This is a genomic window from Propionibacterium ruminifibrarum (genome assembly GCF_900289195.1).
GTDB classification, from domain to species: domain Bacteria; phylum Actinomycetota; class Actinomycetes; order Propionibacteriales; family Propionibacteriaceae; genus Propionibacterium; species Propionibacterium ruminifibrarum.
Genome location: NZ_OMOH01000005.1, coordinates 115,344 through 230,686 on the forward strand (window position 1 = coordinate 115,344; position 115,343 = coordinate 230,686).

Annotated in this window: 82 protein-coding genes, 1 tRNA gene and 1 pseudogene (2 of these 84 cut by a window edge); 51 read left to right on the forward strand and 33 right to left on the reverse strand. The window is 66.0% G+C overall.

The annotated features are described in order from the left end of the window. The 18 genes and pseudogenes from PROPJV5_RS07315 to PROPJV5_RS07400 all read left to right on the forward strand — a co-directional run. Positions 1-455: the end of an SDR family NAD(P)-dependent oxidoreductase gene (locus PROPJV5_RS07315; protein ID WP_147385393.1), read on the forward strand. Its footprint begins 10,045 nt before the window's first position; 455 of the gene's 10,500 nt are visible here — the last part of the coding sequence; its start codon lies off the left edge, out of view; it ends in the stop codon at positions 453-455. Beyond that, complete coding sequence (locus tag PROPJV5_RS07320) at positions 445-5,817, forward strand: polyketide synthase (protein ID WP_119715698.1); 5,373 nt, start codon at positions 445-447, stop codon at positions 5,815-5,817. The genes PROPJV5_RS07315 and PROPJV5_RS07320 overlap by 11 nt, the downstream gene beginning before the upstream one ends. After that, positions 5,814-13,145 carry an SDR family NAD(P)-dependent oxidoreductase gene (locus tag PROPJV5_RS07325; protein WP_119715699.1) on the forward strand — a complete coding sequence of 2,444 codons (7,332 nt, stop codon included), beginning with the start codon at positions 5,814-5,816 and terminating at the stop codon, positions 13,143-13,145. The genes PROPJV5_RS07320 and PROPJV5_RS07325 overlap by 4 nt, the downstream gene beginning before the upstream one ends. Positions 13,146-13,148: 3 nt before the next feature. After that, positions 13,149-15,455, forward strand: a complete 2,307-nt coding sequence (locus tag PROPJV5_RS07330; RefSeq protein WP_119715700.1) for a type I polyketide synthase — start codon at positions 13,149-13,151, stop codon at positions 15,453-15,455. 9 nt (positions 15,456-15,464) lie between these two features. Further along, a pseudogene (locus tag PROPJV5_RS13155) lies at positions 15,465-15,737 on the forward strand (CurL C-terminal domain-containing protein); the annotation flags it as partial. Between the two features lie 84 nt (positions 15,738-15,821). Beyond that, entirely contained in the window at positions 15,822-26,264 is a 10,443-nt protein-coding gene (locus PROPJV5_RS07335; protein WP_182858629.1) for an SDR family NAD(P)-dependent oxidoreductase, read from the forward strand. 1 nt (position 26,265) lies between these two features. Next, positions 26,266-34,788 carry an SDR family NAD(P)-dependent oxidoreductase gene (locus PROPJV5_RS07340; protein ID WP_182858630.1) on the forward strand — a complete coding sequence of 2,841 codons (8,523 nt, stop codon included), beginning with the start codon at positions 26,266-26,268 and terminating at the stop codon, positions 34,786-34,788. Then, positions 34,785-42,758 (forward strand): alpha/beta fold hydrolase, encoded by a 7,974-nt coding sequence (locus tag PROPJV5_RS07345; RefSeq protein ID WP_147385394.1) that lies wholly within the window; start codon positions 34,785-34,787, stop codon positions 42,756-42,758. Before PROPJV5_RS07340 ends, PROPJV5_RS07345 begins: the two co-directional genes overlap by 4 nt. Next, positions 42,739-44,895, forward strand: a complete 2,157-nt coding sequence (locus tag PROPJV5_RS07350; protein WP_147385395.1) for a hypothetical protein — start codon at positions 42,739-42,741, stop codon at positions 44,893-44,895. Before PROPJV5_RS07345 ends, PROPJV5_RS07350 begins: the two co-directional genes overlap by 20 nt. A 78-nt stretch (positions 44,896-44,973) precedes the next feature. Then, positions 44,974-46,581, forward strand: a complete 1,608-nt coding sequence (locus PROPJV5_RS07355; protein ID WP_119715705.1) for a class I adenylate-forming enzyme family protein — start codon at positions 44,974-44,976, stop codon at positions 46,579-46,581. A 733-nt stretch (positions 46,582-47,314) separates the two neighbouring features. Next, positions 47,315-47,851: a hypothetical protein gene (locus PROPJV5_RS07365; protein ID WP_147385396.1), complete on the forward strand. Its 537-nt coding sequence runs from the start codon at positions 47,315-47,317 to the stop codon at positions 47,849-47,851. Continuing rightward, entirely contained in the window at positions 47,851-48,489 is a 639-nt protein-coding gene (locus PROPJV5_RS07370) for a nucleoside triphosphate pyrophosphohydrolase (protein WP_119715708.1), read from the forward strand. Before PROPJV5_RS07365 ends, PROPJV5_RS07370 begins: the two co-directional genes overlap by 1 nt. Positions 48,490-48,596: 107 nt before the next feature. Continuing rightward, positions 48,597-49,334: a hypothetical protein gene (locus PROPJV5_RS07375; RefSeq protein WP_119715709.1), complete on the forward strand. Its 738-nt coding sequence runs from the start codon at positions 48,597-48,599 to the stop codon at positions 49,332-49,334. Positions 49,335-49,486: 152 nt separating this feature from the next. Next, the gene (eno, locus tag PROPJV5_RS07380; protein WP_119715710.1) at positions 49,487-50,776 is read left to right on the forward strand and encodes a phosphopyruvate hydratase; all 1,290 of its coding nucleotides are present in this window, start codon (positions 49,487-49,489) and stop codon (positions 50,774-50,776) included. Positions 50,777-50,974: 198 nt separating this feature from the next. Beyond that, on the forward strand, positions 50,975-51,622 hold the full coding sequence (locus tag PROPJV5_RS12905; protein ID WP_182858631.1) for an FtsB family cell division protein: 648 nt from the start codon (positions 50,975-50,977) through the stop codon (positions 51,620-51,622). A 53-nt stretch (positions 51,623-51,675) separates the two neighbouring features. Continuing rightward, on the forward strand, positions 51,676-52,212 hold the full coding sequence (locus PROPJV5_RS07390; protein ID WP_119715711.1) for a DUF501 domain-containing protein: 537 nt from the start codon (positions 51,676-51,678) through the stop codon (positions 52,210-52,212). Next, the gene (locus PROPJV5_RS07395; RefSeq protein WP_119715712.1) at positions 52,209-53,171 is read left to right on the forward strand and encodes a Ppx/GppA phosphatase family protein; all 963 of its coding nucleotides are present in this window, start codon (positions 52,209-52,211) and stop codon (positions 53,169-53,171) included. The genes PROPJV5_RS07390 and PROPJV5_RS07395 overlap by 4 nt, the downstream gene beginning before the upstream one ends. A gap of 57 nt (positions 53,172-53,228) precedes the next feature. After that, a tRNA-Leu gene (locus PROPJV5_RS07400) sits at positions 53,229-53,301 on the forward strand. An 18-nt stretch (positions 53,302-53,319) separates the two neighbouring features. On the opposite strand, the gene PROPJV5_RS07405 is transcribed toward PROPJV5_RS07400, so the two are convergent. Next, positions 53,320-53,706 (reverse strand): VOC family protein, encoded by a 387-nt coding sequence (locus PROPJV5_RS07405; protein WP_119715713.1) that lies wholly within the window; start codon positions 53,704-53,706, stop codon positions 53,320-53,322. Between the two features lie 235 nt (positions 53,707-53,941). Between PROPJV5_RS07405 and PROPJV5_RS07410 the strand changes: the two genes are divergently transcribed. Continuing rightward, complete coding sequence (locus PROPJV5_RS07410; RefSeq protein ID WP_182858632.1) at positions 53,942-54,781, forward strand: Bax inhibitor-1/YccA family protein; 840 nt, start codon at positions 53,942-53,944, stop codon at positions 54,779-54,781. A 73-nt stretch (positions 54,782-54,854) separates the two neighbouring features. On the opposite strand, the gene PROPJV5_RS07415 is transcribed toward PROPJV5_RS07410, so the two are convergent. Next, positions 54,855-55,451 (reverse strand): NUDIX hydrolase, encoded by a 597-nt coding sequence (locus tag PROPJV5_RS07415; RefSeq protein ID WP_119715835.1) that lies wholly within the window; start codon positions 55,449-55,451, stop codon positions 54,855-54,857. Positions 55,452-55,639: 188 nt separating this feature from the next. Continuing rightward, the gene (locus tag PROPJV5_RS07420) at positions 55,640-56,611 is read right to left on the reverse strand and encodes a hypothetical protein (RefSeq protein WP_119715715.1); all 972 of its coding nucleotides are present in this window, start codon (positions 56,609-56,611) and stop codon (positions 55,640-55,642) included. Between the two features lie 133 nt (positions 56,612-56,744). Between PROPJV5_RS07420 and PROPJV5_RS07425 the strand changes: the two genes are divergently transcribed. The 7 genes from PROPJV5_RS07425 to PROPJV5_RS07455 all read left to right on the forward strand — a co-directional run bounded on the left by PROPJV5_RS07425 (position 56,745) and on the right by PROPJV5_RS07455 (position 64,364). Further along, positions 56,745-57,332, forward strand: coding sequence for a DNA-3-methyladenine glycosylase (locus PROPJV5_RS07425; RefSeq protein ID WP_119715716.1), 588 nt, complete (start codon positions 56,745-56,747; stop codon positions 57,330-57,332). 221 nt (positions 57,333-57,553) lie between these two features. Beyond that, positions 57,554-57,913: an SRPBCC domain-containing protein gene (locus tag PROPJV5_RS07430; protein WP_220474384.1), complete on the forward strand. Its 360-nt coding sequence runs from the start codon at positions 57,554-57,556 to the stop codon at positions 57,911-57,913. A 169-nt stretch (positions 57,914-58,082) separates the two neighbouring features. Next, a complete protein-coding gene (locus PROPJV5_RS07435) occupies positions 58,083-59,834 on the forward strand; it encodes an FUSC family protein (RefSeq protein ID WP_147385397.1) in 1,752 nt (583 codons plus the stop codon). A 596-nt stretch (positions 59,835-60,430) separates the two neighbouring features. After that, positions 60,431-61,582, forward strand: coding sequence for an ABC transporter substrate-binding protein (locus tag PROPJV5_RS07440; RefSeq protein WP_182858633.1), 1,152 nt, complete (start codon positions 60,431-60,433; stop codon positions 61,580-61,582). A 2-nt stretch (positions 61,583-61,584) separates the two neighbouring features. After that, complete coding sequence (locus PROPJV5_RS07445; RefSeq protein ID WP_119715720.1) at positions 61,585-62,682, forward strand: ABC transporter permease; 1,098 nt, start codon at positions 61,585-61,587, stop codon at positions 62,680-62,682. Beyond that, complete coding sequence (locus PROPJV5_RS07450) at positions 62,676-63,479, forward strand: ABC transporter ATP-binding protein (RefSeq protein ID WP_119715721.1); 804 nt, start codon at positions 62,676-62,678, stop codon at positions 63,477-63,479. Before PROPJV5_RS07445 ends, PROPJV5_RS07450 begins: the two co-directional genes overlap by 7 nt. A 240-nt stretch (positions 63,480-63,719) precedes the next feature. Next, positions 63,720-64,364, forward strand: a complete 645-nt coding sequence (locus tag PROPJV5_RS07455) for a pyridoxamine 5'-phosphate oxidase family protein (RefSeq protein ID WP_119715722.1) — start codon at positions 63,720-63,722, stop codon at positions 64,362-64,364. 64 nt (positions 64,365-64,428) lie between these two features. On the opposite strand, the gene PROPJV5_RS07460 is transcribed toward PROPJV5_RS07455, so the two are convergent. Further along, a complete protein-coding gene (locus PROPJV5_RS07460; RefSeq protein ID WP_119715723.1) occupies positions 64,429-64,938 on the reverse strand; it encodes a hypothetical protein in 510 nt (169 codons plus the stop codon). A gap of 186 nt (positions 64,939-65,124) precedes the next feature. Between PROPJV5_RS07460 and PROPJV5_RS07465 the strand changes: the two genes are divergently transcribed. Continuing rightward, on the forward strand, positions 65,125-65,793 hold the full coding sequence (locus tag PROPJV5_RS07465) for an NADPH-dependent FMN reductase (RefSeq protein WP_119715724.1): 669 nt from the start codon (positions 65,125-65,127) through the stop codon (positions 65,791-65,793). Here the strand turns inward: PROPJV5_RS07465 and msrA are convergent. Beyond that, positions 65,774-66,409 carry a peptide-methionine (S)-S-oxide reductase MsrA gene (gene msrA / locus PROPJV5_RS07470; RefSeq protein WP_119715725.1) on the reverse strand — a complete coding sequence of 212 codons (636 nt, stop codon included), beginning with the start codon at positions 66,407-66,409 and terminating at the stop codon, positions 65,774-65,776. The two genes, PROPJV5_RS07465 and msrA, sit on opposite strands and share 20 nt — an antisense overlap. 53 nt (positions 66,410-66,462) lie before the next feature. Continuing rightward, positions 66,463-67,155, reverse strand: coding sequence for a uracil-DNA glycosylase (locus tag PROPJV5_RS07475; RefSeq protein ID WP_119715726.1), 693 nt, complete (start codon positions 67,153-67,155; stop codon positions 66,463-66,465). 168 nt (positions 67,156-67,323) lie between these two features. Between PROPJV5_RS07475 and PROPJV5_RS07480 the strand changes: the two genes are divergently transcribed. Next, the gene (locus PROPJV5_RS07480; RefSeq protein WP_119715727.1) at positions 67,324-68,748 is read left to right on the forward strand and encodes an AI-2E family transporter; all 1,425 of its coding nucleotides are present in this window, start codon (positions 67,324-67,326) and stop codon (positions 68,746-68,748) included. Between the two features lie 62 nt (positions 68,749-68,810). Further along, positions 68,811-69,749 (forward strand): hypothetical protein, encoded by a 939-nt coding sequence (locus tag PROPJV5_RS07485; protein ID WP_119715728.1) that lies wholly within the window; start codon positions 68,811-68,813, stop codon positions 69,747-69,749. Between the two features lie 33 nt (positions 69,750-69,782). Here PROPJV5_RS07485 and PROPJV5_RS07490 read toward each other — a convergent pair whose 3' ends face one another. Further along, the gene (locus PROPJV5_RS07490) at positions 69,783-70,211 is read right to left on the reverse strand and encodes a DoxX family protein (protein WP_119715729.1); all 429 of its coding nucleotides are present in this window, start codon (positions 70,209-70,211) and stop codon (positions 69,783-69,785) included. An 80-nt stretch (positions 70,212-70,291) separates the two neighbouring features. Further along, positions 70,292-70,792, reverse strand: coding sequence for a transcription elongation factor GreA (gene greA / locus PROPJV5_RS07495; protein ID WP_119715730.1), 501 nt, complete (start codon positions 70,790-70,792; stop codon positions 70,292-70,294). A gap of 78 nt (positions 70,793-70,870) precedes the next feature. Between greA and mca the strand changes: the two genes are divergently transcribed. Continuing rightward, positions 70,871-71,797: a mycothiol conjugate amidase Mca gene (gene mca / locus PROPJV5_RS07500; protein WP_119715731.1), complete on the forward strand. Its 927-nt coding sequence runs from the start codon at positions 70,871-70,873 to the stop codon at positions 71,795-71,797. 166 nt (positions 71,798-71,963) lie between these two features. Here the strand turns inward: mca and uppS are convergent, their stop codons facing one another. Beyond that, positions 71,964-72,773 carry a polyprenyl diphosphate synthase gene (gene uppS / locus PROPJV5_RS07505; protein ID WP_119715732.1) on the reverse strand — a complete coding sequence of 270 codons (810 nt, stop codon included), beginning with the start codon at positions 72,771-72,773 and terminating at the stop codon, positions 71,964-71,966. 169 nt (positions 72,774-72,942) lie between these two features. On the opposite strand from uppS, the gene trhA reads away from it, so the two are divergent. Further along, positions 72,943-73,587, forward strand: a complete 645-nt coding sequence (gene trhA / locus PROPJV5_RS07510; RefSeq protein WP_239018429.1) for a PAQR family membrane homeostasis protein TrhA — start codon at positions 72,943-72,945, stop codon at positions 73,585-73,587. A gap of 164 nt (positions 73,588-73,751) precedes the next feature. Next, positions 73,752-74,078 (forward strand): hypothetical protein, encoded by a 327-nt coding sequence (locus PROPJV5_RS07515; protein ID WP_119715734.1) that lies wholly within the window; start codon positions 73,752-73,754, stop codon positions 74,076-74,078. On the opposite strand, the gene PROPJV5_RS07520 is transcribed toward PROPJV5_RS07515, so the two are convergent. The 3 genes from PROPJV5_RS07520 to PROPJV5_RS07530 form a co-directional block, all read right to left on the reverse strand. Further along, the gene (locus tag PROPJV5_RS07520; protein WP_119715735.1) at positions 74,075-74,326 is read right to left on the reverse strand and encodes an exodeoxyribonuclease VII small subunit; all 252 of its coding nucleotides are present in this window, start codon (positions 74,324-74,326) and stop codon (positions 74,075-74,077) included. The two genes, PROPJV5_RS07515 and PROPJV5_RS07520, sit on opposite strands and share 4 nt — an antisense overlap. Positions 74,327-74,418: 92 nt before the next feature. Beyond that, positions 74,419-75,681 carry an exodeoxyribonuclease VII large subunit gene (xseA, locus tag PROPJV5_RS07525; RefSeq protein WP_119715736.1) on the reverse strand — a complete coding sequence of 421 codons (1,263 nt, stop codon included), beginning with the start codon at positions 75,679-75,681 and terminating at the stop codon, positions 74,419-74,421. Positions 75,682-75,737: 56 nt separating this feature from the next. Beyond that, a complete protein-coding gene (locus PROPJV5_RS07530; protein ID WP_119715737.1) occupies positions 75,738-76,718 on the reverse strand; it encodes an MsnO8 family LLM class oxidoreductase in 981 nt (326 codons plus the stop codon). Positions 76,719-76,825: 107 nt separating this feature from the next. On the opposite strand from PROPJV5_RS07530, the gene PROPJV5_RS07535 reads away from it, so the two are divergent. After that, positions 76,826-77,863: a 4-hydroxy-3-methylbut-2-enyl diphosphate reductase gene (locus PROPJV5_RS07535; protein WP_182858634.1), complete on the forward strand. Its 1,038-nt coding sequence runs from the start codon at positions 76,826-76,828 to the stop codon at positions 77,861-77,863. A gap of 2 nt (positions 77,864-77,865) precedes the next feature. Here the strand turns inward: PROPJV5_RS07535 and PROPJV5_RS07540 are convergent, their stop codons facing one another. Then, positions 77,866-79,155 carry a DNA recombination protein RmuC gene (locus PROPJV5_RS07540; RefSeq protein ID WP_119715739.1) on the reverse strand — a complete coding sequence of 430 codons (1,290 nt, stop codon included), beginning with the start codon at positions 79,153-79,155 and terminating at the stop codon, positions 77,866-77,868. A 239-nt stretch (positions 79,156-79,394) separates the two neighbouring features. On the opposite strand from PROPJV5_RS07540, the gene PROPJV5_RS07545 reads away from it, so the two are divergent. From PROPJV5_RS07545 to ychF, 3 genes are all read left to right on the forward strand, one after another. Then, the gene (locus PROPJV5_RS07545) at positions 79,395-80,657 is read left to right on the forward strand and encodes a M18 family aminopeptidase (protein WP_119715740.1); all 1,263 of its coding nucleotides are present in this window, start codon (positions 79,395-79,397) and stop codon (positions 80,655-80,657) included. A 131-nt stretch (positions 80,658-80,788) separates the two neighbouring features. After that, on the forward strand, positions 80,789-84,172 hold the full coding sequence (locus PROPJV5_RS07550; RefSeq protein ID WP_119715741.1) for an AAA family ATPase: 3,384 nt from the start codon (positions 80,789-80,791) through the stop codon (positions 84,170-84,172). Positions 84,173-84,272: 100 nt separating this feature from the next. Further along, entirely contained in the window at positions 84,273-85,346 is a 1,074-nt protein-coding gene (gene ychF, locus PROPJV5_RS07555) for a redox-regulated ATPase YchF (protein ID WP_119715836.1), read from the forward strand. An 88-nt stretch (positions 85,347-85,434) separates the two neighbouring features. Here the strand turns inward: ychF and PROPJV5_RS07560 are convergent, their stop codons facing one another. Then, a complete protein-coding gene (locus tag PROPJV5_RS07560) occupies positions 85,435-85,857 on the reverse strand; it encodes a type II toxin-antitoxin system VapC family toxin (RefSeq protein ID WP_119715742.1) in 423 nt (140 codons plus the stop codon). Next, positions 85,854-86,093 carry a type II toxin-antitoxin system Phd/YefM family antitoxin gene (locus PROPJV5_RS07565; protein ID WP_119715743.1) on the reverse strand — a complete coding sequence of 80 codons (240 nt, stop codon included), beginning with the start codon at positions 86,091-86,093 and terminating at the stop codon, positions 85,854-85,856. The genes PROPJV5_RS07560 and PROPJV5_RS07565 overlap by 4 nt, the downstream gene beginning before the upstream one ends. A gap of 86 nt (positions 86,094-86,179) precedes the next feature. On the opposite strand from PROPJV5_RS07565, the gene PROPJV5_RS07570 reads away from it, so the two are divergent. The 4 genes from PROPJV5_RS07570 to PROPJV5_RS07590 all read left to right on the forward strand — a co-directional run bounded on the left by PROPJV5_RS07570 (position 86,180) and on the right by PROPJV5_RS07590 (position 89,786). Further along, a complete protein-coding gene (locus PROPJV5_RS07570; RefSeq protein WP_119715744.1) occupies positions 86,180-86,416 on the forward strand; it encodes a type II toxin-antitoxin system RelE/ParE family toxin in 237 nt (78 codons plus the stop codon). 8 nt (positions 86,417-86,424) lie between these two features. Next, the gene (locus PROPJV5_RS07575) at positions 86,425-86,724 is read left to right on the forward strand and encodes a HigA family addiction module antitoxin (protein WP_119715745.1); all 300 of its coding nucleotides are present in this window, start codon (positions 86,425-86,427) and stop codon (positions 86,722-86,724) included. Positions 86,725-87,075: 351 nt separating this feature from the next. Then, on the forward strand, positions 87,076-88,329 hold the full coding sequence (locus PROPJV5_RS07585) for an ATP-binding protein (RefSeq protein WP_119715746.1): 1,254 nt from the start codon (positions 87,076-87,078) through the stop codon (positions 88,327-88,329). A 581-nt stretch (positions 88,330-88,910) separates the two neighbouring features. Next, complete coding sequence (locus PROPJV5_RS07590; protein WP_182858635.1) at positions 88,911-89,786, forward strand: DUF5131 family protein; 876 nt, start codon at positions 88,911-88,913, stop codon at positions 89,784-89,786. Between the two features lie 168 nt (positions 89,787-89,954). Here PROPJV5_RS07590 and PROPJV5_RS07595 read toward each other — a convergent pair whose 3' ends face one another. The 3 genes from PROPJV5_RS07595 to PROPJV5_RS07605 all read right to left on the reverse strand — a co-directional run bounded on the left by PROPJV5_RS07595 (position 89,955) and on the right by PROPJV5_RS07605 (position 92,423). Next, a complete protein-coding gene (locus tag PROPJV5_RS07595; protein WP_119715748.1) occupies positions 89,955-90,452 on the reverse strand; it encodes a lipoprotein LpqH in 498 nt (165 codons plus the stop codon). Between the two features lie 276 nt (positions 90,453-90,728). Then, positions 90,729-91,676, reverse strand: coding sequence for an aldo/keto reductase (locus tag PROPJV5_RS07600; RefSeq protein ID WP_119715749.1), 948 nt, complete (start codon positions 91,674-91,676; stop codon positions 90,729-90,731). A gap of 147 nt (positions 91,677-91,823) precedes the next feature. Beyond that, a complete protein-coding gene (locus PROPJV5_RS07605) occupies positions 91,824-92,423 on the reverse strand; it encodes a TetR/AcrR family transcriptional regulator (protein ID WP_119715750.1) in 600 nt (199 codons plus the stop codon). Positions 92,424-92,556: 133 nt separating this feature from the next. On the opposite strand from PROPJV5_RS07605, the gene PROPJV5_RS07610 reads away from it, so the two are divergent. Further along, positions 92,557-93,300 (forward strand): NADPH-dependent F420 reductase, encoded by a 744-nt coding sequence (locus PROPJV5_RS07610; RefSeq protein WP_119715751.1) that lies wholly within the window; start codon positions 92,557-92,559, stop codon positions 93,298-93,300. Positions 93,301-93,323: 23 nt separating this feature from the next. Here PROPJV5_RS07610 and PROPJV5_RS07615 read toward each other — a convergent pair whose 3' ends face one another. Together PROPJV5_RS07615 and PROPJV5_RS07620 are read right to left on the reverse strand one after the other, a co-directional pair. Then, positions 93,324-93,974, reverse strand: coding sequence for a response regulator (locus PROPJV5_RS07615; protein WP_119715752.1), 651 nt, complete (start codon positions 93,972-93,974; stop codon positions 93,324-93,326). Then, a complete protein-coding gene (locus PROPJV5_RS07620) occupies positions 93,971-94,816 on the reverse strand; it encodes a sensor histidine kinase (protein WP_119715753.1) in 846 nt (281 codons plus the stop codon). The genes PROPJV5_RS07615 and PROPJV5_RS07620 overlap by 4 nt, the downstream gene beginning before the upstream one ends. Before the next feature lie 98 nt (positions 94,817-94,914). Between PROPJV5_RS07620 and PROPJV5_RS07625 the strand changes: the two genes are divergently transcribed. Genes PROPJV5_RS07625 through PROPJV5_RS07645 form a run of 5 tightly spaced genes read left to right on the forward strand, consistent with a single transcriptional unit; the run spans position 94,915 to position 98,070 of the window. Continuing rightward, positions 94,915-95,619, forward strand: coding sequence for an ABC transporter ATP-binding protein (locus PROPJV5_RS07625; RefSeq protein ID WP_119715754.1), 705 nt, complete (start codon positions 94,915-94,917; stop codon positions 95,617-95,619). Continuing rightward, the gene (locus PROPJV5_RS07630; protein ID WP_147385398.1) at positions 95,616-96,383 is read left to right on the forward strand and encodes a hypothetical protein; all 768 of its coding nucleotides are present in this window, start codon (positions 95,616-95,618) and stop codon (positions 96,381-96,383) included. Before PROPJV5_RS07625 ends, PROPJV5_RS07630 begins: the two co-directional genes overlap by 4 nt. Next, positions 96,383-97,030, forward strand: coding sequence for a hypothetical protein (locus PROPJV5_RS07635; RefSeq protein ID WP_119715756.1), 648 nt, complete (start codon positions 96,383-96,385; stop codon positions 97,028-97,030). Before PROPJV5_RS07630 ends, PROPJV5_RS07635 begins: the two co-directional genes overlap by 1 nt. A gap of 25 nt (positions 97,031-97,055) precedes the next feature. Continuing rightward, positions 97,056-97,379, forward strand: a complete 324-nt coding sequence (locus PROPJV5_RS07640; RefSeq protein ID WP_119715757.1) for a hypothetical protein — start codon at positions 97,056-97,058, stop codon at positions 97,377-97,379. A 58-nt stretch (positions 97,380-97,437) separates the two neighbouring features. Continuing rightward, positions 97,438-98,070 (forward strand): class I SAM-dependent methyltransferase, encoded by a 633-nt coding sequence (locus tag PROPJV5_RS07645; RefSeq protein WP_119715758.1) that lies wholly within the window; start codon positions 97,438-97,440, stop codon positions 98,068-98,070. A gap of 82 nt (positions 98,071-98,152) precedes the next feature. On the opposite strand, the gene PROPJV5_RS07650 is transcribed toward PROPJV5_RS07645, so the two are convergent. After that, complete coding sequence (locus PROPJV5_RS07650) at positions 98,153-98,680, reverse strand: YceI family protein (protein ID WP_119715759.1); 528 nt, start codon at positions 98,678-98,680, stop codon at positions 98,153-98,155. Between the two features lie 194 nt (positions 98,681-98,874). On the opposite strand from PROPJV5_RS07650, the gene PROPJV5_RS07655 reads away from it, so the two are divergent. Continuing rightward, on the forward strand, positions 98,875-99,258 hold the full coding sequence (locus PROPJV5_RS07655; protein ID WP_119715760.1) for a DUF1304 domain-containing protein: 384 nt from the start codon (positions 98,875-98,877) through the stop codon (positions 99,256-99,258). 124 nt (positions 99,259-99,382) lie between these two features. On the opposite strand, the gene PROPJV5_RS07660 is transcribed toward PROPJV5_RS07655, so the two are convergent. The 4 genes from PROPJV5_RS07660 to PROPJV5_RS07675 form a co-directional block, all read right to left on the reverse strand. Next, positions 99,383-100,885 (reverse strand): Tat pathway signal sequence, encoded by a 1,503-nt coding sequence (locus PROPJV5_RS07660; protein ID WP_119715761.1) that lies wholly within the window; start codon positions 100,883-100,885, stop codon positions 99,383-99,385. Between the two features lie 81 nt (positions 100,886-100,966). Beyond that, on the reverse strand, positions 100,967-101,878 hold the full coding sequence (locus tag PROPJV5_RS07665) for a DNA-methyltransferase (RefSeq protein ID WP_220474385.1): 912 nt from the start codon (positions 101,876-101,878) through the stop codon (positions 100,967-100,969). A 100-nt stretch (positions 101,879-101,978) separates the two neighbouring features. Further along, on the reverse strand, positions 101,979-102,728 hold the full coding sequence (locus PROPJV5_RS07670; protein WP_147385399.1) for a sulfite exporter TauE/SafE family protein: 750 nt from the start codon (positions 102,726-102,728) through the stop codon (positions 101,979-101,981). 95 nt (positions 102,729-102,823) lie between these two features. Then, positions 102,824-103,564 (reverse strand): sulfite exporter TauE/SafE family protein, encoded by a 741-nt coding sequence (locus PROPJV5_RS07675; RefSeq protein ID WP_119715764.1) that lies wholly within the window; start codon positions 103,562-103,564, stop codon positions 102,824-102,826. A gap of 263 nt (positions 103,565-103,827) precedes the next feature. On the opposite strand from PROPJV5_RS07675, the gene PROPJV5_RS07680 reads away from it, so the two are divergent. Then, positions 103,828-104,481 (forward strand): peptidyl-tRNA hydrolase, encoded by a 654-nt coding sequence (locus PROPJV5_RS07680; RefSeq protein WP_220474389.1) that lies wholly within the window; start codon positions 103,828-103,830, stop codon positions 104,479-104,481. 53 nt (positions 104,482-104,534) lie between these two features. Here PROPJV5_RS07680 and PROPJV5_RS07685 read toward each other — a convergent pair whose 3' ends face one another. From PROPJV5_RS07685 to PROPJV5_RS07700, 4 genes are all read right to left on the reverse strand, one after another. Next, complete coding sequence (locus tag PROPJV5_RS07685; protein WP_119715766.1) at positions 104,535-104,765, reverse strand: type II toxin-antitoxin system antitoxin; 231 nt, start codon at positions 104,763-104,765, stop codon at positions 104,535-104,537. 3 nt (positions 104,766-104,768) lie between these two features. Continuing rightward, positions 104,769-105,695 (reverse strand): SPFH domain-containing protein, encoded by a 927-nt coding sequence (locus PROPJV5_RS07690; RefSeq protein WP_119715767.1) that lies wholly within the window; start codon positions 105,693-105,695, stop codon positions 104,769-104,771. 185 nt (positions 105,696-105,880) lie between these two features. Then, entirely contained in the window at positions 105,881-106,846 is a 966-nt protein-coding gene (gene cysK, locus PROPJV5_RS07695) for a cysteine synthase A (protein ID WP_119715768.1), read from the reverse strand. Between the two features lie 382 nt (positions 106,847-107,228). Further along, complete coding sequence (locus tag PROPJV5_RS07700) at positions 107,229-108,269, reverse strand: hypothetical protein (RefSeq protein ID WP_119715769.1); 1,041 nt, start codon at positions 108,267-108,269, stop codon at positions 107,229-107,231. A 91-nt stretch (positions 108,270-108,360) separates the two neighbouring features. On the opposite strand from PROPJV5_RS07700, the gene PROPJV5_RS07705 reads away from it, so the two are divergent. Continuing rightward, positions 108,361-109,578 carry a M20 metallopeptidase family protein gene (locus PROPJV5_RS07705; protein ID WP_220474386.1) on the forward strand — a complete coding sequence of 406 codons (1,218 nt, stop codon included), beginning with the start codon at positions 108,361-108,363 and terminating at the stop codon, positions 109,576-109,578. Between the two features lie 53 nt (positions 109,579-109,631). On the opposite strand, the gene PROPJV5_RS07710 is transcribed toward PROPJV5_RS07705, so the two are convergent. Continuing rightward, positions 109,632-110,123, reverse strand: a complete 492-nt coding sequence (locus PROPJV5_RS07710) for a phosphoribosyltransferase (RefSeq protein ID WP_119715838.1) — start codon at positions 110,121-110,123, stop codon at positions 109,632-109,634. Between the two features lie 34 nt (positions 110,124-110,157). Next, positions 110,158-110,682: a GNAT family N-acetyltransferase gene (locus PROPJV5_RS07715; RefSeq protein WP_119715839.1), complete on the reverse strand. Its 525-nt coding sequence runs from the start codon at positions 110,680-110,682 to the stop codon at positions 110,158-110,160. A gap of 135 nt (positions 110,683-110,817) precedes the next feature. Here PROPJV5_RS07715 and tkt point away from each other — a divergent pair, with 135 nt between their 5' ends. Together tkt and PROPJV5_RS07725 are read left to right on the forward strand one after the other, a co-directional pair. Then, a complete protein-coding gene (gene tkt / locus PROPJV5_RS07720) occupies positions 110,818-112,881 on the forward strand; it encodes a transketolase (protein ID WP_119715770.1) in 2,064 nt (687 codons plus the stop codon). 176 nt (positions 112,882-113,057) lie between these two features. After that, a complete protein-coding gene (locus PROPJV5_RS07725) occupies positions 113,058-114,338 on the forward strand; it encodes an MFS transporter (RefSeq protein ID WP_119715771.1) in 1,281 nt (426 codons plus the stop codon). A 95-nt stretch (positions 114,339-114,433) separates the two neighbouring features. Here PROPJV5_RS07725 and PROPJV5_RS07730 read toward each other — a convergent pair whose 3' ends face one another. Then, positions 114,434-115,177: an aspartate/glutamate racemase family protein gene (locus PROPJV5_RS07730; protein ID WP_119715772.1), complete on the reverse strand. Its 744-nt coding sequence runs from the start codon at positions 115,175-115,177 to the stop codon at positions 114,434-114,436. Between the two features lie 15 nt (positions 115,178-115,192). Beyond that, on the reverse strand, positions 115,193-115,343 hold the final stretch of the coding sequence (locus PROPJV5_RS07735; protein ID WP_119715773.1) for an anaerobic C4-dicarboxylate transporter. It continues 1,145 nt past the right edge of the window; 151 of the gene's 1,296 nt are visible here — the last part of the coding sequence; the start codon falls outside the window, past its right edge; the stop codon is at positions 115,193-115,195.

The window sequence follows — 115,343 nt, forward strand, 5'->3', positions numbered from 1 at the left end:
CTGAACTCCTGCGCGTCACGATTCGTGATCTGGTGGATCACCTGGAGAGGCAGCCGGGCGGTTCGATCGTGGACCTGAGTTACACCCTGATCTCACGCAGGACACGCTTCCAGCAGGCTCAGGTGGTTGTGAGCGCCTCTTCCGCCAAGGAGCTCATCCAGTCGCTGAGGCGTGTTATGAACGATCCTGTCTTGGGCACGCGGCCGGCGGATATGCCTGATCCCGATGTCGCACGGGGGGAGCGCTACCGAGGAGCGCGGCTGGTGCACGTGCCGAGCGCTCCGTTGGCAGAACGTCATTTATGGTTCTCAGCCGAATCCGCTGTATCGACCGAGCAGAGGAGTACTGCCATCCCAGACGGCGATCTGCTCGGGGTGTTCACCTCGTTGAGAGATGGGGACGTCTCGCTGGAGGCCGTCGAAGAGTTGCTGAAAGGAATGCCCGATGTCCGCTGAACTCATCCGCGAATGGATACTCAAGGGGATCCGCAGTGGACTTCTCGAGCCGGCTCGGGGCGTTGAACTGATTAATTCCGGAGCCCATCTCAATACCCGTCTGGGACGCCTCGTCCGCGTTCCCGCCCCGCTGTCGGGATCCCACTCGCGATCGGTGGGCCGTCGTCTCGATATCTCGGGATCGCGTGCCAGCACGTGGGACGACGCCCTGCGGGCGGCACGCGAACGTGACGGAGCGTATCCCCAGACTGTGGTGATCCGGGGTATCGATGATGCCGACCGTGCGATGCCGTTGGTCGTATTCGACGCCTTGAGGCGTCTGATCACTCAGTCACTCGAAAACAGTCGCGGCGAACAACTGCGATTGATATGCGCAGTGGACAATGATAGTGCTCTCGCGGAGGGTCTGGCAGCGATGTTTGCCTCAGCCAACAGCGAGGAGAACTTGCTGGCCGCGACCGTGGTGTCAGGCAACTGGACCGAGGACATCCTCACGGCAGCCGCCTGCATGCAAGGTCCGGTCGATGCACATTGGACGGTCGACGCAATGCAGATCTTTGGAGATCGACTGGAGATGCGTCGGCTCGATACCGCTCCACTCGAGGGCATCGTGCGGACCGGGGGAACCTACGTCATCGCCGGTGGGCTCGGGGCACTGGGATTCGCGCTGTCGCGTCACCTCAGCCGCACATACCAGGCCCGGCTGGTGCTCATCGGCACACGCCCGAAAGCTGACGTTGAGACGCGGATGGAGGCGCTCAGGAAACTGGGTGGCGATCCTGAATACATGGTTGTCGATCTCAGTCGCGAAGACGCCACAGGACGCCTTCTGGAAGCGTTGGAAGGTCATAGCGAGGTGCGTGGTGTCGTCCAGTGCGCTGGTGTGACCTCCGATGCCTTGCTCAGGCAGGCACCTGCCGAGTCCGTCGCACAGGTGATCAACACCAAGGTGCGCGGGGTTGCCGCTCTCGACGCGGCTACGGCGGGTTGCCAACTGGACTTCTTCGCCGCCTTCTCGTCGATCAGTGGACTTCTGGGTAACTTCGGGCAGTCTGACTATGCATTCGCTAATGCCTACCAGATGGGCTGGATGCGTGAGCGCGCTGCTCGCGTTGCTGCTGGCGACAGGCACGGCCGAAGCGTTGCCATCGCTTGGCCATTCTGGGAGGACGGCGGTATCAGCGCTCCCCGGCAGGCCGTCAATCGGCTGACACGCGATCTGGGTATCGAACCCTTGCAGACCTGGTTGGGAATGGGCCTGTTCGAGACGGCGCTGACCAGTGATGAGCCGGTGTTCGCGCCGGTCACGGGTTCCGATCTGCGTATCCCGACCGGCATTCCCGCAGAAGCTCCCAAGCAGCCGGTGTCCAGGCAGGAGGCGGCGGATGTCCGATCACGATTTGTGAGCCATCTTGTCCAAGTCTATGCGACAGTTTACGAGGTCCCTGCTGATGAGATTCGCCCCGAGGTGAACCTGCAGTCGTACGGACTCGACTCCGTACTCGTGTCGAAAGTGGCAGCGAGGCTGGTCAGGATCATCCCTAACCTCCCTACCTCGGTCTTCTTCGACTGCTCAACGATCGATGAGATTGCTGATCGCCTTCTGGATAAATTCCCGGAGCAGCTTGCCGATCAGTTCGGGTCAATGGCGTCGATTCCTGCGGAGCAGCCTGTGACCGAGCCTGCACATGACGTGACCTCCGAGGTCCCGGCCGGTTCGCCACTGTGCACCAATGTCATGGCGTCTGACATGGACCTGGTCACAGCACCCGTCGATGATCGTGGCTCCGGGAAGTGCCACCGCACAGTCCATCAGAATCGCAGGGGCATCGCCATTGTGGGCTACGCCGCGCAGATGGCCGGAGCGGACAATGCCGAGGAGATCTGGCAGACCCTGGCCGAGGGATTAGACCGGGTGAGCACGTTCCCGGCTTCCCGACGCACTGATCTGGTTGGGAACAACAGCGTGCCGCTCCAGTTCGAACAGGTCGCCGAGGTTGACTGGCACCAGCCGGGAAGTTTCATTGACGACCCTTGGGGATTCGATGCTCGCTTCTTCGGGGTTTCCGCGAGGGAGGCCCGATGTATGGATCCCCAGGAGCGAGTGGCGCTAGAGAAGACGTGGCAGGCGTTCGAGGACGCCGGTATCACTCCCGAAGCGGCCGCCGAGAGCACGGATGGTGACGTCGGTGTCTTCGCGGCCATGACGAACTTTACCCACTACCTTCTCGGTGCCCATGGGATCGCCTCGGATTCCTACATCCCGCAATCCTCCGGGTGGTCGCTGGCGAATAGGATCTCTTCCGCATTCGATTTCCATGGTCCTAGTCAATGCGTCGATACTGGTTGTTCATCCTCCCTGTACGCGTTAGTGCAGGCATGCCAAGCGCTGACGCAAGGTGATTGCCGCATGGCTGTCGTCACTGCAGCCAATCTCTATCTCCATCCCCTGAAGTTTGCCATGCTCAGGGAGCGTAATATGTTGTCCGACAAGGGGAGATGTTTCACATTTGGTGCGAATGCCGACGGTTTCGTCCCCGCTGAGGGAGCAGCTTCGTTGATCCTGCGTCCGGTAGAAGACGCTGAACGTGATGGCGACGACATCAAGGCAGTCGTGTGGTCTTGGGCTGTGAATCACGGCGGGTCGACGCACGGGTACACCGTTCCGTCGCCGAAGCTGCAGGCATCTGTTATCAGGAAGGCGCTCGAGGCTGGAGACCTGAGCGCGGACCAAGTGAGCCTCATTGAAGCGCACGGCACCGGCACACCATTGGGTGATCCGATCGAGATAGAGGGTCTGACCGATGTTTTCAGCGACGTGGCGAGGGAGACCCCCCTGTTCGTCAGTTCGATCAAATCGAATTTCGGCCATGCGGAATCCATGGCGGGACTGGCATCGGTGATCAAGATCATGAAGCAGATGGAGCATCGTCAGATGGCTGGGTCCCTGCATTCGCAGGACGTGAACCCGCGCATCCAGTTGGCAGGTACCGGGCTGGAAATCGTCCAGTCACTAACGTCATGGACTGCCGAGCCCAAGTTTGCCGGCACCAGTTCATTTGGTGCTGGTGGTTCGAACGCCCACGTTATTCTGCGGGAGCCATTCCCGAGGCTGCTGGCAGCGGACGACCCTGAAGAGTTCGAGGACCGCCATTTGTGGCCCTTCCTGCTCAGCGCAGCCGATGAGAAGGCACTTGGGCAGGTTGTGGACCAGTTTATTAGTTGGGTCCGCGACAACGACCACGATCTACGAACCATCGCTCTCGAACTCGACGCATGTCGAACTGCCTTGGACGAACGTCTGTGCGTGTTCGCGGCGGATCGTCAGGGACTCGTGAGTGCGCTCGAATCCATGCGGTCCGGTGTCGTTGGTGACACCGTGCTCAGGGGTTCGGTGCGGGACATCAATCCGGTGGATGCATCCACGGTGGGTCGTGGCATCCCGGCTGCTGATCTGCGTCGAGGGTTGGACTGGATCCGAGGGGTGGACGTGGACTGGCGCCTTGGGGAACTGCCCCGCCATTCCCGTCTCAATCTGCCGCTGTATCCCTTCCAGCACAAGCAATATCACGTCACCTTGTCCGCTCAACCACCACAGTCTGGAGACCAAGTCGTGACCAGGACGATTCAACGAATTAACTTCCTTCGTGACATCCCCCGTGGTGCATACGGTCACAATGCGGACGGATCCGAGGTACTCGTCCAGGAACGCCCCCACGACGGGGTGACCGTGCTGAGGATGAACAACGTTGCCCAGTCGAACCTGCTCGACTCACCTTTGTATCTCGCACTGTCCGAAGCATTCCACAGGATCAACCAGGATGATACGGTCAAGGTCGTCGTCCTCACAGGAACCGACAGGGTCTTCTGTATGGGAGGCGTTCAGCAGTACCTCGACGAGATCGTGTCGGGTGACGTCACCTGCTCAGAGGCGCGAATGATCTACCTTGGGTTACCTTCGGTGAGGGTGCCCGTGATTGCAGCGGTTTCCGGTCATGCTCATGGGGGTGGACTCACCTTGGGTCTGTCAGCGGACATTCCGGTGCTTGCCGAGGAATCCCTGTACGCGGCTCCGTTCATGAATCTCAACTTAACCCCTGGTGCCGGGTCGACATATTTCTTCGCCAAACGTTTTGGCCAGGAGTTGGCCAACGAGATGTTCTACACCGGTCGGGACTACACCGGCGCCGAGATAAAGCAACTGTGCCCATCGATGAGGGTGATGCCAAAGGCTGCGGTGATGGACGAGGCGATGAGAATCGCCCGCGGAATCTCGAAGAAATCCTTGAAGGCGCTGTTCCTGCTTAAGCGTACACAGAGTGACAAGGTGTTCGAGGAATTGCCCGATCACATCGCCCGTGAAGCTGCGATGCAGCAGGAACTCTTCTCCGCTGAGCAGATTGAGGTGGCGCGTGACAAGATCGCCAAGGCCTTCCGGATACCGGATCGACTAGTCGAGGAGAACGGCCTGCACGCAGCCTGTGGTGCAGCCACCGTTCCAGCGCCCACCGCTGCGGAGGATCGTTTGCCCGGTCAGACCGTGTCGTTGCGTCCGCTGACGGCCGCAGGGGGTCCTGTTCGGATGTCTACCCAGGGCGCGTCCGGCGTTCGTCTGGCTGAACTGCGAGTTGCGAAGGCCGTCGCTGATGAGTCCCAGCAGCCGCGGACCGTCGAGGTACGACACATCGAATCGAATCAGGAAGCTATGGGTCGGATTCTGGCGCAGATACTGCGCGAGGACTTGCGCGCTTTGGACTTGCGTCGCAGCGTGACTGACCTTGGGCTCGATTCTGTAGGGGCGATCGAATTTATCCAACAGGTTAACCAGCGTTTCCACTCGTCCTTCGATACCACTGTTATTTACCAGTACCCGAGGGCCATGGACTTGCTCGAGGGGATCGCCGCCGCCGTGGCAGCAGACGACATCTCACTCGAACATGTCGATGTCGAACTGAACCGTGATGGCGTGCAGTCGATCTCCCCATCAAGGTCCGGTGCATCAGCGAAACTTCAGGAGGACGGCATTCGAAACCATGTTTTGGAGGCGCTGCGCGTGGTGTTGCGTCTTGATGCTGACGAGGCTCTCGACCTTCGGAAGAACTTCCAGGAACTGGGGCTGGACTCGGTGTCGGGCATCGAATTCGTCAGTGCCGTCAACACTAAGCTTGGAACTGCTATGCAGGCGGCCGATCTGTACGGCTACGGCAGTGTCTGGGAGTTCATCACTGACATCACCGTTGCCGTACCGGCCGGTGACGCCCTGACCGCACAGCGTGACGACGAGATCGGTGCAGTGCTTGCGGCCCTCACTGATAATCGGCTCAGTATTGAGGGTGCTATCTCTGCGATGGAGCAAAAATGAACCAGGAATTGGCTAGGTCTATCCTTGAGAAGGTCCGTGATGGCCGACTTGATTCTCAGGTAGCGGCTGAATTATTGAGGGCAACCGCCGTCGCGCCCGAACCAGTTGGGGATCTTGATTCCTCACCGGGAACTGACGAGCCGATCGCCGTGATCGGAATGTCGGGGGTATTCCCGGACTCGCCTGACATCGATTCGTTGTGGGACCACCTCGTGAACCATCGAGACATGGTGCGCGAGGTGGAACCCTGGCGTTGGGACCCGAGTATCCACTATTCGCCCGAGCGTCCCGGTACCAGCGGCCCCGACTGCAAGTGGCAGGGCATGGTGCCTGATGTCGACAGGTTCGATCCGCTGTTCTTCTCGATCTCCCCCAAGGAGGCCGAGGTTATGGATCCCCAACAGCGACTCCTCCTCCAGGAGGCCTGGCGGGCGGTCGAAGATGCGGGGTACACACCCACGCAACTGAGCAGTGGGACGTGTGGGGTGTACATCGGGGCCAATCACGGCGACTACGAGTTCAGGCTGGATCACAGTGCATCCGAGCTGGCCGCACAGACGATGACAGGCTCACTGACATCAATCCTGGCAGCTCGGGTCTCGTACCACATGAACCTTACCGGCCCGAATCTTGCGATCGATACCGCCTGCTCCTCATCACTAGTGGCACTGTGCCTGGCTGCGGAGGCGCTTCGCAAGGGAGAATGCGACACGGCTCTGGCTGGCGGCGTTGCGATCTTTACAACGGAGCGCCTGTTCGTCATGGCTAGTCGAGGAGGCATGCTCTCCCGCACTGGGCACTGCCATGCCTTCGACGATGACGGCGATGGATTCGTCCCCTCGGAGGCCGTGGGCGTCGTGATGCTCAAACGTCTTGGCGATGCGCGCAGGGACGCGGACCATATCTACGGAGTGATTGAGGCCTTTGGGATGAACCATGACGGACGCACCAACGGTCTGACCGCGCCCAGCCCCGTCTCCCAGTTCCGGCTCATCGACGGCATCTACGAGCGGTCAGGGATTGATCCGCAGTCCATCTCCTATGTAGAGTCTCACGGAACCGGTACCAAACTGGGCGACCCGATCGAGGTGAGCGCTCTCACCAAGGCATTCCGACGCCATACACAAGCGACTGGGTTCTGCGGGCTTGGTTCGGTTAAATCCAATCTCGGCCACTCGTTGTGCGCTTCAGGCGTTGTTTCCTTTATCAAGGTGATGTTGTGTCTTCAACATCAACAGCTTGTGGGCAATCTTAACTTCGTGCACCCCAACCAGCAGATTGATTTTGCCTCGAGTCCGTTCACGGTGGTCACTGACACTGTTGATTGGGAACCTGCGCCCGGTCAGCCCCGACGAGCTGGCATCAGCTCCTTCGGATTGAGCGGAACCAATGCCCACATAGTCGTGCGAGAGGCACCGGTCCAAGAGGCATCGGAGCCGGATGTGACCTCCGTGGATGAAGTCATCATGATCAGTGCGAAACATCCTATGTCCCTGCGCGACAATGTTGTGGCGTTGAGGCGCTATCTCAGCGAGCACCCCGACCTGAACTGGCGCGACGTGGCATTCACCCTGGGGCAGGGGCGCATGGCGATGGACTATCGGATCGCTATCATCACCGACGGCATTGATGCATGCCTGGAGGCCTTGGCGCCCTTCGAGGACCAGGACATGGTGGACCGTGAGGCCGTGTGCGTTCAGGCAGGTGTCAAGGGCAGGCTGGGGGAGAACAACGGGCACGCCGGCCTTCTCGCGGAATTGCGCGTTGCACAAGGCGATCGACGTCATGCGCTCTTGGCGCAAGTGCAGCAGTTGGTGCTGGAGGGCCACGACCTGCCTGACTGGGCCCAGATGCACGATGCTGGTGGGCCTCGTCCCCGGAGGATTCCGCTACCCACGTACCGGTTTCTCCAGGAACGTTGCTGGGTTGGACCCCGTTGCCCGGAACACTCCTCAGCGACGCGTGACATCGTTGTCCCGCCTCGGGCGAGCTACCTCGATGATCACAGGTTTGCGGGTGCACCGGTGGTTCCCGGGGCGCGTTGGCTCGACGTGATGGACCAGTTCTCCAGACAGGCCCAGGGCACACGTGGACTGTCTGAAATCCGCTGGGAAGCGCTCGTCGCTCCGGGCGAGACGGTACATCTGACAACGGAGGACGAGTCCTCACACGTTGCGGTGCTCCTTGCGGACGGCACAGCGGTGGCCAAGGCCGCGACGATGAAGGGCGCTGTTGATCCTCATGGCGAGCTCGGAAGGATCCGCCTCCGGGACCGCGTTCCGCTACTCAAAGACAACCGGAGAGTCGACTCCGACGCCATCTATGACCGGTTCCTCGAAATGGGAATGGACTATGGGCCCAGCTTCCGGGCCATCACTTCGCTGGAGGTCGGGGATGACACGGTGGTGGCCTATCTTAACCCAGTCCAAGTCGACGATTTGGAACCGCACAGTGTGCTGCAGCCACAAGTGATCGACGGCGTTTTCCAGGCGGTGTCGGGATTCAGGTTTGTGACCTATGAGGGACACAGTGACTGGTACCTTCCGCATTCGCTGGAAGAGTTCATATTCAACGATGATGTCAATCGGGTCCGCACGGTGATCATCACCTCGTGTGAGCCAAGACCGGAGTTTCCGGGGACCGTCGGTTTCGACATGGAGCTCTTTGATGACCATGGCCTACTGGTAGGCCGCATTCGCGACTACAGGGTTACGAGGATCGAGCGTCATTCTTCAGCTGGCGACGAAGATGAGTCGATCACTTTCATGGCTCCTGCGCCCATCATCCTTGACGACCCGCCCGTGCGGGCGGAGCAGCACCATCGGGTTGCTCTGCGGTGGCCGCCCAAGATCCGAGCTGTCACGGATGCACTGGCCGATGACAACGGGTCGAACGGCCTTGACGTTGTGATTCCGATCCCGAGCGCGGAGGCTTTTGATGAGGATCCATCGGCGATGACTGAAGCTGTAGTCAGGCCGGTCTTCGAACTCGTGCGTGGCATTATCGCCCAGACCACCGAGCAGGACATCCGCGTGGTGTGCGTTATCGAAGGGTCCCGCAGCCAGGCACCTGCCGGACTATCGATGCTCGAGGGGCTCGCGCGTTCTATCCGGCACGAGGAGCCCCGGGTCACCATGACCGTGCTCTATGTTGAGGACCCTGCTCGGAGCTCTGAGGCGCTTGACCAGGAATTGAGTACCTGTGACGGTGCGTTGGTCATCCAGAGAGGCCGTCATCGCGAGGCCATGGGCCTGTACGAGATTGAGGCACCGACCCTCGAAGGTCTTCCTGACTTGGTTGATCCTGACGCAGTGATCCTGATCACTGGCGGTATGGGAGGCATCGGCAGGCTGCTGGCCACAGATCTTCTGGACCGGGGTGTCGCCCATGTGGTGACAGTGGGACGTTCCCGACCAGACGACGCGAAGCTTGACGATCTTCAAAGCCATGCTCGAGCGCACCAGAGCGTCACCTACATGCAGTGTGATATCACCGATGCTACGGCCTGCGCGGACATGATCAGTCGGATCATTGATAATTTCGGTCGCCTAGACGGCATCTTCCATTGTGCAGGGATCATCCGCGACGGATTCCTCCGCTTCAAGTCCTGGGCCGAGGTCCAGCAGGTCCTCGCGCCGAAGACCACCGGCTTGGTCAATCTGGATCGAGCGACACGATCGATCCCGCTGGGTTTCTTCGTCGGTTTCTCGTCGAACGCATCTGTGACGGGCAATGTGGGCCAGTCGGACTACGCAATGGCCAACGCGTTCATGGACTCCCATCTGGCGCGACGCATGACGCTCGTCGAAGCAGGACAGGCGCATGGGCGCAGCCTCTCGGTGAACTGGCCATATTGGTTTGACGGGGACATGCGCCCCGATGACGCCTCATTGTGGGTCATGCGTGACCTGCTCGGACTCGATGGGCTGACGACCCGCAATGCGCTCGGTTGTCTATATCGGCTTATGGAGACTGGGCTCGGCCAGGTCAGTGTGCTGCCGGGAGATCGGACGAAGATTCTCGACAAGGTGCCCCTGCAAGCAACGTTTGTTGCCGCCGAATCATCGAAGCGCAGGAATGACGGCGCGTCAGGTGAGGAAAGCTCCGAATGGGAGAGCAGCGCACGACAATGGCTGCGCGAACTGATCGCCCAAGGGTTGGGGCTCTCGGCTGACCGGTTGGATCCCCACAAGGACTTCGAGCATTACGGCCTCGATTCGGTCATGATCGTGAGCATTAACGCGCTCTTGGATGAGTATTTTCCGAAACTCTCGAAGACCCTCCTCTACGAGTACCAGAACCTCGATGACTTGACTGAGTATTTCTTCACCCACCGTCGTGATGACCTGAACAAACTGATCAGCCTCGAAGGGCATACGTCGGACGAGACCCCGGTGCCCGGTGCGGTAGCGGTCAGAGCTGCCGGAGTTCCGACCCAGCAAGTCATAAAGGTCGGTAATGGCGGTGGCCGAGAGGCTGCCCAGCCCATCGCGATCATCGGTTTGGCAGGGCGTTTTCCTAAGGCGCGCGACGTTGAAGAGTTCTACCAGGTGTTGGCGGCGGGCACCGATTGCATTGAGACGATCCCCGACGACAGGTGGTCCTTCGAGCATGGTCACCATGATCCGACAGGGCAGGCTCCAGGTTCCTACCCCTCCCGTTGGGGCGGGTTCATCGATGGCGTTCGTGATTTCGATCCTCTCATGTTCGGGATGTCTCCTCGTGACGCGGAACGAACCGATCCCCAGGAAAGGCTCTTCCTCCAGACCTGTTGGGAGACTCTGCAGGATGCCGGATACAGCCGTGACGCCGTTCGTGGTAGGCGGGCCGGGGTCTTCGTTGGGGTGATGTACAATCAGTATCAGTCGTTTGGGGTGGAACAGACCCTCGCCGGGAACCCCATGGCCCTCAGTTCGGACAGCTCATCGATCGCCAATCGGGTATCCTACGCCTTCGATCTGTCAGGCCCGTGCATGGCCGTGGACACCATGTGTTCGTCGTCGCTGACCGCCATGCATCTTGCCTGCCAGGCGATCCGCAGCGGGGATTGCGAAATGGCCCTTGCTGGCGGTGTGAATCTCACACTGCATGAGAGTAAGTACCAACTGTTGGGTAGCGGAAATTTCCTGTCGACGGACGGGCGCTGCCGCAGCTACGGGGAGGGTGGCACTGGTTATGTGCCCGGTGAGGGCGTCGGATGCGTGCTCCTCAAGCCGCTCGACAAGGCCATCGATGACGGTGATCACATCCATGCCCTGGTGTACGGAACCGCAGTGAATCATGGTGGCAAGACGAATGGATACACCGTTCCGAATCCGCTCGCGCAGGCCCAGGTCATCAGCGAAGCCATGGAGCGCGCCGGTTGGGGGCTTGACGACATCTCCTACATTGAGGGGCACGGTACCGGGACTCAGCTGGGGGATCCCATCGAGATCACCGGCTTGGTCAGGGCACTGGGATCCACCCGGGCTGATGGTCCCTGCCCGTTGGGATCGGTGAAATCGAACATCGGTCATCTCGAATCGGCAGCGGGTATCGCGTCGCTCGCCAAAGTTCTCATGATGATGCGGCACGGCTCGTACGTGCCCTCGTTGCACAGCACGACATTGAACCCGAATATCGACTTCGACGCTGTGCCCTTCCGCGTGATACAACAGAGTTCGCCTTGGGACGTGGACGGCCCCCGGCGTGCATTGATCACAGGTTTCGGCGCCGGTGGCTCGAACGGTGCTCTTGCCGTAGAGCAGGGTGTATCCCGAATCCTCACCCTGCAGGACGCCGGGCCTGACGAGCCCTTCACGATCATGCTTAGTGCTAGGACAATTTCTTCGCTGGTCGACTACGCGGCCCGGCTGGCCCGAGCCGTGCAGAGAGCAAGGGACGACATACGTGGGCGCAAAGCTGGAGCGGCCGATCTGATGGTAGCCGAGGCCGGATGGATGTCGGCTCTGCAATACACGTTGGCGGTGGGTCGCGATGCTTTCAAGCATCGATTGCTCCTAGAGGCCAACGACATGAACGAGCTCATCGACGCGTTGAACATCGTTGCTGAGACCTCCGCCGAGGATGTTCCTGACTGTTATCGGGAGGTTGCGACGTCTCCGAAGCCGGTGCCGGACGCGGAGCGTGCTTGCATGGCCCGAGAGCTTGCCACAGGTGATCTGCAAAGGCTGGCGGAGCGATGGTTACAGGGACAAGAGATTGATTGGTCGCGTCTTGCGGGTCGGGTGGCCCGTGTTGGTCGACTCCACGGTCTTCCGTGGCCGAGACCGAACAACAAACCCTACTGGTTCTTGACTGGAGCCGATGAAGTACCTGCTCCGCAGACGCCGCGGGACCCCGTTGCAGTGACGCACTCGGCGTCGCCAGAACGAGCTAAACGGATGCGCGAGATGCTGTCCCAGCAGATGGTGAAGCTCGCAGCCGACGGGCTGCGCCCACTGGTGCATCTCGATGTCGAGGAGTCGGGTGTTGCAGTCGTGACGATGGACGACCCGGGCAACAACAACTCGTTCACACCTGCCCTCATCGACGGGCTCATGGTGGCCTTTTGGCAGATCTGGAACAACCCTGAAGTGCGGGCAGTGGTGCTGACTGGAACACCGAGGGTGTTCTCGATGGGAGGTACCAAGGAGCAACTGTTGGGCATCTCCCGCCGGGAACTCTCCTTCACGGATGCTCCTTTCCTTTACACCGGTCTGGCTCTCACGGAGGTTCCCGTCATCTCGGCTGTGCGCGGTCACGCCAGTGGCGGAGGGTTCATGTTCGGATTATTCGCTGACCTGACAGTGATCTCGGACGAGGGGATCTACACCTCTCCATTCACCAAGTACGGGTTCACCCCCGGCATGGGCGCCACATACATTCTGGAGAAGAGGTTGGGGCGCAATCTTGCCCTTGAAATGATGATGACCGCCCGACAGTATTCGGGGGTCGAACTCGCAGCGCGTGGCGCTGGCATCCGTTCGTGCCCCGGGGGTCGCGTGTTCGAGGAGGCCATGTCGATGGCCAGTGCCATCGCATCGCACCCAAGGAGAACATCGGTCGAATTGAAGACCCACATGCTGGGATCGGGCATCGACGATCTCCTCGCGGCGATCGACATGGAGGACGCGATGCACAAGCGAACGTTCCTTCCCGAGGTCGTCAATGATCGCATCGCTGCCTTCTACGTGAGTGACAACAGCCGAGGCGACGAAGTGGACCAGTCCGAATCTGACCCAGGCGATGACGAGTCCTTCTTGGAACAGCTCGTAGCCATGGTCGAGCAGGGAAGCCTGACTCCTGCCGAGGCCGTCCTCCTCGAACGCGCAGAGCAGAAAGGTTAATCGATGGATCGCATGGAGATTTTCGCCCGTCTGGCGGATGGGGTCCTAAGTCGTGAGGAAGCGCTGTCGCTACTTAAGCGTTCGGAAGCGCCCTGTCAGGTGCCGCACCCTGCAACCGGGCCGCGGACTCCTGCTCCCTGCGGTCAGCCATCGCTTGGTGGACGGTCATTGGAGACAATCAGGGGCGCTGTTCGGGATTGTGTTGCCGACAGGCTGCACATTGATCCCGATGAGGTAACCGACGACCTGAGCTTCTCTGAGATGGGTGCCGATTCGATCAGTGGCTTGGAAATTGTCAGAGAACTCAATGTGCGGTATGGACTGAACCTCGAATCCACCATTCTGTACGACTATCCGCACGTGGGTGATCTGGCGGCGCATATCGATTCTCTGACAGGGGACGTTGTCGCTACCGGCGCCACCTTCCTGTCCAGCCCCGAGCAGCACCAAGTGCCCTTGGAACAGGTCAGAACGGGGATCATGGACGCTTTGGCGGGAATCCTGCATCTTGAACCCCAAGACCTCGACGCAGAACTTACCTTCCAGGAGATGGGAGTTGACTCGATCAGCGGACTGGAAGTGGTGCGCGAGTGCAACCTCCGGTTCGGAGTGAATCTCGACTCGGTGGTTCTCTACGACCATCCGGACCTTGATGATCTAGCAAGCTACATCGCAACTCAGATGGATCCCTCCCACGAGCAGGGGAGTGCCCTGCGCGACGGCGATGAAGGTGCCCTGCGATTCGAATCACAGGAAAAACGGGTGTTGTACCACGACACAAGCTTCGTGGACATGCGAGGACAATTTCTTCAAGGGCTAGCACAGTCAGGGGATAACTCCAGTGGTACACGATCGGACGCGCGATCCGGCTCGGCGCCCCTGAAGGCGGTTCCGCTCGCCTCCCTGACGGCGGATCCGACCCCGGCCGCAGGCCCGGTGTTACTGCGGGGCTCCGACCATCCCAGGGGGGGTGCGAGGAAGTTGGCCCCCGGCGTGCGTAGCCAGAAAAGCGAAGCAGCCCCCCCGCTGCACAGCACCGACGGGGATGCGATCGCCGTCATCGGCATGGCTGGGGTGTTCCCTGATGCTGATGACGTGGAGGAGTTCTGGGACAACTTGGTCAACGGGGTGGTCAGCATGCGTCCCGTTCCGAAGCACCGGTGGGGGCGGCGCAACGGATCGCGGACCTATCCGGATACCATTCGGCCCGCCCTGCTGCGCGGTATCGATCTTTTCGATCCGTTGTTCTTCAACGTCTCTCCGATCGACGCAGAGATTATGGATCCACAGCAGCGGGTGTTCCTGCAGGTGGCTTTCCATGCATTCGAGCACGCCGGACTGTCCGAGGATCATCTAGATGGTCGCCGGGTTGGGGTCTGGGTTGGCGCAGGGATGGGTGACTACCAGGACCGCTTAGCCCAGGGAAACATCCCGAACCAGTCACAGGTCTTCGCTGGCAACGCCAGCTCCATCCTGCCGGCTAGGGTCTCTTATTATCTTAACCTGCGTGGCCCCAGCCAGGCGATCGATACCGCATGCTCCTCCTCGCTCGTCGCCATCCACGATGCCTGTCAGGCTTTGCGGTACGGAGACGTCGAGTTGGCACTGGCCGGAGGGATTCGCCTGATGGTCGGTGACTCGCTATACATGCAGGTCCTCGATGCCGGGATGGGCTCACCAACCGGAGAATGCCGGGCTTTCGATGCCCGAGCGGACGGGATTGCGATGGGAGAAGCCGCTGCGGCGGTTGTTCTCAAGCGTCATGCCGACGCGATCGCGGACGGGGATCGCATCCTTGGCGTGATCCTTGGTTCTGGAGTGAATCAGGACGGTCGCACCAATGGGATCACGGCCCCCAGCCCAAGTGCCCAGGCCGAGCTCGAGCTTGAGGTTTACTCTCGCTATGACATCGATGCTCGTGACATCACCTTACTGGAGGCACATGGAACCGGCACCGCGCTTGGCGACCCCATCGAGGTCCGGGCTCTTCAGAAAGCATTTTCGAGGTACACCAGAGACGAGAGCTTCTGTCATCTCGGTTCGGTGAAGAATAATGTGGGGCACACCACGATGGCAGCGGGGATCACGAGCCTGATCAAGGTCCTCAAGGCGATCGAGAAGAAGATAGTGCCGCCGCTCACGAATTTCGAACGGTTAACCGACAAGATCGACCTCGATGGATCGCCGTTTCGCATCAATACGGAGGCCGTGGCGTGGGAGATTCCAGAACATTCAAGACGGGTCGCTGCGTTGAGCTCGTTCGGGTTCAGCGGAACCAATTGTCACATGGTCGTCCGAGAGGCCCTGTAGGAGCGCAAAATGGTTATTTTACGTCCAACCACTTCCTTACAATCCCAGGCTGAACGGGGCGTGTTGTCGAGCCACCGTGACCAAGGGTGTACCCACACTGTGGAGTATCCATTCGTGGTGTCCGCGAAGAGCTCGCAAGCCCTCGAGCGTTCGGCGCGGCGTCTGATCCAATGGGCTGATTCGGGTCCGGAAGGCATCGAACTCGCATGGGCGTCATATACGACGTGCCAGAGGAGATCCCGTTTTGCACACAGGATCGTGGTCTTCGCGAGTTCGTTCAGCGGTCTCGCTGAGGGTCTGCGGTCACGGATGGTGGATGGGGGTGTCCCTCACAGAGTAGAGGAACTGCCCGAGCTGGGGCCCGAGGTGGTCTCGGAACTGCGCAGTGAGGATTCCCGGTTGCGTCTGGAAGCGCAGGCACTCGTGCGAGGACATATCGAGTCAGGTGGAACATTGGACTTGGCTTCGTTTTTTAACGCCCCAGATCGTGTTGTGGTGGCCCTGCCTTCTTACCCGTTCGAGCGCACCAGCCTGTGGGTCGAGCAGTCAGCCGTCGAGCCAGGGGCTACGCCTTCGTCCCTGCCCGGCGTAGAATATCCGCTGCCTGGCTTGCGTGGTGCGACAGAACGTCGTGCGGGACAGGAATGTCGTGTGCGGACCCTCCATGTGGATGACTTCTGGCTGGCCGACCATATTGTTGCTCAGCAACACGTCTTCCCCGGCGTGGGATACATTGAATTCGCCGTGGCGTCCTCGGGTGCTTTTGCCCTTCCCGGTCCCCATGAGCTGAGGGACATCGTCTACCACAGCCCATTGGTGGTCCAGGGTAGCGATGACGAGCCCGAACTGGAACTGCACGGGGTCGCAGCGGGCACCGGATCGTTCCGCGTGTGCACGCGCCGGAGCGGTGAGGAAACAGTTCACTGCACCGGGACGATCCTCGACGGCGTGGCGGATCCGACCGCCTTTCGAGCGCACCCGATGAATCTGGACATCGACAGGATGTTCGGGGAACTGGGTCCTCGTCTTGATCGCGAAGCATGCTACGCCGAGATTCGTGGGACGGGACTCATGTTGGGTCCTTCGTTCAACGCGATCAGGACCATTGCGTTCAACGCCGACCGGGCCATGGCAGAGATAGTAATGCCCGAGAAGTTTGTGACGGACCACGAAGACTTCCTGTTGCACCCCTCTATCTTCGACGGAGCCCTCGAGAGCGTCTACTGGCTGGCACCTGCTGGCGCTACGTCGTTGCCCGTCGGAATCGACAGGGTCGGGTGGTTTTCCCGGCCCCTGCCACGTTGCTTCGCCTACGCTACTCGGTCTGTGGCAGGACGCCCGGGGGAATTCAGCTATGACGTGACAATTTACCAACCTGATGGCACACGCGCCGTGGCAGTGGAGGGCTTTCGTTTCAAGGATCTGTCATCGGGGCCTTCCCACGACAGCGACGTCCACTCCTTCACTTTCGAGCAGGTTCCGGTCGCACTCAGCGAATCCCCGGGGCTGGAGGGCAGCCTTGGCTTGGTGAACGTGACCACCCGGATGTGGGAGGCCCTGGGGCGAACCGGGGAGGTCATTGGTGTTGACACTCCCTCTTGTTCCGCATTGCGGGAGGGAGAACAGCAGGAATGGATGCGCAACGAGGTGCTGCCCTGCCGGGATGTTCGGGCGATAGTCATCGACCTCACCGGCTGTGGGGTTCCTGGGGTCGATGAACCATCTGCAGTCATGGCCATCCATGATCTGCTGGCCAGCCTCGAGAGTCATCTCATCACCCGGGCCCCGACCCTGCCGCAGGTGGTGTTGGTGGAACCAGACGCGCCCGCACGACTTACTCGAGCGCTAAGGGCATTCGCTCTGACAATGACCTTGGAGTCGCCTCAGACCAAGGTCACCGTCCTGGCAGCCGACCCCCGCGATGTACGCTTTGGGTCGCGTGTTCGCCGCGTGCTTCTGGCGGCCCCCCCTGGATTCGTGACCTGGGTTGGTGACCAACTCATGGAACCGCGTGTAGTTCCATGTTCCAGTGCTGGTACCGCGCGTCTGGAGGAGGCCACCGGGCCTGGCGTCTACGTGATCACAGGCGGTATGGGTGCCATCGGTAGTCTGCTTGCTGATCGCTTGGCCTGTCGCGGTACGAACCTCATGCTGTGGGGCAGGACACCTCTGGACGCGGAGCGTCGCGCGCGCATCGACGCCTTGGCGGCGCGTGGCGGCCGTGTCGAGTACCGGGTTGTGGATCTTGGCGACGCCCACTCGGTCGTGGAGTGTCTGGATGAGACCGAGCGGGCGCTGGGACCGATCGACGGTGTCTTCCACTGCGCTGGCACCACCCATGACACCATGCTGTCGGTTCCGCATGTTTCGCAGTCTCGGTCGGTGCTTGAGCCCAAGGTCGCCGGTGCTTGGAATCTGCGCAGGGCGTTGGAAGAGCGGCATGCTCGTTTCCTGGTTCTTGCCTCATCGATGGCGTCCGTGACGGGCAATACGGGACAGTCTGACTATGCGTTCGCTAACGGGTTCATGGATGGACTGGCAGTCGATGGTTCGAACGACAGTCGACTGCACACGGTGGCGCTGGACTGGTCCGTATGGCGCGATGGCGGTATCCACATCGAGCCGAACGTGCTGTCGATGTTCGCTACCGTGTTCGGGATCACACCGTTGACCAATGACCAGGGCTTGGCGTCGATTGCCCGCTCATTGGGCGGTGGCATGCAGCAGGTGATCGTTGTCGCAGGCGACCGGGAGCGGATCAAGGCGCACCTAGGGGTGGCTCCGCAGTCCGTGCCCCCGGTTAGGCGGCAGGTGTCCGGTCCGGGAACAGACCTGCGCGCGTGGGTCGAGCAAGGACTCCGGTCCATCATCATTTCTTCGATCAAACTGTCCGAGGACGATTTCGATCCGTCCCGTACCTTCCAGGAGTACGGCTATACGTCGCTGACGATGGTCGACCTTGCCAACGACATCAATGCCCGGTTCGGCACCTCCATCACGCCAGCGCTATTCTTCAGCGCCACGACCTTTGACAAGCTGGTGGAGCACCTCGTCAGTGCCGAGGAGCCCAGCGTGCTGCGCTCTTTCAAAGCATCGGGGTCCTTCGATGCGCCGACTGCGGTCGCAGCGGCTCTTCCCGGAGATAATAGGTCTGCCGATGATGCCTTCGCGATCGTGGGTCTCGATGTCGTGATGCCAGGATCTCGTGACATTCACCAGTACTGGAAGCATCTCATCGATTGTGACTGCATGACTTCGCAGGTCCCCTCGGACCGCTGGGACTGGCAAGCTCTCGACGCCGATCTGGCGAGGGCCGGGCAGGATCCGGTATCGCATCACGGCGCGTTCATGGCTGAGGTACAAGACTTCGATCGTTCCCTGTTCGGTATCTCGCCGCGCGAGGCGAAGTTCATGGACCCCCAACAGCGGCTGGTACTCGAATCGATCCACAGGACGATCGAAAGCTCGGGCAGACGCGTCAGCGACATGGCTGGTTCTAGGACTGGCATCTTTATCGGGGTCGCCACAGCAGACTACTCGAACGTCCTCCAGGAATCCGCGTTTCCGGTTGATGCCTACACCTCGACGGGAGCCTCGCACAGCGTCTTGGTGAACCGCGCTTCTTTCCACTTCAACTGGACGGGGCCGTCGGAGCCGATTGACACGGCTTGCTCGAGTTCACTAGTGGCCATTCACCGTGCCTGTGAAGCCATCCGCAGCGGTACGTGCGATGCTGCTGTTGCCGGTGGGGTCAACGTGATCGTCAGTCCCCTGCTGCACACCGCTTTCTCCCGCGCTGGCATGCTGTCGCCGTCTGGCAACTGCCATAGCTTTGATGTGGCAGCTGACGGTTATGTGCGCGGTGAGGGCGTCGGTACGCTGCTGATCAAGCCCTTGTCAGCAGCCACGTCCGATGGGGATCCAGTTCTGGCGGTGATCCGGGGAACTGCCGTGAACCACGGCGGGCATGCCAGCTCGTTGACGGCCCCCAATCCCAGAATGCAGGCCGAGGTCATCCGTGACGCATGGCGATCGGGCGATCTCGATTCCTCGGGTATCGGCTACATCGAGGCGCACGGCACCGGGACTAGGTTGGGGGATCCTGTCGAGATCGATGGTCTGCGTCAGGGCTTCCGCAGTCTGTCGCCGACCGGAGAGTTGTGGTCGGACAAGACCTGTTCGATCGGCACGGTCAAGGCCAACATCGGTCACCTCGAAGCAGCGGCCGGTGTGGCGGGAATCGCCAAGGTCGTGATGATGCTGCGTGAAGCGACGATTCCCGGCCATCCGACACTGGGGGAACTGAACCCGTATCTGGCCCTGGAGGACTCTCCGTTCGCCATTCAGAGGGAGACGTCTCCGTGGCCGAACCGCGGTGATGGAGAGTCCCGACGCGCTGGGGTCAGTTCGTTCGGCTTTGGGGGTGCCAACGCCCACATCGCGCTGGAGGAGTTCCGAGCCGAAGGGGTACGACCGTCCGACGGTGCACAGTTCTTGGTTTTCTCCGCGCGGAGCGAACGAGCGCTCGTCGAGCACATGCGCAATCACGCTAAAGCCCTGAGCGGATCGGTGCCGCCGAATCTTGCGGACGTCGCCAACACACTCCGCAATGGGCGGGAGCAGTACTCGCATCGCGCTGTCGTGCTCGTTCAGTCGGGGACTGGCGTAGATCAGGTCCGACGCGCACTGGAGGGGGAGTCCGTAGTGCCTGGTGTCGACGTCCTCATGTCGGCTACGTTCGGCGACGAGGAAGCGGTAGTGGTGCGGAACCATCCTGGCGCCGTGCTTGAAAGTTCTGAACAGGTGGTGGCCTTCCTGCGGGGAGAAACCGTCGAATGGAAGATCGCCCAGGATCAATTGACGCGTCGCGCGTGGCTTCCCCCGACCCCCATGGAACGGGTCCGTTGCTGGGCGACGGACGGGGTTCCGTCGTTCGCTATGACCCTCGGCCTCGGCGTGACAGCGGCAGATAGCTCCGCCGCTCCGCAATCAGTGACGAATTCCCTTCACCCCATGATAGATGAATGCTCGGACACCGAATCAGGAGCGAAGCGGTTCGCCAAGACCCTGCGCGACACGGAGTTCCTCGTTGCGCACCATGTCGTCAACGGTCGCAAGGTGCTGCCTGGCACGGCTTACGTCGAATTGGCCCACGCGGTTGGGCGCCAACTGGGGATGTCGCAGGCTTGTACCGTGTCCGGGCTGGTGTGGGAGCAGATCCTCGAGATGAAGGAACCTGAGATCGAGCTCATCGTTGATGCGACACCGCGTCCTTCACAGCACGGAGCCTTCGACCTCGTCGTGTCCAGCAGGTCCTCAGTGGGAACCGTTCGGCATTGCTGCTGCGTGGTGAGTGATGGCATCCGCTCCGCACCTATGACGATCGACGTGCCGGGGAGGATTCAGGAGGCGGACCGCGAGCTATCTCGTGAGTACTGCTACGGGACCCTGTATCCGCGGATTGGTTTTGACTACGGACCCGGATTTAGGGTCACCAGCGCAATCTGGTCGCAGGCTCACGGGGCGGTGACGGAACTGCGACTCCCGGAGGGTATCGCCGGTGTGGACGATCATCGGTTCAAGGTGCACCCCAGCCTGGTGGACGGTGCCATTCGGTCGATTGCGGCAATCTCGGAACAGCGCCACAGCTCCACTTACGTCCCCTTCTCCGTGGAGCGTGTCGAGGTCTTTGCGGAGTGTCCCGCGCATTGCTTCGCCGTTGTGACCATGGGATCCGGCACTAGCAGCAGGCGGATCCAGAGCATGTTGTTCAATGTCTCGATCCTCGACGAGGATGGGAACGAGTGCGTACGGTTCAACAACCTCATGGTGCGCGGTCTTCCCCGGGACTATACGAATGATGACCGGGAATTCTTCCTTGTCCCCCAATGGGTCGAGGTACCCACCGCTCGCCCAGTGGCTTCGTCGGGTGCAGAACCAGTGCTGCTCATCGGAACGCGCAACGAAGGTTTCGCGTCTTTGTCCCGGGGTCTTGTCGCTGGCCATCCGGGGAGCATGGCCGTGCTGGTCGTCCCGCAGGAGTCGCGGGAGCGACGAGCCGACGATGCTGACAAGGGCATTGTGGAGATCGCGCGGGACGCCAATCTCCTTAATGACGTGGCCAACAGATGCCAAGGGTTGTCCCGTGTTGTCGTTGACCTCAGCGGTGCGGATTCCGCCGAGGATCTGCGCGGCCAGGGAGGACTTGATCTTCTCGCCGGGGTGGTGAGGGCGGCGGTCAGCTCCGCAGGAGCTAGGGTCCAGGTGACAGTCCTTGCACCGAGGCCTGATTCGGTGACCTCGCTGACTCCAATGGCCGCCCTGGGTCTTGCGCGATCAATGCCAGCGGTGGTGCCGAATGTGCACTGGACGATCGCAGAAGTGGATGCATCCGTGTCGGCGGAGGGGGCGCTCCGCCGTTTGGACAGGATGACGAATCTGCCTTCGGGCACTCGGGTGAGGATCATGCGGGATGTCACCCTCATGGAATCGATGCGTGCTCTCGACGACCACGAACTGGTTGCTGAAGGGACAGGGCTCCCCGATGGAGGTGTATGCGTCCTGTCGGGCGGGATGGGGAAGATTGGGCAGGCATTAGCCAGAAAGCTCGCTGCCGATCACCACATGAGGATCGCTATCCTGGGACGCTCTCCACTTGACGACCGTCGTGAGCAACTGCTGGCGGAGCTGCGTGACATGGGGGGCGAGGGGCTCTACATCCCCTGTGACGTGAGCGACCGCCACCGCGTGGCGACGTCTGTGGAGACGATCAGGTCCAGGTGGGGTCAAATAGATGCGGTAATCCATGCCGCAGGTGTGATGAGTTCCCGCATGTTCTTGGATGCCCCGCTGACCGACATTGAACGCGTTCTTGCCGCCAAAATCACTGGCGCGGTGAACCTAGATGCAGAGACGGCACAAGATGACCTGACCCAGTTCATCGTCTTCTCGTCTGTTTCCGCTCTAGTCGGCGACATGGGATCAGGCACCTATGGCGCAGCCAATGCGCTGCTTGATGGTTTCGCGGAGCAGCGCGAGAACGAGGTCAGGAATGGGCGTCGAAGGGGCGCCACGCTGTGCATCGACTGGCCGATGTGGGCGGACGGCGGGATGCCCATCCCCGGCGGGGTCGACTCATTCGCGGAGAACACGGGTATGTCGCTGCTGCGTACCGACTCCGGGATCGACCTGTTCGAATGGATCACGAAACTGGGGCGCACCCGAATCGTTCCCCTGCACGGGCGCCCGACGCCGTTGCGTCGTCTGTTCCGTTTCACCCATGCGACACAGCGATCAGCTGGTATCGCGGCCCCCGTGAGGGCTGCCAAGCAGCAGGACGACCTGATGGAGGTCTGCATCGATCACCTCAAGCGACTCATCGCAGAGGCCAGTGGTTACGCGGTCGATGAGTTCGATGAGGATGATGACTTCGAGGAGTTCGGTATCGACTCTCTGATGATTCTGAGCCTCAATGACAAGCTGGCCGTGGACTTCCCGGGACTGGAACGGACCATCTTCTTCGAGCACAATTCGATCTCGTCACTGGCAGCCCACCTGCTTGAGGAACGCAGAGCAGCGGTTGAGGCGCTTGCCGCACGTCGGGAAGAGCCAATGATGACCTCTGCCCTGCCGTTCGTTGAAGACGCAGCGCTCGAGTCGACATCTGTCGAGGTGCAGGCTTCGGTTATCGCCCAACCACGACGAGCGACGAGCGTGCAGTCTTTCGAAGAGGCAGCGCTGTTCGCGGCAGAGGAACCCATCGCTATTATCGGGATGAACGGAAGATTCCCCGGGGCCGATTCGATCGCCGAGTTCTGGACGAACCTTTGCGACGGGAAGGACTGCGTCACCGAGATTCCTGCCGATCGATGGGATCTGAAGGTATTCGCGGACAAGCATGCTCGAGGGGAATCATGCATCTACTCGAAGTGGGGAGCGTTCTTGGATGACGTGGCTGGATTCGATCCCCTGTTATTCAAGATTCCATTCGTCGATGCCAGGCATATCGATCCGCAGGAGCGACTGTTCCTTGAGAACGTCTTCGGAACCCTTGAAGAGGCCGGTTACTGCGCCTTTCCGAAGGATCCGGTCAACGTTGGTGTCTACGTCGGAGTCATGTATGGGCATTACCAATTGTTGGCTCTGGAGCGCACCCTTGCTGGTAAGGAGACAATCACCAGTTCTACCTTCGCCTCAATTGCGAACCGAACTTCCTATGTCTTCAATTTTACTGGTCCATCGCTGGCAGTTGACACCATGTGTTCATCCTCCTTGACCGCCATCCATCTAGCCTGTGAAGCTCTTCGTCGGGGTGATTGCGATATGGCCGTGGCCGGTGGTGTGAACGTCACGGTGCATCCGGATAAATACCGGTTCCTGAGTTCACAGCACTTTCTCGCGTCCGATGGTCGGTGTCACGCCTTCGGTGAGGGTGGCGACGGATATGTGCCGGGTGAGGGCGTCGCATCTCTGCTCCTCAAGCCGCTATCGAAGGCCGAGCGGGACGGTGACCATATCCATGCGCTAATTCGGGGGACCGCCATCAACCATGGCGGCAAGACAAACGGATACACCGTGACGAATCCAGTGGCCCAGTCGGAGGCGATTCTCTCGGCGCTAGAGAAATCGGGTGTATCCGCGCGCGACATCAGCTACATCGAGGCCCACGGGACAGGCACTGAACTAGGTGACCCTATTGAGATCCGCGGTCTGACGATGGCGTTCTCGCGCAGCACTCATGATCGGGATTTCTGCTGGATCGGTTCGGTCAAGTCCAATATCGGGCATGCCGAGGGTGCGGCCGGCGTCGTTTCGGTCGTGAAGACCGTAGAACAACTTCGGCATCACGCCGTGGTCCCGTCGCTTCACAGCGAGGTGCTGAACCCGCAGATCGCGTTCGCCGAGACACCGTTCCGCGTGCCCCACAAGGTGGAGCCCTGGCAGCCCACTGGTACCATTCATGATGGGGTGCACGGCTCTTTGTTGGCAGGCGTGAGTTCGTTCGGCGCAGGGGGCGCAAATTCCCATCTCGTCCTTGAGGAGTACCTTCCGGCACCCGGTCGGGAAGCTACCCTGCGGGGACCTGGATTAGTCCCGTTCTCCGCACGCAATGACGCGGGGATGCGCAGATTGCTGACGGTCTGGGAGACCTTCCTTACTGGGTCGCAGGCGCGATCCGAACCGGGTTCGAGAATGCTGCCCGCGTTGTGCGGCGCACTGGCCGAGCTGCTCGGCCTGCCCGATGCCGGGGACGTGGATGCGGCACTGGCACTGGACGAGCTGGGCATGGACAGTACCTTGTGGGACGTCCTGGCGAGGCGCATCGAGGAGTTTTCGGGCCACAGGTGCAACTGGTCCGAGATAGCCGACTTGGATTCGGTTGGAGCAATTGCGGGCCACTTGGAGGAAAAGGCGATGATTTCGGCTGCTGAAGGGCTTGGTGTTCGCGAGGATCTGCCATCCTGCGGTGACATCGCCTTCACCATGCAGGTGGGCAGGGTCCACCAGACGGGGGCCAGAGCAGCGGTGATCGCCGATACCCCTGCGGAGCTTCTGGCAGGTATCCGCCTTCTGCTAGCCGGTGAGACCAGCCCAACCGTCTTTGCGTCCGTGGCCGGGAGCCGACGTCGTGACGACAAGGCTGTCATCGCCGAGTGGTGCGCTGCACGTGATCTCCCGAAGATTGCGGAGGCCTATGTGAGTGGGAACTCCGTGGACTGGACGGGTGTGGCCGAAGGGCCCGTGCGCAGAGTCAGTCTTCCGCTGTACCCCTGCGAACGAAATGCCCTGTGGCTGGACCCCGGTCCTTCTTCGCCGGTCGTCGTCCCTCCGGATCCCACGCCGATTGTCGCCAACACCTCGACACTGGAGGCGGTGGGTTTCCGCATCCATCTCGATCCCGCGTGGATGGCTGTGTCCGACCACGTCATCCATGGCAGGGCTCTGCTCCCGGGAGCTGGATACCTGCAGTTCGCGAACCAGGTGGCGTCAGCCGCTGCCGAGCAGCCCGTGACAGTCATCCGCAACGTCGTGTGGCGGGTTCCCGTAGCTGTTCAGGCCGACATGGATCTGGACGTCGAGGTTCGGCGAGAGGGTCGGACCATCGACTTGACGGTCCATGCTGGCAACAAGTCCTCGCCGCGTGCCTTCGAGGCGAGCCTCGAGGTGGGAGACCGACAGGCCGCCGAGCGCCACAGTGATGGGTGGTCGGTCGGCGGTCAGCCTTCCATCGAGCTGGAAGCCCGCGCCATCTATGAGCGATTCGCCCAGGTCGGTATGGCTTACGGGCAGGGCATGCAGACGGTGCTCAGGGCCCGCGTGAGCGAGGCGGAGCTGGTTGCAGATCTCGAACTGCCCGGTGGATGGCAGCCCAGCCACGGGATGGATCTGCATCCCGCGCTACTGGACGGTGCATTCCAGGCCGTGGCGATAACGGGGATGCGGGGGCGGCAGGGGCAGCAGGCCATGATTCCCTTGGGAGCGGACGCTATCACCATCCATGCAGCAATCCCTGACACGTGCACTGTGCACGTCGTTCCCGCCGTAGCGCAGACCTTCGACGAGGAGCGCTCGCGACACTTGGCCAAGTACGACATTGTCGTCATCGACGATTCCGGCCTGATCGTGGTCGAGATCGCCGGCTTCTCGGGAATGACCGTTGAGTCCTCCGGCGGCTCCGTCACGGGACCTGCCCATTCTGGCGGCGAGGACGACGACGTGCCCACCACGTTGGAGTTGCTGCAGCGCCTCGAGCGTGGAGAGATCCCTCAAAAACTTGTGATCAACGCACTGGACCATGGAGTGTTCTGAGATGACTCGACAGGAAATCGTTGCTGCTGTTGCCGCGGGCCGCATGACTGCGGCAGAAGCGTATCGTCTTCTGGGTGAAGAAGCCACCCCCGCTGGGGCTTCCGATGAGCCTCGGGAGGATCTGCTGCATGGGGTTCGTATAGCCCGACGATGCTGGCTGCCCCTCGCCGCTCAACTACCCGCAGCAGACACCGGGGCGACGGTGATTATTACCGATGGCACCGACTCCCAAAGCATGATGCTTAACGAGCTTGTCGCTGGCGAGGTGCTTCTCGAACTTCCGGAGTCGGCTGCTGACCCAGTCTCGAGTGATGCCTTTGATACGTACTGGACGGAACACGTCCAGGATCGTGTCCGGGGCTGCGATCATCTTGTGATCGTCTTCCGCGATCCGACACCGAGCATGGCGAACAGGGACACAGTGTTGCTGTTCCGTGTGTTCCAAGTTCTCGCTCATCTGCGTCGAACGACGAGCCTCGCCATTGATGTCGTTGTGGACCGTCAGGACGAGGAGGCCTTGGCGTGGGCCATGGCATGTGACTCGTTCCTCGCCTGCGTGAGGTTGGAGCGGCCATTGCTGGACACCAGGGTTGTTGTAGTCGAGACGCAAGCCTCGCTGTCGCGAGTTGTGGCCCTTGGCGCGGAGCTGCGTTCGAGGGGGGTCGCTGCGCGTTTGGCGAGGACGGACGCCTCCGGTTCAGCCTTGCTGACTGCACAGGTTACCAAACCGGGTCAGTTCGTCGAGGATGAATTCCTCGAGGAAGTCGATTTCTTGGTCACGGGGGGCACCGGCGGCCTTGCCCGTGTGCTAGCTGGGGGTTTGCTGAAACGTGGTGCGGGGCACGTGACCCTGTGCGGGCGTAGGGGGCCGGAAGACCTGGATGCCGACTTGGTTCAGTTGATCGAGAGGAACAGGGATCGTGTCTGCTATGTCAGATGGGATCCTGCCGACGACGAGGATCTGGTCGGACTGGCCTGTGATGCCGTCCGCGCTAATCACCGTCTTGTCATCCTGCACGCTGCAGGGGTACGCAACGACGCCTTCTTGGTGAAGCAGAATCTCAAGGACTTCTTGACCACGGCGGTGCCGAAGGTGTCCATGACCCGGGTCGTGATGGAGGCAGCGAGGTCGATTCCCAACAGCACTGTTGTGCTCTTCTCTTCGGTGACATCCCTATTCGGTAACATCGGCCAATGCGCGTATGGCTTCGCCAACGGGCACATGGATGGGTGCGCTGTCGCCGCACGGGAGTCATCCGGCGGAGAGTTGCGGGTACTGTCGGTGAACTGGCCGCTATGGGACGAGGGCGGCATGCAACTGGATGAGGGCGCGCGTCGGATGATGAGCGCAACCACGGGCATGGAGCCCCTTCCGACGGCTGTGGGTCTGGAGTTCCTCATTAGGGCGCTGTACGACGGTTGGCAGGGTGACGAGGCGTTGCTGTACGGGGACCTGGACAAGTTGGCTGGCCTGCTGGGGGCGAATGAGGCGCCGCCAGATCGTGCCGTGGCTCGGGAGGCTCATGCGCCCGCAATGGGGGCTCCGGCCGTCCCACCGCGTTCATGCTCGTCGATCTCAGCGCACGAACTACACCGCCGCGCCTGCTCGTTCCTCGTGGAGGTGGTGTCGGGGGTGACCGAGATCCCTCAGAGCGATATCGACATCCATGCCGCCTTCGACCAGTTCGGGCTGGACTCCATCGTGGCCATGCGCATAGGCGACGAACTCGAGGCAAACTTCTCCGGGTTGTCAAAGACGCTACTCTTCGAGTATCAGAACATCACCGACTTGGCCTCTTATTTTGTCGATGCCCACTATGATGAGCTTCTGACGGTCCTCGGGATCGGTGGGAGTTCGCTCGATGACATGGTCGAGCAGCCTCCGGCCGCTCCAACCCCGTCGGTCAAGGCCGATCGACCAGAGGTCCAGCATCCGGCAGTGGCGATCATCGGGATCGCCGGACGCTATCCGGGTGCTACCAGTCTCGACCAGTTCTGGGAGAACTTGGTGCACGGAGTGGATTCCGTCAGGGAGATTCCGGCCGAGCGTTGGGACAACGAACAAATCTATGATACGCGCAAGGGTCAACTGGGGCGTACCAACAGTCGCTGGGGCGGCTTCCTGGATGGTATCGACCAATTCGATCCACGATTGTTCCGGATCAACGCGCGCGAAGCGATGATCATGGATCCCCAAGAGAGGATCTTCCTGGAAACTGCGTGGACTGCCGTCCAAGACGCCGGGTATAAGGTCTCGGACCTGCACGGCTGTCGGGTGGGGGTCTTCGTCGGTGCGATGTACTCCGAATACCAGATGCTTCCGGCTTGTGTCCGGGGCAGGAACCTGCCCCACACGAGTCTGCACTCCTCCATAGCCAATCGTGTGTCGTATTATCTTGATCTGAATGGTCCGAGCGTTGCTATGGATACCATGTGCTCTTCGTCGCTCGTGGCGATCCACTATGGTGCGCGCAGCATTCTCGATGGCGAGGCCACCATGGCCATCGCTGGAGGCGTCAACCTGTCGCTCACTCCCGATAAGTATCTGTTCCTCGCCCAAGGGAACTTTCTGTCGTCGGACGGGCGCTGCCGCGCTTTCGGTGAAGGCGGTGACGGATATGTCCCGGGCGAGGGGGTCGGCGCGGTTCTGCTCAAGTCACTCGAGCATGCACTCGCCGATGGGGACCACATCTACGGGGTTATCCGTGGCTCGGCTGTGAACCATGACGGCAAGACCAGCGGCTACACCGTGCCGAGCCCCCAGGCCCAAGCCGACGTCATCTCGGCCGCTCTGGAACAATCGGGACTCGAACCTGCGCGGGTCTCTTACGTGGAAGCGCACGGCACTGGCACATCGCTAGGCGATCCTATCGAGATCTCCGGATTGAAGTGCGCGTATGGCGGCGCATCCTTAGGGCGAATTCGGGCGATCGGCTCTGTGAAGTCGAACATCGGTCACACCGAGTCCGCTGCCGGTATCGCTTCCCTCACCAAGGTGCTGCTGCAAATGAAGCACCACGAGCTGGTGCCGAGTCTGCACGCGACTCGGCTTAACCCGATGATCGATTTCGATGATGCCGGATTCACCGTTCAGCGGGAGCTCGGGGCCTGGCATTCGGACGGTGCACCGCGGGTGGCAGGTATCTCGTGCTTCGGCGCGGGCGGCACCAACTGCCACATGATCGTGGAGGAACCCGCCGCCACGCCGGTCCGAACCATGGATCCTGAACGTGTCTTTGTGCCTTTCTCGTCCACCTCTGACGAGCAGTTGCGTGCATTACTGGAGAAATACGTGACCTTCCTCGCCTCTGACGATGCCAGGGCCATGACATTGGTGGACATCGCGCACACCATGACGAGCGGGCGTGATCGGATGAATGCTGCCGTGATCATCTTCGCTAGCAGTATTGAAGAGTTGCGCGAGCGGATCATGGGATTCCTGACCACTGGTCATACCGATGCAAACGTGCTTTATCGTCCAAGCGTCGAACAGACCGATGATGTCGGCTTCCTCTTGGAGGGGGAACAAGGCGATGACATGGTTGCCCACCTCATCGAGCAGCGTTCCATGGAGCAACTGGCCCGGGTGTGGTTGCTGGGACGGCCGGTCGACTCGAGGCGTTTGTTCCCAATGGCGCGCAGGGTCTCCCTGCCAACCCACGTCTTCGACCATGACTCATACTGGCTGCCTGGCGACGGCTCCGCGGCGACCGAATCGGCGCTGTGCGGGGTCTTGGACCGTAACGAATCCGACTTCGACGGCATCAGGTTCACCTCGTTCATCGATACTGCATCGGAGGTGAAGAGTGCTTACATTGCCCCCGATGCAATAGTGGACCCGATGGTGGCTCCGCAACTGGCACACGATGGTTTCCAGCAACTAATGGGGGACGAGCCCGATTCGTTCGAGAATCTCCGGTTGATCGTAGCACCCTCAGGACCGGCCCCGTGCTCCTTCACTGTTCGCGCGGACCGTGGCGGTGCCATGACGCTGCTCGAGGTGACTGATGGTGACGGAGCTGTCGTGTTCCAAACGGCGGCCGGTACCACCGCCGAATCCGGCAGCACGGCCACCAGTCGGGGCGGGGAGCCTGTTCTGAGCTGGCCCGGTGACATGCCCGACCCCGGCAGTATTCCGCTCGTTACCGTGCTGCGCGCATGTATGGCTGCGTGCACGACTGACCAGTCAGGACTTCTCGGGGTGGGCGCTGTGCGCATCTTTTCCAGCTTCCCGATCATCGTCGTACGTCAGATGCCTGCCCTGGATGGAGGAGACGGGATCGACCTGGAGTTCGGTAGCGCAACCGGCGACGTGGTCGCTTTGGCGACGAACGTCGTAGTGACTCCCTTCACCTTGCAGGACGCCTCCATGGCTGTCGATGATGGTGGCGGGCAAGAAGCGCCTGTGGATCGTCCCCCAGATGTCAGGGCTTTCATCCTAGAGGTTGCCTCCGAGCTGTTCGGCGTTCCGAGCAGCGGTATCGACGAGGACATGCCCTTCGACGAGTATGGGATTGATTCGGTACTCATCGGCAAATTCGTCGAGGCGATCCGGACCCGTTTCCCCTCGATGCCGGAAACGTCGTTTTTTGACCACACCACCGTGCGTTCCCTGACGACGTATCTTTCCTCGTTGGAGGATACTGAGCCGGTGGTTGCTGCCATCCCTGCGGCCCCCACCGCGGTGACCCGCAGTCGACCATCGGTGCCGATGTTGGCCTCCGTGTTACCGGACGGGGCTGGCGGTAATGACGACGAGCCGATCGCGATCATCGGCATGAGCGGCGTCTTCCCCGAGGCTGCCGATCTGGGGGAGTACTGGGACAACCTGCGTGCGGGACGCGAGAGTATCTCGCTGGTTCCGGCCGATCGTTGGGACTACCGAGCCTGGTTCGATCCAGAGACCGACATTCCTACTCCCGGGAAGATCTACGCGCCGTGGGGCGGATTCATCGATGATCCGTACGGCTTCGATCATGCTTTCTTCAACATCACTCCCGCCGATGCTCGTGTCATCGATCCCCAAGAGAGGATGTTACTGGAGACCATCTGGCACACCCTGGAGGATGCCGGGCGCACCCGCAGTGACCTGATGGCATCCGGAGGCGACGACCTCGCGGAGAATGTCGGAGTCTTCGTCGGGTCGACGAACCATACCTACGAATTCTGGGGTGTGGAGGAATGGGCGCGTGGCAATGCCGTCGCCACCAACTCTTCCCCATGGTCCCTGGCCAACCGACTCAGCTACTTCTTCAATTTCAGTGGCCCCAGCATGCCCGTCGACACAGCATGCTCATCGGGGCTCACCGCGTTGCATCTGGCCGTCGGGGCGTTGAGGCGCAGGGAGTGCACCAGCGCTGTCGTCGCTGGTGTGAACCTCTACCTGCACCCCATGAAGTACGTGGCGATGTGTCAGATGAAGATGCTGTCGCCGACCGGGCATCTGAGCGCCTTCGGGGCCGACGCCGACGGATTCGTGCCGGGCGAGGGAGTCGCCGCAGTGCTTCTCAAGCCTATATCGCGGGCACTGGCCGACGGAGATCGGGTGCGCGCGGTGATTAGGGCCAGCGAACTCAACCATGGTGGGCGCAGCAACGGCTACACGGTGCCCAACGGGGTGGCTCAGACACGGCTTCTGCAACGGGCCTGGCGGCGGTGCGGGGTCTCCCCGTCAACCATCGGGTATCTCGAGATGCACGGCACTGGCACCAGGCTCGGTGATCCCATTGAGGTCGAGGCAGCGACGAGGGCGATGCGTGACGCCACGGATCGCCAAGGATTCTGTGCGATGGGTTCCGTGAAGTCGAACATCGGGCATCTGGAGTCATGCGCTGGTCTCGCCGCCTTGGTCAAGGTGGTGCAGCAGATGGAGCACGGCGTGATCCTTCCCACGATTAACGCCCACTCGGTCAATCCCCGACTGAAACTAGAGCACAGCCCCTTCGTCCTCGCCCACGAGGAAATGACCTGGCAGCCCGACGAACGTTCGGGAGTTCGCAGGGCTGGCATCAACGCCTTCGGTGCTGGCGGCTCCAATGCCCATGTAGTTATCGAATCCTTCGATGAACCCGAATCGGCACGCCCGGCCGCAGGTGACGAACTCATCGTCCTGTCGGCGCGCGAGGCAGAACGTCTGCCGGTCGTTGCTGACGAACTGGCATATGCCCTCGAGCGTGATCCGGACGTCGACCTACAACGGGTTGCCCACACGCTCAGGGTCGGGCGGGAGCCATTGGCCAGCAGGTTGGCTTTCGTTGCGCATGATGCTGACCATGCTGTTGCCGTGCTGAAGGCGATCTCTTCGGGGCGCGCCGTACCCGAAGTGATGACCTCGGAGGATCGCGATCCCACTGCGATGATAGTAGGTCAGGATCGGCTCAGTGCAGCCGCAGCGGCGTGGGTTTGCGGTGATCCGGTGGAATGGCCGGCCTGGGATGGTCGCTTTCCGTGCCGTGTGTCGCTCCCGGGGTACCCGTTCAGGCACGCCTCCTTCGTGCAGGAACGCACCATCGTGCGCCCAGCCTCCGCCGAGGAAGCCCGACGTGCGGAGGTGACCGTCAGGAACCGCCACGAGGACTTCCGCATCGATGAGGAACTGCGGCGCGTCGATGCGGTGAGCGCCAGCTACATGAAGGACTGGGAGCGGGTCACTCCCGAGCTCCAGCAGGCAGGCCGATGGTCGGAGCGACTGGTGGTCGTCTGTGCCCAGGAGTCCCACGACAGAACCGCGATTGCGGAGGCCCTTCGCGACGAAGGCGCCCGAGTCCTGGAAATCCATCCGGACGCGGCTCGGCATGGTGAGAAGGTCCCGGGCGATGTGACGGATGTGATCTGGATGCCCCAGAATGTCAATCCCTGTCACGACGATCCTTGGAGCCGCGAGGAACTGGAGTCGCACGACCGCAGTTTGGTTGACTTCCTCGCACTGCTCAAAACGATCGCCGCACGGGGCTCCGGTGCTCCGGTGTGCAACGTGCACATTGTCACCGATCGTGTGCAAGATCTTGACGGCGGCTGCGTACGAATGTGGGGCGCCGGGTCGAGCGCCATGCTCAGGTGCGTCACCCGTGAGCATGTGAACATCCGTGGCGTCGCCATCGACATGGATCTGTCATCCGGGGTCGAACCCGCGGACCTCGTCACATGGGTCGGGAGTATCCGCTGCACCACCGAGGTGGACGAGCTGATCGTGCGCGACGCACTGTGCCGACGACTCAGACTCTCACGTGTTGAGGTCCCGGCAGCGCGGGGCGATCTTGCAGCACCTGACAGCGTGCACGTCATCTTCGGAGGACTCGGATCGCTCGGGTTCGAACTCGCCTGTCATTTGGTCAAGAACTGCGGCGCACGTGTGTGTCTCGTCGGGCGTTCTCCTATCGATCATGACAGGCGCCAACTGATGGACCGCCTGGGCGGCGAGGGCTCACGGGTGATGTACCGCAGGGCCGATGCCACCGATGAGTCTGCGGTCCGTAGTCTGCTCGACGACGTGATGTCTGCATGGGGCCGGATCGATTGTCTAGTTCACACTGCCATGGTGTTCGGTGAGTCCACCGTAGAGGATCTCACCGACGAAGAGTTGCTTGACATGCTTCGTCCCAAGACGCGTATGGTCCAGGCGATCCTTCGGGCCAGCAGGGATATGGAAATTGAGCGGTTTATCGCCTTCTCCTCGTCGCAGGGCTTCTTGGGGGCGCCTCGCCGGGCTCATTACGCGGCTGCGTGTGCTGGCTTGATGAGTTTCCTCGATTCCATGCGTTCGCAGTTGAATATGACCATTCATCGGATCGACTGGGGTTACTGGGGCGCGGTGCGTGGTCGCCGCATTAGCCGTGAATATGCGGCGTTCCTCGACGCCCATAACATCAGGCCGATCTCTGTGCAGGAGGGAATGGATGTGGTGGCTCGGGTGGTGACCAACGAAATGCCGGCGCTCACCGTCCTTACCGTTGGCGATTTGGTCCGTTCGACGATGTCGATCCTTGATAACGCGCAGCCCCGGGCGTGGAATCGACAGCGGGCAGCCAAGGCCATTCACAACGCCCCCGCACGACCGATGCCCGAGACTGATGAAGAGGCCCATGAAGGCTCGGCCCAGACGTTCGAGGAGGTCCGCTCGGCCCTTATGAGCGACCTGGCCCAGACGATCTCGTCCTCGGCATCCGAGATCGACCCGTCCCAGTCCTTCATGGACATTGGCTTGGACTCGATCTCGGGGCTCAAATTCGTCCGCAATGTCAACTCGCACCGGGGTTATCGCCTCCCGGACACGGTCGTCTTCGAGTACCCGAGCATCGACGCCCTCGCTTGGCACATCATTGAGGCGCCGCCGATCATCGAATCGGTTGGGCCAGCGACCGACGAAACCGTGTGCGAGAAACAGATCCAAACTCCGGACGTCGCGCCACCTGCCAACTCGGCAGCGATGGACGAGGCAGAAGAGGATTTCCTTACCTTGTTGAGGAAACTCGAGTCTAACCAGATCACCCCCGAACAGGCCATCGGCAAGGGAGAAGTCAAGTGAGTACGGATTTTCGTCATGAGCTGATGGACATGGTGTATAGAGGAGAGATCAGCGCTGAACAGGCTGCTGCTATGTTGCCACGGGCCGGGAAACCATTGCCAGCGAGAAGCGGCGAGGACGTCGCGGTCGTCGGGATGTCGGGACGTTTTCCGGGTGCAGACGATGTCGACGAATTCTGGCGGCTGATCGAGCAGCAACGCTCCGCCATCGTGGATGTGCGTTCCCGATGGCCGCAGATCGCGGAACTCCTCGACTCCGCCTCCCGCAGTGGGCACGCCTACAGCCACTGGGGCGCCCTGATGAACAGCATCACCGACTTCGATCCGGCGTTCTTCGATCTGTCGCCTCGGCAGGCGCAGTTGATGGAACCGCGCCAGCGGTTGTTGCTCATGGAGGCCTGGCGTGCGATCGAGGAAGCTGGGTACTCTAGGGCTGAACTCGACGGTCGCAATTGCGGCGTATTCATCGGCTGTGAGGGTAGCTCGGACTATTTCCACGACATGCGGTTCGACCGCATGGACGGAAATGTCGTGCTAGGACACTCGAATTCCGTACTGGCGGCGAGGCTCTCATACTTCATGAATCTCACCGGCCCAACGATGAGCATCGACACGGCATGCTCGTCCTCATTGGTGGCCATCCACTTGGCGTGTCGTTCGCTTCTCGACGGGACATGCGACATGGCCCTCACCGGTGGGGTCACGGTCATGTATTCCATGGCCGATCAACTGCTCCAGTCAGACATGGGCATGCTGTCGCCGACCGGACGATGCGCGACTTTCGACGTGGGCGCGGATGGCTTCGTGCCTGCAGAGGCAGCAGCCGTGCTGGTGCTGAAGAGGTTGTCGGACGCGGTCCGTGACGACGACCACATCCATGGGATCATCCGCGCCACCGCCATCAACCAGGACGGCAAGACGAACGGCATCACAGCCCCCAGCGCACTGTCCCAGGAACGCTTGATCAGGGATGCATGGCGGTCGGGACACGCAGACCTGTCGACAATGAGGTACATCGAGGCACATGGGACGGGAACGCCGCTGGGTGATCCGATCGAAGTCGACGCCTTGGTGCGGACCTATGGAGGACTGAGCGCCTCGGGGCGGATCGGTGTCGGGTCGGTCAAGACGAACGTTGGTCATGCCGGGGCAGCTTCGGGTGTCATGTCCATGGTCAAGGTCCTCATGGCGATGAGGCACGGTGACATCCCCGCGAGCATCAATCTCACAGAGGTCAACCCCCGTATTCGACTGGAAGGCTCCAGTCTGCACATTGTCAGAGACCTGGAGCCCCTGTACCTGGATGATGGGGAGGCTACCGTCGCGGTCAGCTCCTTCGGCTACAGCGGGACGAACGCCCACATCATCGTCGAGTCAGCGAGACATCTTGCCACCCCCGTGAACGGGGGTGGTCTGGAGGCTCCCGATTTGCCGTTGACGTTGTTTCTTTCCGCAGCCTCTGAGCAGGCACTTCTGGACCTGTGCTCCGCGTATGACCGGTGGTTGGCGACGCACGGTGAGGGTTTAGATCTTCTCCAGCTGTGCATCCAGTCCTTGGTCACTAGGACCCAGATGCGGTACCGAGTGGCTGTCGAGTTCACCAACCTCGCCGAGTTGCAGGACGGCCTCCGGTGCGTTGACGGCTCTATGATCACCAGGGCCATGCGACACGTCGACGCCCAGGACCTAGTCATTGTCGACCGACTGATCGCCGCTATGAAGCCGCCGAAGGGGGATCGCCACGGGCTGGCACGCCTGATGAACCGGCTGGTCACGACTTGGTCCCACGGAGTGGATGGTGACTACTTGGTGTTGCGTGCCTACACCGGGCGTCGGCTCAGTCTGCCCACTTACCGGTTCTCGCACGCGACCTATGAGCTCGAATCGGACGACTTGGTCGCGGGAGAGCACGTCCGGGCGCTGCCGACCGGTGCGGACGCGCCTGTCTCCCCCCGGATACGTCGAACAGATGACGGCTCCGGGTTTGAGTTCGAGATGTCCGGTGATGACTTCTACGTGCGTGACCACACACATGTCGTTCCTGCCGCGGTTCACTTGGAGATGATCGTGCAGGGTGCTGCGCATCTGGATCCTGATCGCCCGGTGACATCCATACGTAACGTCATGCTCATGCGTCACGTTGACGTGCCAGCCGGTGAAACTGTCACGGTCAGGTTGGACGTGGCGAGAATTGCCGACGACCGCATCCGGTTGGTCATCGGTTCGGGATACGGGCAGGATTACGGGCCATGCGTATCGGCCGAGGTCGTCTACGGAGACCGTGCCCGGGCCACTCCGCCCGGTGTGGCATCTCACGCCGACGCCTATCCCGAACCCGATGCAATTGCTGTTGGTGCCTACCGAGATTATCTCGACCAGTGCAATGCCAGCGTGGGCCCGACCTTCCGAGGCGTCAGGACGCTCGCACTTGGGCCGGACGATGCGTTAGTGCACATGGACCCGAACGCCAGCGGGAATGATCTGAGTGGATTCATGCTCAATCCGACGCTGTTGGATGCTGGGTTCAGTGGCGCAGCGATCTGGGTGTGGGCAGCGCACCCGGAGGCCCATGGTATCTACGTGCCGTTCTCGCTGGGGAGACTGGATCTGGTCAACCCATCGCTGCACCCGGTAGCCATTCGCATCCACCAAGCACGACCTGCCACCGGTGGTGACGTCCAGACTGTCGGATACAATCTTGATTACCTCTCGGACAGTGGCGACGTAGTCTGGCACATAGAGAATTTCTTCCTTCGCCGACTGGCGTCTCCGACGGTTGATGATCCATCTGATCTTGGCGTGTTGGCGGTGCGGGAGACCTGGCGCCGCAACCCAGGGCGAGCGTCCTGTGCCTCGGCACTGGTGGTGCTGAGTACCCTAGACAGACTGGGGCAGGCCCGTGAGATCGTCTCCGCCAACGGCGGCGCGCATGTCCTGATCAGCGTCGATGGATCCTGGAGCCCGGCCCACGATGATGTGGTCTTCCTTGATGACCTCACCGAGGATGAACTGGCCGAGGCGCTGATTCCCGGCGTCGATTCTGATCTTGCAGTAGTGGCCCTCCCGATGCGTCCTCGGGTTGGTGGGGACCCGGCGCCAGGGCAGCAGACCTCCTGTGTTCTGCGTGTCGTCAGGAATCTCTTGAAGAACCAGCCGAACAGAATCACCGACGTCATCACCACGACCTACGGTGATCCCGCCGAACTTGCCCTGGCAGGCTTCCTACGTACCATGCATGTCGAGAACTCCTGCTATCGTGGCCACGTTCTTCGCGCCGACGCCGACGATCTCGTCACGGCAGTGTGTGACGAGCTGGGGAACGCCAGCGCGTCGAGCGAGGTACAGCGCCGCGACGGTGTGCGGTACGAACTGACCCCGCAGATTGCCCCAGACTTCCATGTTCGTCCGGAGGCCGAGGACCGCATCCGGGGCGGCGCTTTCCTCATCACAGGAGGAACCGGTGCGCTCGGCATGGTCCTCACCCGACATCTGCTCGATCACGGGGCCGATGTGGTGATCGTGAGCGGACGCTCCCATACGGTAGCATCCCGCATCGCCGAACCAGCCATGAACGCCAAGAGTGAATACCTCCAGTGGGATGTGAGCGGTACAGGACTGACAGCCGGAGTGACGGCGGACATCCGCCGAATCCTGTCCAAGCACGGCCACGACGCCTTGACAGGCGTTTTCCATGCAGCGGGGGTCATTCACGATGGCGTGATCGCAGCCAAGGACGATGACGTCTTTCTGGCCACAGTCGCCCCCAAGATGTGGGGCACTGACCATGTCATCGAAGTGGCTCGTGCCTGCGGCGCGGAGTTCGTCCTGCTCTTCTCGTCGACTGCAGCAGCCCTCGGCAACCCCGGCCAGTCTGACTATGCCTACGGAAATCGCTACATGGATGCGGTGGCGGCCAACCAGGACGAGGCATCCCTTCCGAAGATCCAGTCCGTGAACTGGACCATCTGGGCTGGCGACACCGGCATGACTGTCCCGAAGGCGCAGGCGCGGCTGATGGAGGAGCGCTTCGGCATCGTGCCCCTACCGGTGGACCAAGGGTTGTCGGTGCTCAATGCTGTGGTTGCATCAGGCGAGCGACGAGTGACGATCCTCTATGGACATCCCATGCTGATGCAGAAACGGCTGCTGGCAACCACCGAGCCGGAAGCCCTGGTAAGCATGTCCCTCCCCGCGAGGGAGGACACTGACCCCGCACTGGACGCCATGCTCGTGGCGGACTTGCGTGAAATCGTCGGAGTGGCCCTGCGGATATCCCCCTCTGAGATCGATTTCGATGAGGATATGGCGCGCTTCGGATTCGACTCTATCTCTTTTTCTGGCTTGGCGAACACGCTTAACCAAAAATTCTCGCTCGACATGACCCCGGCAGTTTTTTTCAAGTATTCGAGCCTTGGTGAACTCAAGGACGACATGCTGGCGGAGTACCGGCAGGAACTCGAATCCCATTACGCTCAGCAGGAGGCGTCTGACTGGACGCCGTCACAACTCTCTGATCACGGTACAGGAAACGTCGGGCAGCCTGCCCCGGCTTTCGCAGCGGCGAGGCGATCGGCGGGCGTGCAACTCGCCGATGGCGCTCCCCTCCGGCCGCCCGACAACGAACCGATCGCCATCATCGGCATGTCTGCCCGGCTGCCGGGCTCGGATTCGATCGATGAATTTTGGGATCACCTGATGGCCGGAGATGATCTGATCAGCGAGATACCGGCTGACAGATGGGACTGGCGTGCCCACTACGGCGATACCAGCAAGGATAGGACGAAGACGCGATTTCACCACGGTGGTTTCATGAAGCGGATCGACACCTTCGACCCGTACTTCTTCGGCATCGCAGGGGTGGACGCGGAAGTCATGGATCCCCAGGAGCGGATGGTGCTCGAGGAGAGCTGGCATGCTCTCGAAGACGCGGGAATCGTGCCCGCTGCTCTGGCCGGCGGTGAGACGGGCGTGTTCGTGGGGGTCTCTACGGGCGACTACCAGGAACTGCTGATCCGGGACGCATACCCCAACATGCTAACCCAGACCATGATCCCGAACAGGGTCTCGTTCACTCTCAACCTCCACGGTCCCAGCGAAGTGGTGGATACAGCCTGCTCGAGCACATTGGTCGCGTTGCACCGCGCTGCGTCAGCGATTCGATCGGGACGATGCGAGATGGCGCTTGCCGGCGGTGTGAACGTAATCTGCTCTCCCGGCATGTACGTGACCCAGGGGCGTATGAACATGTTGTCGCCGGACGGTCGATGCAAGACCTTTGATGCCGCAGCAGACGGTTACGTCCGGGGTGAGGGCTGCGGCATATTCGTCCTCAAATCTCTCAGCGCGGCCGAGCGTGATCACGATAGGATCCTAGGTGTCATCAGGGGTTCTGCAGTGAACCACGGCGGAGCTGCCACCAATTTGTTTGCCCCCAATGAGGCCGCCCAGGTGCAAGTCATCCGCCGTGCTCACGAAGGGATCGGAATCGCTCCGGACGAGGTTGCCTATATCGAGGCACACGGAACCGGGACGGTGCTGGGCGATCCGATCGAAGTCAACGCCTTGATCGGTGCCTACCGTGAACTCTACGAGGCGGCGGGGCTCCGATTCGACGGAGACGCAGCTGACGTTTACCTTGGCGCCGTGAAGACCAACACGGGGCACTTAGAGGCGGCTGCTGCCGTGCCCGGCCTAGTGAAGATCCTGCGATCCTTCCAGGCGGGGTTCATACCCCGCAACATCCACTTCACATCCATGAACCCGTACCTCCGGTTGGCTGGCACCCCGATCAAGCTGGCTAATGATCCGATCGCCTGGGGCTCGATCACCGCCGATCCCCGAAGGCAGCGGCCGGTGGCGGCCATCAGTTCCTTTGGTATCGGGGGAGTGAACTGTCACCTTGTGCTGGAGGCGCCGCCGCGCGATCCCGACGTGTCACCGGTCCGGGCCGAAGGTCCGTTCGTGCTGCCGGTTTCGGCTCGTACCGAGTCTCAACTGGTGGACTACGTGAACGAAATCCGTGGCTTTGCGCTGGCGCATATGGCCAACGACTCTGGGAAGAACCTATTCGAGCAGGTCAGCGCACGCTGCATGCAACTGCTCGGCGTCACATCCGCCGACGAGTTGGACATGGGTGTCTCACTGATCGACTACGGCGTGAGCCCGACGGATCTGGCTGGGATGGACGATGGCATAGTGGCTCTCGACCCCAGGATGACTCTGGCGGACGTGGCCGCCCTGCCAGCATGTAGCGCGTCGCATTCTCAGGGCAGCGGAGCGGATCTGCTTGCTGACGTGTGCGAGACTTTCCGCGTCGGAAGAACCAGGTTCAACAACAGAGTGGCTTTCGTCGTCAGGGATATTAAGGAACTGGTGGATCAATGCGGCGCCCACTTGGCTGCAGAAGGCACCGCTGGCGTCCTTGAGCCGGACCCGGCGACACCGGTCGAGCGGCAGGCACGCGCGTGGGTCGCTGGCGATGATTCGGCCCTTCAACCGATCCCCGGAGCGAGCCGGATATCTGCTCCCTGCTATCCGTTCGAGGAGCAGCGCTTCTGGTACACGGATTATCAGCTTGATTCCGGGTCGGCGCAGGGCCGCGCGACCGATGCCGAGGACGTCTGTCCAACCGCGGGGGCGCAGGCTGTCACCTCGTCGGTGTCGATGAGCGAGGGTGGCCTCGGGATCAGAAGCAGGGTCTTGGCAAGCCTGTGCCACGTACTAAAGATCCCCGCCGAGCAGGTGGCAGATGACGAGCCGTTTGCATCCTACGGACTCGACTCGATCAAGCTGATCCAGTTCGCAGATGAGCTGGCGCGCCAACTCAACCACGATGTAGATCCGGTTGTCCTCCTCGACTATCCAAGTCTGGGAACCCTTGCCCAGTATTTCGAGGCGCTAGAGGTTGTCTACTCGGATGCCCCACACGGCCAGGAAATCGTGGCCACGTCGGGACAGACCGAGATGATGCCGCCACCTCTCGGTCACGGAGTCATCCTCAGGCTGCCGGAACTGATCGTTCTCCACGCTGCCAAGGAGTTCGACCGACAAATGATGGTTTCGTTCTGGCGCGAACTGGCCGATGGGGAGATCGGGCACATTGACATGGTTCCGTGCGGCCCGGACGGTCTCGAGGGAATGCGTCGTAAAGGGCTCTGTTATGTTCACTGCCTCACCAGAGACGCTAAAGGTAGGCTGGCCGAGGCTTGGGTCGGCGGGCAGGGAGAGGAAACACTGCTGATCATCAATGGGATCGGCGTCGCCCCTTCCTTCGCGTCCCCGCAGATTGCGGGGTTTGCTGGTGGGCGACGCATCGTGTGTCTATCGATGCCGGGAGTCGGTTTGACTCCGATGATCGACGATCTCTCATTGGCTAGCCTGGCAGAATGGGTGCTGTCGAGCCTTGACGCGCTGCAAATCGAGCGATTCGACGTGCTCGGGGTCTCTTGGGGCTCCCTGCTGGCCACGACACTCGCGTGGACAGCGCCAAAACGAGTCCAGCGACTCGTCCTGGAGTCGCCGAACGCTGACATGGGCGAGGTGGAGAACGCGACGAACTATGTCGAGGATCTCGCCACGGTCATGAACGCGGACTTTGCGATGGCGACCGGATCCCACGACGAGGCCGCCAGACTGTTCACCGATGCCAAGTGCTTCGAGCTGAGAGCCTTCCTGCGATGGAGCGACTACTTCGCGGTGAACAGCCCGTCGCGTCACGAAGTGCTCTCGCTGTTACCTGAGATTCACCAGCCCGTGCTCGTGATCACCGGGGACCGGGACACGATCACTCCAGCGCGGGAGTCTGACCTTGTCGCCCTCTATCTGAAGAACGCGCGGGTTCACACGGTCTACGGGGCATCGCATCTTCCATCCGCCACGCACCCGAATGAGTTCAACACGGTGGTCACCGCTTTCTTGTGCGATCCCGACGCCATGCTTGGGTTCGCATCTGGTGACCAAGTTCACGAATAGGAGACGCACTGATATGGTGAACGCATCGACGAGGGTCCGGCTGCTGTGCGCGGTAAACGGTGATTTCTATTCCCACGTCGCCAGGGTCCTGGCCATCGCTTTGAGATTGCGGGAATATCCTCAATTTGACATCGCATTCTCCGGCAGTGGACGTTTCATGTCCCTCGTCGAGGACCAGGGGTTTGAGGTTCTGGTGACAGACCATCTCACCGTCGAGGAGGTGGTAGAGAAGTCGGATGAGCGTGGAATTCATTGGTACGACGACCCGGTCCGCCTTGACGCGCTGTTCGCTGCCGAACAGGAGGTGTTCGACCGTTGGCGACCTGATGTGTGCCTGAGAGACAACTTCCGCGATCCGGCCAGCGTAGTTGCTCATATGCGCGGGGTCTTGGATATCATGATTATCCAGGCTAGCCAGACCGACGCCTACCGGTTCGATTTCATTCCCATCAACTATGATCTGACCGGAGGGGAGGATCAGAAGGAGGCGATGCCAGGCCTGGTTAGGCTGGCACGCCGAAACGTCTATGCCCCGCTTTACGCAAAAGCCCGAGAGATGGGATTGTCCCCCGAATGCTGTCAGGATTTTGGCGCGGCGGCGGACTTGTATCTAGTTGCTGACAGCTATTGCCTCTTCCCGATTAAGCCGAGTTCTGGTCACTACGAGCACGTCGGGCCCTTGTGGTACATCAATGCCCAGGCCAGGCCAGTCTGGCTCGAGGAATTCAGTAACTCGCCTCTGGACCGTTTTCTTATTGCGACCGGATCCACAGGAACTACCAGTTTCGATGAGTTCTTCCGTCAAGTTGATCCCCAACACGACACATACGCGCTGGCTTTCACTGATGAGGTTCCCCCGCCTTTCTTCGGGGGGTCACCGTCGATCACGAGCACCGTTCTTCCGCATTGTGATCTGATCGTAAGCGACGGGGGACTTGGTGCCACCTATATGGCCCTCTATGCGGCTAAGCCTACAGTCGCGATCTTCGACCGGTTCGAACAACAAGCCAATAGTAGAGCCTTGGAACGGCTTGGCGTGGGGATCGGTTTCGGGATCGGCACGTTGGGCCCCGATGACTTGGTGTGTGCAACGCAGACTCTCTTGCGGAACCCCGTGGTTGCCTCACAGCTACGGAAAGCTCAACAACGACTGCTCGACGAGCCGGAAGGTGCTCGCTTTGCGGCCATGCTGGTGGCGCGTGAGTGCGCCCGGCACGCGTCATGGGCTTCGGAGTTCTTGGCTCCCGTGATAGCGGATCTCGAAGAAGAATCCCGGAGCCATCGTCTGGGCGATGAACCATGGGTTGCGGCATTAGTTGCAGATTCCTGCTGGTCGGCCGACGGGCGAGGTGACGCAGCGCTCCAGTTCTCCAGCTACCGTGCAGCGCCCAAAGCACCGGTACTCGACTTCAGGCTCGATGTCGGCCATGTGATAGCGATTGTCGCACAATCGACGGAGGTGGCTGATCGAATCGTAACGGGGCTCGAGGGACGGGGCGCGGCTGAGGAGGGAAGCGTGACCTTGTTTGGCACGCCGGTGCATGTTGGCGAAACCACGGTGGTGGAACTCGAGTCTCCGACATCGGGGGCACGCGTGGTCCAGCTCGGTTCCCAACCACTATTCCGGGATGGCCTGCTCACCGGGGCCGACACCGCTGATCGGCTTCTGCTGGTGGTGACCGACGATGACGTTCATGATGAAAGGACACTCGCGGAGATCGCCCAGCAGATGGCTCAGTTGCGTGACGATGACACAGCGGTGCTGCTGGTCACAACATCTCCACGTCTCGCGGAAATGTCCGCCGACGAGGTGGTGCTGGTCGCCCCTGACCATGCTCTCGGACCGGCAGAATCCCGGCGCATCGTGGCTAGATACTGTCCAGGTAGCATCGTGTCCTGGCATCCGTCCGGGCCGATGCAGGTCGTCGTCCGACACGCGCTCGAGGGGCGTCCTGAGTTCATCGACACGTCCGGGAAGTCGGCCTGCATCACCGACGACGTCGCCGGATTCATCAAGCAGCTCGAGATGGCTGGTGCGCGTCAAGGACTTGCATTGGACGAACTGACCATTCGTGCAGCGCATCTCGATGACGTCTACGCCCTTCTGTTCCCGCCCACGCAGGCAGGTGACCGATGACGACTATAGTTTCTTTGCCATCTGTTTCAAAGAAACCGTCGGCGTTTTTTGCCAACTCGTTCGGGAAAGGCCATCCCGATGAGCATCGTTGATCTTCTGAGGAAGAACGCCCGTGAAATCGGCGAACAGTGTGCTCTCGTTGAATTGGACGTAGATGTCAGGACCCAGTGGGTCCCGGAGGAGCCATCGGGCTGGCGTCATAACCTGGCGGCTTGGTGTGTCCGTCGTGAACTGAGCTGGTCAGAGTTCAACCAGCTTTCCAACCAATGGGCTGGTTTCCTCATGACTCGCGGAATCAGCACGGGTGACCGCGTCGGGATCCTTATGCTCAACGGGATCGAGTGGCTACCCGTCTACTTCGGAGTTCTCAAGGCAGGGGCGGTTGTCGTCCCGCTGAACTTCCGTTATGAATCAGCGGAGATCGACTACTGCCTCGAACTCGCAGAAGTCAAGGCTCTCGTGTTTGGCTCGGAATTCACTGCCAGACTCGCTGAGACCCAATCGGCCCGTGAAGGGCGGTGCGCGATGCTCATGGTGGGCGGTCCGTGTCCGGAGTTCGCAGAGCCATTCGTTGGGGATCCGTCCGCCGTTGACCCCTGCATTCTCACCGATCCTTCCGACGATGCAGCCATCTATTTCTCAAGCGGCACGACGGGTTTCCCTAAAGCGATCCTTCATTGCCATTCAGCCCTGATTCACGCTGCGCGGGCCGAGCAGAATCACCACTCCCAGACAGGCGACGACGTCTTCCTGTGTATTCCACCTCTGTACCACGCCGGCGCGAAGATGCATTGGTTCGGGAGTCTGCTCACAGGCGGACGGTGTGTGTTGCTGCGTGGAGTGACCCCATGGTCGATCCTAGCAGCGGTCAGCGCTGAGAAATGCACCATCGTGTGGCTGCTGGTTCCATGGGCGCAGGACATCCTGCTGGCCATCGAACGGGGAGAACTCGATCCTGCAGCGCATGAACTGGACCAGTGGCGGCTTATGCATATCGGTGCTCAACCGGTTCCAGAGAACCTCATCTGGAGATGGCAGGAGACTTTCCCAAATCAACGCTATGACACGAACTACGGTTTGACCGAGGCTACAGGTCCCGGGTGTGTCCATCTCGGCGTCGACAACGTCGACCACGCGGGAGCTATAGGGCGCGCAGGATATGGATGGCGGACCAAGGTGGTCGATGATTGCGGTCGCGATGTGGTGCGGGGGCAGCGTGGCGAACTCGCAGTCCGTGGCCCCGGGGTTATGAAGGGCTACTTCAAGGATGAGACCGCCACACGGGCGGTTCTCGATTCCGACGGGTGGCTCCTGACCGGAGATATCGTTGAGGAAGATCCCGATGGTTTCCTGTGGCTCGTAGATAGGAAGAAGGATGTGATCATCAGCGGGGGTGAGAACATCTACCCTGGGCAGATCGAGCGATTCTTAGCGGGGGACCCGCGGGTCAAAGATGTCGCACTGATAGGTCTTCCCGATGAGCGCCTCGGAGAGGTTGCGGCTGCAGTCGTGGAGGTGAAGCCTGATGTTGTGCTCACTTCAACAGACGTATTCGCCTTGTGTGAGGAATTGCCGCGCTACAAGCGTCCGCGGCACATCATCTTTGCCCCAGTCATCAGGAACGGAACGGGAAAGATTGATAAACCTGCCTTGAGAGCCATGTACGCCCATTCAGATGGTTTCTGATTATGGTGGTCCCGAGTAAAATGAGGCTCCATCGTGTCGGTGGAGCGATTAGGTCATCGTCAAGGCCTTGTCGATCTGGATGTGGATCTTAGCCTTGAAATCCAGCGGGTTAAAGCGTTCGATCTGATTCGTACCAGTTGAAAGATGATGACCGACCATGGGATTCTCCAATCCGTGGGCCGGATCGGTAGCTGCTTCGACAATGCCGCTGCCGAGTCCTTCAATGCGATCCTGAAGAACGAACTCGTGAACCGTAAGGTCTACCCGACCCGTCAGTACGCAGCCCAGGACGTGACAGCCTGGATCGAGTACGACTCGATCGCAAACGCCTCCACTCGGCCATCGATTACCAGACTCCCAACCAAGTCGATACCGAATGGAGGCAACACCAGCAGACAGCAGCCTAAACCAACCATTAACCACTGTCCGAAAAACCTATATCACTCCAGAGTTTTGCATAACCCTCCTGGTTCTTCATTGCTGAACGTCAAGCTATCCACCGCAGCACCTTCACCTCGGTGGCAAGGGCCGCAGTTCATCACTGGCTGGGACAAACGCAAACATCCATTCGTATGGACAAAACCCTCGACAGAATCAACTGGAAAGGTAAGTATGCCTCAACTACAGGATACACTTGGATCGTGTTCGCCTGCTCGCCTATGCTCTCTTGCGACGACCGATCCCGTCCGGCCCACGACGTCCGGAACGGTTCCAGCACGTCAAGGAGACTCAGATGACCTCTCGCCGAATCCCTCTTCTCGCCCGGCTCGGCCTGCCCGCCATCGCCCTGGCCCTTGTCACCGGCTGCGCACCCAGCGCCAGTACCGCGATGGTCATTGACGACGTGACGGTCTCCGAGAACCACCTCGACGCCCTCACCGAGGGGTGCTCCGAGGCCCTCGACATAGCCGGTCTCGGCGGCCAGTACCCAGACGGTGAGGTGCGCCGGAACGTCGCCTCCTGGGTCGCGCAGGGCCTCATGGCCGACGCCCTCATCGAGCGCGCCAACATCACCGTCTCCGACAGTGAGCTCCAGGAGGCCCGTGCCGGGCTGAGGAACTCCGAGCTGTTCACCACCACCGCCAACTGCACCGACGCCTTCATGGGCATCGTCAAGCTCACCGCCTACGTCTCCATGGAGGGTGAGGCCACCGCTCTCGCCCAGGCCGCCGACGTCGAGGTCGAGATCAACCCCAGGTACGGCACCTGGGATCTCGACGAACTCACCATCGAGGGCACCGGTTCGCTGTCCTCACGCAGTGAGAGCTGATGGTCGCTGAGGACCCCGAACCCAGGGGCGCCCAGTTCGAGCGCCTCGTGCAGGTGATGGACCGGCTGCGGGTCGACTGCCCGTGGGATGCCGCGCAGACGCACCGCAGCCTCGTCAAGCACCTCATCGAGGAGTCCGCCGAACTGGTCGACGCCATCGAGACCGGCAGCGACGAGGACCTGCGCGAGGAACTCGGGGACGTCCTCATGCAGGTGGTCTTCCACGCCAGGCTCGCCGAGGAGGACGGGCTCTTCACCATCGACGACGTCGCCGCCGCCATCGCCGACAAGCTGGTGCGGCGCCATCCCCACGTCTTCGCCGGCGAGGACACCCCGGACGACCTGGACACCCTCTGGGAGGTGCGCAAGCGCGCCGCCAAGCGCCGGGACTCCTGCCTGGACGGCATCGCCGAGTCCCTGCCGACCCTGGCCCGTGCGGCGAAGACGGCCCAGCGCCTGGACAACGGGGGACCGGACCAGGTGCCGTTCGCCGACGAACCGATCACCGCCGAGGAGGCCGGTACACAAGTCCTTTTGCTGGTGCAAAGAGCCCAGGCGAGCGGCGTCGACATCGACCAAGCCGTTCGTGACGCCACCCGAGCCTGGGAGGACACTATCAGGGACGCTGAGAAATCCTAGGCGGGCCCGAGCCGGCGCACCGTCCGGTGCGCGGACGCAGCCTTGACATTGTGTGAATTTGCTGATTTCGTTTAGTTATTCGCATATGCAAATGAAAGGAGGCTGCCATGGCTCGCATCCCGGCCCTCATCCTCGGTCTCGGCGTGTCCACTCTGCTTCTCGTCAGCGCCTGCCTCGGCCCCACCGACAACGACTCCCAGACCGGTGCGGACGCATCCACGGCCGCCCGGTCCGCCTCCTCCGCGTTCGTCTCGCCCGCCGGCTCCAGCGGTACCGCCTCGCCGAGCCGTTCGGCGTCGAGCCCGGTCTCGTCCACGGCGTCCTCCAGCGCCTCGGGCGGCGCCGTGAGCGACGAGTACGAGGGCAAGCGCACCAACGACTTCCAACGCATCGCGGCCGACGAACTCGGCGGACTGCCCCAGCGCCGTCTCAAGAGCGACCCGCCCAACCACGAGATGACCGTCCAGTACGTCACGGGCGACTCCAGCCGCCAGATCTTCCTGCGCGCCTACTTCGCCGGCCAGAACGGTGAACTCGGCCCGGTCGCATCGGTCGACGATCCCTACTTCGACACCGTCGTCACCAGCGCACGCGACGCCTTCGTCGACGAGGGCGCCCCGGACGTCGTCATCCGTACCACCACGGTGCAGGGCCTGGAGTGGAGCTGCGCCGAGGGCATCAACCCGACCAAGAACATCCACCGCGGGCTGTGCGCCACCGTCAAGTACGGCCGCGTCATCGAGATCCAGCCCACGCAGGTCGGCCCCGACGCCGACGGAGCCACGAGCCGGGCCTGGGACGACCAGATCATGAACGAGGTCAGCGCACTCGTCAACGCGCTGTGAACCGCCGCCCTCATCGTCGGCCGCCCTCCGTCTCGCCTGATGAGCGCCCCAGGAACCATGGCTCGGGCCGGTGGTGAACCGATAGGATTGGCGCGCGAGAGTGAGAGCCCGCAGTTCCGCAGGTTCACCGACACACTGAAAGGTCAACACCCGTGGCAGTTATCGAATTCCTTGAGGCTCGCGAGATCCTCGATTCGCGCGGCAACCCGACCGTCGAGGTTGAGGTCGTCCTTGATGACGGTTCCTCCGCCCGCGCGGCAGTTCCGTCGGGTGCGTCCACCGGCGCCTTCGAGGCAGTCGAGCTCCGTGACGGCGACAAGAGCCGTTACGGCGGCAAGGGCGTCCAGAAGGCCGTCAGCAACGTCGTCGAGGCCATCGGCGAAGAGGTCCTCGGCATGGAGGCCAGCAACCAGCGCGAACTGGATGCCGCCATGATCGAGCTCGACGGCACGGACAACAAGGGCAAGCTCGGGGCGAACGCCATCCTCGGCGTCTCCCTGGCGGCCGCCAAGGCCTCGGCCGACTCGGCCGAGCTGCCGCTGTACAAGTACCTCGGTGGCCCCACCGCCAATCAGCTGCCCGTCCCGATGATGAACATCCTCAACGGCGGCGCGCACGCCGACTCCAACGTCGACATCCAGGAATTCATGATCGCCCCGATCGGCGCCTCCAGCTTCGCCGAGGCCTTCCGCGTCGGCGCAGAGGTTTACCACGCCCTCAAGGCGGTCCTCAAGGACAAGGGTCTCAACACCGGCCTGGGCGACGAGGGCGGTTTCGCTCCCAACCTGGAGTCCAATGCCGCCGCTCTCGACCTGATCGAGGAGGCCATCAAGAAGGCCGGTTACAAGCCGGGCAAGGACGTCGCCCTGGCCCTCGACTGCGCGGCGAGCGAGTTCTACGACGGTGGCAAGTACACCTTCGAGGGCAAGGAGCGCAGCTCCGCCGAGATGATCAAGTACTACGAGGAACTCGTGGACAAGTACCCGCTGGTCTCCATCGAGGACCCGCTGAACGAGGAGGACTGGGAGGGCTGGGCCACCCTCACCGAGCGCATCGGTGACAAGGTCCAGCTCGTCGGTGACGACCTGTTCGTCACCAACGTCAAGCGCCTCAAGTGGGGTATCGACACCAAGTCGGCCAACGCCCTGCTCGTCAAGGTGAACCAGATCGGCTCGCTCACCGAGACCATCGACGCGGTCAACCTGGCACACCGCAACGGCTTCCATTCGATGATGAGCCACCGCTCCGGTGAGACCGAGGACACGACGATCGCCGATCTCGCCGTTGCGCTCGGCTGCGGCCAGATCAAGTCCGGCGCCCCGGCCCGTGGCGAGCGCATCGCCAAGTACAACCAGCTCATCCGCATCGAGGAGGACCTCGACGAGACGGCCGAGTACGCAGGTGCAGGAGCCTTCCCGCGCTTCGACGCCGACAAGTGGTGAATGTCCTGGACGGCCAGGTGCACTGACCTGACCGGCCCCTGATCCGGAGGGCGGCGCCCCACGGTGCCGCCCTCCGACCATGCCCTGGACCGGTGCCCTGACTCGTGCCCCGGGCCACCCCGGAAGAACCGTGCGAACCCATGACAGGCGAGGCCGCCACCAAGGGGACGGGCCGGCCGCGGGCCTACAATGTCGGACATGACTTCCCCACGGTCCGGCCGGCCCGCCGGGGCGCGTCCCCCGGCCGGCGACACGCCGTCGCGTCGCACGGCGCAGCGCGCGTCCTCCCGGCACAGCTCACGCGACAGGAACCGCGTGCAGGTGCAGGCTGGCCCGGAGGCGACTTCCAGCGACGGGGAGGCCGCCGAGCAGCTCCCGGCCGATCGCGGCGGGATCCACCTGACGAAACGTCTGGTCGCCGTCCTGCTCGTCGGGGCCATGCTCATCTTCTCGATCATCTCGAACCTGACCGTCTACCTGAACCAGAGACGGCAGATGGCCGAGGCGCGCGCGCAGATCATCGCGAGCAACGAGCACATCGCCGACCTGCTCACGGAACAGGAACGCTGGTCGGACCCCAACTACGTGCGGGCCCAGGCCCGTGCCCGGCTCGGCTGGGTGCAGGCCGGTGAGGTCGGCTACCAGGTGATCGACGAGGACGGTCAGCCCTACGGCGGCGGCTCGGGCATCGACCACACGGGGGCCTCGACCAGCGAGGATCAGTCCTGGTGGGAACGCATCTGGAGCTCGGTCGGCGAGGCCGACGCCCCGACGAGCGCGCCGCCCAGCGTCGATGACGAACGGGTCGTCACCGAGGGCGGCGCCACCCCCACCCCTGGTGGCTGAGCCCACCCCCGGCGCGTGCCGGTCCTTCGCTCGCGCCGTGGAAGAATTGAACCGTGCGTCAGCTCGAACCTCTGAACGATGAAGATCTGAGGATCATTGCCGGGCAGCTGGGCCGGGCTCCCCGTGGGCTCGTCGGTGTGGCGTGGCGCAGCCCGTGCGGTTGCCCCGGAGTCATCGCGACCGAGCCCCGGTTGCCCAGCGGTTCGCCCTTCCCCACGTTCTACTACCTCACCGAGCCCCGCGCCGTCACCGAGTGCTCACGCCTGGAGTCCAGTGGCCTCATGGCCGAGATGACGGCTCGTCTCGAGCGCGACACGGAGCTGGCGGCGGCCTACCGGCGCGCCCACGAGGCCTACCTCGCCGATCGCGCCGCGCACGGCGAGGTCCCCGAGATCAGGAACGTCAGCGCCGGCGGGATGCCCGGGCGCGTCAAGTGCCTGCACGCCCTCGTCGGTCATGCGCTGGCCGCCGGGCGGGGCGTCAACCCGATCGGGGACGAGGCGCTCGACCTCATGGGGCCGTTCTGGGACAAGCCCTGTCCCTACCATGACGCGCCGCTGGGCGCGGGCCGGAAGGACGTCCTGTCATGAGAGTTGCGGCCATCGACTGTGGAACCAACACCCTGCGCCTGTTCGTGGCCGCCCTCGACTCCGACGGCTCCCTCAGGGAGCTCGACCGTCGCCTGACCTTCGTCGGGCTGGGGGAGGGGGTGGACGCCACCGGGCGTTTCACCCCCGATGCCCTGCAACGGGCCTTCAGGGCCTGCGAGCAGTACGCCGAGATCATCGCCGACCTGGACTGTGCCAGGGCGCGTTTCGTCGCCACCTCGGCCACCCGGGACGCCGCCAACCGTGAGGTGCTCTTCGAGGGCGTGCGTGAGCGCATGGCCATCGAACCCGAGGTGATCAGCGGCGTCGAGGAGTCCCGGCTGAGTTTCGCCGGTGCCGTCAGCGGTATCCGGTGCCCGAGGAACCCGGTGCTGGTCATGGACAGCGGCGGCGGCTCCACCGAGCTCGTGCGGGGTACGGCGGGCTGCTGTACGAACGGCGCCACCGCTGTGACGAAGGGCGTCAGCCTCGACATCGGGTCACGGCGGCTCCGCGAGCGCATGCTGCATGGCGACCCGCCCACGCCGGCCGAGATCGCCGGGGCCCGCGAATTCGTCCGGCACGAGCTGGACGACGCCGGCCTCGACCTGACCGGCATCGGCTCGTTCATCGGTGTCGCCGGCACGGTGACCTCGATGACGGCGCTCGCCCTCAGGCTGCACCGCTACGATCGGGCCAGGGTGCACGGGGCCGCCATGAGCGCCGAGGCCGTGCACGCGGTCACCGACCGGCTGCTGACCAGTACGATCGCGGAGATCACCTGCTGGGGCCCCGTTCAGCCGCAGCGCGCCGAGGTGCTCTGCGCCGGCGCCCTCATCGTCGACGAGATCGTCCGGCGCGTCGGAGCGGCCGAACTCATCGCCTCCGAGGCGGACATCCTCGACGGCGTGGCCCTGGGGCTGCTCACCGGCGGCCCAGGCCGGGAGCCGGCTGGGCGCTGAGCCCGCTCAGACCGGACAGTGGGCTGCCGCCCGTCGTGGCCGATAGTCTTGGACGCGGCCCCCGTAGCCCAATGGCAGAGGCAGGCGGCTTAAACCCGCTCAAGTGCGAGTTCGACTCTCGCCGGGGGCACATCGGACGGCGCCGGTCTCAGACCGTGATCTCGACCCGGTTCCCGTCGGGGTCGAGCACGACACTCTCGTAGTAGCCGTCACCCGTCGTCCGCGGGCCATCGGCGATGACGAAGCCGGCGGCGGCGAGCCGAGCGGTGAGTTCATCAACCGCTCGCTCCGAGCCCACCGAGAAAGCCACATGACTCCAGCCCAGCGCGTCGGGGCCCGGCTGCGGGCCCGTGCCAGGTCGGGTCATGAGCTCCAGCCGCGCACCCCCTGGGAAGGTGAGGAAGTAGGTCCGCAGCCCTGTCCTCGGGTTGTGGTAGAGCCGACCGGCCTCGGCCTCGAAGTACTCCTCGTAGAAGGCACGGGAGCGGTCCAGATCGGTCACGAGGACGGCGACGTGGTTGACCGACACGGACATGGTGGCCTCCTGATGTGACGTGCTGCTGGTGCGACAGCACCACGATACGTTCCCGTCGGGTGCTCGTGCGCGGAGGCAACTGTGCCCGGAGCCGGATCCCCGGCGCATCGGATCTCATCCGCGCGTCGTACGGCCCTTCCGGGGGCGCTGCGGGTGAACGATCCTTCGGCTGCGCAACGCGTTCCGGTAGCCTGGATCAAAGGCCGGATGAGGCCCTTCGATCGATAGGAGCACCGTGCGAAGCACGAATCCCGTTCTCAGCAGGAGTGACGCCTTCACTCCTGGATATCAGCAGGCCAGCTACCAGAACCTCGGCTACCAGCAGCAGTACGCCCAGCCCGGTTACGGTCAGCCGCTGCAGGGTCAGCAGGCCTACGGCTACGCGCCGCAGGCGCGGCCCGGCGACGTCATGACGATCAATGACGTGCTCGCCAAGACCGGCACGCTGTTCGTCGTCCTGCTCGCCGCGGCCGCCGTCACATGGTTCTTCCTGCCCGTCACGATGCTCTACCCGGTGGCCATCGTCTCGTCACTGGTCGCGCTCGTGACCGCCTTCATCATCACGCCCCGCCACGTGGTCTCGGTTCCCGGCATCATGGTCTACACCGTCGCCGAGGGCTTCATGCTCGGTGCTTGGAGCCGCGTCTTCGAGTACCTGTACCCGGGCATCGTCTCCCAGGCCGTGCTCGGCACACTTGCTGCCTCAGCCGTCGTCTTCGCCGCGTACCGCTACCTCAACGTGCGCGTCAGCGGTCGGCTGCGCCGCATCGTCGCCCTGTCGGTCATCGCCTACGCGGTCGTGGCGCTCATCAACTTCGTCGTCGTCATCGCCGGCGGCAGCCTCGGCCTGACCAACATCGGGGCCAGCGCGGGACCCCTGAGCTGGCTCTTCGCCGGGGTCGGCGTCGTCCTGGCCGTCTTCTGCCTGCTCACCGACCTTGAGGAGTGCGAGCGCGGCGTGCGCATGGGCGCCCCGGCGAAGGAGTCCTGGCGCGCCGGTTTCGGCCTGATGGTCACCCTGGTGTGGCTCTACACGAACATTCTGCGCATCCTCAGCTTCGTCCGCGGCAACTGAGCCCGAGGCGGACAGCACGGATCAGGCGAGGGGCCTCGCACCCAGGGGTGCGGGGCCCCTCGTCATGCCGGCCTCACCGGCGGTCATCACTCAGGTGATTGCCGGGAATCGTGCCCAGGTGCTTGTCGAGAGCCGACCGCGCGCCGGACGTCCATGGCAGTGAGCGCCAGTGGTGATCCGGGATCCAACGCGCCGACTCGGTGGTGCCGCCGACGTCGAGCACCCGGGGAACCGTCGGATCCGAGCAGATGGCCGTGTAGATGATGCGCAGCGCCTGGAAGTCCTCGAGCACCCCGGCGGGGGAGGTCCCGATCCAGTGGTCCGACTGGAGGTCGACCACGCGCAGGATCCTCACGTGCTGGCCGGTCTCCTCGAGGACCTCGCGGATGACGGCCTGGCTGGGTGTCTCGCCCGGCTCGACGCCACCGCCCGGCAGCTGCCAGCGCCCGGGAACAGCGGTGCGCCGGCTGCAGATCGTGCCGAGCACGCCCATGGCCGACCTGACGATCGCGTAGGCGGCCACCCGTTGGTGAGGCACGGGCTCGACGTCGGCCCTGACCGGTTCGGCGTGGACGCGGTGCGCGTGCCGACGGGGCATGCGACTGCCCGCGTAGCGCTGGGCCACCCGGGCCGTCATGACGATCCCGTCGTCGCTGCCCGAGGCCGACATCCAGTCACTGATCGTCCAGCCCTTGCTCCACAGGAGCAGGCGGGGATCCTGTCCGTGCCCGACTGTCACATCGACGACAGGTCCCTCGACCAGATGATGAACCCCAACGATGCGCACCACTCAATTCTTCCACGTCGTAGCCGCGGCGGGGATGCGCGCCGTCGGCGGCCGGCTGTTCGCCGGCAGGGTCATTTCTTCAGGGTCGTGCCATTCATGTCCGTCACGACCTCGGTGCTGCCGGTCTGGAAACTCATGCGCGGATCGGTGTCGCCGGTGTCGACGCCGATCCGCACCGTCACGTCGGAGGCGGAGGCGTTTCCGGCCCGGTTGGCGGTTTGCGCGATGAGCCGGGCGATGACCTCGGGATTGATGGTGGCGGGATCGAACGAGGGGTCCTTGTCGCTGTTCTTGATCGTCGAGACGATCGTCGGCAGGCTCGCGCGACGTGTCCGCTCCTCGACGGTCGACTCGCTGGTGCGTACCCGGACGGTCAGGGCGTCCCGCTCGATCGTCACCGAGAGGATCTGGGGCGAGTCCTGGACGGTGTCGGCCAGCGCCTCGGCGATGTCAGCGGCCCGGGTCAGGTTGAGCTTGTTGATGACCGAACCGTCGGAGCGGAAGAAGACCGTGCTCGATTCGGGGGTCGTCGTGACCGTCATGAGCACATTGCCGTGGTCGTACTCGTTGATCTGCAGGTCCTGGTCCTGGTCGGAGCCGGAGATCCTGGCCGCCGTCTCGAACAGGGCCGCCACGTCGTCGAAGGCGAAGTCGTCGGGGTCGAACTGGGCCTGGTCGATGTACTCGATGGTGGCGTCCAGGTGCGCGATCGAGCCGTTGGCGTAGCCGATCGTCTCGGCCTCCTCGTCCTCGCTCAGATAGGTGAGGTTCGCCGATTCCGCGGTGATCTCGATGCGCAGCACCGGTCGGTCGCCGCTGGCGCTGCGCAGGAAGTCGATGACCTGTCTCGCCCTGCCGGGCTGGGCCAGGTCATACGCGGGCGTTGGGCTGGCGCCGGAACTGGACGCGGAGGCGCTCCTCGACGGCGAGGGGGAGACGCTGGGATCGGTCGTGTCCGAGCCCCGTGCACAGCCGGCGAGGACGAGGGCCCCGGCGATGAGGGCGCACAGGGCCGCGCGGGCGCGGGCGGTACCGATGTGCATGAGCCCACGCTACGTCCGGTGGGCCAACGGGAGTGGGCCGGCACGCGGTGAGGCGAGGCGGACCGGCACGAACGAGGCGCCTGGACGCCGGCTGCGGCTGCCACGAGGGGCACCCCTGGTGCACACTGGGGCCGTGATCGATCTGAGCGGACGTGCCGACGAGATCGCCCCCGGACTGCTCGGGGCGGTCATCCGGCGTGGTGAGGTCGCGGTGCGACTGACCGAGGTCGAGGCCTATCTGGGCACCGACGACCCTGCCTCGCACGCCTACCGCGGGGAGCGGGGAAGGGCCGCTGTCATGTTCGGCGCCCCCGGCACCGTCTACGTCTACGTCAGCTACGGCATCCACCGCGCCGGCAACATCGTCTGCTCACCCGCCGGGCAGGCCTCGGCCGTCCTCATGCGCGCCGGAGAGGTCGTCGCCGGCGCGGACCGCGCCAGGGAGCGCAGACGGCTGGCCCCGGACAGGCCCGACACGCAGCTGGCCAGGGGGCCCGGCAACCTGGGCAGGGCGCTCGGCCTCGACCTGGCCGACAACGGCCTGCCGTTGGGAGGCCGTGACGATCTGTTCGAACTCATCGAGCCCGGGCCCGGCCGCGGTCGGGTCCTCGTGGGGCCGCGCATCGGCATCACGCGGGCGGCCGATGCGCCACTGCGGTTCTGGCTCGCCGATGAACCCACCGTGTCGGCCCGTCGGCGCGGCACGCCATGGCGCCCATGACCTCGCGGACGGCGGCGGCATGGTCCGCGACGCAGAACAGGCCCCCACCTGTTCCCACCGGGGTGCCCAGCAGACTAGGGTTTGGGTACGTCGAGTCGCAGCGCTGCGGACGATCCGAGTGCCGGCCCGACCCACATGAAGAAACCGTCGGATGAATCGAGGTTCCCATGTCGGAACAGTCAAGGAATGAGACGCCCGAACCCTCGCCCGAAGGCGTCGTCGTGACGCGGACCATCGCCCAGCCGCTGAAGAAGGTATGGGGGGTGCTCATGACGAAGAAGGGCTCCGAGGCGCTGCTGGGCCGAGGCGCCATGCTCGGCGAGAAGGGCCAGGCCTGGAAGGCCGCGGACGGCCGCTCGGGCGTGATCAGAAGCTTCCACCCGCTCGAACAGGTCAGGTTCTGGTGGCGCAAGGACGACGACGCCCCCGCCTCACTGGTCGACCTGAAGGTGACGGCCCCCGATGACGACCACACCGAACTCACCGTGACCCACACAAGACTCGCCGAGGGCGTCGACCCGGCCTATCTTCAGGGCCGCTGGGAGGTCGCGCTCGAACGCATCGAGAGCGACTGCTTCTGAACCGAGGAATCTCACACGATCACCCCGTGGCGGCGCGCCCCTCCGGAACCGACAGGCCGGAGGGGCGCGCCGCATCCGGCTCCCCGGCGGCCGGCCGTAGCTGCCATGAGAACCGGCGGGGTGGCAACCATGGCGCGCCCGCGGGGGAGGGGTCCCTAAACTCGTCCGGGTGGGAACGGCACGACGATCAGCGGGCAGGCTCGGGCGCAGCCTCATCGTGCTGAGGCCCGAGCCCGGGCGGAGCATCCGCGCGGTCCGCTGGTGCGCGGCCGTCGCCACCGGCCTCATCGCATCCTGCCTCGTCTTCGGGCCCTCGCTGGGGGCGATGGGTCTCATCGGCGCACAGGCCGCGCACACCGGCCGCGAGGCGCCGATGCGCAACCGCATCACGGCGCTGCTCAGCGTCGGCCTCGCGACTCTGGCGATGGAGTGCATCGGTGCACTCGTCAGCCCGTACAGATGGCTGATGCCGCCCCTGTTCTGCCTGCTCACCCTCGTCGTCGTGTGGACCTGGCATGCCCTGCTCGTCGGTCCGCCGGGCCCCATCAACACGCTCTTCGCGGCGGCCTTCTCGGCCTACATGACGGCCAACGGCTACGCCCTGACCACGCTGCTCCGGGTCACCGGTTTCTCGTGGCTCACCGCCTCACTGGCCTCGGTGCTCATCCTGACCACCGACCTGCTGGCTCCCGAACGCGAAGCCGTGGACGAGGCCGACGAGGCGGTCAGCGCCTACCGCGATCGTCCGGACGACTGTGCGGCTCGGCACGCGAACCGGATGCGTTCGAGAGCCGTCTTCGCGGTGAACAACGCCTGGCACGTCCTGCGCACCGGCCGCCGCCGCATGACGGGCCGTACCGCGGCCCGCCGCGACGTCGAGGAACGGCTCATGGGCATTCACCTGAACCTCATCGACGTCCTGCGCTCCGAATCATTCCCCACCTCCAGCCTCGACATCGGCGAGAACTTCCGCCGCGTCCCGCTGGGCCGTCCACCGGTGCGGTACCTGCTGGCCACCGCGCTGGACCGCGGCTCCAGGCCCTGGCTGGTCGCCGGCCGGGCCGCGCTGGCCGTCTTTCTCGGGTCGACGATGATGATCGCCTCGCCGGTGGGTCACGCGTACTGGGCGATCCTGTCGAGCCTCATCGTCCTGCACATGGGTGCCTCCCGCGCCGACCTGACGATCCGAGCCGCCCACCGCGTCATCGGCACCGGCGCCGGAGTGTTCTGCTACTTCGGCATCATCGCCCTGCAGCCGGCCCCGTGGGTCCGCGTCGGCATCATCGTCGTCATGATCTACGCGCTGGAGGTCATCGTCACCCGCAACTACGCGCTGGCCGTGGTGTTCATCACGGTCTTCTCGCTCATGATGACGCCGGTCGCCTCCCGCGCCGACATCACCGCGCTCATGCGGGATCGTTTCGTCGAGACCCTCATCGGGGTCACGGCGGCCACCCTGATGATCTGGCTCGTCGGACGCAGCGCCCCCGTGCTGCTCGTGCGGAGCCAGTACCGCCGCACGCTGCGGCGCATCGAGCAGGTGCTGGCCGATCTCGCCGACGGCAGGCTCCTCACCCGCGCATCACGCGAGGACCGCCGCACCATGGTCTTCGAACTCGGCCGCGCCTCCCAGGTCCTCTCATCGCAGCGGCCGGACGATCCGGAGGCGCTCGCGCGGTGGCAGAGCGTGCAGGAGGAGGTCAACCTCTTCGGGTTCGACGTGATGGCCTCGTGCTGGCGGCGGCTGCCCGGCGGCGACCCGGCGGCGGCGCAGGCGCGCCGTGAGCTGTCCAGGCTGCTCGACTCGCTGCCGCGGATCTCCCCCAGGACCATCGAGACGCAGGCCTTCACCACCCAGGTGCGAACGATCCACCGGCACTACATGAGCGAGAACTCCAAGAGGACCAGGGCAGGCGGCTGACGGACCGGCCCCTGCCGCGAGCCCGGACGCAGGCCCCGGGCACCGGTGCCTCTGCCCCATCGGGCACCGCGTTCACCGGGCCCGACGCGGACGGCCGACGGCCACCGGCAGACACGGCGGACCTCGCGGCGGGAGACGACCGGAGCCGGAAGCGGCCGGTGATCGGACGGCTTCTTGCCCGCCCCCCATCCGTGACCTATGGTGGTGCGTCATGGCGGCCCGTCGGGACCGCCCGCCGCTCATGGCGGCGTTGTAGGGTCGGGCTGTTCCCAGCCCCTGAGGAGTACGCACATGGCTCAGCGCACCATCTGCCGGCCGGCGGCCCGCCGAATCCAGGCGCCCGCGGTCGACTGTTGCGTCCGCGCAGCCCAGTGTCTGTGAGCCCTTCCCGCATCCCCTGACACGTACCGGGGGAGTGGCCGGTCCGGCCGGCCCGTTCCCGTGAGCCCTCAGGACAGCAGGCGCTCACCCGGTTTCTCCAGACACACCATCACCAGGAACCCATGGGGCCGGTGCGCCCTCAACCGCGCCCGCCCGACATGGGCCCCTGCCAGACCCCAGGAAAACAGCCAAGACGAGGACAAGAGAAGAAGCAGATGTCTGACACGAACAACCCCACCGACGGCTCGGGCGAGACCGGAAGGGTCCTGCCCTCGGGCGCGGTCGTCCAGGAGACCGGAACCACCCAGCAGGCCAGGGACGAGAAGAGACTGTCCCGCCGCGGCCTGCTCGGCGGCGTCGCGGCCGGCGCAGCAGGCGGCCTCGTCGTCGGCGGCATCGCCGGCGGCCTGATCGGCAACAGCCGCGGCAGGTCGGCCGCCGCAGCGGACGCATCGGCCTCGGCCGAGGCCCGCAAACTGACCATCATCTACGGGGGCGACGTCTGTGACGCCCCGGCCATCGTCGCCCTCGAGAAGGGCTTCTTCGCCGACCACGGCCTGGACGTGACCCTGCGGAAGACCGTCGGCGACGAGGACATCAAGGCCGCCGTGGGATCGGGCACCTACGACGCGTCGAGCGGCATCTTCTACAGCTGGCTCAAACCCGTCGAGCAGGGCCAGAACGTCAAGTTCGTCGCCGGTCTGCACAGCGGCTGCCTGCGCCTGCTCGTGCGCAACGACTCCGACATCAAGCAGGTCTCCGACCTGCGCGGGCGCACCATCGGCGTCCCCAGCCTGTCCAGCTCGGCGACCATGTTCTTCTCCCTCGACCTGGTCGACGCCGGCATCAACCCGGCGGCCGACGCCGGCGAGGTGCAGTGGAAGGTCTACGAACCCTCCCTCGTCGCCGACGCCCTGAAGAACAACGAGGTCGACGCCATCGCCGCCAGCGACCCCATCGCCTACCGGCCGATCCAGGAGGGCTACGGGTGGGAACTGGCCAGCAACATGACCGGGCCCAACGCGCAGGACTACTGCTGCTGCACCGCGCTCAACGGCGACCTCGTCAAGAACAACCCGGACGTGGCCCGCGCACTCGTCGAGGCCTGGGCCGAGGGCTCGCGCTACGTGCCGGGCAATGAGAACGAGGTCGCGCACCTCGAGGTCGACAACGGCTACATCGCAGGCGACATCGACCTCGTCGAGACCCTGCTCACCGAGTACGGCTGGGATCCCTCGGTCACGAAGCTGCGCGCCGCGCTGATGCCGGGCATCGAGAAGTTCAAGCAGACCGGCTACCTCGAGGACGACGTCGACACGGAGCAGCTCGCCGACAGGGCCTTCGACACCCTCGGACTGGACTGGTGAGCATGAAGACGATCCTGTCGGAACAACCGGCCGCCGCCGACCGCGCCGTGCCGGACCAGGGCGTCGTGCCGTCGGCGCAGGACCGTGACGCGGCACTGGGGAATGATTCCCAGATCGCCGCCGAACTGGTCCGCCGCCACCGGCCCCACGCCGTCAACCACCTGCAGACCGGTGTCGCCTTCGCCCTGTGGGTTCTCACCGCGCTGGTCATCGCCCTCGTCCCACCAACCGACGCCTACCTCGTCAAGGGCGAGGCCCAGGCGCTCGGGCTGGCCGTGATCCTCGCGGCCCTGCTCGGTGCCCTGTGGCTCGCCTCCCGCGTCTGGGACACGGCCTCGCGCTGGCTCGGCGCCTGGTCGCCGTGGTGGATCGCCACGGCCGTCGTCACCCTGGCCTGGGAGACACTCACCGCGAAGACCGGGGTCCTGTCCCCGCCCTACGTGCCGAGCCCCGGCCAGATCATCGCCGAGGGCTGGGCCGACCGGACCCTGCTGGCCCGCTCCGTCGGCAACTCGCTGCTGCTGCTGGCGGTCGGCATCGTGATCGGCGGCCTCGCCGGCCTCGGCACCGGCCTGTGGATGGGCTGGTCGAAACGGGCGGGTTACTGGCTCGACCCGATCGTCAAGTACATCGGCCCCGTCCCGACCCTGGCCTGGATCCCCATCGTCTTCATCGCCTTCCCCAACTCGTTCAGCGCCGCCGTCTTCCTGGTCGCCCTGACCGTCTGGTTCCCGATGGCGGTGACGACGAGCGCGGGCATCCGAGGGGTCTCCCGCGAGTACTTCGACGTGTGCCAGACCCTCGGCGCCTCCAGCCGGTTCCTCATCTTCAAGGTGTCGCTGCCGGCAGCCCTGCCGAACATCTTCACCGGTGTCTTCATGGCCCTGCCAACCGCCTTCGTCACGCTGACGATCGCGGAGACCCTGGGCGTGAACTCGGGGCTCGGCTGGTACATCAACTGGAAGAAGGGCTGGAGCGCCTACCCGTCCATGTACGCGGCGATCGCCCTCATGGTGATCATCTGCGGCTCCCTGCTGACCGCCGAACTGGCAGTGCGCAACCGCGTCCTGTCCTGGCAGAAGGACCTGACACGATGGTGAACACGATCACAGGGCAGAACCCGGCAGGACGGGGCGGGGCCACGGTCGGCGGCAGCGCCGTCGACGCGCTGCACGTGGTGCACGCCTTCGTCTCCCACCGCAAACCCCTGCCCGTTCTCGACGACGTGTCCGTGTCGGTCGAGCCCGGCCAGTTCGTCTCGCTCATCGGCCCCTCGGGCTGCGGCAAGTCGACCCTGCTGCGCCTCATCGCGGGTCTCGACACGCCGATCCGCGGCGAGATCTACGCCGACGGCCACCGCGTCGACGGCCCCGACCCGTCGCGCGGCGTCGTCTTCCAGGACCCGACCCTGCTGCCCTGGCTGACCGTCGAGCAGAACATCGGGCTCGGGCCGCAGGTCCGTGGTGCAGCCGACCGGAAGGACGAGCAGGAGCGCGTCGAGGAGATGATCGAGATGGTCGGCCTCGGCGGCTTCCGCACCGCCTACCCCTCGGAGCTGTCCGGCGGCATGGCCCAGCGCGCCGCGCTCGCCCGGGCCCTGGCCAACCGCCCGCGCATCCTCCTCCTCGACGAGCCGCTCGGCAAGCTCGATGCGCTGACCCGCTCGGTCCTGCAGCGAGAGATAGCCGACCTGTGGCAGGCCCAGGGGTTCACGGGCATCATGGTCACCCACGATGTCGAGGAGGCACTCCTCCTGTCCGATCGGGTCGTCATCTTCTCCCCCCGGCCGGCGCGGGTGATCGCCGACCTGCCCGTCGAACTCGACCGCCCCCGTGCCCAGGACGACCCCGCGTTCCGTGACCTGCGCCGCCGGATTCTCGACCTGCTCGGCCAGTGACGGAGCCGGCGCGAGCGGGGGAGATGCTTTGTGCCCGGCCCGGGCACATGAGAGCCGTCGGCCAGTGATGGGGCCGATGGAATGGCCGCCGAAGAGCCGGGGTTGCTCCTCCGGCGGCCTCACAGGGGGGCGGGCACCCGGCCGGGGCCGGGTGCCCGCTTCGCATGCCACGGCCACGTGGGCCATGCCGCGGGAGCCCGGTTGTTAGAGTCATGTCAGCGACGAACGTGGGGAGGGCGCATGGAGCACAGGATTCATCGGTACCGCGAGCGGGAACATCATGATCGCGGGGAGCTGTACGAGCTGCTCGACGGTGAACAGTTCGCCGTCCTGTCGACCGTCAGCGACGAGGGCGAGCCCTGGGCCGTCCCGATCAGCTACGGCCGGCTGGGCGACCGGATCGTCCTGCACGGCTCCACCGGCGCTGGCCTGCTGCGCGCCGCCGCGGCGGGCGCACCCGTCGTGCTCACCGTCGTCCACGTCGACGCCCTGGTCGTCGGTGACAGGGGGAACGGCACGTCCTCGAACTACCGGTCGGCGACGATCCGCGGCAGGCTGCAGCGTCTGGAGGGCCCTGAGAAGGTCGAGGCCCTCAACGCCCTGCTCGACTCCTATCTGCCCGGCCGTTCCGGCGAGGTGCCGCAGCACACGAACAAGGAGCTGGCCGCGACGATGGTCTGCACGCTGGACATCGGGGAGGACAACTGGCTCTACAAGACGCGCACCGGCATGCCCAGCGCACCGGACGGCGAGGCCGCAGGCTGGGCCGGCGTCATCCCGCTCGAGACGCGGTTCGGGGAACCGGTCCCGGCCCCCTGGGCCAAGGGGGACATGCCCGCGTCCGTCCGGGCCGTCCGGCCCCAGGACGGCGGGGACGAGGGCTGACCCTCGTCTTGAGTGCCGCGCACCGGGCCGGGCCCGCTGGGGCTGAGGCCTTCCCGGCGGACCGTCACTGCTTCTCGTGGGCGATCGACCAGTGGCTGCCCGGAGCGACCGCCTGCTCGGTGGGCACGAGCAGGCGGGTGGTGAAGGTCCCCGCCGGGCAGACGATGAGTGCCGCCTTCTGCCCGCGACGGCGCAGCACCCAGTGACCCCCGGGGGTGGGCGGCAGATAGTGGTTCTGCTCGATCCAGGCCACCAGCTCCCCGAGCGTGGGCACCTGGTCGGCGTCGATGCCGCGGCGCCGGTCCGCCTCGTCCTCGCCCGGGAGTGACGAGCGGTCCAGATGGACCAGTTCCGTGTCCTCCTGTCGGTCGCGGTCCTCGCCGTCCGGGGCGTCCCGGGGCCGCCGGCCGAGGATGACCGTCACGGTCCCGCAGATCAGCAGGGTGATGGCGAGGACCGCGTGAAGCGGGTCGTGCCGTTGACTCCAGCTGAACCCGAGTGCCACACCCATGGCGAGTTCGATGACACCAGTCGCCAGGAGGACAGCTGCACGTGGCGGCGGCAGATGTCTCATGGCCGCCAGTATGCCCCGGTGCCTCCTGCGGCATCCGGTCGGCCGTGGGCCGTCCGGCTCCCTGGACGTATGCCGAGGGAGAAACCGACACCCACACGTTGTAATTCATTTTTCAATGAAATATGTTTCGTCGGGTCGTTGTGCCCAGTGGTCCCGGCCAACGCATGAGCAGCGGGAGGAAGACCCATGAAGATCGGTGTCGTGAGCGGCAGCATCCGCGAGGGCCGCGTGGGCGAGTCCATCTCCCGGTGGGTGCTTGCCGGGGCGAGGGCCCATGGCGGAGCCGACTTCGAGCTCATCGACCTGAGGTTCTTCGACCTTCCGCTCTTCACCGATGCACGTATGCCGATGGCCGCGGGGAAGAGATACGACAACCCCGTCGTCCAGGCCTGGAGCAACGCCATCGACAGGTGCCACGGTTTCATCATTGTGACACCCGAGTACAACCACTCCGTGCCGGGCGCCCTGAAGAACGCCGTCGATCACCTGGCGAACGAGTGGGTGGGCAAGCCGGTTGCCTTCATCGGCTATGGCCCCGATGGGGCCGTGCATGCGATCGAGCACTGGCGTCAGATCTTCAGCACCTTCGAGGCCAGGAGCGTCAGTGCTCAGTTGTCAATCAATTCCCCCGCGGGGACGGGCGGCGGGAACGGATTCGCCCCGGATGAGCACCATGTCGGTGAACTGAACGACCTGCTGGACGTGCTCATCGACAGTGCCGCCGAGATCCCAGCCGGACACCGGCAATGGCGCATCGGGAACAGGTACGGTCCGTGCCCGCCCGTTGCCTGGTCCACGACCGCCGCGCAGGAGATGCCAGAACCCGCGCGTCGTCTCACGGGGTGCCGCACTTGACACCGGTTGCGTGAACCGGGCAGTAGCCGTACGGGTTCGCCTCGAGGTACTGCTGGTGGTAGTCCTCTGCGTAGTACCAGTCACCGGCAGGGACGATGTCGGTGACGAGCCTGCCGTAACCCGCTCGGGTCAGTGCCGCCTGGTAGTCCTCGCAGAGCGCCGCCGCAGTGGCCTCCTGTTCGGGACCGGTGTAGAAGATCGACGAGCGGTACTGGGTGCCGACATCGGCGCCCTGTCTGTTGAGTTGGGTGGGGTCGTGGTTCTCGAGGAAGATCCTCACGAGCTCGGCGAACGAGGTCACAGCAGGGTCGAAGACGACACGCACGGTCTCGGCGTGCCCGGTCTGGCCGGTGCAGACCTCCTCGTACGTCGGGTTCGGCGTGAAGCCGCCCATGTAGCCGACGGCGGTGCTCAGCACCCCGGGCCGGCTCCAGTAGAGCTTCTCAACGCCCCAGAAGCAACCGGCCGCCAGGTAGGCGGTCTGCGATCCGGGGAACTCACGATCGAGCCGGTCCCCCGTGACACGGTGGAAGAACGGCATGGTCAGGACGGGTTTGCTGCGCCCGGTCAAGGCGTTCTCGGCGTCAACCATGGTGGTTTTCTCGAAACGCAACATTGCATCAGCCTAACGCGGCGCTGAAGGCCCCACCCGGGTCCGCGGTCCGGCCCTCAGGCGCGCTCGTTCAGGTCCCAGTCGATCGGCTGCGCCCCGGCGGCGGTCAGGAACTGGTTGGCCCGGCTGAACGGGCGGGAACCGAAGAAGCCCGAACGGGCGGACAGCGGGCTCGGGTGAGCCGATTCGATCACCGGGATGCCGCCCGCGGTGAGTGCCGGGGCCAGCGACCGGGCGTCGCGGCCCCACAGGATCGCCACGAGCGGACCGCCGCGGGCGATGAGGGCGTCGATGGCGGCGCCGGTTACCTGCTCCCAGCCCTTGCCGCGGTGGGCGGCGGGCTTGCCGGGCTGGACCGTCAGGCACCTGTTGAGCAGCAGGACCCCTTGTTCGAACCAGCCGGTCAGGTCGCCGTGCGGGGCCGGCGTGACATCCAGGTCGTCCTGAAGCTCCTTGTAGATGTTGCCAAGACTCTTCGGCAGCGGCCGCACGGCACGGTCCACCGCGAAACTCAGGCCGATCGGATGACCGGGCGTCGGGTAGGGGTCCTGGCCGACGATGAGGACGCGCACATCGGCGAGCGGACGGCTGAAGGCGCGCAGCACCTTGTCCCCGGCGGGCAGGTAGCCGCGGCCCGCGGCGATCTCGGAACGCAGGAACTCGCCCATGGCGTGGACCTGGTCCTCCTGGTCGGCCAGCGCCTGCGCCCAGTCCGGCGCCATGAGTTCACTGATCGGGTGAACCGTCATGATCGAAAGTCTCCTTGCGCGCCCTCGGTACTTCTCCATCCACAGGTTAGCGGCAGCGCGGCACGTCCCGAGACCATGCTGGGAGCACGGCCACGGCATGGGTGAGTTCCCCGACCCGGCGCTCAGGGTCCCCATTTCCCGCCTGAACCGCATGGCACACTGGCCGACATGGCAGCTTCGACCAGCGACACCAGTCCTCACCGCCGCAGGAGCGCGTTCTCGGGCCTCACCATCGGCCGGCGCATCCCGCGCCGGCCCGGCACCCAAGGCGAACGTCAGGAGCAGCCAGATGCCCAGGCCCCCGACGCGATCACGCTCACCGCAGAGCAGCTCACCGCCCTGCGCGGCGCCAGCGTCGAGAGTTTCGTGCCCCGCCCGCTGCGCATCTTCGCCGCCTGGAGCTGGCGGCTCCTCCTCGTGGCGGCCTTCATCGCCCTGCTGTGGTGGCTCGGTTCCCGGCTGTCCGAAGTCGTCATCCCGCTGGCCGTCGCCCTGCTCCTCACCGCCGCCCTGCACCCGCTCAACGCGCGCCTGGTCCGGCACCACTGGCCCAGATGGCTCGCCGCGCTGAGCTGCCTGCTGCTCGTCGTCGTCATCGTGCTCGGCCTGCTCAGTCTCGTCGGTGCCCAGATCGCCACCCAGTGGTCACAGCTCGTCGACCAGGCCATCGCCGGGGCGCGCGGTTTCGTGACGTGGCTCGACAGCAGCTTCCTGCACATCAATGCGGAACAGGTCAATTCGCTCATCTCGCAGGCCACCGAGTGGGTGCAGAATTCGCGGGAGAGCATCGCCTCGGCCGCCGCCACCGCCGGTTCCGGCGTCGGAAAATTCCTCGCCGGCGCCGCGATGGCCCTGTTCGCCACCTTCTTCTTCCTCAAGGACGGCCAGCGCTTCGTCGACGCGGGCGTGAACCTCATGCCGCGGGCGAGCCGTCTCACCGTGATGCCCGCCGTCGTCTCGGGGTGGGCCTCACTGTCCAACTACGTGCGCGCCGCCATCGCCGTTGCAGCGGTTGACGGCATCGGCGCCGGCATCGGCGCAGCCGTCCTCGGCTCGAACCTGTGGCTGGCCATCACGGCCCTCACCTTCGTCTGCGCCTTCGTGCCGCTCATCGGCGCCATCGCCTCGGGCGTCGTCGCCGTCGCCGTCACCCTCGTGACCCTCGGCTTCTGGAAGGCCGTCATCATGCTGGCCATCTTCGTCGCCGTCATGCAGCTCGAATCCCATCTGCTGCAGCCGCTGCTGCTCGGCAGGGCGGTCTCGATCCATCCGCTGACCGTGCTGGTCGGCATAGCAGTGGGCATCACGGTGGCCGGGATCGTCGGCGGTGTCTTCGCCATCCCGATCGTCGCCTTCGTGACCGGCGTGCTGCGCAGCGGGCATGCCGGCCGGGAGGCCGACGAGGATGGCGTGACGTGCGACGAGTCGCCCGATGCCGGCGAGCAGCTCACCGACACGGACGAGGGCCTTGAGGGGCGGGTGGGCGTCGCACTCGGCGACGGTCCCGAGGTAGTGCCGGCGGATCAGCCCGCCGGCCCTGATGACGGCGGCGAACCGGCCCGGGGGAACGAGCCGTCCCCCGACGTGCCCTGAGCGGTGTTCCGTATGCGTGGCGCAACGGTCGGGAACCTGCGGTGACCCCATATATTGACGTCATGAGCGATTCCCCGAAGCTTGACGCGATCCTGTCGGAACTCGCCGGTGGGGTCATTGACACCGCTGAGGCCTCGCGGCGGATCGCTGCGCTGAGGCAGGGCGGCGACGAGCCGGCGGCCCTGCCCGCCACGGAGGGGCTCGAACCCATCCCGGAGCTGACCGGTAGCGGCGGTATGAGGTCGGTCACCATCACCGCCACCGGGCAGCGGGTGCGTGTCATCGGGGACGAGGCGGTCACCACTGTCACCATCAGCGGCCCCCACACCGTCCGCCGCACCGCCGACGGACTCGCCATCACAGCCACCGGCCGTCTCGGACCGAGCGTGAAGGGTTTCTCCCCGGTCCACCCGCCCAGGACCGCGAGCGACCTCAAACAACTCGGCCTCGGTCCGGCCCTCGAGGTGCGGGTCAACCCGCACATCCAGGTCAACGCCCAGCTGTCGGGCGGTTCCCTGCGGAGCCAGGACGTTCCGCACTGGGGGCGTGTGCGCGTCAGCGCCGGCGCCACCCGCCTGCGTGGTGTTGCCCAACTCAACGACGGTCTGTTCCAGGCCGGTTCGGCGACCGTCAACGGCCCCGTCAGTCTGGGGCTGAACACCATCCGCGTCGAGTCGGGCAGCCTGATCGTCGAACTCACCGAGCGTGCGGACGTCTCACTCAGCGCCACGAACCAGCTCGGTGTCGTGCGCTGGCCCGGCGAGAAGGGCGGGCACTTCGACGAATACGTCGTCGGCCACGGTCTGGCCCGTCTGGAACTGTCGGGCGTCATGAGCCGCATCGCCATACGCGACCTGGTCGCCTTCCCCGAGGAGGCCGACCGGCCCACCGCCAGTGAACGCGTGCGTGACGGGGCCCGTGTCGTCGTCACGAAGATTCGCGACGCCCAGGCCGCGCACACGGACGGCGGACAGGACGCTGCCGGGGCCGAGGAGGAATAGCGCCTTCCCGCCCCGGCGGCGTGGCTCGTCGCCTCAGCCCTTCTTGCGCGCCCGCTTGCCCTTCTGGGGGCCGAGGGCGACCCCCAGAAGACCTCCGGCCAGGGCCACGTTGGTGATGAAGGAACTCCTGGTCGAGGCCTTCTTCTCGGCCGGGGCGGACCAGAAGGGGTGCCCCGCCAGGGTCGTCGGCACGAGCTGGGCGGCCAGCACGCCCGAGGCGAGCCTGGGCAGCACGCCCAGCGCGAGCGCCGACCCGGCGCCCACCATCGTCCAGCCGTTGACGCGGATCAGGTCGGCCGCCCTCACCTGGTCGGGAAGCATTCCGGTGACCCGGTGAGGCAGCTTCTCGAGGAAGCGGTCGACCGTCGGGACCAGGGCCTCGGCGTTCTTGGCTGCGTTGTACCCGCCGGTGACGAATGCCGAGGCGAGCATCGAACGCGATGCGAAGCGGGCGAGTGACATGTCAGAGCCCCTTTCTGCCACCCCAAGTGGCGTTCATCGGAGGAACTTCTGGTGGTCCTGGGCGGGGTGCTCGGCGCCGGTCAGGCGCGCGATTCGATCTTGACGATCGTGACGTGGATTCTCTTGCCGTTGGGAGTCTCGTAGGAGACGTCGTCGCCGACCCCATGACCGAGCACCGCGGCGCCGAGCGGGGACTGGGGGCTGTAGACCTGGGTGTCCAGCGAGTCGTCCACGCCGAGCATCTCACGGCTGCCCAGCAGGAAGACATCCGTGTCATCGGGGTCGCCGTCGTAGGCGACCGTGACGGTGGCGCCGGCGACGACCTCCTCGGGAGCCTCGTGCGCGACACCGACCTCGGCGTTCTGCAGCATCTGCTCGAGCTGACGGATGCGGGCCTCCATCTGACCCTGCTCCTCGCGGGCGGCGTGGTAGCCGCCGTTCTCGGACAGGTCACCCTCGGCCTTCGCAGCGCCGATCTTCCCCGCGATCTCCGTGCGACCCTCGTCCTTCAGATGGTCGAGTTCATCAGTGAGCTTGTCGTACGCGTCCTGCGTTATCCAGATCGTCTGCTTGTCAGTCATTTCTTCATTTTACCGAGTGCGTGTCAGCGACCCCGGAGACGCTTCGACTCGTTGCGCGGGGCGTGCAGAATGAAAGACATGTCAGTGCCGGTCGCTCAATCGAGAGCGGGCGAGAACCTCCGCCTGCTGAACGTGCACGCCCACCCCGACGACGAGTCGAGCAAGGGCGCTGCGACAACGTTGAAGTACGTCGCCCAGGGGGCGCGGGTCATGGTCGCGACCTGTACCGGCGGCGAACGCGGCAGCGTGCTCAACCCCAAGATGGACCGTCCTGAGATCTGGGAGAACCTCACCGAGGTGCGCCGCCACGAGATGGAGACCGCCCGGGAGATTCTGGGAGTGGAACACCGCTCGCTCGGCTACGTCGATTCCGGCCTGCCCGAGGACCCCACCGAGCAGTTGCCCGACGGGTGCTTCGGCCTGACCGATCCGGTCGAGGCAGCCGCGCCACTCGTGCGGATCATCCGCTCCTTCCGCCCACAGGTGATGACCACGTACGACGAGAACGGCGGCTACCCTCACCCCGACCACATCCAGTGCCACCGCGTGTCAGTGGCCGCCTTCCGCATGGCCGCCGATCCCACGGCGCTCCCCGACGCCGGTCCCGCCTGGCAGGTCAGCAAGCTCTACTACCAGGTGGGTTTCCACCGGGCCCGGTTCGCGGCGCTCGACGACGCGATGGATGAGGCCGGTCTGGGACGCCCGTACGCCGAACGGCTGGCCGGCTGGGACAACCACGACTACGAGTTGCGTGTCACGACGCGCGTACCGTGCGGCGAGTACTTCGAACGCAGCGACGACGCCCTGCGGGCACACGCCTCGCAAATCGATCCCGACGGATTCTGGTTCGAAGTGCCGATCGAGATACGCCGTCGGGCCTGGCCGACCGAGGACTACCAGCTGGTCTACTCGGCCGTGCCGACCCGCATGCCCGAGAGGGACCTGTTCGCAGGTCTGCGGGTCGGCGAGAAGGCCCCCGACCCGGCGGATACCTGGATCATCTGAGATCCCTGCGGGATCGGATCATCTGAGATCCCTGCGGGATCGGATCATCTGAGATCCCTGCCCGCAGGACCATCCGAGACCCCGCGGGGAAGGACCGTCCGCGTCATAGACACCGTGCGGTTCGGGCGGGCCGAACCGCCGACAGCCCGGGCCCAGTGGCCGGCCCTCACTTGCCGAAACGTCGTTCACGCTGCTGGTAGGAACGCAGGGCCCGGAAGAAGTCGATCTTGCGGAAGTCGGGCCACAGGGCCTCGCAGAAGTACAGCTCGGAGTGGGCGCTCTGCCAGGGCAGGAAACCGCTGAGACGCTGCTCACCTGAGGTCCTGATGAGCAGGTCCGGGTCGGGCTGGCCGCGGGTGTAGAGGTGCTCCGAGATCTGGTCGACCTCAAGGGTCTTGGCCAAGTCCCCGAGCGTCGTGCCCCGTTCGGCCTCGGCGGCCAGGAGCGAGCGGACCGCGTCGCGCAGCTCATGCCTGCCCCCATAGGCCACGGCCATGTTCACCTGGGTTCCGCAGTGACCGGTGCTGGCCTTCTCGGCGGCGTGCAGGCGCTCGGTGATGGGGCGGGGGAGCAGCGCAAGATCGCCGACGATCATGACACGGTGCCCCGAGTCCGCGGCAAGATCGTCCGTGAGCCGGGTGATGACGTCCATGAGGGGATTCAGTTCGTCCTCGGCCGAGCGTTGCAGGTTCTCCGTGGACAGCACCCACAACGTGACCGTGCCGATGCCGATCTCATCGCACCAGCCGACGAAGTCACGCAGCTTGTCGGCGCCGGCCCGATAGCCGACCTCGAGGGGGCGTCCGGGTGCGTTGAGGCGGGCCCAGCGGCGGTTGCCGTCGGCTAGGACCGCGACATGGCGGGGGAGCGAGCGCGGGTCGAGGCCGTCCCGCAGGCGGTTCTGGTAGACCGTGTAGATGAGGCCATCAGGGCTGAGGCGGTCCATCACCCTGTTCACCATGTTCAGGCGCGCCATGGGCCAAGACTACAAGCCGGGCCGGTTCCCGGAGCGCCCGAGGAAGGAGTGCCCGGTGGCGGGAGGATTCCCAAACCCATGAACCTATGTTACGGTAGGTTAAATGACGTCCCATGGCGAGCAGAGAGTCCCGCTCCGTGGCCCGGGCCATGACGATGCCGGACACGGTGTGCCCGTTTCGCGCGAGACCAAACCGCGGCTGCGCGGCTGGCTCCACGCCGTCACAGCGCCGCTGCTGCTGCTGGCCGGCCTCACCCTCATCGTCCTGACGCATTCGATGGCCGGCCGCGTCGGGGAGGCGATCTACCTGCTCACCGGGCTCATGCTCTTCGGCAACTCCGCCGTGTACCACCGCGGGCGCTGGCCGGCGAGGGTCGACGCCGTGCTGCGCCGGTTCGATCACTCGAACATCGCGATCTTCATCGCAGGCACCTATACGCCCCTGGCCGTCATGCTGCTGCAAGGCGGTTCACGGGTGACGCTGCTGTCGATCATCTGGGGGTGCGCGGTTCTTGAGGTCGCCTGCCGCAACATGTGGATGGGCGCCCCCCGCATGCTGTACACGGTGCTGTACGTCGTCATGGGTTGGACGGCCCTGTTCTGGCTGGCGCAGTTCTGGCGGACAGGCGGACCGGCCATCGTCTGGCTCCTGCTGGCCGGTGGCCTGTGCTACACGGCGGGCGCCGTCTGTTACGCCCTCAAGAGGCCCAACCCATGGCCCGAATGGTTCGGCTTCCACGAGTTCTTCCACGCGGGCACGGTGCTCGGCGCCATGTGCCATCTCGTGGCGATCTGGATGGCTGCGAACGTCTGATCGGCTGTCCTTGCCCGGTGCGTTTCATGTCTGCTGGCTGCGAATCGGGCAGAGGATTTCCCCCGCGCCGCCACACGCCCGGCCACTCGGGCTAATGTGAATGTGTCCGATGAAATGTGCCCCGGGCAGGAGGGGGCCTCGCGGACAGGACCAGTGAGGGGACGATGTCCACCAACGGCGATGAGCCACGCAACACGACCACTGACACGAAGGATGAGGACGAGGCCGTCGACTGGCGGCATCCGACACCCGAGCAGGGCGCGGAGAAGGTGCCGAACGGGCTCATCTGGAACAATCCCGGATTCATTCCGCAGACGCGCCGTCCCGTGCCAACGCACAAGCTCGACGAGGACCTGGAGCGCCACCTCTCAGACGACTCCGCTCAGCAGGACGACTTGGACGACGAGATCACCGAGCGCATCTGCCTCGATGAGACGCGGTGGGCAGACCCCGCCGACGAGGTGGAACCCGACGAGGACATCCTCGACTAGGCGAGCGGCTCCGCGCTCGGCTGCCCGAGATCTGCGGGCGGCTCGCCGCCGGTCTGCGACTGCTGGCGCGCCTCGTCGATGAGCTGGCGTGCGCCGTCGAGTTCCTCCTGGCAGCGGGCCGCCAGTTCCTCCCCGCGCTTCCACAGCTGCATCGACTCGGCCAGCGGCACACCGCCCGACTCGAGTTTCGCGACGATCTCGGCGAGTTCGGCGCGGGCCTGCTCGTAGCTGGGTTTCTCATCCGCCATGGTGGTGGCTCCTTCCGTCTGATTCCAGGTTGACCGGCCCACTCGGCCCAGCCGTGCTGGCGACCCCGGGCGTCGGCTGCGTGGCGCGGGCGTCATGGCCGGTCATCGGTTCCTCCGGCGCTGGGTATCGCGTCGTCGACCTCGACGACCAGGCGGCCGTCGGACAGGAAAACCATGAGCTGCTCGCCGGGCTCGGTGTCGGCGACCGAGGTGACCGAGGTGTTGTCGGAGTCGGCGAGGATCGCGTACCCGCGCTCCAGGGTCGCCTTCGGCGACATGGCCCGTACCCGGTCGAGTGCGTGGGCGATCGTCTGCTCCTCGTCGGAGACGATGCGGTCGATCGTGCTGCGCAGCCGGTAGCGTGCCATCTGCAGCTGCTGCACGTGACCCTCGAGCGCCGAGACCGGGTCGCGCAGCACCGGGTGTGAGGTGAGGCGGCCGAGCTCGTAGTACTCGGACTTCACGCGCGCGGTGATGGCCGTGCGCGCCCGGCCCAGCAGCTCGGCGAGATACTGCTGCTCGGCCGCGGCATCCGGGACGATGCGCTTGGCCGCGTCGGTGGGGGTGGAGGCGCGAAGATCGGCGACCAGGTCGAGGATCGGGGTGTCCGGCTCGTGGCCGATCGCGCTGACCACGGGAGTGCGCGCCGCCGCCACCGCCCGGACCAGGTCCTCGTCGCTGAACGGCAGGAGGTCCTCGAGTGAGCCGCCGCCGCGGGCGATGACGATGAGGTCGACCCGCGGGTCCACGTCCAGCTCGGCCAGCGCAGCGGCGACCTCGGCGGCGCTGCGCGGCCCCTGCATGAGGGCGTGGCGCACCTCGAACCGAGCCGACGGCCAGCGGTGCAGCGTGTTGGTGAGCACATCGCGCTCGGCCGCCGAGTCGGCCCCGGTGATCAGGCCGATGCAGGCCGGGACGAACGGCAGCGGTTTCTTGCGTGCCGGGTCGAACAGGCCCTCCGCCTGCAGGGCGCGTTTGCGCTGCTCCAGCTCGGCGAGCAGGCGTCCCTCCCCGGCGATCTGGATGACGGAGCACTCGAAGGACAGTCGGGCCGTCTTGTTCCACACGCGGGGACGCAGGCAGGCCAGGACGGTGGTGCCCTCGGTGATCGGTCCGGCGGCGTCGAGCACGGCGCTGGTCGCGGTGGCCTGCGCCGAGACCTCCTGGGAGGTGTCACGCAGCGTCAGGAACTGGACGGCGTAGTTCGCCCGGCGACGGAGCTCGATGACCTGGGCCTCGACCCAGATCCAGCCGCAGCGCTCGACCCAGCCCTTGAGCATGCCGACGACCTGCCCCAGGGGCTGGGCGGTCTCGGGGCTGTTGCGCGGGCCCTGCGCGGTCTGTGTTCCAGGCATGCCCTCCACGGTAGCCGGGCCCGCCGACGATTCCGGCCTGCCAGGGGGAGGGCGGCTCAGATCAGCCGGGCGGCGAGCTCGGCATACATGCCGAGCTTCGCCTCGACGTCGGGCAGGTAGCTGATGAGCATGATCTCGTCGCAGCCGTGCGCATCGGCGAAGGTGCGCACACGGGTCGCCACCTCGTCGTAGGTCCCGATGATCGGTGCGTGGTCATGGGCGAGGAAGGTGCGCGCATTGGCCAGTTGCTCGGGTGTCATCTGTTCTGGCGTCGCGAACCCCAGCGGCAGCCCCAGGCGCTGCGCCATGCGGAAACCCTCGCCGGCCAGGGCGCGGCGCTCGGCCTTCTCGGCCGTGCCGGCCGCCGAGACGAGCAGGGCGGACAGGGTACGGCCACTGGTGTGCCCATCGGGCAGGTGCCGGCGGTAGTGGTCCATGACCTCCGGGTCCTGGTGGCCGGAGAAGAACTGGGCGTAGGCGTAGTTGAGATCGTTGACGCCGGCCCAGGCGGCGCTCTGGCCGCTCGACCCGAGCAGCCAGGCCTGCGGCAGCACCTCGGCCCGGGGCGAGACCGTGAGGCCCGCGTAGCGGTGGTCCTCGGGCAGCGTGCCGCGCAGCAGCCCCACTGCTTCGAGGATGAGCCGGTTGATGTCGTCGGGGGCGAGGACCCGGCCCTGGTTGAGGGCGGCGCTGGCGACCACGTCCCCGCCCGGCGCGCGGCCCAGGCCCATGTCGATGCGGTCGCCGTACAGGGCGGCCATCGTGGCGAAGCGTTCGGCGATCTGCAGGGAGCCGTAGTGCATGGCCATGACGCCGCCGCTGCCGATGCGGATGCGCGAGGTCGCGCCCAGCAGGTGGGTCATGACGATGTCGGGTGCGCTCGACAGGAAGTGCGGGGAGTTGTGGTGCTCGGCGACCCAGAAACGGTCGAAACCCAGCTCCTCCACGCCACGGGCCAGTCGGGCGGCGTCGTGAAGGGTGTCCGTCTCGGTGTGCTCCTGGAAGAGGGGGAGCTGCTCGAGTGCGCTGAGTCTCATGGTGGCCTCCTTGCCGGCTCGATGGATGGCGCAGCCGGTCAGTGCCAGCACAGCGTGCGCCGTGCGCGAAAGCAAGGGGGACGGGTTCAGCTCATAGACTGGTGGCCATGAGTGATGCGACCGATCCCGGAGCCGCCAAACGTGTCGTCGTGGCGGCTCCCCGCGGTTACTGCGCGGGCGTCGACCGTGCCGTCGTCACCGTGCAGAAGGCGCTGGCCGCCTACGGCGCGCCCGTCTACGTGCGCAAGCAGATCGTCCACAACAGGCACGTCGTGGAGACCCTCGAGCAGGAGGGCGCCGTCTTCGTCGACGAGCTCGCCGAGGTGCCGTCCGGTTCGCTGGTGATCTTCTCGGCCCATGGCGTCTCCCCGGCGGTGCGCGCCGAGGCCAGGGAACGCGGCCTGCGAACCATCGACGCGACCTGCCCACTGGTGACCAAGGTGCACCACGAGGCGAAGCGCTTCGCGAAGCAGGGCGTGCCGATCATCCTCATCGGCCACGCCGGTCACGAGGAGGTCGAGGGCACCACGGGCGAGGCTCCCGACGCCATCACGCTCGTGCAGACCCCCGATGACGTCGACGGGCTCGACATCGACCCGAACACGCCGCTGGCCTGGCTCACCCAGACGACCCTGAGCGTGGACGAGACACGCGAAACCGTCGAGCGGCTCCACCAGCGCTTCCCGAACCTGATCGACCCGCCGAGCGACGACATCTGCTACGCCACCCAGAACCGTCAGGGCGCGGTCAAGCAGATCGCCCAGCACTCCGACCTCGTCATCGTCGTCGGCTCGCGTAACTCGTCGAATTCGGTGCGTCTGGTCGAGGTGGCGCTCGAGAACGGCGCCCGCCGAGCCGAGCGCGTCGACAATGCCGGCGAGATCGACCCGGCCTGGCTCGAGGGCGTGACGACGGTCGGCATCACCTCGGGCGCCTCGGTGCCCGAACGCCTGGTGGACGGCGTGCTCGACCGGCTCGCCGAGCTCGGCTACCCGAGGGCCGGTGAGGAGCGCCTGGTCGAGGAGTCGCTGAGCTTCGCCCTGCCCCCCGAGCTGCGGTCGCGCCGCGCCGGCAAACCTGTCCGCAAGCCCGGCACCCCGCTGGAGCCCGAGGAGACCGGGGCCCCCGCCGCCGTCCGCTCCTGAGCTCAGGAGCCCTCGCCGAGGCCGGGGGTACTCGTCACCGCCCCGGCCGTGCCCGGTGCGTCATCTGCACCGGGCGGTTCGTCTGAGACCAGCTCCGGCGCCGTCATGACGCGCGGGCTGGCCCGGACCGCGCGGGGGGTTTCGAGGGAACCCTCGGCCAGCTGCAGTTCGTTGATCCTGCGGGCGCTGACGAGGACACGCTGCTCCAGCGAACCCACCGTCTTGTTGTAGGCCTCGACGGCTCCCGACAGCGACCTGCCCAGCTTGTCCACGTGCCCGCTCATCGTCGCCAGCCGCTGGTACAGCTCGCTGCCGAGGGCGGCGACCTCCTGCGCCGACTGCGTGAACGCCGCCTGCTTCCACCCGTGCTGCACGGCGCGCAGCATCGGGATGAGGATCGACGGGCTGGCCAGGAAGATCGAGTGGTTCGCCGCGTACTCGTGCAGATCGGGGCGCTGGTCGAGCGCCACCTGCAGCAGCGCGTCCGAGGGCAGGAAGAGCACCACCATCTCGGGACTGCCGGCATCCAGCCGCCAGTAGTTCTTGGCGCCCAGCTGGTTGATGTGCACCGTGACGTTCTTGACGTACTGGCCGAGCAGGGCGGTGCGCCGGTCGGGGTCGTCGGTGGCGAAGGCGTCGATGAAATTGCCGAGCGGGGTCTTGGCGTCGACGAAGATCACCTTGCCGTCGGCCATGTTCACCCGCATGTCGGGGCGCAACCCGCCGTCCTCGGTGGCGACGGCCACCTGCGTGTCGAAGTCGCAGCGCTCCACCAGGCCGGCGATCTCGACGACACGCTTCAGCTGGGTCTCGCCCCAGGCGCCCCGCACCTGCGGCTGGCGCAGCGCCGTGACGAGGGCCGCGGTCTCCTTGCGCAGCGACTCGCTGCTCGAGGCCACGGCAGCCACCTGGCGGCGCAGGTCGGCGGCGCCCTGGGCGCGGTCGCGCTCGACCTGGAGCAGCCGGTCGTTCATCGCCTGAAGGCTCCGGCTGATGGGTTCGAGCAGCACCCGCGTCTGGTCGAACCGGGCCTTGGCCGTGCGGTCGACCGTGGCGGCCTGCTGCTCGGCGGCCGTCGCCGACAGCCGCTGGAACTCGTGGGCCATCGAGGTGCGATCGTTCGTGAGGGCCTCGAGCCGGGCGAGAGAGGCGTCACGCTCGGCCTTGGCGCGGGCGAGCTCGGCCTGCTGGCCCCCGGCCTGCGACCGCGCCTGGGAGCGGCCCAGCAGGAAACCGATCACCAGGCCGGCGGCGACCAGCACGAGGGCCAGGATGAGTGTGGTGGCGTCCATGACGGCAAGTCTTGCGTCCGCCACCGACGTTTTCCGGCGGAACGGGCGCGACACGCCGGGCCGGCGGCCCGCGGGACGGCCCGGTCCGCCGGCTCCGTCACCTGTTGCAGGGCCTGGCCGCAGAACCGAACGGGCCGGCCCGGGGGAGGGCAACTCCGCGCCGTCTCAGCCCCAGTGATCGCTGACTGGCATGTGTCGGTTCGGTCCTCGCCGCCGGGGCGGACTGCTTGAATGGGGCCATGGCGGATCCAACGCAGTTCATGCCGGGTTTCGCCGAGTTCATCTCGGCGAGCCCCACCAGCTATCACGCCGCGGCAACCATGGCCGAGGGCCTTGCCCAGGCCGGGTTCGAACGCCTCGACGAGCGCAGGCGGTGGGGGAACGTCGCCGGCAGGAGGTTCTTCGTGCGCGGCGGGGCACTGGTCGCCTGGGTCGGGCCCGAGCAGCCGGCGCCCGACGCCGGGGTGCGCATCGTCGGCACCCACACCGACTCCCCGGCCCTCAAGCTCAAACCCAATCCGTCCTTCACCCGGGCCGGCTGGCGGCAGGCCAACGTCGAGATCTACGGCGGGCCGCTCATCAACTCCTGGCTCGACCGCGAACTCGGGCTGGCCGGCCGCCTCGTCACCCTCGACGGCACCGAGCACCTCGTACACACCGGTCCGGTCCTGCGCATCAGCCAGATAGCGCCCCACTTCGACCGCAGCGTCAACGAGCGTCTCACCATCGACCGGCAGTACGAGCTGATGCCCAGCTACGGCCTCGGCGAGGGCCCCGACATCGCCGAGTGGGTGTGCGAGCAGGCGGGCCTCCCGGCCGGTGAGGTCGCCTTCGGCGACATCCACGCCTACCCGACGCAGGCCCCGGCCGTCTTCGGCATCGACGGCGAGTTCTTCGCCTCCAGCAGGCTCGACAACCTCTCGTCCACCTACCCCGCCTACCGGGCCCTCCTGGGCGCCCGGCCCGGCCGCGACATCGCCCTGTTCGTCGCCTTCGACCACGAGGAGGTCGGCTCGGGCACCAGCAGCGGCGCGGCAGGGCCCCTGCTGTCCGATGCGCTGGTGCGCATCGCCGACGGCTACGGCCTGCACGGCGACGCCTACCAGGCGCTGCTGGCGCGCAGTTCGTGCGTCTCGGCCGACGCGTCGCACGCGGTGAACCCGAACCACGTGGGCAAGTACGATCCCGTCGTCCAGCCGGCGATGAACCAGGGCCCGGCCCTCAAGGTGAACGCCCAGCAGCGCTACGCGAGCGACGCCGTCTCGGCCGCGCAGTGGGAGCGGGCCTGCCGTGCCGCCGGGGTGCCGCACCAGGCGTTCGTCTCGAACAACGACGTCGCCTGCGGCACGACGATCGGCCCGCTCACCGCGCAGCGGCTGGGCATCGCCACCGTCGACGTCGGCGTGCCGATCCTGTCGATGCACTCCACCCGAGAGATGTGCGGCACGAGCGACCCCGGCTACCTGTGCGCGGCCCTGGCCGCATACTGGGCCGGTGCCTGACCAGGGTTGTTGTCAGCCCGCCACGGCGTACTGGGCGGTCGCTGTACTTTCCGCCAGGTGACCGGGAGCTGTCCGCGACGGGGCGGGCGGCGATACAGTGACGTCAGTCGTCAACGCGAAAGGCGGGCCGCATGTCGCGCATCAGGGTTGGCAGTGGCGGCATGTTCGGTTATTCCTTCGCCCAGGCGGTCGCCGCCTCGAAGAGGGGCGATGAGCTCGTCCTCGCCGAGGGCGTGTACACCCTCGGCGAGAGCATCGAGCTGCGGGATCTGCGTCTGACAGGAACAGGTGACCCGTCCCGGACGGTGATCGACTCCCGCGTCGACGTCACCGGCAGAGCAGTGCTCACCAATCTGACCATCAGGGCGGCTGCCTTCAACAATGCCCTCAAGGTGATGCCGGGCTGCCGCGTCGAGATGCGCGGGGTGATGCTGATCGGGGATCCTGCGGAGAAGTACCCGGCGCTCTATGTCGACGCCGGTGAGGTCATCTTGGCGGGGTGCCGCATGGTGCAGGGCCCGACCTGGGTGTCCTCGGTGTTCACCGCCGACTCGCGTCTCGTGGCGCAGTCCAGTGAGCTCGGCTGGTTGGAGTTGACCGGCACCCGGGCTGAGTTCCACGGGTGCGCTGTTGCCACGGTGCAGGTCCTCAAACGGTCGGCTGTGCGCTCCACCGGGTGGCTGATCTGCACCCCGGCGCCTGGCAAACGCCTGCTCGCCGTCGGGGGCGAGTCGGTGGTACAGATCGATGGCCTTGCGCTGCGAGGAGCCGCCGACCCCTTGGAGATTTCCTGCGAGGAGAGCCTGCTCGGCATCGGTGCCGTCGACCTCGACGAAGGCCAGCGTCCCTACATCCTGCGCAAGGGCGCAGGGCGTGTTCAGGTGCCCGACGGCGTGTTCGAGGTCGTCGACGAGGACGAGCAGAAGGAGGCCGCACCGCCCGCCCTGCTCATGGAACTGCACTGGTCTGTCTCCGACGCCCATCGCTTCACGGACGTCATCCTTCCCAGGGCTGCGAGTGGGGCCACCATCACCATGGACGCCGGCGAGTACTTCCTCGATGGTCTCAAGGAGGAGACCGCGTGCTTCGACTGCACACTCGTCGGGGTCTCCCCGGAACGGACGGTCATCCACGGCACGCTGACCCCGAACGGCTCGGGCGAGTTGAGGCTGCGTGACCTCACCGTCCGGACGGCCACGGGTCGCAACTGCGTTGTCGCCAAGTCTGGCAGCGTCGCGCTGAGCAACGTCGTCCTCGAGCAGCTCGGCGAACCGATGAGCTATCCCGCGCTCTCGGCCACGGACGTCGTCGTCACGATGGAGGACTCACGAGTGGCCGCTGCACCCGGGTCGACCATCGAGGGGATTGTCGAGCTGTGCGGGACTGCCCGGCTGGAGGCCAGCCGCAGTGATCTGGGCTGGTTCTACGCCAACGACCAGTCGGTGCTGGTCGCAGACGACTGTTCCGCGTACGGGCTCTTCCTCTCCGGTTCCCCCACGATCCGGTCGACCGGTGTGTTCGCCATTCGCGGCAACACCTGCCAGACTCGGGGACTGGTGCTCAACCCCGGGACGCGTGCCAGTTTCGAGAAGATCCAGATCGGCGGGGGAGCCCATGAGGGCTACGCCGAGGACGCGGTCCTCGAAGTGAGGGAGTTGCGCCACGGTGAGGGCGGCAGCTTCTCGCTCTGCGTCGCAGGTGAGAACACCCTCTCCGTGCCCGGCGAGCCCTGGTACGTCATCGAGACGGCCCGTGCCGGAGCCTCGACCGGGGAACAGCGCGAACCCGAAGCAGCCCCCGGGCCGGACGATCGTGCCGCCGACGAGGCGCCGAGGGCCGACGAGGAGGCACCCGAATCGGGTGTTGACGACCCGATGGCCGAGATCATGCTGCTCACCGGCCTGGAGGGGGTCAAGGAGCAGATCGCCTCATTCCTGAACGTCGTGAAGTTCAACGAGCTGCGCCGTCGTCAGGGGCTCAAGACCTCGGGCACGACGATGCACAGCCTGTTCCTCGGCAATCCCGGCACCGGGAAAACCACTGTCGCGAGGCTGCTGGGCAAGGCCCTGTACCAGGCCGGCGCCGTCGCGAAGGACGTCTTCGTCGAAGTGGGGCGCAGGGATCTCGTGAGCGAGAACATCGGCGGGTCGGCCATCCGTACGGGCAAGGTGCTCGAACGGGCCCGTGGCGGCGTGCTCTTCATCGACGAGGCCTACTCGCTGTACCAGAAGGAGCACAACCAGTTCGCCCAGGAGGCGGTGGACACGATCCTGTCCTTCATGGAGAACGAACGCGACGAGATCGTCGTCATCTTCGCCGGATACGACGAACCGATGCAGGACTTCCTCCGCATGAACCCGGGTCTGGCCTCGCGCGTGCCGAACACCTTCACCTTCGAGGACTACACGCCGGACGAGATCGCCACGATCGGTGTCGAGGCGCTCCACGGCGACGACTACCGCATCGCCGATGAGGACCTCTACCGGCGCATCGCGAGCCAGCAGTACGAACGCTCGATCTCCGGCGGCAACGGGCGGTGGGTGCGCAACTTCAACGAGGCCCTCATCATGAAGACCGCAGAGCGCGTGCTGAGGGAGGCCGAGCAGGGGCGGGTCGACGGGGCCGATCCCGGTCTCATCACCACCGACGACCTCTACGAGTTGGCCGGTGGCGACGAGGACCAGCGCCAGGACGCCGTCAACACGCTGCTGTCGCAGCTCGACGACCTGGTGGGGCTCGCCCCGGTGAAGGCATGGGTGCACGAGCTCATCGACGAGGCCAGGGCCAACAAGCTGCTCGCCGAGCAGGGACTGGCGGTCGAACACCCGACCTACCACATGGTGTTCGCGGGGCGTCCGGGTACGGGCAAGACGACGGTCGCCTCAATCATCGCGCAGCTCTTCCACAATCTTGGCCTGCTGGAACGCCCGACGGTCCACGAGGTCGACCGCTCCGATCTCGTCGGAGCATATTTCGGTCACACCGAGGAGAAGACCACGCGTGCCGTGGACAACGCCATGGGTGGTGTGCTGTTCATCGACGAGGCGTACCAGTTGTACGGCGCCTCGGAGAACGACTTCGGTCGGATGGCCATCGAGACGCTCATCACCCGGTTGGAGAACGACCGGGACAAGTTCGTGGTGATCTTCGCCGGTTACACCAAGGAGATGGAGCGCTTCCTCGACGCCAACGAGGGCCTGCGTTCCCGTGTTCCCCGGATGATCGAGTTCCCCGACTACAGCCCCGACGAGATCGGTGACATGGTCGTGGCGCGGCTGTCGCGGTCGTGGACGATCGACCGGGCGGCTGTCCACGACATCGCGGCCAGGTCATACGCGGGCCTGCCGGCCCAGGACCGCTCCAACGGCCGGTGGGCGCGCACCTTCGCAGACGCCGTCGTCACACGGCACAAGAGATGGATCGTGAAGAACCAGCCGACGGGCGAGGCGGTGCTGGCCATCGACACCGAGATGGTGAGATCACTCGCCCAGGAGATGGGAGCAGATCCGCGCTGAGGGCGGTGCCGCCCGGTTGGGTCCCCCTCCGCGTTCGGCCGCAGGTGCCCGGCGGCGCCGGCTGGGGTGCGGGGGCCGGCGAACGGTAATCTGGGTGGACGTGGCACTCACCATCGGAATCGTCGGCCTGCCCAACGCCGGAAAATCGACCCTGTTCAACGCGCTGACCCGCAACGACGTGCTCGCGGCGAACTACCCGTTCGCGACGATCGAACCCAACGTCGGCGTGGTCGGGGTGCCCGAGCCCCGCCTCGAGGTGCTGGGGAGGATGTTCAACTCCCAGCGCCTCGTGCCCGCCACGGTGAGCTTCGTCGACATCGCCGGCATCGTCAAGGGCGCCAGCCAGGGTGAGGGCATGGGCAACGCCTTCCTCGCCAACATCCGCGAGGCCGACGCCATCTGCCAGGTCACCCGCATGTTCAACGACGCCGACGTCTCGCACGTCGCGGGTTCGATCGACCCGGCATCCGATCTGGAGACGATCACCACCGAGCTGGTGCTCGCCGACCTGCAGACCCTGGAGAAGGCGCTGCCCAAGGTCGAGAAGGAGGCGGCGATCAAGAAGGAGGCGCGCCCCCGGGCGGCCGCCTACCGCGAGGCCTACGAGACGCTCAGCAAGGGCGTCGGCGTCTTCCAGGCCGGCCTGGATCCCGAGCCGCTGCGCGACCTGTGGCTGCTCACCGCCAAACCGTACATCTACGTCTTCAACTGCGACCAGGACGAGCTGGCCGACGAGGAGCTGAAGGCCCGCACCCGCGAACTCGTTGCCCCGGCCGAGGCCATCTTCCTCGACGCCAAGTTCGAGGCCGAGCTGGTCGAGATGGAGCCGGACGAGGCCCGCGAGTTCCTCACCGAGATGGGCGTCGACGAGCCCGGCCTCGACAAGCTGGCCCGGGTGGGCTACGACACCCTCGGCCTGCAGAGCTTCCTCACCGCCGGCGAGAAGGAGGCCCGCGCCTGGACGATCCGCAAGGGCTGGACCGCCCCGCAGGCCGCCGGCGTCATCCACACCGATTTCGAGAAGGGCTTCATCAAGGCCGAGGTCGTCTCCTACGACGACCTGGTCGAGTACGGCTCGAAGAAGGAGTGCCAGGCGGCCGGGAAGGTGCGGCTCGAGGGCAAGGACTACGTCATGGCCGACGGGGACGTCGTCGAATTCCGGTTCAACGTGTGACGTCATTGACGCCTTCGGCATCACGCGGCACGAACTCGCCGTGTCCCCCCGGCCATGGCCGCGGGTCGCGGCGGGAGGACTGGCGGAGTCACGCTACCTCCCACGGGCTGACGACCGCTATGCCCAGCGCCGCGAAGTCCTTGGTGTTGCGCGTGACCACGGTCAGGCCGTTGACCGCCGCGGTGGCTGCGATGAGTGCGTCGCGCTCTGGCCGCGGGTCCGGGACGTGCTGACGTGCGGCCCGGCGGGCCGCGGCGAGATCGATGGGGAGGATCCGGCCGGTGAAGGCGTCGAGGAGCTGCCCGTCCAACCATGACTGGAGCCGCTGCGCCTGGGCGTGATCCCGCCTGTCCAGCCTGGCTATGCCCAGTTCCACCTCAAGGATTGTGATCACCGACAGGTACATGTCCGACGGCCTTCGTGAAGCCACCCATGAGCGCACTCGGGGGTCGGCTCTGCGCACGGGCTTGCGGAGCTCGCTGACCACATTGGTGTCCAGGAGAAAGCTCATAACTCTGGAACCCTCAGGCCGATGGATGCCGGCTCGAACTCGACATCGACGTCGTCATCCATGCTCAGCCTGTCGACCAGTGAGGCGCCCGTCTCCCCGAGCCTGCGGTAGTCGTCAATGGTCAGCAGGACGTACGCCGGTTCGCCGCGGTCGGTGATGATGACCGGCCCGTCATTGGCCGCCCGTTTGGCGGCACTGACGTCGTGGTTGAAGTCGCGGGCGGTGATCGAGGTCATGCCGACACCTCCTGTGTAGGTACATGCCTACGGTATCTTCGGTACATGTGGCGGACAAGGGGTGGGCGCGCTGCACCCGCCGGGCCATGGAGTGGGGCATAGGATGTTGCTGCGGCGCGTGGCAGCATCGATACCTGAGGCTGCTGAAGCTCGATGCCGCTGTGTCGCTCAACTCGCTTCGAGTCCAGCCCGGGAATCATTTGGAAGCATTGAAGGGTGACCGGAAGGGTCAGCACAGTATCCGGATCAATGACCAGTGGCGGATCTGCTTCGTGTGGACCGATGCCGGCCCCGAGAACGTGATCATTGAGGACTACCACTGAGGTGCACCATGGCAGAAAAGCTCTACGCGCCGATCCATCCGGGCGAGGTCCTGATGGAGGACTTCATCAATGCCTTCGGCATCACGCAACACAAGCTCGCAGTGTCGATCGGCGTGCCCCCGCGTCGGATCAATGAGATCGTGCACGGCAAGCGGGCGATCACTGCTGACACGGCGCTGCGCCTGGGGCGTTACTTCGACGTCGAGCCGCAGTTCTGGCTCAATCTGCAGTCACGGTACGAGCTGGAGCTGGCGGAAGATCGCGCTGCCGGTGAGTTCGACGCCATCAAGCCCATCCACGCCTCATGACGGCGGGGCCGAGCATCGACGTGGTGATCGCGGCGATGTCTACGCCGGGGTGGGTGATTGCCACCTCGCAGCTGGCTGGAGTGTCGAGGTGGTCGTGTTCGGCATGACGGCGAGGCGTTGGCGCGACGGCCTCATCGAGCACGGCTCGACGAAGGAGTGCCAGGCCGCCGGGAAGGTGCGGCTCCGAGGGCAAGGACTACGTGATGGCCGACGGGGACGTGGTGGAGTTCCGGTTCAGTGTGCGATGCCCGGGTGGACGCGGACAAGAAGTAGCGTATCGGCCCTCCAAAAAGTATCGTATTGAATCTCCAAAAGGTAGCGTAGAGATCAGCTAAAAAGTAGTCTTCATGCATGGAATACCTTGTCAGGACACTTGACCGCGAGTTGGATGCTCTTCTGGCCGATGCCCCTGCCGTCGCGATCGACGGACCCAAGGGTGTGGGGAAGACCGACACCGCGGCTCGCAGAGCGGGGCAGGCCTGGTTCCTCGATGACCCGGCCCAGCGAGAACTGCTTCGTGCCGACTTCGCACTTGACGCCATCGCCCCGCAGGGGGCGGTGCTGCTCGATGAGTGGCAGCAGCTGCCTCAGGTGTGGGATTCTGTGCGGCGCGCAGTGGACAGAGGGGCTGCTCCGGGAAGATTCCTTCTCACCGGGTCGGCCACGCCTGCTTCGGCATCGGGCACGCACAGCGGAGCGGGTCGCATCCTGTCGCTCCGGATGCGCCCGATGGGTCTGCACGAGCGAGGTGTGACCCGTCCAGCGGTCTCACTGGCAGCGCTTCTCACCGGTACCGCAGGAGAACTCGGGTCAACGACTGAGTTCGGCCTACGCGATTATGTCGGAGCGATCGTGTCAAGCGGCTTCCCCGGCACGCTCGGCATGTCGCCCCGAATGCGTCGTGGCTTCCTGGACTCCTACCTCTCCCGCGTCATCGATCGTGATCTCCCGGATCAGGGCTACGAGGTTCGCCGCCCCGAGACGCTGAGACGCTGGCTCGCCGCCTACGCGGCGGCGTCATCGACGACGACCGCCTATTCACGACTCCTTGACGCCACAACCGGTGGCGACGGGGCGCAGCCGGCGAAGACAACGACCATCGCGTATCGGGATCACCTCAGCAGGCTGTGGCTGCTGGACCCCGTCCCCGCCTGGATGCCAGCGAGCAGTCCCTTCACCGCGTTGCGGCAGGCTCCCAAGCATCAGCTGGCCGATCCGGCGCTGGCGGCCCGCCTGCTGCGATTGACAGAGTCAACACTGCTTGCCCCTGAGGGCTCGGTGATGCTCGGCCACCTCTTCGAATCCCTGGTCACCCTTGGGATCCGCATCATGGCACAGGCCGCTGAGGCCACTGTCGGCCATCTGCGTACCAAGGCCGGTGAGCACGAAGTCGATCTCATCGTGGAGTCAGTGGACGGGGGAGTGCTCGGTATCGAGGTCAAACTCGCGCCGGGGGTCCAGGACCCGGACGTGCGTCATCTCCTCTGGTTGCACGATCAGATTCCGGATCGGGTCGTGGACCTCGCCGTCATCACCACGGGTCCAGCCGCGTACCGACGCCCCGACGGGGTCGCAGTGATCCCGCTCGCCCTGCTCGGTGCGTGACCGAGTTTCGTTCGACATCTCCACAGACCGGCTTGACGAGGCTGTCGGGAGATTTCCCAATCTGCAAGTCATCGCTGAGGGCAGCGTCAAACGTCCTGATGTGCAACCGACCGTTGTTCCGCCGACGATGGCCCAGTTGCTGCGCGTCCCCCCGAACAGCGCTCTGGGAGACATGTCATCGTCGCAACCGAGTGTCTGCCCACCCAAGGGCTCCGGCCCGGCTGGAGACGGTGAGTGGGGACGGCTCCGTTGAGCAGTTCTTTCTCATGCCGAGATCCCCGACCTGTGACGTCCTCACCTCGGCCGTGGTTGAGTCCCGTAGTGGCTCATGCCGTATTCGACCGGGCACATTGCTCGTGCTCCGCTCGTCCGGGCCCCTTCTGGACTTCCATCCGCCACACTGCTGCAACACGGTGCGATCGTCTTCTGCCCCGAGGCCATGACGACGATCCGCACTGGCCTCACAACTGTCGCGCTACCGCCCCAGCAGTCGGCTCGCCCGGGAAATGTCAGTGGCGGGCTGCAAGATGGTTCATGGCCGGCGACACGGGCAGCGATCATGTCCCGAAGAAGGAGGGGGAGTGCACGACACCTGGAACCCCTGGCACGGCTGCCGCCGCGTCTCAGAGGGCTGTGACAACTGCTTCATGATGCACCGCGACGCCTCGTGGGGCGTCGACGGCGAGGTCATCCGCCGTGTCGCGCCCGCCGGTTTCACCTACCCGCTCAGCGTGGACCGCAACGGGGCCTACAAGGTGCGCGCCGGCGAGATGCTGCGCGTGTGCATGACCAGTGACTTCTTCCTGCGCCAGGCCGATCCCTGGCGCGAGGAGGCCTGGGACGTCATCCGGGCTCGCCCCGACGTGAAGTTCTTCCTGCTCACCAAGCGCCCGCACCGGGTCGCCCGCTGCCTGCCCGGCGACTGGGGCGACGGCTGGGACAACGTCATGCTCTCGGTCTCCGTCGAGAACCAGCGGCGCGCCGACCAGCGCATGCCCGTCCTGCTCGACCTGCCCTTCGCCCACAAGGGCGCCATGGCCGCGCCCCTCATCGGTCCCCTCGACGTGGCCCCGTACCTCGCCGACGGGCAGGTCGAGCAGATCCTCGTCGGCGGTGAGAACTACGGCGGCACCAGGCCGCTCGACATCGACTGGGTCCGCTCCCTGCGCGCCCAGTGCGAGGCCGCCGACGTGTCCATGACCTTCATCGAGACCGGCTCGGTCCTCGTCAAGGACGGCCGCACCTACCGGATGGGCTCCAAACGCCACCAGTCCGTGCAGGCCCACCGCTCCGGACTGTCCTACCAGGCCCGCGCCCGCCGGCCATGGCACCTGCGCGCACCGCTCGGCTGGGAGATCCCCGCCGGTGAACTACACGTTCCCGAGTTCTCCGGCGACTGCCTCACCTGCGGCTCCCGGCCCATCTGCAATGGCCTCTACCAGGGGCGCTGCGCCTGACCAGGAACCATCCGCTCAGCCCGGCGTCACCGGCCGTTCTTCACTGCGACAACACCTGAGTTCCGGTCGGCCACACGATGATCCGCGTCAACGGCCCTGGACCGGAGGGGTCACTGGGGCCGGCCGTATGACGACTCGGCCGGCCCCAGCGGATGGTCGTCCATGCGCTCAACCGCAGGTGGCGGTCATCTCGAAGCTCCGCAGCGGGACGGAGGGGTCCGTCGCGACCTCGGCGGGCGCTTCGCCGGTGACGGTGTAGGTCGAGCCGTCGACCGTCGCCTCGGCATGGCCAATGCCACCGACGTCTATGAAGGAGAGCACCGATTCGCCCTCCCGGCCGGCATTGATCATGGCCACCTGGCCATTCTCGTCGAGAGTCACTGTGAAGGAGCTGGCCGTTGTCGTTGTCGACGCGGCGTGGACAGTGGTCATGCCATCCTCCGTGCCGCACGCCACGATCGGCTGGTCGATGGTGAAGGGTTCACCGTCGATTGTCGCCGAGAAGTCGCCGCCGGTGGTCGCCTCGGGTGCGCTGCTCGTCGTGGCGGCCTCGGCGGGAGAGGAACTCTCGGTGGTGTTCGACTGGCCGCTGCACGCGCCCAGGCTCAGCGCCAGGGCAGGGGCCAGAATCAGGGTCATGACGGTCTTGGTGGTGGGGTTCTTCATGGTGCGTCCTCACTTCGTACGCGGTCGTGATCGAGGGGTGCCGATCCTGCGCCGAGGCGGGACCGGTGACCGACGACGGGCATCAGCCCTCATCAGTATAGGAATCGTCGTCCCCATCCCGGAAACCGGTCGAAGACCTCATCGGTGATCCGGGCCCGGGCGGGGCCAAGGTTCCGCAAGGCCTGGGCCTGCGCAGGCTCGTTGCCGTGCCGGATCGTGCCGGACGATTCGTCCAACGCGGCCACTCGGGCTTCAGTGTCGCCTCCTGTCGGATGCTCACGGCACCTCGTGCCCGGCGGCCCGGACGAGCCCGTACCACTCACCGCGGGTGAGCGGGGTGTCGGAGCCGGCCGCGGCCTCTGTCACCCGCTGGGGCGTCGTCGTGCCGAGGACGACCTGGATTCTGGCCGGGTGGCGGGTGATCCAGGCGACCGCGATCGCTGTCGGGGTGACGCCGTACTTGGCGGCGAGCCGGTCGAGCTCGGCGTTCAGCTTCGGATGGTCCGCCGCGCCGAGGAAGACCCCGTCGCGGGTGGTCTTCTGGAACGGGCTCCACGCCTGAAGGGTGATCCGGTTGATGCGCGCGTACTCGACGATGCCGCCGCCGTCGCGGGTGATCGCGTCATCGGTGGTGGTCATGTTCGCAGCCAGACCCTGGGTGATGATCGATGCGTGCGCGACCGACAGCTGCATCTGGTTGACGCTGATCGGCTGGGTCACAGCCGTGCGCAGCAGGTCGATCTGGCGCGGGGTGTGGTTGGACACCCCGAATGCGCGGACCTTCCCGCTGGACTCCAGGTGGTCGAAGGCCCGGGCCACTTCCTCCGGCTCGACGAGCGCGTCCGGGCGGTGCAGCAGCAGGACGTCGAGGTAGTCGGTGCCCAGTGCCCTCAGCGACTCCTCGACGGAGCCGACGATGTGCTCGTAGGACTGGTCGTAGCCCCACGGGTCGGCGACGATGCCGGTCTTGGTCTGCAGGATGATCTGCTCGCGTTCGGACGGGCTGAGGTGCAGCGCCTGCGCGAACCGTCGTTCGCACAGGTGAATGCCGTTCGGGCGGTCGAAGCCGTACAGGTCGGCATGGTCGAAGAAGTCGATGCCCGCCTCACGCGCCGCCGTGTACAGGGCGCGGATCTGCTCATCGGTGTCGTCCGCGATGCGCATCATGCCCGAGATGATGTTGGACGAAGTGGTGCCGGTGGTTCCGATGGGGATGGTCTTCATGGGAGGTCTCCTTGGGGCCCGGAGGGCCGACGAGTTCGTTCCGGCTCGATCCTAGGGCGACACGGCCCTGACCTGGTGGTCCTCGGCGGACAAGCCGGTCCGACGGGTGTCGTGCGGCCCGTTCCGAACCGGCTCGTCGAGCCGGGGTCAGCCCGGCCGGCCCACCGCCCAGCCGCAGCGGAGCAGCCGCAGCAGGTCGTCGCCGGTCCTGCCGTCGGGAGGCTCTGTGCCGGGAGAGGACGCGGTGGACGCCCAGGCGGTACCGAGTGCGCCGAGGAAGAGGTCGAGCCCCTGGACGTCCGGGCGTGCCGCCCCCGCCCGCTGAGCGGCACCGAGGAAGTGATCGGTCACGGCGATCACCGTCTCGCACGTCATCCCCAGTGGCGTCGAGCGGGCGTCGACCGCCGCGCGCAGGGACCCGGGCAGGCCGTTGTACGCCCGCATCCATGACACGAGGACGGCCAGCCACCGGTCCAGGGCCGCGTCCGGTTCGAGGCGCTCGGCCTCGATGCCCGCGCGCTCGCGGTCGAGGTCCGGCTGACGGCCCTCGAGGACGGCCGCGACGAGATCCTCGCGGGTGGGGAAATGGCGGTACAGGGTGCCGGCCCCCACCCCGGCTCGCTTCGCCACCGAGTCCAACGGGACGTCCAGTCCTTCGGCGGCGAAGGCCTGCTCGGCCACGTCGATGATGCGCGCCCGGTTTCGTTGCGCGTCGCGCCGGGGCGCCCTCGTCCGTGCCGCGGACATGTTCACCCCCTTGTTATCCGGAGACTCCCTCCGTATCATGCGGAGGCAGTGGCTTGGTCAGATGGTACGGCAGCCAGGGCCGGGCGCTGTCAGGACCAGCCGGGCATCCGGCGGCACGAGCAAGGAGCGGGAAATGCGCATTGGAATCATCGGGGTCGGCAACATCGGCAGGTCGCTGGCTCGCAATCTCGGCCGGAGCGGCCACGACGTCAAGGTGGCGAACTCACGTGGGCCGCAGACCATCCCGGCGGACGTGCTCACCGAGGGGGTGCGCGCCGTGACGGTCGCCGAGGCCGCGGCCGACGTCGATGCGCTCATCCTGTCCATTCCCCTGAGCTCGATCCCGAGGATCGCTCCCGCAGTGGCGGGTCTTCCCTCGTCGGTGACCGTCATCGACACATCGAACTACTACCCGCTCCGTGACGGCGAGGACCTTCTGCAGCCTGGCCGGGTGGAGAGCGAGTGGGTCATCGGCCAGCTGGGGCGCCCGGTCGCCAAGGCCTGGAACTCGATCGGTTCGGCCTCGCTGGCCGAGAAGGGCCGCCCGAGCGGGGCGGCGGATCGCGTCGCACTGCCGGTGGCGGCCGATCGGCCCCAGGATCGGGAACTCGCCATGGCCCTGGTCGACGACAGCGGGTTCGACGCCTACGACGCGGGTCCGATCGCGCAGTCATGGCGCCAGCAGCCCGGAACCCCCTGCTACGGCACCGATCTCACGCTCGACGAGCTCCCCGGCGCCCTTGCAGCCGCCGACCCCGAGCGAGCCCCCAGGCGCCGGGACCTGATCGTCGCCGCAATCCAGGAGAAGGTGGGGGACAGCACGACCAACCCCAGCAGCGACTGGAGCGTCGCACTCGCCCGGCTCATCAACATGTAAGCGGACGCGTCCCCGGCCAGGGGTTACGTTCTGCCGGGGACGCACCCCGCCTCGTGGGCGATGATCACCAGCTGGGGCCGGTCACGGGCATCCAGCTTGGTGAGCAGGTGCGCGATGTGGGTCTTCAGCGTGCTGCGCGAGATGAACAGCTCACGCTCGATCTCGGCGTTGTTGAGCCCCTGCCCGATGAGCCCGAGCACCTCACGTTCGCGGGCCGTGATCTGCGGCAGCTCACGCACCGGATGCTGCGCGGTCAACGACTGCTCGATGACGCGCCTGAGAACCGACGGCGCGAGGATCTGCTCCCCGCGCGCCAGTCTGCGGACCGCATCGGCCACGACCTCGGGTTCGGCGTCCTTGAGCAGGAAGCCCGAGGCCCCGGCGCGCAGCGCGCCGAAGACGTACTCGTCCAGTTCGAACATGGTCAGGACGCAGACCCTCGTGCGCTCCAGTGCCGGCTCGGCGAGGATGCGCCGGGTGGCCTCCAAACCGTCGACCTCGGGCATCCGCAGATCCATGAGGACGACATCGGGCCGGCTCGACCGGGCGAGCGCGACCGCCTGTTCGCCGTCGGACGCCTCCGCGACCACGTCGATGTCGGGCTCGTCGCCGATGAGGCTGGCCAGGCTGCGGCGCACGAGCGCCTGATCGTCGACGACGAGGACGCGGATCATGCTGCCGGCCCCTCGTCGGGGATGCTCGCCGCCACCACGAATCCGTTCCCCGAGGGGCCATGGGTCAGCGTGCCGCCCGCAAGGCGGACACGCTGCTCGAGCAGGCCGAGGCCATGGCCGGCGCCGGGAACGGAGACGGCCTGGTCGTGCGGCCCCTCGTCCTCGACGCGCACGGTGACGTGATCCCCGCGTCGCGCGATGGTGCACTCGGCGCCGGTGGGGCCGACGTGGCGCATGATGTTCCGCAGCGCCTCACGGACGACGTGGTGCACGACGAGCCCGGTCGCGCTGCTGCACCGGGTGTCCAGCCCGCTGACCCGCAGCGCCACCCCGGAGGCCCGGGCCTGCTCGATGACATCGGCCAGCTCGGTGATCCCGGCGGTCGGGGACAGGGGAGCGGCGGCGCCGGGCTCGCGCAGCACCGTGAGCACCTGGCGCAGCTCGGCCGTCGCCTGCCGGCTGAGCCCGATGACATCGTCGAGTGCCGCGTGCGCCTCGGCCGGCTCGCTGCTGCGCGCGCCGACCCGCGCCCGCAGCGTGATCGTCCCCAGCCCGTGGCTGATGATGTCGTGAAGCTGGCCGGCAAGAACCAGCCGGTCCTTCAGAACGGCCTCGGCCGCGGCGGCCGCGATCATCTGGCGGCGGTGCGACCGCTGCTCGGCCAGAGCCATCACGGCCAGCCAGCAGCCCAGCGCGGCGACGGCCGCCACGACGAGCAGGGTCATGGTGCCACCTGACCCGTTCTCCGGAGCGCGGCCGGTCACCGTGAAGGACAGCGCGCCGAAGGCGACTGCCCCCAGGGTGAGGGCCCAGCGGTGCCAGGACCGTTCCCGCTTCTCCATGCGGCAATCCTAGGGGCCTGCCCGGGGCCGCGCATCGGCCCTGGGGCCGAGCCCGGCGGGCCGATGCGCGCTCAGCCGGAACACCCGACCATGGGGCCATGATCACCTTCGACCACGTGGTGAAGCGCCGTGGCGCGGCCACGATCCTCGACGACGTCGGTTTCGAGGCCAGGGCTGGCAGGGTCACCGGTTTCGTCGGGCGCAACGGCGCCGGCAAGTCCTCGGCACTGCGCATCCTCCTGGGACTCGACCGCGCCACCGCAGGCGCCGCGACGATCGGTGGCGCGCCCTACGCGTCACTGAGACGCCCCCTCACGAGGGTCGGGGTGAGCCTGGGCGGCGCCGGCGCCCATCCCGGGCGCACCGCTGCCGGCCACCTGGGTTGGCTCGCGTCGAGCAACGGCATATCCCGCTCGCGGGTGGGGCGGGTGCTCGACGAGCTCGGGCTCGCCGCCGCGGGGCGGCGCAGGGTCGGCACGTTCAGCCTCGGCATGGCCCAGCGTCTTGGTCTCGCTGCCGCCCTGCTCGGCGAGCCGGAGGTCCTCGTCCTCGACGAGCCGGTCAACGGGCTCGACCCGGACGGCATCCGCTGGCTGCGAGGACTCGTCCGTCGCCACGCGGCAGACGGCGGCACCGTCCTCATGTCCAGCCACCTCATCACCGAGCTGGCCGAGGTCGCCGACGACGTCGTCATCATCGACGGCGGACGAATCCGTGCCTCCGCCCCGGTGGAGCACCTCGTCGCGGCCCACGGGGGCCTCGAGACCGCCTTCTTCGCCGTGGCGGGGGAGGGCTCGGCATGAGGGTTTTCGTGACGGAGACCCGCAAACTCCTCGGGCTGCGTCCCGCCGTCGGTGCGGTCGTCGCCGCGCTGGTGCTCACCCCGCTCCTGACATGGGTGAACGCGCGCAGCGTCCGCGCCGCGATCGAAGGAGTCCGGGCCGACGTGGACGCCGACCCGGCCGGGCTCGGGGTGAGCGAGGCGCTGCTGTCGGTCGCCGCGTCCGCCGCGCTCGGGGTCTTGGTGGTCTGGCAGGAGTACCGGCCGATGCCCGAGGAACTCGGCGGCGGACACCAGGCCGCCATGAGCGAGCTGGCGGTGCCCGCACGCATCAGAAGATGCCTCGCCAAGTACGTGCTGGCGGCCCTGGCCGGCGGGCTCGTGACGAGCCTGGCCCTGGCCGAGGGCACCATCACCGCCCGCCGCGTCCTCGGTCCGCACGCCCCGGCCATGACCACCGCCCAGTGGCAGCAGGACGGCCGGGTGGTGCTCTACGCGGTCTTCCTCTCGCTGTTCGCAGCCGGGGCGACGCTGGTCCTGCGCAACGGGCTGGTGCCCATGGTCTACCTCGTCGCGAGCTCGACGGTCGTCTCGGTGGGCTTCCTCCTCGCCATGCGCTGGTCGTGGGCCTGGTACCTGCTGCCGGACGCCCTCGGCCCGGCGCTGATCCGCGCCGGCGAGGAGCCCGGGATGCCGTCGATCCCGGCCGCGGCGGCCGCAATGGCCGGCTGGGTGCTCCTCGGATGTGGCGCGGGAGCCGTGTTCGACCGGTACCGGGACGTCTGATGGGCGTCATGGTCGCCGAGTTCGGCAAGATCGGCGGGCTGCGCAGGAGCTGGGTGTTGCTCGCCGTGTCCGTCGGCTGGGCCGTGGTCCTGGGGCTCGCGGTCCGCAGCGCGAACGGGGCCGGCGGCGCATCCCTGGCCACGGTCATGCCCCTTGTCCTGGCCGGCAGCGTCGTGTGCGGGGCGGGTCTCGCCGGCCAGGAGTACGTCCGTCAGCACCGCAGCACCCTGCTCGCAATGCCCGCTCGCCTGCGGTGGGCAGGTGCCCGCGTGGTCGTCCTCGAGGCCGCGGTGCTGGTCGTCTCGGTACTCACGGGAACGGCCCTGGTGGCTGCCCTGGGCCGCGCCGATCCGCGGCACTGCCTCGGCGCGATCGCCCATCTGCTCCTCGTCTCGACACTGGCCTGGCTCGCCGCCGAGACGACCAGGTCGACGGCCCGGGGCACCGTCCTCACCCTGGTGATCGTCTGGGCCGCTCCGGCCCTCGTCCGGACCGCCGCGCCGCGCCTGGCCGGTTGGCTGCCCACCGGGGCGGCGGCCGGGCTCCTCGACGGGAACCTGGTCTCGGCGCGGGACCTGCTCGTCCTGGCCAGCTGGCTCACCTGCCTGGCAGCCGGGGCCCTCGTCTCGTGGCGGCGGGACGCCTGAGCCGTAGGCGGGCGGCACCAACTGCGTGCTGGCAGCGGCCCTGACCTGGCGCAGCGGCGGCATCGAGCTCGCCGTCGCCCTGCACGCGGCCAACAACCTCACGCTGACCCTCATCGCGCCGCTCGCCCCGCAAACCCTGGAGCAGGGCGAGGTCTCGCCGGTCACCTTCGTGTTCTCCGCCGTGCCAGATCTCATCTGTGTCCCGCTGCTCTGGTGGTGGATCGGACGACGCGAGGGGCTGCGTCCTCTCGAACCCCTGCGCGGCACGGGGCAGGTGCAGCGGCCGGTGCTCGTCCATGGCGCCGGACTGGACGCGATGGCGCGAGCCCGCTCTCTGCCGACCCGATGAGCTTCTCACCCGCGCTGAATGCCTTGGATGCCTATGAAGGGTTGCCTAAACTCGCCGCATGCCTCACAACCGTGCTCTGCCCTCGGGTCCCTCGGACGTCGCCGCCGCTGCGGAATGGGATGAGCGCTACAGCAGGTCCGAGCACATCTGGAGCGGCGAGCCCAATGCCGCGCTCGTCGACGAGGCCGCGGAGTTGACGCCCGGCCGTGCCCTCGATGTCGGGTGCGGGGAGGGCGCCGACGCCATCTGGCTGGCCGGGCGGGGCTGGCAGGTGACGGCTCTGGACGTCTCGATCGTCGCTCTCGACCGTGCTCTGGAAGCAGCTACTCGGGCAGGGGTCGAGATCGAGTGGCTTCATGCCGGATTGCTCGACGCCGACCTGGAGCCGGCGACCTTCGACCTCGTCTCCGCCCAGTACCCGGCGCTGCGGCGCACCCCGGAGCATGACGCCGAACGTGTGCTCATGAGCCTCGTCGCGCCGGGCGGGACGCTGCTGTTCGTCCACCACGACCTCGCCGAGGTTCCCGACCCGGGGCACTTCGCCGACCATGTCATGCCCGAGCAGGTGCTCGCGGCGATCGGTCCGGGCTGGGTGCTCGAACGGCACAGGGGACGCGAGCGCCGTGTCAGCGGGGGAGCCGGCAGTCACCACGATCGCGACATCGTCGTGCGCGCCCGCAGGATGCGCTGATCAACTCGGTCACCCTGCGTTCCTCGTGCAATGACACACGCAGAACGCAGGGCGACCGATTGCGTGGGGTGGGGCAGACGGCTCAGGACTGCTTGACGGCCTCGATCTCGAGGGTGATCTGGACCTTGTCGCCCACGAGGACGCCGCCGGCCTCGAGGGCCGAGTTCCAGGTGAGGCCGAAGTCCTTGCGCGAGATCGAGGTGCTGGCCTCGAAGCCCAGGCGCTCGGCGCCGAAGGGGTCGGTCGCGGCGCCGAGGAACTCGACGTCCAGGTCGACCGGGCGGGTGACGCCATGGATCGTCAGGTCGCCGGACAGGACGAATGCGTCGTTGTTGCCGCTCACCCCGGTGGAGACGAAGGTCCACGCCGGGTGATTCCTGGTGTCGAAGAAGTCTGCGGAGCGCAGGTGCTCGTCCCGCTGCTGGTTGGAGGTGTCGATGGAGTCGGCCTTGATCATGGCCGAGACGGTCGACCCGGCCGGGGTGGCCAGGTCGGCGACCTCGATCGTGCCGGCGAAATCGTTGAAGCGGCCGTGGGTCTTGCCGATACCGGCGTGCCGGACGGTGAAGGCGAGCGTCGAATGGCTCACATCGATCGTGTAGGTGCTCATGGGTTGCTCCTGTGGTGGTCGTGGCCTGTGTCGTCGGCGAGGGTGGTGCCGGCGTGCGGGTCCCACCCTAGACGGCTTTATTGAATAATCAATTATTTGGTGGTGCTGGTTTCCACGGCGGAATGATCCGGCCCGGTGGGGTGTTGGAGCGGGGGACACCGCCTGCTCGCGGTGCACACGAGAGGACCTGTTTCATGCTCATTGCCGGATCGATCATCGCCGCGCTTGCGGCGCTGCTGCACGTCGTCATCTTCGTGATGGAGTCGCTGGCGTGGACGAGCGAACGTTCCCGTGCAACCTTTGGCATGAGCCTTGAGGAGGCGGAGCGCACCCGCGAGATGGCCTTCAACCAGGGCTTCTACAACCTGTTCCTGGCCGGCATCGCCGCGGCCGGCGTAGTGCTGACCGGGTGTGGGATCAGTGGCGCCGGAATCGCCCTCATGCTCGCCGGGGCCGGCTCCATGCTCGCAGCGGCCGTCGTGCTGTTCACCGGTTCACCCGACAAACGTGCCGCGGCACTCAAGCAGGGCTCGTTGCCGTTGCTCGCCATCGCGTTCATCGTTCTAGCGGTCGTCTGAGGGGCCGGGCGCTGGCTGCCGGGCCGGCAGGGGGTGCCGCTCATGGTGTGGTATCCGGGCGGTCCCGGCCGTTGCCGCCGCAGCGGCCCCTCGTCATGGCCGGCGCCGACCTGATTCCGATGCCCTAGCGGGAGCCGGTGTCCCGTGCCACCTCGATCAGCGTCTCGGAGACCGGCCCGCCCGGCGTGCCGGGTTCCTCGTCCTCGAGGTAGTACCACCAGAAGGGCGCGCCCCAGCATCCCGGACGGCCCAACGCTGCGCTGGTGAGGTGCCGCGCGGTGGCGTTGCGGGCTGCGGCCGCGTCGTGCTCATCGCCGAACCACCAGGGGCCCGGGTCGAGGTCGTCGCCGCCGTATCCCAGCTCGGTCAGGGCCACGCGCTGGTCGGGGAAGGCGGTGGCGAGTGCCGTGAGTACCCGGTCGGCCCCCGCGCCGAGCGGGTGCCACTGGGGGTAGACGGACAGTCCCAGCACATCGGTCAGGTCGAGCAGTTCGGGTGTCAGATTGTCCCGGGCCCAGCTCAACGTGGAGTTCTCCGCCGAGTCTTGGCCGAGTTGGTAGTAGAGGGTCAGGACGGTGGTGGCGTCGGCGGTGGCCTGGTTGGCGCGCACGGCGTGCGCCGCCTGCAGGGTCCGTTCGACGGCGTCGGCGCCGAGCCAGGAACCGCCCAGTTCGTTGCCGATCTCCCACGCGTCGGCCTCGGACAGGCCCCGTACGAGCGCCGAGACGCGCCGGTCCCATTCCCCCTGGTCGAGCTCGGCCATCAACTGCGAGTCGCAGACCTGCACCATGGCGAGGGAACCGGCGGCGTGCAGGGCGGTGATGGTCTGCCGCCAGGAGTCCAGCTCTGCCGGGTCGGTGTCGTCCTCGACGACGATCCTGGCGGCCACCGGTCGGTGTCCTGCGCCGATGCCGGCCGCCCGGCTGAGTCGACCGGGATCGGGCGGCCGGGTGAAGGTGACGCCGATGAACGCGTCTCCGGGGGCCAGCGCCAGGCAGGCCTCGTCGAGCATCAACTGGGCGGCGGTGGCCGCTTCGAGGGCCTCGGCCCCGTGGGCCGCGCGCTCGGCCGGCCCGGCGGCCCCCGTACACGCGTCGAGTGCCGCCGAGGCCTCCTGCCTGAGGTTCTCCACGGCGGTTCGCGCCTGCGAGGCTGGCAGGGTGTCGAGGCGGGGCTGCTGGCGCTCGTGCAGGCCGCGGGCGGCGAGCTCGGCAAGGCTGTGGCGGCCGGGGCCGGGGATGTCCGCGAACAGCGCCGAGTAGCCGTGACTCGTGGGCCACGACAGGGACAGGGTTGCCCCGCCCTCGGGCAGGTCGACGGCGGCGCTGGACTCGGTGTCCTCGTAGAGGGGCGCGTGGGTGATGACCTCGAGGCTCTCGGGATGCAGCAGCTGGTCGTCCCAGGCGTCCTCGCCGACGCCGTTGGACTGGATGCGGCGCAGACCCGCGAAGTCGAGCAGGCGCCCGTCGGGGTCGGTGACGTCGAGCCGGGCGATGCCCGCCTCTGCTGGCGTGGCGGAGGACGGGTCGCTGGGGGAGCAGGTGGCCGCCGTGAGCGCGAGCGCCGCGCTCCCGGTGCCGGCCAGGAGAGTTCGCCGGCTCAGCCGGACCGGGGCATGGGCGTTCATGAGGGCATCCTCACCAGTTCGGGGCGGGTGGGGTGGCCGGCGCCGGATTCGTGATCTGCGGCACGTGGGACATGTCCATCATCATGGTTGCTCCTGTTCGGGTCCGTCGTTCGCGGCCTTTCCGGGTTCGGCTCCCCTCGGCTCGAACCTGACGTCCCCGCCCAGTCTGCCGCGCATCACGGCGATGGCCTCGGGGTTCTCGTCGATGAGCAGGAAGCGCCTGCCCAGGGCAGCGGCGGCGGCACCCGTCGTGCCCGAGCCGGCGAAGAAGTCCAGCACCCAGTCACCGGGCCTGGAGCTCGCGGCGATGATGCGCCGCAGCACGCCCTCCGGCTTCTGGGTGGGGTAGCCGGTCTTCTCCCTGCCGGTCGGCGAGACGATCGTGTGCCACCACACGTCGGTGGGCAGTTTGCCGCGCTCAGCCTTCTCCGGTGTGACGAGCGAGGGCGCCATGTAGGGCTCGCGGTCGACCTCGGCCGAGTCGAACCAGTAGGCCTTGGGGTCCTTCACGTAGACGAGGATCGTGTCGTGCTTCGACGGCCAGCGCCGCCTGGTACGGGCCCCGTAGTCGTAGGCCCAGATGATCTCGTTGAGGAAGCAGTCACGGCCGAACAGGGCGTCGAGCAGCACCTTCGCGTAGTGCGCCTCGCGGTAGTCCAGGTGCAGGTACAGGGTGCCGGTGCGCGTCAGCAGCCGCCAGGCCTCCTCGAGACGGGGCTCCAGGAAGTCCCAGTAGTCCTCGAAGGCGTCGTCGTAGCCGAGCACCGTGCCGCGGACCGTCTCGTAACTGCGCCCTCGGAAGCCCAGCCGCGACCCGTTCTCACTCGCCACCGCAGACACGGTGCGACGCCGTTGCGTCACGCCGGTGTTGAAGGGCGGATCGATGTAGATCACCTGGAACGACTCGCCCGGCAGCCCGCGCAGAACCGGCAGGTTGTCGCCCTCGATGACCATGTCGGGGCCGTCAGCGCTCCACTGCGCCCTGGTGCTCACGGTCCCAACGGTAAACGACACCGGCCGTGACTTCCGCCCGGCCCCGGGAAACGACGGGTCGGGCGGCCAGGCCGTTGACCCCGCGGGGCGTGATGCCCCCTCAGGCGGAATACCACAGGTAGCAGGCCAGGATGATGCCGGCGATGCCGATGATCCAGCGCAGCACCCGGTCGGGGATGCGCTGGGCGATGACCGGGCCGAACCACCCGCCGATCATCGAGCCGACCAGAAGCGCGATGGCCGCCCACCAGGCGACCCTTCCGGCGCAGATGAACCAGACCGACGAGCTCAGGTTCGCCGCGGCGATGACGAGCGTCTTGAGGTAGACGGTCGTGCTCAGTTCGGCGCTGGTGGCGATCATCGTGACCGTCAGGTACATGAGCGCCGAGCCCGCGCCGAAGTACCCGCCGTAGACGAACACCAGCATGATCACCAGGCCGTAGAGCCAGCGCGGCCACTCCTCGCCGTGCTGCAGGTCACGCAGCCGCGGACTCGCCAGGATCATGAGCGCCGAGGCCAGGACGAGCCAGGGCACGACGACAGCGAAGGTGCCGTCCCCGCCCACCAGCAGCAGGCAGGCCCCGATGAGCCCGCCGATGGCGCCGGCGATCGACTGGACGATGACGCTGCGCCTGTTGCTCCTGGGCAGAAAGGTGGGCGCGCCCTTCACCGCGGACCCCAGGGCCGACCCGAGGAGCCCGACCGTGTTCGTCGCATTGGCCGTGACCGGGGGCACGCCCAGCATGACCAGCGCCGGGTAGCTGACCAGCGAGGCCATCCCGGTGAGGTAGCCGACGATGCCCGCGGCGACACCGGCCAGGACGACAGTTGACAAGGCGAACACGGTCACGGCGCAACGCTACGCGGTGCCGTTGCCGGTGCACGCCCGGAACCACGATCCGGTTGATCTGCCCGCCAGTGCGTGCCGCCGCCTCGGGGCGGCCCTCACGCCGAGAACCACAGGTAGCAGGCCAGCCCGATGCCCCCGACACCGATCGCCCACCGCAGCACCCTCTCGGGGATGAACCGCTGGACCATCGGCCCCAACCAGCCACCGGTGAAGAAACCGACCGCCAGGGCCAGCGCTACGGGCCAGTTCACCTCGCCGCTGAAGACGAAGTAGAACCCGGCCGCCAGGTTGCTGACCGACATGAGCGTCGTCTTGAACCACACCGCCTGGTTGAAGCTCAACGAGGTGGCCAGCGTCGTCAGGGCCATGAAGATGACACCCGAGCCGGCGCCGAAGTACCCGCCGTAGATGCACACGAGATAGAGCAGTGCGTCGTACAGCCAGACGGGCCAGGTGCCGTCGGACTGGATGCTCTTGATGCGCGGGCCGGCCAGCAGCAGGACAGCGGCCAGCAGCACGAGGTAGGGGACGATGTGCTCGAAGACCCCGTCGCCGCTGACCAGCAGCAGGAATCCTCCGGTGAGCCCGCCGAGACCGGCGATGAGCCCCTGGACGATGACCTGGCGGCGGCCCATGTCGGGCATGTACGAGCCGGCACCCCTGATCGTCGAGCCGAGGCCGACCGAGACCATGCCGATCGTATTCGTCACATTGGCCGAGACCGGCGGCAGCCCGACGGCCAGCAGCATCGGGTAGCTGACGAGTGAGGCCAGGCCGGTCAGATAGCCGATGAGCCCGGCCACCACGGAGGCGGCGAGGACGACGAGCAGGCTCATGGCGGTCACATGGTGCGACCTTAGCCGCGCCCCGGCGTGCCGGGGCCGCGCGGTCAGCACGCGGTCGTCCGCCGGGGCGCCGTCGTGATCGGCGATCCGCCGGTCATCGCCACGGCAGCCGGCCCGTTTCCGCGGACCCGCCCTGGCCCCGGCGACTCGGCGGTCCTCATCGGGCAGCCGGCACCAGGCCTACCCTGGGGTGCATGACGAACGATCCGACCGCCGCCCCCGGAAGCGATCCGAGCGAGGAGAACCCCTGGGCGATGCAGCTCGTCGTCCTGCGCGACAAGCACGCCCTCGCCCGCGAGGTCGACGTCTGCGAGGCCGCGGCACGGGCCGTCGTGGGGCTACTCGACGACGAACGTGCCGCGCCCGGCGGTCCCTGGAACCAGGCCATCCACGCCTGGGCCGACGGCGGCCGCATCCGCAAGCTCGTGCGTCGCGCCGACGGCAAGCGCTGGGACGACGTGCAGGAGCTGCCCGGCGTGCTCGTCACCCAGGCCGGGCCCGAGGGATTCGGACCCGCCGGGGTTCGGGCCTTTCCGCCCTGCCCGGAGCACCCGCTGCCCAAGACTCTCAGCAAGCTGCAGATGGGCGGCACCGTTTTCCCGTCCGAGCACGCCAGCGCGCACACCGCGGCGCAGGTCCTCATCGAGGTGACCCCGCTCGAGCAGATCACCAGCGGCAAGCTCGCGGCCCAGTGCGCCCACGCCGCGCAGCTGCTCTACGCGGCCCTGGACGAACCCCGCCGCGCCCAGTGGCGGGCCGACGGCTTCCGGGTCGAGGTGCGCTGGCCGGACAGGGGCGAGTGGGCGGCGAATCCGCGGCCGGTGAGCGTCGTCGATGCCGGGTTCACCGAACTCGACGGGCCCACCGAGACGGCCCGCGCCGTGTGGCGCGCCGATCTGGAATCCTGATCCACGCGGGCGGGCCTGCCCGGCACATGGGTGAAGCGGCACGGGGAATGGTCTCAGCCGGGCTCGGAGCCCGAGCTCGACGGCGGCCGGCCCCGCCTCGGGATCGGCCTGATGTCCGAGGGAAGCCGCCCGGCGCGTCGCAGCGCCTCACGCAGGATCACCTCGACCTGGGCGTTCACCGAACGCATCTCGTCGCCGGCCCAGCGCTGCAACGCGTCGTGCACCGCCGGGTCGAGACGCAGCAGCACCTGCTTGCGTTCGTGCCTGTGCTCGCGTTCAGCCATCGGTCAGGCGTACAGAGTGCCCGTGTTCACCACGGGGGTGGCCCTGGAATCGGAGCACAGCACGACGAGCAGGTTCGAGACCATGGCCGCCTTGCGCTCGTCGTCGAGTGCGACGATGTCCTGGCCCTCGAGGCGGTCGAGGGCGTTGCTAACCATCGACACGGCGCCCTCGACGATCTTCTCGCGGGCCGCGATGACGGCGGCCGCCTGCTGACGCTGCAGCATCGCCTGGGCGATCTCGGGGGCATAGGCCAGTGAACTGATCCGCGTCTCGATGACGGTCAGACCGGCGATGGTGATGCGGGCGGCGACCTCGGCCGCCAGCTCGGCGGCGATCGACTCGGTCGAGCCCCTCAGGGTCTCCTGGCCGGGCGCGGCGTTGTCGTACGGGTGGGCGCCGGCGACGTGGCGCAGCGCCGACTCCGACTGTACGTCGACGAACTCCTCCGCGTCCTCGACCGCGAAGACGGCCTTGGCCGTGTCCGCCACCTGCCAGACGACGATGGCGGCGATGTTCACCGGATTGCCGTCGGCGTCGTTGACCTTCAGCTCGCTCGTCTCGAAGTTGTGCACCTTCACCGAGACCTTCTTCGTGGTCGTCAGCGGCACGGTCATGACCAGCCCGGTGCGCCGGATGGTGCCGACGTAGCGGCCGAAGAACTGCACGACCTTCGTGTCCCCGGGGTTCACGATGGTGAGCCCGCTGGCCAGGAGCGAGCCGACGATGACCAGGGCGATCAGGGGCGCGGGATGGCGCGTGGTCGGGTCGGGGAGGACGGTCAGGACGCCCGCGCCGAAGCAGGCCAGGACGACGAGCAGCCCGATCCCGCCGTTGATCGCCGGTGCCTTCCGTTCCTCGACGTCGATACCGCGGACCAGTTCGCTGAACGTGGCCTCTGGCTGGGGCATGGTGCGTTCTTCGTCGCTCATGGACGCTCTCCTCTCAAAAGTGATAGCAGATTTATATCACTTTTCCTGGTTTCTGGGGAGAGCCGGAACAGGGCCTGGTGCGGGTTCGTGTCCCGGAGCCATGCGCCGGGGAGTGGGCATCCATGCGCGGCGAGGGCGCCCGGGGATCCCGGGCGCCCTCGTGCGGATCGAGTGGTCGTGGACGATCACAGCTCCACGTCGTGCACCTCGAGCTCGGGGAACTGGCCGAGTGCGGTGGACAGGTAGCGGTCGCCGGAATCGGGCAGGACGGCGACGATGAGCTTGCCCTTGTTCTCGGGCCGGGCGGCCACCTGCAGGGCGCCGGCGAGGGCCGTGCCCGAGCTGATGCCGGTGAAAATGCCCTCCGAGGTGCCCAGGCGGCGCGCCTGCTCGATGGAGTCCTCGTCGGTGATGTCGAGAACCTCGTCGTAGATGGAGGTGTCAAGGGTGTTCGGGACGAACCCGGTGCCGATGCCCTGCAGGCCGTGCGGGCCGGCGGGCTTGCCGTTGAGGATGGCGCTCTTGGCGGGCTCGAGGCCGATCACCTTGATGTTCGGGTTCTGCTCCTTGAGGTACTTGCCGGCGCCCGACAGGGTGCCGCCGGTGCCGATGCCGGCGACGAGGATGTCGATGGCGCCATCGGTGTCGGCCCAGATCTCAGGGCCGGTCGTCCGGTAGTGGATGGCCGGGTTCGCGGGATTGTCGAACTGGCCCAGCAGCACCGAGTTGGGATCGGCCTCGTGCAGCTGGTTGGCGTAGGCGATGGCCCCCTTGATGGCCAGCGGGCCGGGGGTCAGGATGACCTCACCGCCATAGGCCTGGATGAGCGCGCGGCGCTCCACGGACAGGCTGGCCGGCAGCACGACCTTGACCTTGTACCCACGGGCGGTACCGATGGCGGCCAGGCCGATACCGGTGTTGCCGCTGGAGGGCTCGATGATGGTGCCGCCGGGCTTCAACAGGCCCTTCTCCTCGGCATCCGTGATCATGGCCAGGGCAATACGGTCCTTGACCGAGCCGGCGGGATTGAAGTATTCGAGCTTGAAAGCGATGTTCGCGTCCTCGGCATTGTTCGCGGCGAGGAAGTGGGGGGCGCGGACGAGGGGTGTACCGCCGATGACGTCGGTGATGGAGGAATGAATTCCGGGCATGACTGATTCCTTTTCAGGATGAAAGAACAGGGAGATTCCGAATCGAAGGACTCGGGTGAATTTCGCCGATCGACCGTGCCTTGTCCAGTCAGGATCCACGAGTGCAAGCAGGGGACTGAGTGGGGCGGGGTTGACCGGGTGGCCCCGCCAGGCGCGCGATGGCGGCTACGACGACAGGACCGTGATCAGCGGGAACAGGTGCAACACATCATCGCGGAGACGACACGCATCATGTCGATGTGGCGTCGGGCAACGAGGTAGACCATGCGAGCAACGGTAGCGTATGAATTCGCAGAGGACAAAATCTGGCGCCGAACCGATGCCAACTCACGGGAACCGGCAAACCCGGGCACAGGCAATTCCGGTCAGTCCCATTCACGGATCAGTCCCATTTCCGGATGATCTCGGCCGTGAAACGAAGCCAGTCGTGCATGGCGGCGTCGTCCAGACCCGCGATCGGACGGGTGTCGAGGGCGAGGACGTCGCCGGGCCACAGAGCGGCATCGACGGCTCCCGGCCGGGTCCAGTCCATGGGGGAGAAAATGCCGTGGGCGGCCAGTTCGGCGTCGATCGCCGGCGCCCTGGTCGTGCGGAGCAGCAGCGGGCCCGGGACGCCCGGGTTGATCATCCTGGCGCCGGACCCGGACAGCGCGCCGGCCAGGACGTGAGCATTCTGGGCCGTCCGCCTGGCCAGGGCGTCCCCATCGAGGTCCCCCAACACCCGGCGCGTGACGGTGCTGGGCGCGGTGGGGGAGAGCGACTCGTCGAAGTGGGCCTCGGCCCGCGCCAGGGCGTCCAGGTAGCGCCCGGCGCCCGACGGGAAGGGCCGCTGCGGCTCGCCGCGGGCCAGGACGGGCAGGTCACCGCGGAGCGCGAGGACCTCGCCCGGAGGGTTCTGGCCGGGGACCGCCAGGTCCGACTCGAGCCCGATACCATCCCGTACGTGCACCAGCGCCCCGTCGGCGACGGGCAGCAGCTTGCGCAGGCTCGCCAGGGACGCGTCACACCAGCTGGGCCGGGCGCCCGAGGCCGTGTCGGCGAGGATCGCATGGGTGGCGTCGTCGATGACCAGGCCGCCGTCGCGTCGCGTCGCGGCCAGCTCGGCACGAAGTCGTGGCGAGGGCCCCGAACCGCCGGTACGAGCCACCAGCACCGCGACGGGCCCGTCATGACCGGCCCGGGCCGTGCGCAACGAGTCAGCGTCCATGACGAGCCGCTCGTCCACGGCAACGAAACGCACCGACATCCCCTCGAGCCAGAAGGGCGTGATCATCGTGGTGCAGCAGAAGGCCGGCGCCAGCACGGTGCTGATGCCCGTGCTGCGGCACCAGCGGGCCAGCAGGCCCAGGCCCTGCCTGCCCGAGCCGACGGCCAGGGCCGAACCCGGCCGGCCCCACCCCGACACCGCCCAGTCGATCGTCATGCCCCCACGCTAAGCCGCACGCCGTACCCGGTGCCCGCCCCGTCGGCTGACACGCCGGACCGGCGGCCGCGCATCGTGCGAGCATGGAGGCATGAGCACGCAGCAGAACGTTTCAGCCGCACCCGACTTCCGCGCCATGGGGGCCGGTCTCACCGATCAGCTCGGTGCCCTGCGCCGAGAGCTCCACCAGATCCCCGAACTCGGCTTCGACCTTCCGCGGACGAAGTCCCGCCTGCTGCAGGAGTTCACCGGCATGCCCGTCGAGATCCGCGAGTTCGACGGCTGGTCGGCCTTCGTCGTCATCGTCCGCGGCGACAGGCCCGGCCCCGTGGTCCTCGTGCGCGGCGACATGGACGCCCTGCCCGTGCGCGAGGACTCCGGCGAGGACTTCGCCTCCACCGGCGACTCCATGCACGCCTGCGGCCACGACATGCACATGGCCGCCCTCGTCGGGGCCGTGAAGATGATCGCCTACCATCGCGCCGCCCTGGCCGGCTCGGTCATGTTCATGTTCCAGCCCGCCGAGGAGACCGCCGGCGGGGCCAGGCGCATGCTCGACGAAGGCCTGCTCGATCTCGCCGGTGAGCGTCCCGTCGCGGCCTGGGGCGTTCACGAGATGCCCTATCCAGCCGGCACCGTGCACGTCCGGGTCGGCGCCCAGATGGCCTCGAACTGTCAGCTCGTCGCCACCTTCCACGGCAGGGGCGGTCACGGTTCGGCGCCGCACACCGCCATCGACCCGGTGCCGGCCGTCCTCGACTTCGGACAGCAGCTGCAGACGCTCGTCACCCGCGAGTTCAGCGTCTTCGACCCGGTCGTGTGCACCGTCACCCAGCTCGGTGCCGGGAAGATGTACAACGTCATCCACGACCAGGCCAGTCTCGGCGCGACGATCCGCGCCGTCTCGAAGGACACCACCGACCGCTTCGGGGAGCGGGCCAGGCAGATCGCCGAGCTCGTCGGCCGGATCCACCGCTGCGAGGTGGACGCGTCGTTCCGGGTCAACTGCCCGGCCACGGTGAATGATCCCCGCGCCGCGCGGGTCGCCCTGGACACCGCACGCCGCCTCTTCGGGCCGGACCGGGTCGTCGAGATGAGCCAGCCGGTCATGGCCAGTGAGGACTTCAGCTACGTGCTGGACGAGGTGCCCGGCGCCTTCCTCTTCGTGGGCGCCCTGCCCGACGGTGTCGACCCGGTGGGAGCCCCCCAGCTGCACTCACCGCAGGCCAGGTACAACTCGAGGATCCTCGGCGACCAGGCGGCCCTCCTGTCGGCCCTGGCGTGGACCGGCGAACTGCCGCCGGCCTGACACGCGACCTGCAGGCGTGCCGGCACAGCCGGCCCAAGGGTGGTCCGGGGCGGTCAGGATCGTCTGGTGACCGGGCCGTCCGCCGACCAGGGGAAGGCGATCCAGCGGTCGGTGTTCCGCCACGAGTAGTCGGGCTGGATGACGGTGGTGGGCTTGGTGTAGAGCACCGCGGAGCGCACGTCGGCGCCATAGCCCTTGAGCAGGTCGATGACGAGTTCCATCGTGCGTCCCGAGTCGACGACGTCGTCGACGACCAGGAGCCTCTTGTCCTTGATCGACTCGGTGTCGAGCAGTGGGGCGAGCAGGATCGGGTCGGGCAGGGTCTTGGCGATGTCGGTGTAGAACTCCACGTTGATGGCATCGGTGAGTTTCACCCCGATCGCGTAGGTCAGTGCGCCGCCGGGGATCATGCCACCGCGGGCCACGGCAATGACGATCTCGGGTACGAAGCCGGAATCCACGATGGTCTGGGCCAGTTCACGGGTCGCCGCACCGAAACCCTCCCAGGTGAGGATCTCCTTCTCGGCCGCATCGTCATTCGCCATGGGCCGCATCCTAGCGGCTCACCATGGGGTCAGGTCACCGGGCGGTTGGCGGGTCGTCGAGAAGCCTCACGAGCATGGCGACATCGAGCCAGCGCCCGAACTTGCGACCCACCTGGGGCAGCACCCCGTGGTTCGTGAAACCGAGCCGCTCGTGGAAGGCCAGGGAGGCCCTGTTGCCGGCGTCGACCACCCCCACCATCGCATGCAGGCCCGCCCGACGCGCCTGGTCGATCAGCTCGGTCATGAGCATCAGGCCGATGCCCTCGTGCTCGTGCCCGGGTGCGACGTAGACGCTGTGCTCCACCGTCAGGTCGTAGCCGGGCAGCTCCCGGAATCGGTCATAGGCGGCGAAACCGACCACCTGATCGTCCTCGTCGATCGCGACGAGGACCGGGAAGCCCTCGCGCCGGTGCCGGGCCAGCCATTCCGCGCGTTGGGCGACCGTGCCGGGCCGCAGCTCGTAGCTGGCGGTGGTCGCCACGCCCTGGGCGTTGTGGATCGCGCTGAGTGCGGCGGCGTCGGAGCCCGCTGCGGGCCGGAGCCGGATCGTGCCGGGCATGCCGGTCACGGTAACACCTGCCGCGGAATGGATGCGGATCAGATGCGGATCAGACACGGAATGGACGAATAGACTGAGCAGTGACCATTCGACACCTATTCGACATCGTCGACGAATCAACGAAGGGCGCCATCTGTGACTGCACTCACTTGGACTGACCAGGACCGCAAGGCGGTCGACATCGCTCGCATCCTGGCGGCTGATGCCGTCCAGAGCACGGGAAACGGGCACCCCGGCACGCCGGTGTCGCTGGCCCCGGTCGCCTACCTGCTCTACCAGAAGGTCATGAACACCGATCCGGGGGACGACAAGTGGATCGGCCGCGACCGCTTCATCCTGTCCGCGGGGCACGCCTCGATGCTCCAGTACGCGCAGTTCTACCTCAACGGCCTGGGCCTGGAACTCGACGACATGAAGCAGCTGCGCAAGCAGAACTCGCTGACCCCGGGCCACCCCGAGTACGGCCACACGAAGTTCATCGAGTGCACCACCGGCCCGCTGGGCGCCGGCATCTCGATGGCCGTCGGCATGGCGATGGCCGCCCGGTACGAGCGCGGCCTGTACGATCCCGAGGCGGCGGCCGGCGAGTCGGTCTTCGACCACTTCGTCTACACCATCGCCGGCGACGGCTGCATGCAGGAGGGCGTCCAGTCCGAGGCGGCCTCGCTCGCCGGCGCCCAGGACCTCGGCAACCTCATCGTCATCTACGACGCGAACCGCATCACCATCGAGGGCGACCCGGTGATCGCCTTCGACGAGGACGTGCTGGCCCGCTACGCCTCCTACGGCTGGGACGTCGCCGAGGTCGACTGGACCAACGGCGGCGACCACTACGAGGAGAACATCCAGGCGCTCCACGAGGCCATCGAGGCCGCCAAGAAGGTCACCGACAAGCCCTCCATCATCAAGCTCGACACCATCATCGGCTGGCCCCTGCCCACCAAGCAGGGCACCGAGGGCATCCATGGCGCGGCCATCGGCGAGGACGAGATCAACGCTATGAAGACGCTCCTCGGCCTGCCCACCGAGCCCTTCACCTTCGACGAGACCATCGTCGAGCGCGCCCGCGCCGCCATGGCCGAGCGCGCAGCGGCCACCCGGTCGGCCTGGGACGAGCGCTTCGAGGCGTGGCGTGCCGCCAACCCGGAACGCGCCGCCCTGCTCGACCGGGTCCGCTCCGGAGCGCTGCCCGCCGACCTCGAACTGCCCGTCTTCGCCGAGGGCAAGCTCAGCACCCGCAAGGCCTCCGGCAAGGTGCTGTCCGCGCTCGGCCCGCAGCTGCCCGAGCTGTGGGGCGGCTCGGCCGACCTCGCCGGGTCGAACAACACCACCATGGACGGCCAGGAGTCCTTCCTGCCCACCAGCCGCGCCACCTCCGCATGGCCGGGCAACCCCTACGGCCGCGTGCTGCACTTCGGTGTCCGCGAGCACGCCATGGGTGGTGTCCTCAACGGCATCAACGCGGGCGGTCTGTCCCGCGCCTACGGCGGCACGTTCTTCGTGTTCGCCGACTACATGCGTCCGGCGGTCCGGTTGGCCGCCCTCATGGGCGTGCCGTCGGTCTTCGTCTGGTCGCACGACTCGATCGGCGTCGGCGAGGACGGCCCCACCCACCAGCCGGTCGAGCACCTGGCCGCCTACCGCGCCATCCCGGGCCTGGACATCGTCCGCCCGGCCGACGCCAACGAGACCGCCGCGGCCTGGGCGCAGATCCTGGCGAACACCGACCGCCCGGCGGGCATCATCCTGAGCCGCCAGGACCTGCGCACGGTCGACCGCGGCAGCGGCGAGTTCGCTCCGGCCGCCGAAGCCGCCAAGGGGGCCTACGTCCTGCGCGACGCCAGGAACGGCGCCCCCCAGCTCATCCTCATCGCCACCGGCTCCGAGGTGCAGCTGGCCCTCGACGCCCAGGACCGGCTCGAGGACGAGGGCGTCGCCACCCGCGTCGTCTCCATGCCCTGCCAGGAGTGGTTCGACGCCCAGCCCGAGGAGTACCAGAACCAGGTGCTGCCCGCGGACGTCACCGCCCGCGTCTCGATCGAGGCCGGCCTGTCGCTTGGCTGGAGCCGCTACGTCGGCGCCAAGGGCGCCTGCGTGAGCATCGAGCACTTCGGTGCCTCCGCAAGCGGCAACCTGCTGATGGCCGAGTACGGGTTCACCCCGGAGAACGTCGTCAAGGTCGCCAAGGGCGTCCTCTGACCCGCAGGTCGCCAGGGGCCGTCCGCCTGACCGGGCGGTCTCACGACACCGGGCGCCCGGCGGGCGCCGACCGATGATGCTTGACGGGGTCGGGGAGGTATCCCCGGCCCCGTCCGCATGCCCGGGAGCAGTCGACGTGAGGGCCTGCCTCGGCGACCTAAGCTGGGATCGTGGGGGTGGCCGGCGGACTCAGACGGTTCGGGGCCCGTACCTTCGCCTCGTTCGCCGTCGTGAACTATCGCAGATACTTCGCCGGTGCTCTCGTCTCGAACATCGGCACCTGGATGCAGCGCACGTGCCAGGACTGGCTCGTGCTCGTCGACCTGACCGATCACTCCTCCACGGCGCTCGGGCAGGTCACCGCACTGCAGTTCGTGGCCATGCCCTTCCTCGCGCCATGGGCGGGGGCCGTCGTCGACCGGTTCAGCAAGAGATCGGTGCTGCGCGTCACGCAGGGGTTGCTCGGTCTCAATGCGCTGTGGCTGTGGGCGCTCGTGGCCACCCACGCGGTGGCGCTGTGGCAGGTCTACCTGTTCGCCCTGACCCAGGGCGTCATCATCAGCTTCGACACCCCGGCACGGCAGGCCTTCGTCTCGGAGATGGTCCACGACGACCTGATCGCCAACGCGGTCGGCATGAACTCGATGAGCTTCAACGCGGCCCGCATCATCGGGCCTGGCCTGGCAGGCCTGCTCATCGCCGCCTTCGGCGTCGGTCCGGGCATGCTCGTCAACGCCTTGAGTTTCGCCGCCATGCTCGCAGCCCTGTCGGCGATGGACACCACCCAGCTGCACCCGCCCAGGCCGCGCAGGGGCCGGGGCGCCACCCGCGAGGGCCTGTCCTACGTGTGGCACCACCGGGAGATCGGCATCATCTTCATCATCGTGTTCATGGTGGGCACCTTCGGCATGAACTTCCAGATCACCAATGCGACGATGGCCACCAAGGTCTTCGGGCGCGGCGCCGCCCAGTACGGGGCGCTCGGCACGATCATGGCCATCGGCACCCTCGGGGCCGCGATCATCGCGGCCAGGCGCCGCCATCCCCGGGTGCGCACCCTGATGATCGGGCTGGCCGGGTTCACCGTCTTCGACACCGTCCTGGCGCTGGCCCCGAACTACTACGTCTACGCGTTCTTCCTCATCCCCACCGGCCTGTGCGCACTGACCGTGCTGACCTGCGCGAACTCGGCGGTTCAGCTCGCCTCGGCGCCACAGCTGCGGGGCCGCGTGCTCGCGCTGTATTCGGCCCTGGTGATGGGCGGGACGCTGATCGGCGCACCGATCGTCGGCCGGGTCGGCGACGTGCTGGGTCCGCGCTACTCGCTGCTCGTCGGTTCGGTCGCGACGGGCCTGACCGTTGCCGGCGTCCTCATCCACCAGGCGACCCGTGAAGGGCTCCGGTTCGACCCGCACGAGGCCCCCGTGCCGCCCGAGGAGGTGGAGCACCCGGAGTGAGAAGATCCGGGAACATGGCGATGGTGCCCGCCGGGATCGGCGGGCACCATCGCGTGGGTGGCTTCATACCGGGGGTCACACCGGTCCGGTCGGGCTCAGGGGTCGGCCGGCCAGCGCCCCACGGTGCCGGCCGCCGTTTCGAGGGTGGCCTGCGCCAGCGCGGTCAGCGAGGAGATCTGGATGCCGGGCTCCAGGCCCGAGGCGTCGAAGGCCAGCGGCAGTTCGGTGCACGCCGTCATGAGCGGCAGCTCGTGGCTGCCGCGCAGGCGGCTGGCGAGCCGCCGGTACGCCTCGCCCGCCTCGCGCAGCCGGCCCGCCTTCACCTGCCCGATGATCCGCATCATCGCGTCCTTCTCCTCCTGCGACGGCACCTCGAGCCGGTAGCCGCGTTCGGCGGCCGCCCGCTGGTAGAGGCCGGTGTCCACCGTCCCGGCGGTCGCCGTGAGCCAGGCCCCCTCGGGGCTGACCCGCTGAGCGGCCGTCAGGGTCGCATCGACGATGTGGACGAGCGGGACCGGCAACTCGTCGGCGAAGGCGTTGATGAAGTGGTGGGCCGTGTTGCACGGCACCGCCAGCACCGACGCCCCCAGTTCGGCGGCCCGCAGCAGGTCGGCTCGCAGCATCGACATCGGCGTGTCATCGCCCGTCGCGATACTGGCCGTACGGTCCGGCACCTTCGTGTCCGACAGGACGATCACCCTCGGGTGGTCCTGGTCGTGCTCGGCCGGCAGCGCCGCGGCCAGTTCGACGAGGAACTGGCCGGTGGCGGCCGGCCCCATGCCCCCGACGACGCCGATCACGGCGTCGTCGAAGGCATGCGGGGCGAAGCTCCTGCTCATCGCGTCACACTGGGCTCAGGAGAAGACGAGCGGGCAGATGAGGAAGCCCAGGGCGACGGCGACGGCCACCGCGGTGACGCCCGGCAGGATGAACGGGTGGTTGAACACGTACTTGCCGATACGTGTCGAGCCCGTGTCGTCCATCTCGATGGCGGCGACGGTGGTC

Bases quoted from the DNA above. Each gene is read 5' to 3' on its own strand.
- PROPJV5_RS07320 (WP_119715698.1), top strand. From the start codon at position 445: ATGTCCGCTGAACTCATCCGCGAATGGATACTCAAGGGGATCCGCAGT.
- PROPJV5_RS07325 (WP_119715699.1), top strand. From the start codon at position 5,814: ATGAACCAGGAATTGGCTAGGTCTATCCTTGAGAAGGTCCGTGATGGC.
- PROPJV5_RS07330 (WP_119715700.1), top strand. From the start codon at position 13,149: ATGGATCGCATGGAGATTTTCGCCCGTCTGGCGGATGGGGTCCTAAGT.
- PROPJV5_RS07340 (WP_182858630.1), top strand. From the start codon at position 26,266: ATGACTCGACAGGAAATCGTTGCTGCTGTTGCCGCGGGCCGCATGACT.
- PROPJV5_RS07355 (WP_119715705.1), top strand. From the start codon at position 44,974: ATGAGCATCGTTGATCTTCTGAGGAAGAACGCCCGTGAAATCGGCGAA.
- PROPJV5_RS07365 (WP_147385396.1), top strand. From the start codon at position 47,315: ATGACCTCTCGCCGAATCCCTCTTCTCGCCCGGCTCGGCCTGCCCGCC.
- PROPJV5_RS07370 (WP_119715708.1), top strand. From the start codon at position 47,851: ATGGTCGCTGAGGACCCCGAACCCAGGGGCGCCCAGTTCGAGCGCCTC.
- PROPJV5_RS07375 (WP_119715709.1), top strand. From the start codon at position 48,597: ATGGCTCGCATCCCGGCCCTCATCCTCGGTCTCGGCGTGTCCACTCTG.
- PROPJV5_RS12905 (WP_182858631.1), top strand. From the start codon at position 50,975: ATGACTTCCCCACGGTCCGGCCGGCCCGCCGGGGCGCGTCCCCCGGCC.
- PROPJV5_RS07395 (WP_119715712.1), top strand. From the start codon at position 52,209: ATGAGAGTTGCGGCCATCGACTGTGGAACCAACACCCTGCGCCTGTTC.
- PROPJV5_RS07405 (WP_119715713.1), bottom strand. From the start codon at position 53,706: ATGTCCGTGTCGGTCAACCACGTCGCCGTCCTCGTGACCGATCTGGAC.
- PROPJV5_RS07415 (WP_119715835.1), bottom strand. From the start codon at position 55,451: ATGTCGGCCTCGGGCAGCGACGACGGGATCGTCATGACGGCCCGGGTG.
- PROPJV5_RS07420 (WP_119715715.1), bottom strand. From the start codon at position 56,611: ATGCACATCGGTACCGCCCGCGCCCGCGCGGCCCTGTGCGCCCTCATC.
- PROPJV5_RS07440 (WP_182858633.1), top strand. From the start codon at position 60,431: ATGTCTGACACGAACAACCCCACCGACGGCTCGGGCGAGACCGGAAGG.
- PROPJV5_RS07445 (WP_119715720.1), top strand. From the start codon at position 61,585: ATGAAGACGATCCTGTCGGAACAACCGGCCGCCGCCGACCGCGCCGTG.
- PROPJV5_RS07450 (WP_119715721.1), top strand. From the start codon at position 62,676: ATGGTGAACACGATCACAGGGCAGAACCCGGCAGGACGGGGCGGGGCC.
- PROPJV5_RS07455 (WP_119715722.1), top strand. From the start codon at position 63,720: ATGGAGCACAGGATTCATCGGTACCGCGAGCGGGAACATCATGATCGC.
- PROPJV5_RS07460 (WP_119715723.1), bottom strand. From the start codon at position 64,938: ATGAGACATCTGCCGCCGCCACGTGCAGCTGTCCTCCTGGCGACTGGT.
- PROPJV5_RS07465 (WP_119715724.1), top strand. From the start codon at position 65,125: ATGAAGATCGGTGTCGTGAGCGGCAGCATCCGCGAGGGCCGCGTGGGC.
- msrA (WP_119715725.1), bottom strand. From the start codon at position 66,409: ATGTTGCGTTTCGAGAAAACCACCATGGTTGACGCCGAGAACGCCTTG.
- PROPJV5_RS07475 (WP_119715726.1), bottom strand. From the start codon at position 67,155: ATGACGGTTCACCCGATCAGTGAACTCATGGCGCCGGACTGGGCGCAG.
- PROPJV5_RS07480 (WP_119715727.1), top strand. From the start codon at position 67,324: ATGGCAGCTTCGACCAGCGACACCAGTCCTCACCGCCGCAGGAGCGCG.
- PROPJV5_RS07485 (WP_119715728.1), top strand. From the start codon at position 68,811: ATGAGCGATTCCCCGAAGCTTGACGCGATCCTGTCGGAACTCGCCGGT.
- PROPJV5_RS07490 (WP_119715729.1), bottom strand. From the start codon at position 70,211: ATGTCACTCGCCCGCTTCGCATCGCGTTCGATGCTCGCCTCGGCATTC.
- greA (WP_119715730.1), bottom strand. From the start codon at position 70,792: ATGACTGACAAGCAGACGATCTGGATAACGCAGGACGCGTACGACAAG.
- mca (WP_119715731.1), top strand. From the start codon at position 70,871: ATGTCAGTGCCGGTCGCTCAATCGAGAGCGGGCGAGAACCTCCGCCTG.
- uppS (WP_119715732.1), bottom strand. From the start codon at position 72,773: ATGGCGCGCCTGAACATGGTGAACAGGGTGATGGACCGCCTCAGCCCT.
- PROPJV5_RS07515 (WP_119715734.1), top strand. From the start codon at position 73,752: ATGTCCACCAACGGCGATGAGCCACGCAACACGACCACTGACACGAAG.
- PROPJV5_RS07520 (WP_119715735.1), bottom strand. From the start codon at position 74,326: ATGGCGGATGAGAAACCCAGCTACGAGCAGGCCCGCGCCGAACTCGCC.
- xseA (WP_119715736.1), bottom strand. From the start codon at position 75,681: ATGCCTGGAACACAGACCGCGCAGGGCCCGCGCAACAGCCCCGAGACC.
- PROPJV5_RS07530 (WP_119715737.1), bottom strand. From the start codon at position 76,718: ATGAGACTCAGCGCACTCGAGCAGCTCCCCCTCTTCCAGGAGCACACC.
- PROPJV5_RS07535 (WP_182858634.1), top strand. From the start codon at position 76,826: ATGAGTGATGCGACCGATCCCGGAGCCGCCAAACGTGTCGTCGTGGCG.
- PROPJV5_RS07540 (WP_119715739.1), bottom strand. From the start codon at position 79,155: ATGGACGCCACCACACTCATCCTGGCCCTCGTGCTGGTCGCCGCCGGC.
- PROPJV5_RS07545 (WP_119715740.1), top strand. From the start codon at position 79,395: ATGGCGGATCCAACGCAGTTCATGCCGGGTTTCGCCGAGTTCATCTCG.
- PROPJV5_RS07550 (WP_119715741.1), top strand. From the start codon at position 80,789: ATGTCGCGCATCAGGGTTGGCAGTGGCGGCATGTTCGGTTATTCCTTC.
- PROPJV5_RS07560 (WP_119715742.1), bottom strand. From the start codon at position 85,857: ATGAGCTTTCTCCTGGACACCAATGTGGTCAGCGAGCTCCGCAAGCCC.
- PROPJV5_RS07565 (WP_119715743.1), bottom strand. From the start codon at position 86,093: ATGACCTCGATCACCGCCCGCGACTTCAACCACGACGTCAGTGCCGCC.
- PROPJV5_RS07570 (WP_119715744.1), top strand. From the start codon at position 86,180: ATGGAGTGGGGCATAGGATGTTGCTGCGGCGCGTGGCAGCATCGATAC.
- PROPJV5_RS07575 (WP_119715745.1), top strand. From the start codon at position 86,425: ATGGCAGAAAAGCTCTACGCGCCGATCCATCCGGGCGAGGTCCTGATG.
- PROPJV5_RS07585 (WP_119715746.1), top strand. From the start codon at position 87,076: ATGGAATACCTTGTCAGGACACTTGACCGCGAGTTGGATGCTCTTCTG.
- PROPJV5_RS07595 (WP_119715748.1), bottom strand. From the start codon at position 90,452: ATGAAGAACCCCACCACCAAGACCGTCATGACCCTGATTCTGGCCCCT.
- PROPJV5_RS07600 (WP_119715749.1), bottom strand. From the start codon at position 91,676: ATGAAGACCATCCCCATCGGAACCACCGGCACCACTTCGTCCAACATC.
- PROPJV5_RS07605 (WP_119715750.1), bottom strand. From the start codon at position 92,423: ATGTCCGCGGCACGGACGAGGGCGCCCCGGCGCGACGCGCAACGAAAC.
- PROPJV5_RS07610 (WP_119715751.1), top strand. From the start codon at position 92,557: ATGCGCATTGGAATCATCGGGGTCGGCAACATCGGCAGGTCGCTGGCT.
- PROPJV5_RS07615 (WP_119715752.1), bottom strand. From the start codon at position 93,974: ATGATCCGCGTCCTCGTCGTCGACGATCAGGCGCTCGTGCGCCGCAGC.
- PROPJV5_RS07620 (WP_119715753.1), bottom strand. From the start codon at position 94,816: ATGGAGAAGCGGGAACGGTCCTGGCACCGCTGGGCCCTCACCCTGGGG.
- PROPJV5_RS07625 (WP_119715754.1), top strand. From the start codon at position 94,915: ATGATCACCTTCGACCACGTGGTGAAGCGCCGTGGCGCGGCCACGATC.
- PROPJV5_RS07630 (WP_147385398.1), top strand. From the start codon at position 95,616: ATGAGGGTTTTCGTGACGGAGACCCGCAAACTCCTCGGGCTGCGTCCC.
- PROPJV5_RS07635 (WP_119715756.1), top strand. From the start codon at position 96,383: ATGGGCGTCATGGTCGCCGAGTTCGGCAAGATCGGCGGGCTGCGCAGG.
- PROPJV5_RS07645 (WP_119715758.1), top strand. From the start codon at position 97,438: ATGCCTCACAACCGTGCTCTGCCCTCGGGTCCCTCGGACGTCGCCGCC.
- PROPJV5_RS07650 (WP_119715759.1), bottom strand. From the start codon at position 98,680: ATGAGCACCTACACGATCGATGTGAGCCATTCGACGCTCGCCTTCACC.
- PROPJV5_RS07655 (WP_119715760.1), top strand. From the start codon at position 98,875: ATGCTCATTGCCGGATCGATCATCGCCGCGCTTGCGGCGCTGCTGCAC.
- PROPJV5_RS07660 (WP_119715761.1), bottom strand. From the start codon at position 100,885: ATGAACGCCCATGCCCCGGTCCGGCTGAGCCGGCGAACTCTCCTGGCC.
- PROPJV5_RS07675 (WP_119715764.1), bottom strand. From the start codon at position 103,564: ATGAGCCTGCTCGTCGTCCTCGCCGCCTCCGTGGTGGCCGGGCTCATC.
- PROPJV5_RS07680 (WP_220474389.1), top strand. From the start codon at position 103,828: ATGCAGCTCGTCGTCCTGCGCGACAAGCACGCCCTCGCCCGCGAGGTC.
- PROPJV5_RS07685 (WP_119715766.1), bottom strand. From the start codon at position 104,765: ATGGCTGAACGCGAGCACAGGCACGAACGCAAGCAGGTGCTGCTGCGT.
- PROPJV5_RS07690 (WP_119715767.1), bottom strand. From the start codon at position 105,695: ATGAGCGACGAAGAACGCACCATGCCCCAGCCAGAGGCCACGTTCAGC.
- cysK (WP_119715768.1), bottom strand. From the start codon at position 106,846: ATGCCCGGAATTCATTCCTCCATCACCGACGTCATCGGCGGTACACCC.
- PROPJV5_RS07700 (WP_119715769.1), bottom strand. From the start codon at position 108,269: ATGACGATCGACTGGGCGGTGTCGGGGTGGGGCCGGCCGGGTTCGGCC.
- PROPJV5_RS07705 (WP_220474386.1), top strand. From the start codon at position 108,361: ATGAGCACGCAGCAGAACGTTTCAGCCGCACCCGACTTCCGCGCCATG.
- PROPJV5_RS07710 (WP_119715838.1), bottom strand. From the start codon at position 110,123: ATGGCGAATGACGATGCGGCCGAGAAGGAGATCCTCACCTGGGAGGGT.
- PROPJV5_RS07715 (WP_119715839.1), bottom strand. From the start codon at position 110,682: ATGCCCGGCACGATCCGGCTCCGGCCCGCAGCGGGCTCCGACGCCGCC.
- PROPJV5_RS07730 (WP_119715772.1), bottom strand. From the start codon at position 115,177: ATGAGCAGGAGCTTCGCCCCGCATGCCTTCGACGACGCCGTGATCGGC.